Genomic DNA, 113423 nt, shown 5'->3' on the forward strand with positions numbered 1-113423 from the left:
TTGGGGGGGGGGGTTGGGCGTCATGCTTTGCATACGGAGTCCCCGTGAGCTCGCCTCCCAGGCAGAACTTTGGGGGGGGGGGGGGGGGCCCCCCCCCCCCCCCCCCCCTCCCCCCCCCCCCTCCTCCGTGCTGTGACGATCCGCGTCAGCGGTCGACCATCCGGTCGAACTGCGTGGTGGTGTGCCGCAGATGGGCCACCAGCTCCTCGCCGACCTTCGGCTCCGGCGCGTCGGAGGGCACGAAGAGGATCGAGACCTGCATGTGCGGCGGCTCCGCGAACCAGCGCTGCTTGCCCGCCCAGACGAAGGGCGAGAGGTTGCGGTTGACGGTCGCGAGACCCGCACGGGCCACGCCCTTGGCCCGCGGCATCATGCCGTGCAGGGCCTTCGGGGCCTCCAGGCCGACGCCGTGCGAGGTGCCGCCGGCGACCACGACCAGCCAGCCGTCGGATGCGGCCTTCTGCTGGCGGTAGCCGAACCGGTCGCCCTTCGCGACGGCGGTGACGTCGAGGACGGCGCCGCGGTACTCGGTGGCCTCGTGGTCGCCGAGCCAGAGGTTCGTACCGATGCGCGCGCGAAAGCGCGTCTGCGGGAACTGCTGCTGCAGCCGGGCCAGTTCGCCTGCCTTGAGGTGGCTGACGAACATCGTGTGCAGCGGCAGGCGGGCCGCGCGCAGCCGGTCCATCCAGCCGATGACCTCCTCGACGGCGTCCGAGCCGTCGGTGCGGTCCAGCGGCAGGTGGATCGCGAAGCCCTCGAGGCGTACGTCCTCGATGGCGGCGTGCAGCTGTGGAAGCTCCTGCTCGCTGACGCCGTGGCGCTTCATCGAGGACATGACCTCGATGACGACGCGGGCGCCCACGAGACCGTGCACGCCGTCGAGCGACGACACGGAACGGATGACGCGGTCGGGCAGCGGCACCGGCTCCTCGCCCCGCCGGAACGGGGTCAGGACCAGCAGGTCACCGCTGAACCAGTCCTTGATCCGGGCGGCTTCGTAGGTGGTGCCCACGGCGAGGACGTCGGAGCCGAAGCGCGTGGCTTCCTCGGCGAGGCGCTCGTGGCCGAAGCCGTAGCCGTTGCCCTTGCAGACCGGGACGATGCCCGGGAACTGCTCCAGCAAGTGCTTCTGGTGTGCCCGCCAGCGCGCGGTGTCGACATAGAGCGTGAGCGCCATGGCTGGATCCCGGAACCTTTCTCGTGTCTGCGGTGTATCAGAGGTGTGGAAGGAAATTGTGCGGGATCAGCGGCGCGACATGTAGATGTCGAGCGCCTTGTGCAGCAGCTTGTTGAGCGGGAAGTCCCACTCGCCGATGTACTCGGCGGCTTCGCCACCGGTGCCGACCTTGAACTGGATCAGACCGAAGAGGTGATCGGTCTCGTCCAGGGAGTCGGAGATGCCACGCAGGTCATAGACGGTGGCACCCATGGCGTACGCGTCGCGCAGCATCCGCCACTGCATCGCGTTCGAGGGCCTGACCTCGCGCCCGATGTTGTCCGACGCGCCGTAGGAGTACCAGACGTGCCCGCCGACGACGAGCATCGTCGCGGCCGACAGGTTCACGCCGTTGTGCCGCGCGAAGTACAGCCGCATGCGGTTGGGGTCCTCGGAGTTGAGGGCCTGCCACATCTGCTGGAAGTAGCCGAGGGGCCGCGGGCGGAACTTGTCGCGCACCGCGGTGATCTCGTACAGACGCTGCCACTCGGCGAGGTCCTGGTAGCCGCCCTGGACGACCTCGACGCCCGCCTTCTCGGCCTTCTTGATGTTGCGCCGCCACAGCTGGTTGAAGCCCTTCTGGACCTCGTCCAGGGAGCGGTTGGCCAGCGGCACCTGGAAGACGAAGCGGGGCTGCACGTCACCGAAGCCGGCGCCGCCGTCCTCGCCCTGCTGCCAGCCCATGCGGCGCAGCCGGTCGGAGACCTCGAAGGCACGCGGCTCGATGTGCGTGGCCTCGGTGTCCCGAAGGCGCTTCACGTCCGGGTTCTGGATGCCTGCCTTGATCGCCGGAGCGTCCCAGCGGCGGATCACGACCGGCGGGCCCATCTTCACGGAGAAGGCGCCCTGCTGCTTCAGATGCGCGAGCATCGGCTGCAGCCACTCGTCGAGGTTGGGGGCGTACCAGTTGATGACCGGGCCCTCGGGCAGGTACGCGAGATAGCGCTTCAGCTTGGGCAGCTGACGGTAGAGAACCAGGCCGACACCGACCAGCTCGCCGGTCCTGTTGTCGAACCAGCCCAGGTTCTCCGAGCGCCATTCGCTCTTCACGTCAGCCCATGCCGGGACCTGGCAATGACTTGCCGACGGCAGTGTCTGGATATATGCCAGATGCTGCTCGCGACTGATGGTCCTCAGGGTCAGACTCATTCGGGGCGCTCCTCGGGCTGGTGTGTCCCCATGGGTACAGGGGCTCCGGCTCTCGCGCCGAAGCCTACTGCGCCCTGCGAGCGCCCCGTCTGGGCGTACGGGACTAAGGCCCCCGGCCGCTCGTGCGACCGGGGTACCGCGAGGCCGTCAGCCGACGATTCCGCCGAAGAGTCCGCCGTGCGCCATGCCCAGGAAGAAGCCGACCGCCGAGGCGCCGAGCCCCAGGATCAGGCCGAAGCGCTCCCGGGTCGTCGCCGAGATGAACTGGCCGTATGCGCCGGTGGCGATGCCGACCAGGCCCGCCCACGAACTGATCAGATGGAGGCTGTGGAACATCGCGGTCACGAAGGCGATGGCCCCGAGGATCAGCGTCACGCCGAGCAGCGTGTCCTGGAGCGGATGGGACTTGCCGTCCGTGGCGAAGAGAGAAGTGGCGGTGTTCGGTCGCATTGCTTGTGCCATGAGAGGCACCTCCTGCGGAAGGCGGCGCATCGTAGCGCCATAGACACCCGATGTGTACAGATTCTGCCCGCCCGGCGCCGGATTTCAACCGGAAGCCTCGGTGCGGGTACTCTGTACCGTCTGCACCGGTGTCTGCCCTGGCCACAGCATGAGCCCCCGCTCGCGGGAGCCGATTGTCAGTGGCGGCCGATACCGTTGCGTACGCATCACGACCCTCCTGCCACGGAACGACCGTGGCCGCTGAGTCCAAAGGAGGTGGGTTCCACATGCGTCACTACGAAGTGATGGTCATCCTCGACCCCGATCTCGAGGAGCGCGCTGTCTCCCCGCTGATCGAGAACTTCCTCTCCGTCGTCCGTGAGGGCAACGGAAAGGTCGAGAAGGTCGACACCTGGGGCCGTCGTCGTCTCTCGTACGAGATCAAGAAGAAGCCCGAGGGCATCTACTCGGTCATCGACCTGCAGGCCGAGCCTGCGGTCGTCAAGGAGCTCGACCGCCAGATGAACCTGAACGAGTCGGTCCTCCGGACCAAGGTCCTCCGTCCCGAGATGCACTGAGCTTTCTAGCTCAGCAGCACCCGGGAATCGAGTAGCAGCAACAAGCAGCCAGCAGCAAACCCGCCGAGAGGTTCCCCCATGGCAGGCGAGACCGTCATCACGGTCGTCGGCAATCTTGTCGACGACCCCGAGCTGCGCTTCACCCCCTCCGGTGCGGCGGTCGCGAAGTTCCGTGTCGCGTCCACCCCCCGCACCTTCGACCGTCAGACGAACGAGTGGAAGGACGGCGAGAGCCTCTTTCTGACCTGCTCGGTCTGGCGTCAGGCGGCGGAGAACGTCGCGGAGTCGCTCCAGCGAGGCATGCGCGTCGTCGTGCAGGGCCGGCTGAAGCAGCGGTCCTACGAGGACCGTGAGGGCATCAAGCGCACGGTCTACGAGCTGGACGTCGAGGAAGTCGGCGCCAGCCTGAAGAACGCCACGGCCAAGGTCACCAAGACCACCGGTCGAGGCGGCCAGGGCGGCCAGGGCGGTTACGGCGGCGGTGGCGGCGGCCAGCAGGGCGGCGGCTGGGGCGGTGGCTCCGGTGGCGGTCAGCAGCAGGGTGGCGGCGGTGCTCCCGCCGACGACCCCTGGGCGACCGGTGCGCCGGCCGGCGGCGGTCAGCAGCAGGGCGGCGGCGGTGGCGGCTGGGGCGGAAGCTCCGGCGGCTCCGGTGGCGGCTACTCGGACGAGCCCCCCTTCTAAGCCCTCAGGGCCTTCGGGCCCAGGGTCGAGGGGTGGGTCCGTACCCACACTTCTTGATCACACAGGAGATACACCATGGCGAAGCCGCCTGTGCGCAAGCCGAAGAAGAAGGTCTGCGCTTTCTGCAAGGACAAGGTCACGTACGTGGACTACAAGGACACGAACATGCTGCGGAAGTTCATTTCCGACCGCGGCAAGATCCGTGCCCGCCGCGTGACCGGCAACTGCACGCAGCACCAGCGTGACGTCGCCACGGCCGTGAAGAACAGCCGTGAGATGGCGCTGCTGCCCTACACGTCCACCGCGCGATAAGGGAAGGGTGACCGAAAAATGAAGATCATCCTCACCCACGAGGTCTCCGGCCTCGGCGCCGCCGGCGAGGTCGTAGACGTCAAGGACGGCTACGCCCGCAACTACCTGATCCCGCGGAACTTCGCGATCCGCTGGACCAAGGGTGGCGAGAAGGACGTCGAGCAGATCCGTCGTGCTCGCAAGATCCACGAGATCGCGACCATCGAGCAGGCCAACGAGATCAAGGCCCAGCTCGAGGGCGTCAAGGTCCGTCTGGCCGTCCGCTCCGGCGACGCCGGTCGTCTCTTCGGTTCCGTCACCCCGGCCGACGTCGCTTCGGCGATCGAGGCCGCCGGTGGTCCGAAGGTCGACAAGCGCCGTGTCGAGCTGGGCGCGCCGATCAAGACGCTGGGCGCCCACGCGACGTCCGTGCGTCTGCACCCCGAGGTTGCCGCCAAGGTCAACGTCGAGGTCGTCTCCGCCTAAGCACTGCGCTTGGCAGAGCTGAAGCAATCGTTGGGCCGTACCCCTTGGGGTGCGGCCCAACGTGCTGAGCGGGGCGGGGCGGTTTCACGTGAAACCGCCGCACGCCACGTCACCTCGCCCCACGTCACCTCGCTCGCCCCACGCCACGCCACTTCGCTCCGTGAAACGGCGCTTCACGTGAAACGGCGTTCCACGTGAAACATCGCCCTGCATGGAGCGGTGCGAAGCGCTCAGCGTGTGGCTCCGGTGACGATCCAGCGGCCGGAGCGGGAGCGCAGCCACAGGGTCACCATCCGGACCGCCATCATCAGCGTCATCGCTCCCCACACGGCGGTCAGGCCACCGCCGAACGTCGGCACGAGGAGGGCGACGGGGGTGAAGGCCGCCAGCGTGACGATCATGGCCCAGGCCAGGTACGGTCCGTCACCCGCGCCCATCAGGACGCCGTCGAGCACGAAGACGATGCCGCAGATCGGCTGGGCGAGGGCCACCACCACGAGGGCGGGGAGTGCCGCGGCCTGGACGGTGGCGTCGCTGGTGAAGAGCGGGATGAACAGCGGCCGCGCGAGGACGACCAGCAGACCGAGCGCGACACCCGAGGCGATGCCCCACTGCACCATTCGACGGCAGACGGCGCGTGCGCCGTCCGGATCGTCGGCGCCCAGATAGCGTCCGATGATCGCTTGCCCCGCGATGGCGATGGCGTCGAGGGCGAAGGCCAGCAAACTCCACAGGGAAAGAACGATCTGGTGGGCGGCCACGTCGGAGTCGCCGAGCCGGGCGGCGACGGCGGTCGCGATCATCAGGATGGCCCGCAACGAGAGCGTGCGGACCAGGAGCGGCGCACCGGCTTGTGCGCAGGCCCGGATCCCGGCGGCATCGGGACGCAGCGAGGCGCCGTGTCGTTTGGCGCCGCGTACGACGACGAAGAGGTAGACGGCGGCCATGCCGAACTGGGCGAGGACGGTGCCCCAGGCGGAGCCGGCGATGCCGAGGTCCGCGCCGTAGACCAGGCCGACGTTGAGGACGCCGTTGGCGACGAAGCCGCCGATCGCGACGTACAGCGGGGTCTTGGTGTCCTGCAGTCCGCGCAGCACACCGGTGGAGGCGAGCACGACGAGCATGGCCGGGATGCCGAGCGAGGAGATGCGCAGATACGTGGTGGCGTAGGGCGCCGCGGTGTCCGATGCGCCGAAGAGCTCGACGAGGGCGGGTGCGGTGGGCAGGACGACCACGATGACGGCGGCGCCGAGGAGCAGCGCGAGCCAGATGCCGTCCATGCCCTGGCGGATGGCCGCCTGTATGTCGCCCGCGCCCACCCGGCGGGCGACGGCGGCCGTGGTGGCGTACGCGAGGAAGACGAAGATGCTCACCGCGGTGGTGAGGAGGGCGGAGGCGACGCCGAGGCCGGCGAGTTGTGCCGTGCCGAGATGCCCGACGATCGCGCTGTCGGCCAGGACGAAGAGGGGCTCGGCGACCAACGCGCCGAAGGCGGGGACGGCGAGCGCGATGATCTCTCGGTCATGCTTTCGCCGAGCGGCCTTGGGCGCCGCGGGAGCCTGTGTCATGGACACCAATCTAATCTTCCACAGGTAAGAGATGCAATGTTATTTAGACCCTTACTCGGCCTCTTCTTGAACGCTCCGTCACGCGCCGTTTGCGGGGATCTTGGTCCGACTGGGGAAGTTTTTCTTCTGCACAGCCCGTGGACGGCAAATGCGCAGGTCAGAGCTACTTTCCTGAATGGCCTGAGGGCTTGTTCACAGGCCTGTCCACCGGGCCGTGCACAGGTTTGGCGGGGTTCTCCACAGCATCGGGCCCGTCATCCACACCGCCTGTGGATAACCAGATTGGCTGACGGTGCCCACAGGCCTACCGTGGACCGGCGCCCGCCTCGTCGTACGACCTCGGAAACCCCGAAAAACCGACGCGTCAGAACCGGAGTTGGGCCCGCTTATTTGTCAGTGTCGTGCCGTAGGAAAGAGGGGCACGGCGAGGTCCGCACGGCGGACGGGAGGAGGTGGCCCGGTGAGTATCTCCGAGCCTTTGGACGACCCCTGGGCCGACAGCGGTCCCAGTGACCGTCTGCCCGTCTCCCGTCAGCGCCGCGACGGAGGCCGGGGCCGCGACGAGCAGCACGAGCGCGGTCGTGAGGGCGGCTGGGACGGCGGAGGCACGTCGTTCGAGCGCGTCCCCCCGCAGGACCTCGACGCGGAGCAGTCGGTGCTCGGCGGCATGCTGCTCTCCAAGGACGCCATCGCCGACGTCGTCGAGGTCCTCAAGGGCCACGACTTCTACCGGCCCGCGCACGAGACGATCTACGCCTCGATCCTCGACCTGTACGCGAAGGGCGAGCCGGCCGACCCGATCACCGTGGCGGCCGAGCTCACCAAGCGAGGCGAGATCACCAAGGTCGGCGGCGCATCGTATCTGCACACGCTGGTCCAGACGGTCCCGACCGCGGCGAACGCCGAGTACTACGCGGAGATCGTCCACGAGCGTGCCGTCCTGCGCCGCCTCGTCGAGGCCGGCACGCGCATCACCCAGATGGGATACGCGGCCGACGGCGACGTGGACGAGATCGTCAACAGTGCCCAGGCCGAGATCTACGCGGTCACCGAGCAGCGCACCACCGAGGACTACCTGCCGCTCGGCGACATCATGGAGGGCGCCCTCGACGAGATCGAGGCGATCGGTTCGCGGTCGGGGGAGATGACCGGTGTGCCGACCGGCTTCACCGACCTCGACCAGCTCACCAACGGACTGCACCCCGGCCAGATGATCATCATCGCGGCCCGTCCCGCCATGGGTAAGTCGACGCTGGCGCTCGACTTCGCGCGAGCTTGTTCGATCAAACACAACATGCCGAGCGTGATCTTCTCGCTCGAAATGGGGCGCAACGAGATCGCGATGCGTCTGCTGTCCGCCGAGGCGCGCGTGGCACTGCACCACATGCGGTCCGGCACGATGACCGACGAGGACTGGACCCGTCTCGCCCGGCGCATGCCCGACGTCTCGGCTGCCCCGCTCTACATCGACGACTCCCCGAACCTGTCGATGATGGAGATCCGCGCCAAGTGCCGCCGCCTCAAGCAGCGCAACGACCTGAAGCTCGTGGTCATCGACTATCTGCAGCTGATGCAGTCGGGCGGTTCCAAGCGGTCCGAGAGCCGCCAGCAGGAAGTCTCGGACATGTCGCGAAACCTGAAGCTCCTTGCCAAGGAGCTGGAGCTGCCGGTGATCGCGCTCTCCCAGCTGAACCGTGGCCCCGAGCAGCGCACTGACAAGAAGCCTATGGTCTCCGACCTGCGTGAATCCGGATCGATCGAGCAGGACGCGGACATGGTGATCCTGCTGCACCGCGAGGACGCGTACGAGAAGGAGTCACCTCGTGCGGGCGAGGCGGACATCATCGTGGGCAAGCACCGTAACGGCCCGACGGCGACGATCACGGTCGCCTTCCAGGGCCACTACTCGCGCTTCGTGGACATGGCGCAGACCTGATCGTCCGGTGTAGGTGACGGATCCGTCCACGGTCGGTGGAACTCGCCGCGGGCGGACTCTCGAAGTGCCTTTCGGAGTGCCTTTCGGCGGGGAGACCTGGCGGCGGCAGCCACGGGCACCGCCGCCGCCGAGAGACTCACCCGGTCTGGCCGTGCGACCGGGCGGGACCCGGCTGGACGACGATGACCCGGCGCCCGCGCGTGTGCCCGGCCTGGCTGTCGACGTGCGCCGCCGCGGCCTCGGCGAGGGTGTACGACTTCTCGACGGGGATGTGGAGCCGCCCCCGGGAGATGAGCGCGGCGGCCTCGGCGAGCGCGGCCGGTACGCTCCCGGCCACGCCGGAGAACCGGACGCCGAGCTTCGGCGCGTCGAGGTCGGCGATGGAGATCACCTTCTGCGGGGCGCCGGTCAGTTCGACGAGCTCGCGGATCACGCCCGAGCCGGCCAGGTCGAGAGCCGCGTCGACCTCACCGAGCTGCCGCACCCGCTCGACCCACCCCTCGCCGTACGTCGTGGCGACGGCGCCCAGACCGCGCAGGTAGTCCTGGTTCGCTGCGCCTGCGGTGCCGATCACCGCGATGCCGCGGTCGCGAGCGATCTGCAGCACCGCCGATCCGACGCCCCCGGACGCGCCGCTGACCAGCAGTGTCTGCCCGGGGCGCACTCCGACCTCGCGGATCAGGCGCAGGGCCGTCTCCACCACGGAGGGGTAGCCGGCGGCCTCTTCGAACGTCAGGCCCTCCGGCATCCGGGTCCAGGCCGACAGCACGGCGAATTCGGCGTAGGTGCTGGAGCCTTCACCGAACACGTGGTCGCCGATCTCGACCCCTTCGACGCCCTTGCCGACCTCGTCCACCACTCCCGCGGCGTCCAGGCCGACTCCGGCGGGCAGCTCGAGCGGATGGGCCGTGAGGATCTGGCCTTCGCGGACCCTCCAGTCCACGGGGTTCACGCCCGCCGCCCGTACGGCGACGCGTATTCGGCCGGGGCCCGCGTGGGGCTCCTCGGCATCGATGAGGTGCAGAACGTCCGGGCCGCCGAACTCGGCGAAGCTCACTTTCTTCATGCGGCCGACCGTAGCACTAACGGTTAGTGTTTAAAAACAGTTAGGGTTTCACACTTGATAGTGTCTGAGGCATGACCGTGTCGACCGGACGCCGTGAGCGCAAGAAGGCTCTGACGCGCCAGAAGATCGCCGACGCCGCCCTGCGGCTCTTCCTGGAGCGCGGGTACGACGCGGTGGGGATTCGTGACGTGGCCGCCGAGGCTGATGTGGCCGTCACCACGCTCTTCTCTCACTTCGCCTCGAAAGAGGCTCTGGTGTTCGAGCAGGACGAGGACTTCGAGCACCGGCTTGCGCGGGCGGTCACCGGCCGGGCGCCGGACGAGTCACTCCTCCCCGCGTTGCGCGGCGAGATCCAGGCCCTGGTGCGGCACTGCACGGCGGACAGCGCCGCCCCGATCTGGCGCATGATCGATGAGTCGCCCGCGCTCCGGAAGTACGAGGAGTCGATGAGGCTGCGCCATGCGGAGTCGCTGGCGACGGTCATCGCTGCCGATCCCGGGCTGCCGCAGAGCGAGACGGCGTGCCGGACCCTCGCGCGGTTCGTGATCGACGCCTATTCGCTGGCCCGCGAGGAGGCCGATCCCGAGGGCGCGGTGAACGAGATCTTCCGGATGATCGAGGCGGCATGGGGGGCCGCAGGCCCTGCTCCTGCGGCCGCCCCTGCCCCTGCCCCTGCCCCTGCGGCCGCCCCTACTCCTGCTCGTCAGGTGTGAGGAACTGGTCGCGGTCTTCGCCTGCGTGACCCGTTGAGCAGACCAGGGAGCCCTGCGCAGTGCAGGGCTCCCTGGTTGTCTGCGGTACTGCAGGGTCGGTTCCGTTTACGGAGCCGGAGCCTCAGTCGTTGGCCAGGGCTCGGTCGAGGAGGGGGAGCAGGCGGTCCCAGTGGCGCTGCAGCGCGGCGGGGCTGAAGGCGTCGGTGTCGGACATGGTGAAGCCGTGGAGGGTGTCGGGGTAGACCTCGGAGGTGAAGTCGACCCCCGCGGCGGCCAGGGCCCGGTCGAGTTCGCCGAGGGACTCGGGCGTCATGTCGTGTGCGGCGTGGCCGAGGTGGACCTGTGCGGTGAGCTCGCAGGCGAGGCGGTGCGGGCTGTCGGGCGTGTCGGTCACCAGGTTGCCGGGGTGGAATCCGGCGACGGCGGCCACGTGATCGGGGTGGGCCGCGGCGGTGCGCAGCGCCAGGACGGCGCCCATGCAGTAGCCGATCGTGGCGACCGGTCCAGCGACGACCTCCGGCTGGGCGGTGAGGAAGCGCAGGTAGGCGTCGGCGTCGCGCAGGACGCGGTCGACGGTGTGCGCCTGGACCAGGGGCATCAGCCGGTCGACGACCGCGGGTCGTATCTCCGCTCCGATGTGCTCGGGGAGTTCGATCACCGGCGCCGGGCCGTGCCGGTAGTAGACGTTGGGGGCGAGCACGTAGTACCCGTGTCCGGCCAGCTCGCGGGCCCTCGCCTCCAACTCGGGCCGCACCCCGAAGACGTCCGTGTACAGCAGGACGCCGGGGTGCCGCCCGGCGCGGTCGGGAAGGGCGGCGAAGGCGTCGGCCTGGCCGTCGGCGGTGGGTATCCGCAGTGTCTTGGTGGGCAAGTTCTCCCTTTCGTGGAGTGGCTCGTCTTTCGAGCTCACTCGAGTTCACTCGACAAACGTTTGTCTCGCTAACGTTTCCGCGCGAGTGAACGTACATCGTTAGTGGGACTAACGCAATGAGTAGGATGGGCGCCATGACCAGAGCCGAAGCCGTGGACATGCCCGATGACGGCGTGACCGACGCCAGCGGGCGCGGGGCGCCCGACCGGCTGCGGCGGCGCGCGAGCAGGCTGCTGTCGCAGCTGACCGTGCGGTCGGACCGGCTGATCACCGAGGGGCTGGCGCGGGACGACGCCCGCAAGTGGCACTACGCCGTGCTCGCCTCACTGGAGGAACACGGGCCGGCCAGCCAGGCGGAGCTGAGCGGACGCTCCGGCATCTACCGCAGCGACATGGTCGGCGTACTCAACGAACTGGCCGAGCACGGCTTGGTCGAACGGGCACAGGACCCCGACGACCGGCGCCGCAACATCATCACCATCTCCGCCGACGGCCGCCGCCGCCTGCGCTTTCTCGACGGGGTTCTGGACGACCTCCACGACGAACTGCTCGCGCCGCTGAGTCCGGCCGAACGCGACGAGTTCGTACGGTTGCTCACGTGCCTGCTGGACCACCACACCCCGGGCTGACAAGGGCTCAGAACGCACTGAGCCCGGTGAGTTCGCAGGAGAGGTCCCAGAGCCGGGATGCCGCCGCGGGGTCGACGGCCCAGGGCTTGACCCCGCCGATCAGCATGTCGTCGGTGGTGGCCGGTTCCGCGATGTCGCAGTCCTGGCAGTACTCCCCTCCGCGGCCGTCCAGCGCGGGCGAGGTCGCCGCCCACACGGCTGTCGCCGCGCCCTGCTCCGGGGACTTGAAGCCGTCGGCAGGCGTGCCGTCCGGTGTCACCCAGCCCTGCGCGAGCCACTCCGTACGGGGAATGTGGCGCTGCAGCGGAGTGAGGATGCTGCCCGGGTGTACGGCGAAGGCGTGCAGGCCACGGCCGGCGCCGAGGCGGTCGAGGTGCAGGGCGAACAGCGCGTTGGCGGTCTTGGACTGGGCGTACGCCAGCCAGCGGTCGTAGCCGGTGCGGAAGTGGAGGTCGTCCCAGCGGATGTCGGACAGGAAGTGTCCCGAGGAGGCGACGGACACGACGCGCGCCCCCGCAGGGTCGAAGGCGGGCCGCAGGCGGTGGGTCAGGGCGAAGTGGCCGAGGTGGTTGACGCCGAAGTGGGCTTCCCAGCCCGGGCCGACACTGGTCTCCGGGCAGGCCATCACGCCCGCCCCGTTGATGAGGATGCCGAGGGAGCGACCGGTGTCGAGGAAGCGATCGGCGAAGACGCGGACGCTGTCCGGATCGGCGAGGTCGAGGGCGTGCACCTCCGTGCCGGGGATGCCGCGCAGGGCGACCTCGGCGGTGTCGGGGCGGCGGGCGGGGACGACGACGTGCGCGCCCGCGCGGGCCAGAGCGCGGGTGGCCGCGAGCCCCAGGCCGGAGTACCCGCCGGTGATCAGGGCCGTGGTGCCTGTCAGGTCGATGCCGTCGAGGACGTCGTCGGCCGTGCTGCGGGCGTCGAATCCGGTGCCGAGCTTCTGCTGTTCGGTGATCATGTCCGCGACGCTAAAAGCTAGAGCGAGCGCTAGGTCAAGGCATCGGTCGCGAGGTCGAGACATCGGTACGGTCATGGCATGAGCGAGGGAACGGGGACGGGTGGTCAGGTCGACGCGGGTGCGCCAGCGGTGCCCGACGTGGGTGCGGGAGGACCGGACGAGGGGAACTCGGGGCTGCCGCCCGGCAAGGACGCGGTCGGCCTGTCCATAGGGAAGGTCGCCGAGGCGACCGGTCTGAGCGTGCACGCGCTGCGGTTCTTCGAGCGGGAAGGGCTCTTCCCGCGGGAGATCCCACGCTCCGGCGGAGGCCGCCGGGTCTACGCACAGGCGGACGTGGACTGGCTGCTGCTGTGCGGCCGGCTGCGGGACTCCGGCATGCCGATCGCCACGGTCAGGAGGTTCGCGGCGCTCGTCCGTTCCGGCCCCGGCAACGAGCCGGAGCGCCTCGCGCTGCTTCAAGAGCACGAGCGTGACGTACGCGCGAAGATCGACGGCCTCAACGCCTGCCTGGAGGTCATCCACGGCAAGGTCGTCACCTATGAGCGGCATCTGCGTGACGGGACGGCCGTCGGTCTCTGGCACCACTCACATGCCGCGCCACTCACACTCCCGCGTCGCGATTCGTCGGTGCAGTGACGGACCACCACGACGCCCCTGCTGACAGCGGCGCCGGGCAGACGCTTGAGGAGAACACTCATGCAGGCGCGTATGCAGCACCCCGCCGTGATCATCCCTGAGGCCATGAGGACCGTGCTGATCCTGTCCAAGGTCGCCAGGACGCACGGCCTGCCCCAGACCACGGTCGAGCTGGTGCAGCTGCGCGTGAGCCAGATCAACGGGTGCAGCGTCGGTGTGGACGGCAGCGTGCGCAGCGCGGCGGTCGCGGGCGCCACCGACGAGCAGATCTCCACGGTGGCCGCCTGGCGGTACACGCCCTGCTTCTCCGACGCGGAACGCTCCGCACTCGCCCTCGCCGAGGCCGCCACGCGGCTCGCCGACCGTACCGATCCGGTGCCGGACGCGATCTGGGACGAGGCCGCACGGCACTACACGGAGCAGGAGTTGGCGGCCCTCGTCCTCGCCATCGGCGTTGCCAACATGATCAACCGGATCAACGTCACCACACGGCGCATCGCGGGCTCACAGCCCTGGGGGCCTGATCGCGCGGTGCATGACGGGCGCGGCCCGCAGGGTGGCCCGGAGGCTTCGTGACCGTCGTCGATCACCGGTCGAATTCGCTCGACGCACCGGGCGTCCGGCAGGTGAACTGGTCCCATGACGACACCCCGTGAAGAACTGCTCCCCTCCACCCGACGAGCCCTGCTGCACCGCATCGCCACCGCTCAGACGGAGGGCCGGGCCCCCTCGCTGGTCGCCGCGGTGGCCCGGGACGGGGAGTTGGTGTGGAGCGGTGGCCGCAGCATGGTGGACGGGCACGAGCCGGACGAGAACGTCCAGTACCGCATCGGTTCGATCACCAAGACCTTCACCGCCGTCCTGGTGATGCGGCTCCGCGACGAGGGGCTGCTGGACCTGGGCGACCCGCTGGAGAAGCACCTGCCGGGCACCGGCGCGGGGGAGGCCACGATCGCCGAACTGCTCTCACACACCGGTGGATTGGCGGCCGAGACCCCGGGCGAGTGGTGGGAGCGCACCCCGGGAACGACCCGCCCCGAGCTCGTCGACGTCCTGGGCGAGCAGCCCTTCAGGCACCCCGTCGGTCGGCGCTTCCACTACTCGAACCCCGGCTACACGGTGCTCGGTTCGCTGGTGGAGGCGTTGCGGGGCGCCCCGTGGGACGAGGTCCTGCGTCGTGAGGTGCTGGAGCCGCTGGGGCTGAACCGCACGAGCGCGCAGCCGCAGGCTCCGCACGCGGGCGGCTGGGCCGTCCATCCCTGGGCGGACGTGATGATGCCGGAGCTCGTCGAGGATCTGGGGCTGATGGCTCCGGCCGGTCAGCTGTGGTCCACGACCGCGGACCTGGTGCGCTTCGCGTCCTTCCTGGTGAAGGGCGACGACCGGGTCCTCGGCGCGGAATCCGTGCGGGAGATGAGGACGCCGTCGGCGCCGGCGCAGGTGGGGGAATGGGACCGGGTCTACGGCCTGGGAGTGGAGCTGATCCGGTGGTCGAAGGGCAGCCTGGTCGGACACGGGGGCTCGCTGCCGGGCTTCGTGGCCGGGCTGTGGGTGAGCGAGGTGGACGGCGTGGCCGCGGCCGCGCTCGCCAACTGCACCTCGGGGCCGGCGGTGGGGGCGCTGGCGGTGGACCTGGTGAGGATCGTGACGGAGGCCGAGCCGCGCATCCCCGAGCCGTGGCGCCCGCTCCCCGAAGTCGACCAGGAAGTCCTGGAGTTGGCGGGGCCCTGGTACTGGGGGACCCAGGTGGTCGTACTCCGTCTGGCGGCCGACGGCGGCGTCGAGCTGGGCCCGCTGTCCGGCGCCGGGCGCCAGGCCCGATTCCGCTCCAACGGTGACGGCACCTGGACCGGGCTCAACGGCTACTACGCGGGAGAGCCGCTGCGGGCGGTGCGGCGGGCGGACGGTTCGGTGAGCCATCTCGACCTGGGCTCGTTCGTCTTCACCCGCAAGCCGTACGACGAAGGGGTGCCGGTGCCGGGCGGGGTGGACCCGCAGGGGTGGCGCGGCTTCTAGCGTCCGTCTGTGCGGTGAGACGGGGGCGGCCGTGTCGTGAGGCGGCCAGAGCTGCTTCCGTGAGAGGACTGCGCCCGTGAGTGGCTGTTTCACGCGCTTGTTTCACGTGAAACAGCCCTCATCGGTCGGGAGCCATGGACTCAGCGGCCTCCGAGCGGCTTCACAGCGGCCTCAGAGCTGCAGCTTGAAGCCCACGTGTGACGCGGTGAACCCGAGCCGCTCGTAGAAGCGGTGGGCGTCGGTGCGGCCGGCGTCGGAGGTCAGCTGCACCAACTGGCAGTTCTGGCGGCGGGATTCGTCGACGGCCCACTCGATGAACCGTGTGCCGAGCCCGCTGCCGCGCTCGGCGGCGTGGACACGTACGCCCTCGATGATCGACCTGGTGGCGCCCTTCCGGGAGAGGCCAGGGACGATCGTGAGCTGGAGCGTGCCGACGACGTGTCCCTCGCGCACCGCGACGACCAACTGCTGGTTCGGGTCGTCGGCCAACCGCTCGAACGCCGTGGCATAGGGCGCGAGGTCGTCCGGCGACTCGCGCGCGGCGCCCAGCGGATCGTCGGCGAGCATGCCCACGATGGCGGCCAGATCGGCGGCGACGGCGGGGCGTATTTCAAGATCTCCCATGGCCGCAGGCTATGCGAGCCGGGCCGCGTGGGCGCGCATCCACCGCGCAGGCCGAGCAGCCCGCGTCGGTGCGCGGTCGCCGCGTGAGAGAGGCCAGGGAACGCGTGGCTGTGTGTGGACAGCGCTGCCCGCACACCACAGGACCGCCGACCGCCGTGCCTACTACGCCCTACGCAGGCACGCGCAGGGTCTCGACGGCCTTGACCAGTGGGGCGAGCTCCGGGCTCTGTGCGGCCTCGTCGAGTGCCTCGCGCAGCGCCGCGTCGTTGGTGGGGCGCGCCTCGGCGAGCAGTGCCGCGCCGGTCTCGCTGACGTCCGTGTAGATGCCGCGGCGGTCGGTGGGGCACAGGTAGCGGGACAGCAGGCCGCGCTCCTCGAGGCGGGTCACCAGGCGCGTGGTCGCGCTCTGGCTCAGCACCACGGCATCGGCGACCTGCTTCATCTGCAGATGACCGCCCTCGCCGTCGTGCTGGCGGTTGAGGACGTCGAGAAGGCTGTACTCCCGCACGCTCAGGCCGTGCTTGGCCTGCAGGGCACGCTCGACGCGGGCCTCGATCTTCCCGTGGAGCAGGGAGAGGGCGCACCAGCTTTGGGCGAGCGCGGTGAGTGCGGGGTCTGTCGCTGTCATGGCTCTTGTTCCTCCGTCCCGGAGCGGCTGCACCCAGGATAGTCCACCGATGCAATATCCGGCGGTTGCAAGTAGCCCGCGTGTGCAACTATTGTGGACGCACGTTAAGCGCACCTGCAATCGTCTGGAAGGTAGAACCATGCCTCTCGCGCTACTGGCCCTCGCGATCGGGGCCTTCGGGATCGGGACCACCGAGTTCGTGATCATGGGACTGCTTCCCGAGGTCGCGGGTGACTTCGGCGTCTCCATCCCCACGGCCGGCTTCCTCGTGACCGGCTACGCCCTCGGCGTCGTGCTCGGTGCTCCCCTGATGACCGCCCTCGGCACCCGGATTCCGCGCAAGCGGATGCTGATGCTGCTGATGGGGCTCTTCGTCGTCGGCAACCTGCTCTCCGCCGTGGCCCCGGCCTTCGGCGTGATGCTTGCCGGCCGCATCGTGGCCTCACTCGCCCACGGTGCCTTCTTCGGCATCGGCTCGGTCGTCGCGGCCGAGCTGGTCGCTCCCGAGAAGAAGGCGGGGGCCATCGCCATGATGTTCTCGGGCCTCACGGTGGCCAACGTCGTCGGTGTCCCGCTCGGCACACTCGTCGGACAGGCCATCGGCTGGCGGATCACCTTCGTGATCGTCGCCGCGCTCGGCGTCCTCGGCCTCGCCGGGATCGCCAAGCTCGTCCCGGACCTGCCCAAGCCCGAAGGCGTACGGCTTCGCGACGAGATCGGCGCCTTCCGCAACGTCCAGGTGCTGCTCGCCATGGCGATGACGGTCCTCGGCTTCGGCGGTGTCTTCGCGGCCATCACCTACATCACGCCGATGATGACGGACGTCGCCGGCTACGCGGACTCGTCCGTCACCTGGCTGCTCGTCCTCTTCGGGCTCGGCATGGTCGGCGGCAACCTCGTCGGGGGACGGTTCGCGGACCGGGCGCTGATGCCGATGCTCTACGTGGCCCTGGGCTCCCTCGCCCTGGTGCTCGGCCTGTTCACCCTCACCGCGCACAACAAGATCGCGGCCGCCGTGACCGTCCTGCTGATCGGCGCCCTGGGCTTCGCGACCGTGCCGCCGCTGCAGAAGCGCGTCCTGGACTACGCCTCCGGCGCCCCGACGCTCGCATCCGCGGTCAACATCGGCGCCTTCAACCTGGGCAACGCGCTGTCGGCGTGGCTCGGCGGGATCGTCATCTCCGCCGGCCTCGGCTACACGGCCCCGAACTGGGTCGGCGCCGTACTGGCCGCCTCCGCCCTAGTCCTGGCCCTCGTCTCGGCCGCCCTGGAGCGCCGCTCCGGCACCCCCAGCCTGGTCGTGACGCGCGCGACGCCGGTCGAGCAGCCGATGCCCGCCCACCACTGACCCCCGCCCCCATCCTCCCCTGAATCACCAGCACCACCCCACAAGGAGAAAACCCCTCATGAGCGCCACCACCGCCACCGCCGTCGCCCCGCTGACCATCGAGGACGCCGAGGCACTCGTCGCCGCGGCCCGCCATGCCGCCGAGGCGGCCGATGTCACGGTCAGCGTCACCGTCCTCGACGCGGGCGGGCACCTCCTCGCCTTCCGGCGCGACGACCGCGCCGTGCTGATCTCCGGCGAGACCAGCACCCGCAAGGCGTACACCGCTCTCCAGCTGAACGCCCCGACCGCCGACCTCGTTGACGCGGTCCAGCCCGGCGGCCTCTTCCACACCCTGCCCACCGCCCTCGACCGCCCCCTGCTCTTCATCGCGGGCGGGGTACCGGTCCACCGCGACGGGCGGCTGATCGGTGCCGTCGGTGTCGGCGGCGGTGCACCCGAGCAGGACCACGGCTTCGCGACGGCGGCCGTGGAGGCCCTCGCGTAAGGCACGACGGCAGACGTACGCGTACTCAGCGCGTAGGAGATCAGCGCGTACGGGAAAGGCCCGCCCCCGGGGAATCCGGAGGGCGGGCCTTTTCGCGTGCGTGTCGCGTCGTGTCCGCGCGGCGTCGGTCGGGTCAGCCGGCGGCGACCGTCAGCGGCGCGAAGCGGCGGGTCCAGTCACCGGGCAGCTCCGGAGTCCCGTACGCCATCACGGCGTTGAAGGCGATGGGCTCCAGGCCGCTCGCCTTCACCCACGCCAGCAGCTCTTCGTGCCGTACGTCGATGTCGGTGCGCAGAGGGCGGTCGGTGCCGGCGCCGAGCGAGGCGATGAGTGCCTTCGCGGTCTCGGTGTCCCGGGCGATGAGCGGGCCGACGACATGGGTCGCCATGTTCGGCCAGGCGCCCGCGTAGCCGACGATCTCGCCGTCGGCCTCCGCCACCCGGAGCTGGTCGGTGAAGGCGGGCAGCCGGGTGATCACGTGCATGCGGTCCTGGCCGAAGACCTCGGTGTCGAGCCGGAGGATGGCGGGCAGGTCCTCCGCGGTGGCAGCCCGGGTGGCGATGCCGGGCAGCGGACCCGACGGGGTGAAGCGGCCCATGACCATCTCGGCCCGGCCGATCACCTTGAATCCGAGCTCTTCGTAAAGAGGGCGGCCGTTCGGGGTGGCGTGGAGAGTGATCGGGGTGGCGGCCGCCTCGTCGACGGCATGCCGCATCAGTCGGCAGCCGACGCCCCGGCGCGCGTACCGCTCGGCGACGAGGACCATGCCGATCGCCGCGAGAGCGGGGCGCTGGTAAGGGCCGTACTGGGTCACCACATAGGCGCCGATGAGGCCGCTGCCGTCGGGATCATCGATGCCGTAGCCCGTTCCGGCCGACAGCAGCAGGCCCCACTTGTGTTCCTCACGCGGCCAGCCCCGGTCCTCGGAGAGATCGGCGCAGGCCCGCAGATCGCGGGGGGTCAGTCGGCGGATGGGCAGTGCGGAGAGTGAAGGTGTCGACACGCGGGTCAGGCTGTCTGACGTACGTCCTCGGCGTCCAGCCGTTTGTGGGCAGAAGCACGTTGCTTTTGGCCACGTCCCCGCTGACCGCGTTGCTTCTGACCGCGGCGGGTGAGTCCCCAGGGCTTGAGCACCGACAGGATCGTCATGAAGAGATAGGCGCTGAGCGAGACGATCGGCCCGGCGATCAGGCCGGTCGGGTCCGCCACCGGGTGGCCGGCCACCACGCTCGCGGCCGTGTCGGTGACCCCGGGCCGCAGGGCGAAGGCCGAGGCGGCAGTGGTGATCAGGGTCAGCCAGAACTTTGTGTAGACCCAGCGATGCCGTGCGATCCCCCACGCGGTGCCCAGGGACAGCAGCACGCCGCTCACCAGCGTGAGCAGCGCGAGTGGGAGCACGAGCCAGTCCGTGAAAATCTTCATCGAGCGGACCGAGGCTTCGACGGCGGCGGGGGATTCGGTCGTGATCGCGGTCAGGGCGAGAGCGAGCAGCCCCAGGGTGAGACCGAGCCAGCCGGCTGATCCGACTACGTGGAGGACGAGGGTGGCCCGACGAGCGGGGCGGCTGAGTTTCACGTGAAACACGGTGCCAAGCGGAGAAGTCGGGGGCGTCTGACAGCGGGAGTAACCGTGGGTACTAGCCTCGGCGTACATGGCACGCCTACACCTCTTCGACTTGGACGGGACGCTGCTGCACGGCACGGCGGCGCCCGTGTTGATATCGAGGCAGCTCGGCCTGGACTTGGAGATCGCCGAGCTCGAGCGGGACTTCGTGGCGGGACACCTCTCCTCACCGGAGTACGCGGTCCGCGTGCACGCCCTGTGGGCGGAGCTCACGGACGCGCAGGTGACCGCGGCCTTTGACGGGGCTCCCTGGCTCTCCGGCATCAGGGAGACCTGGGCCGAGATCCGGGAGGACGGGGACTACTGCGCGGTGGTGTCCCTCTCGCCGTCGTTCTTCGTGGAGCGGCTCATCGAGTGGGGTGCGCATGCCGCGCACGGGTCGCGTTTCCCTGCCGTGCCGTTCACCGAGCCCATCGATCTGACGGGCATTCTCAACGCGGCGGCCAAGGTGAAGATCGCGAACCGGCTCTGTGAAGAGTTCGGGGTGGGCTGGAGCGACTGCGTAGCGTACGGCGACTCGCTTTCCGACCTGGACTTGTTCGGCGCGGTGCCCGTTTCGGTGGCGGTCAATGCCGATCAACGGCTGGTGAGCCTCGCCACCCACTCTTATGTCGGGCGGGACCTGCGGAAGGCGTACGAATTGGTCCGGCACGACCGGTAATTGAGGTAATTGGCAGGCGGATCCGTTGAATTCCAGGCAAAGGGGAGAGGGACTTGTGTGTTCGGCGGCTGCCGGTATGGTCGATCACTGTTCGTGCCGGGTGCGCCTCTTCGCACCCTGGGGGGCGCGCACGCAGGCCGAAGAAGCCTAACGGGGCGAAGTGATCCAGAACCCGTACTTCTTGTTATGCGGCCGGCGTGGCCGGGGGGAATGGGATGCTGCGGTGAGATGACTGCGGCCAATGTCACATTCTGGACCTACTTGTCCGTAGGGTCCGGCAATCCGAGGTTCAATGTGGCCGGATAGGGCCATCGAGGCAGAGCGGGGACAGCAAGCAGCTTCCAGCAGGAAGTGCGCAGACCGACCGAGAGATGTTCGAGGCGAGGCACAGCATGGACGCTCCGACCACCACGTCGGCGGACGACGGCACTTCTGGCGACGGAGGAGGCTGGTTCACCCCGCGCAAGGCGCCGAAGCAGCAGGAGGACGGGGAGCGGCAGCACCCTGACAGCTCCACTGAGCCCGCGCCCGCCACGGAGCCGACGGACGAGCGAATACCCGCGGCTGCCGCCGCGACCGCTTCAGCGGGCAGGACTGCCCCGTCCGGCCCGTCAGCGCCGTCTGAGGGGCAGGCCCGGATACCTGAGGCCCGGACCTCGCGGCCCGAGGCCGCTCAGTCCGTGGCCTCCCAGCCCCAGGCCCCCCAGCCCCAGGCCCCGCGGCCCGAGGCTTCTCACGCCCCGGCTCCCCAGGCCCCGCCTGCCTCGTCCCCGCCCGTGTCGTCACCGCACCGCACCGCGGAGGCGCGGCCATCGAGGCCGGCCTCCCCCGACGCGGTCCTCGTGCAGCGCACGATGGCCGAAATCGCACCCGTCGCCGACAAGGTCACCTCGTACTTCTACGCGCTGCTCTTCACCCGGCACCCGGATCTGCGCCCCTTGTTCCCCGCGGCGATGGACACCCAGCGGGACCGGCTCCTCAAGGCGCTGCTGACCGCGGCCGAGCACATCGACAACACCGCCGTCCTCGTCTCGTACCTGAAGAACCTCGGGCGCGGGCATCGGAAGTACGGCACGCAGCCCGAGCACTATCCCGCGGTCGGCGAGTGCCTCATCGGGTCACTGAGCCGGTACGCGAGTGCGGTCTGGGACGACGAGACCGAGGCCGCCTGGGTGCGGACGTACACGACGATCTCCCAGGTCATGATCGACGCGGCCGCGGAGGACGAACTGCGCGCTCCCGCCTGGTGGTTCGCCGAGGTCGTCTCGCACGACCTCAGGACCTCGGACATAGCGGTCGTCACGGTCCGTCCCGACCAGCCGTACCCCTTCCTCGCCGGGCAGTACACCAGCCTGGAGACGCCTTGGTGGCCGCGGATCTGGCGGCACTACTCCTTCGCGTCGGCGCCCCGCTCCGACGGCCTGCTGTCCTTCCACGTCAAGGCCGTGCCGGCCGGCTGGGTCTCCAACGCCTTGGTGCACCACGCCCGCCCCGGTGACGTCCTGCGCCTCGGCCCGCCCGCCGGTTCGATGACCGTCGACCACACCACCGACAGCGGGCTGCTCTGTCTGGGCGGCGGCACGGGCATCGCGCCCATCAAGGCCCTGGTCGAGGATGTCGCCGAACACGGCAGACGGCGCCCGGTCGAGGTGTTCTACGGCGCCCGCACCGATCACGACCTGTACGACATCGACACGATGCTGCGGCTGCAGCAGTCCCACCCGTGGCTTTCCGTCCGTCCGGTCGTCGACCAGCGGGCGCAACTGCCGGACGCTGTGCGCGAGTACGGCCCGTGGAACGAGTACGACGCGTACCTCTCCGGCCCGCCCGGCATGATCCGCAACGGAGTGGACGCCCTGCGGGACATCGGCATCCCGGAGGGCCGGATCCGCCACGATTCAGTCGAGGAACTGATGGCGGTGGCGGACTAGGTGGCGGACTAACCGAGATCGGGGGCGTGCATCGCGCGCACACCCTCGATGTTGCCGTCCAGATAGTGCCGCAGCGACAGCGGCACGAGATGCACCGATGCGATGCCCACCCGCGTGAAGGGCACGTGCACGATCTCGTACTCGCCGCACGGCTCCTCGATCTCGGGGCCGTGCCGCTGGCCGGTGTCCATGGACTCCAGACGGCAGACGAAGAAGTGCTGCACCTTCACGCCGGTCGCGCCGCCGTCCTCACCGATGTGCTCCACGGTGTCGACGAAGCAGGGAACGACGTCGATGATCTTGGCGCCGAGTTCTTCGTGGACCTCGCGATGGAGTGCGTCGACGACAGAGGCGTCCTCTGCCTCCACGCCGCCGCCGGGGGTGATCCAGTACGGATCGACCCCTGGTTTCGTGCGCTTGATCAGGATCAGGTCGTCTCCGTCCAGCAGGACGGCGCGTGCGGTGCGCTTGACCACGGGTCGGACGGTCATGGGGGAAATGTGGCCCGGACTGTTCCACGTGAAACATCGCGAACCAGCCGCGACCCCCATCAGGCCCAGTCGACGGCAGCGCGCAGCAGCCACTCGTGCGCCCGCGCGATGTGCGGCAGGGCGAGTGTCCCGGTGCGCACCGCCAAGAAGTACGTACGCAATGGGGGCACGGCGGGGTCGAGAAGGGCCACGACGTCACCCCGCTCCAGGGCGTCGGCACACAGATAGCGGGGCAGTACGGCGAGGCCGGCGCCCGAGGCCACGCAGGCGAGTACGGCACGCAGGTCCGGCACGATGACGGCGCCCGCCACCGTGGCACGGGCATCGAAGACGGCAGCCCAGTAGCGGGAGACGAACGGCAGCGACTCGTGCACCTCGACCACCGGAAGGTCCTCCAGCGCCAGCGCGACCTTCCGGCGTGGCGTCCCAGGGCCGATGCGGGCCGCCCAGCGCTCCCCCGCGACCAGGACGTGCTCCTCGTCGCAGAGCGGCGTGGCGGTGAGCAGCGCGCCGCGCGGCCGGGTCGTGGTGATGGCCAGGTCGTGGTGGCCGGCGGCGAGCCCCTCCAGCACCTCCTCGGCGTTGCCGAACGAGGCACGCAAGGCGTGGCTGTGGCCGTCCTGGCCGGTCAGGGTGGTGAGTACGGGCAGGGCACGTTCCGCGGTGAACTCCGGTGGCCCCGCCAGGTGGAGGGTGCGCTCCGAGGATTCCTCGTCGAGCCCGGTCTCGGCGATCTCCACCAGGGCGTCCAGATGGGGTGCGGCCTTATGGGCAAGCTCGTCGCCGATGGTCGTGGGGGTCACGCCGCGGGCCTGGCGCAGGAACAGCGGCCGTCCCAACTGCCGCTCCAGCGTACGGATCTGGCTGGTCACGGCGGGCTGGGAGAGTCCGAGCAGTACCGCGGCACGCGTGAAGGAGCCGGCCCGATGCACCGTCACAAAGGTGCGCAGCAGGGCCAGATCCATGATGACCTCCCTCCCCTCCGGTTCTCTCGGGGGGCCAACTATAAATATGTCGATAGGTCTCTGTCGCTACGGTGATTGGACACTGACACAGAGTCAACTAGCCTGGTTCGCGCGGTTCTTCGCGCGCGGAACCGGAACGGTCCGAGCCACGAGGGGGGAGGCTCGGACCGTTCGTTGTGCGTAGGCGGGATGCTGCCGCGCGGAGAAAAGAGGCTGGAGGGGCTCGTCAGCCCGCGGAGCCGGCCGACTCGTCCAGCGCACGCAGCACGTCCGCCACGAGGTCGTCCGGGTCCTCTGCACCCGCGGAGAAGCGGATGAAGCCCTCCGGAACGGCGTCGCCGCCCCATCGCCGACGGCGCTCGGCCGTGGACCGCACGCCCCCGAAGCTCGTCGCGTCGTCGACCAGGTGCAGTGCTTCGAGGAAACGCTCGGCACGCGCGCGCGTGGGCAGCGTGAAGGAGACCACGCACCCGAAGCGCCGCATCTGACGCGAGGCGACCTGGTGGGAGGGGTCGTCGGGCAGCCCGGGGTAGCGCAGGCCCGACACGTCCGCGCGGTCGCGCAGGGCCTCGGCGAGTGCCTGGGCGTTCGCGTTCTGCCGGTCGGCGCGCAGTTGGAGCGTGGCGAGCGAGCGGTGCGCGAGCCAGGCCTCCATCGGCCCCGGGATCGCCCCGACGATCTTGCGCCACCGCTTCACCGAAGCGGCCCGCTCCGCGTCGCGGCAGGCGACGTACCCGAGGAGGACGTCGCCGTGGCCGGTGAGCATCTTGGTGCCGCTGGCCACCGCGAAGTCGGCGCCGAGCTCCAGCGGGCGCTGGCCGAGCGGCGTCGCCAGCGTGTTGTCGACCGCCACCAGAGCGCCACGCGCGTGCGCCGCGTCGGCGAGCCGGCGGACGTCGCACACGTCGAGGCCGGGGTTGGAGGGCGTCTCGATCCACAGCAGCTTGGCGCCGTCCAGGACGTCGAGCTGGGCGTCGTCGCCGGTCGGGGCCGTGCGCACCTCGATGCCGTACGCCGTGAGCTGCTCGCGGACCAGCGGCAGGACCTGGTAACCGTCGTCCGGCAGGACCACCGCGTCGCCCGCGCGGAGCTGGGAGAAGAGCACCGCCGATATCGCGGCCATGCCGGAGGCGAAGACCAGCGTCTCGACGTCCGCACCGGAGTCCGGCGCCTCGAGCTCGCCGATGGCGCGCTCCAGATGCGTCCAGGTGGGGTTCTCGTCACGGCCGTAGGCGTAGCCGCCTGTAGGGTCACCGGGCAGATGGAAGTGGGCGGCGAACACCGGCCCCGGCAGCGTCGGTTCGTGCTTCAACGGCTCGGGCAGCCCGGCGCGCACCGCCCGGGTACCGTCGCCGAGGTCCGCCGGGCCGCCGCCGGAAGCCCCCTCGCCCGGCCGCGCCGAGCCTTCGCCCATGGGTCCCGATTCCGTCATGCCGCCCGCCTTTCCACTGCTTCACGTACGACGTCGAGCAGGCCGTCGCTCGCCGCCTCCACCATTCTCAGGCACTCCTCGAACCCCTCGAAGTCGCCGTAGTAGGGGTCGGGAACGTCAGGGTCGGCGGCCTCCGGGTCGAACGAACGCAGCAGCCGCACCTTGGCCGCGTCCGCCGGGGTGGGCGCCAGGCGCCGCAGCGCCCGCAGATGGCCGGAGTCCAGGGCGATGACGAGGTCATGCCCGGCGAACCAGTCGGCGTCGTAGCGACGGGCCGTGTGATCGCTCTCATAGCCGGCCGCGCGCAGGACGGAGACGGTGCGCGGGTCGGCACCGTCCCCTTCGTGCCAGCCGTCGGTGCCCGCGCTGTCCACCCGGACCCGGCCGCCGAGACCGGCCTCGTCGACCCTGGCGAGGAAGACGGACTCGGCCATCGGCGAGCGGCAGATGTTGCCGGTGCAGACGAAACAGACGGAGAAGGTCATCGGGCGGATCAGTCCTTGTCGTCGGGGAAGACCACGTTCATGGCCCAGGACACGATCGAGATGATCAGGCCACCCAGGACGGCCGTCCAGAAGCCCTCGACGTGGAAGCTGAGGTCGAACTTGTCGGCCAGCCACGAGGTGAGCAGCAGCATCAGGGCGTTGACCACCAGGGTGATCAGGCCGAGGGTCAGGATGAACAGGGGGAAGGTGAGGACCTTCACCACCGGCTTGACCAGGAAGTTCACCAGCCCGAAGAGCAGGGCGACGACGATGAGCGTGCCCACCTTCTTGCCCGTGCTGTCGCCGGTCAGGGTGATCTTGTCGAGCACCCACACGGCGACGGCCAGGGCCGCGGCGTTGGCGATCGTCTTGACTACGAAATTCTTCATGTGTCTGATCGTGGCAGACACGGACCGGGAACGGTCGGCTCACGAGGGCCGGCGGACGGCAGCGCGACCAGCAGCGACGATGCGGCGCGCGGCGGCATCACCGGCATCAGCGAGGGGTGTACGAGAGCGATGAAGGCATTCCGACTGGACGAGCTGGAGGCGGAACGTGCCGCGAACGACGGCGCGTATCTGCAGTTCCTGCGTGAGCGGAACATGTCGGTCGGGCTGTACGCGCTCGACGCGGGATCGGCCGACCCGCAGCAGCCGCACGGACAGGACGAGGTGTACATGGTCGTCAGCGGCCGTGCCTCGATCACCGTCGGCATGGAGACCACCCAGGTGGCGCGGGGCAGCGTCGTCTACGTGCCGGCCGGAGTCGCCCACAAGTTCCACCACATCAGCGAGGACCTGCGGGTGCTCGTCGTCTTCTCACCGCCGGAGGGCTGACCTTCCCCCTCTCCCGTCCTCCCCGGTTCTCCTTCTCGGGGCTCACCTCTTCAGGGCTGCGACCTCGGGGTTCCCTCAGGGTCGGTTCAGGGGAGGACAAGGGATCCGCGGCCCCCACGGAGCCCTTTGGCGCCCTAGCATCGAATGCAAGAAGTCAGGAACCTGCAGAGATTCAGGAATCCGCACCGATGCGAAGAGCGTGGAAGTGCGGCCGGAGCAGAGAGAGGTAAGGACGATGGCAGTGAAGGAGATCTTTGCGGGAATGCCGTGGTGGGTGAAGTGGGTGGCCGTGCCGGTCATCGCGCTCGTCGTGTTCGGCGGCCTGATAGCGAGCGTGGTCGGATTCGTGGTCGGGCTGCTCTTCAAGGCCCTGCTATTCGTAGCCCTGGTCGGTGGACTCATCTATGTCGTACGGAAGTTCATATCCGGCTCGTCTTCGTCACGTACCGACTGGTGACGGCCGAACGGGGACGACTGAGCGGTGACTTTTTGTAACGGTTCCCTCGCCCGGGGGAAGTTTCCCGGTGGGACGCCGTAGAGCGTCGGCCAAGCAATAGAGTCCGAAATCCGACGTGGAGATCGTTCTCCGCGAACGGGCGTACGAGCACCGCCCCTCCCTCGTCATCTCGGGTGCGGGCGGATCCCCACGGGCTTCGGGAGCGAACCTTGGCCGCGGTCGACACGACCTCACCGTCCGGTACGGAACCCACAGAATCCGCGGCTTCCTCGGGTGCGGACTCTCCGGCCGTCGGGCCGACCCTCATCGGCTCCGTGCAGCGGGCGATGCGTCTGCTGGAAGCTGCCGCCTCGCACGAAGCCGGGGCGCCGGCGAAGCAGTTGGCCCGCGAGGCGGGGCTCGCCCTCTCCACTGCCTACCACCTGCTGCGCACCCTGACCCACGAGGGCTATCTGCGCCGGGAGAAGGGCGTGTTCGTGCTCGGCGAGGCTGCCGAGCGGCTCGGCAGCAGCGGAGCACGGCAGAACCGACGCGGAACGATCGAGGATTCCCTGGCCCACTGGCGCGACACCATCGGCGTCCCCGTGTACTTCGCCGTCTACCGGGAGGGCGAGATCGAGGTCGTGGCCATCGCGGATGCTCCGGGCAATCCCGCCGTCGAGGAGTGGGCGGACTTCCGCGAGACGGGGCACGCCCACGCGATCGGCCAGTGTCTGCTGGGCCAGCTCGACGACCAGGCCCGGCGGGACCATCTCGACCGCTACCCGGTGCAGTCGATCACGCGCTATTCGGTCCGGGACGACCGAACGTTTCTGCGGAGGCTCGACGCGATGGAGCGGATGCGGCCGGTCGTGGAGCGACAGGAGTACGCCCTCGGGACGGTCTGCGCGGCGATTCCGATCACAGCGGGTGACACCGCGGCGACCATGGCCATTTCCGTTCCGGCCTACCAGGCCCACCGTCTGCTGCCCGCAGCCCAGACATTGCAACGGGAGATGGGCCGCCTGCTGGGGACACTCGCCTTCTCTATCAGCATCTGAAAACTCACTCCTTGTGATCTGCTATGTACGTTAAGCAAGATGCAAGGGGTGTCAGGAAGTTGGTTCCTGGCTACTTGAGGGCCAAAAGTGACGGGGTAGGGCACGATGGGCGAGTCCGTACAGGCAGAGGTCATGATGAGCTTCCTCGTTTCCGAGGAGCTGTCGTTCCGCATCCCGGTGGAGCTCGGCTACGAGATCGGTGATCCTTACGCCGTGCGGCTGACGTTCCACCTGCCGGGGGATGCCCCGGTGACCTGGGCCTTCGGCCGGGAGTTGCTGGTCGACGGGGTGGGCAGGCCGTGCGGGGACGGGGACGTGCGCATCGAACCCACGCATTCCCAACTGCTCGACGAGGCCCTGATCAGGCTTCAGGTCGGCGGGGACCAGGCGCTGTTCCGGGTGGGTATTCCGCCGCTGCTCGCCTTCCTCGACCGTACGGACAGGCTGGTCCCTCTCGGGCAGGAACGGTCGCTCGCCGACTTCGACACGCATCTCGACGAGGCGCTCGACCGGATCCTCGCCGAGGAGCAGAACGCGGGTTGAACCGCGGCCGTCAACTGGCGTGCGCACATGGCATTTTGCTGCATTTCGCGGGCACGGGCACGGGCGCGGGCGCAGGCGCATGAGATGACGACGGTGATGGCGTCGGCGACGGTGATGTGACGGTCGCTGTCTTGGCGCCGGTGGTGGCGGCTGCTCGGCCATGAGGTCGTGGTCCGGGCGGGCCCGGCCGTCACCGCTTGCGGCGGCGCCCCTTCCCGCCGCGGGACGGCCGGGGACCGGCACTCGCACCGATTCCGCCACGACCGCCGTCTCCGGCGCCCGCAGCATTTCCAGCCCCAGCCCCAGCGCCCCCACCGCCGCCAAGCCCCGCGGCGCCTCCCGGTGCCCGGTCCGCCGAGACGACCAGGGCCGCCAGCGCGGTCGTCACCGGGACCGAGGCGACCAGGCCGATCGAGCCGATCAGGGTGCGCACGATCTCCTCGGCGACCAACTCGCTGTTGGCCACCGTGCCCACGCTGGACTGCGCGATCGAGAAGAGCAGCAGCAGGGGCAGCGCGGCGCCCGCGTAGGCGAGGACGAGGGTGTTGACGACCGAGGCGATGTGGTCGCGGCCGATGCGGATGCCCGCGCGGTACAGGCCGCGCCAGCCCATCGCCGGGTTGGCCTGATGCAGTTCCCAGACCGCGGAGGTCTGGGTGACCGTCACGTCGTCGAGCACGCCGAGCGAACCGATGATGACGCCTGCGAGCAGCAGACCGCTCATGTCGATGGACGGGTACAGGCCATGGATGAGACCGGTGTTGTCGTCCGTGTTGCCGGTCAGGGAGGCCCAGCCGATGAACAGGGAGCCGAGCAGACCGATCAGCAGGAGGGAGATGAGCGTGCCGAGTACCGCGACCGACGTACGGGCCGTGAGGCCGTGGCAGAGATAGAGCGCGATCAGCATGATGGCACTCGCCCCGATCACCGCCACCACCAGCGGGTTCGACCCCTGGAGGATCGCCGGCAGGATGAAGAACGTGAGCACCATGAAGCTGATGGCGAGCGCGACCAGGGCCATCACGCCGCGCAGCCGTCCCACCACGACGACGGCGAGCGCGAAGATGCCGGCGAGCAGCGCCATCGGGATCTTGCGGTTCACGTCGGTGACGGAGTACTGCAGCCCTTCGGGCGCCTTGGGCTCGTAGGCGACCACCACCTTCTGGCCCTGGCTCAGTTGCCGGGGTGAGTCCGGCTGGATGATCTCGACGAAGGTGCGGCCCGTGTCGTCGCCGCTGGTCACCTCGACGGTCGCCTTCTTGCAGGTGTCCGACGTCCGGGACTGCGCGGACCGGCCCTCCGGGGTGGAGGTGTCGCCGTTCGGCGGGGTCTGCGAGGGGTTGAGGTCCTTGCAGGGCAGCTCCTGCACCTTCGTGACCTTCGCCGACTGTGTCTGCCGGTCGAAGCCGACACCGGTGCGTTCATGGCTCGGCGCCCCGCCCGGCCACAGCACCATGAGGCCCACGACCACCGCGGTGGCGAAGGGGATCAGTACGGCGGCGATGACCTTGCGCAGGTGCTTGGAGACAGGCGCGGCCGGACCGTGGCTGTGCGAGTGCCCGTGCCCTCCGTGGCCATGACCGCCGTGCCCGCCGTCCACCGGTGGGCCGCCGTGGCCAGGCCCGCCGTCCCCAGGCCCTCCGTGCCCAGGCCCTCCGTGCCCGTGCCCCCCGCTCCCGGCGCCCCCGCCCCCGCCCCCGTGACCGTGCCCCCCACCTGGGCCGTCCGCTCCCGAGGGCGGCCTTGTGCCGGGTGGTCCGGACGGGGGGCGAGAGGGCGGCGGGGGCGGCGGCTCTGTGGTGGTCACTGCCCGATCATCGCAAGAACGGAGAGGGCCCTCTGTTCAGCGCGCCCGACATGACGCTAGCGTGGAGCCACCTTTGCAATCGCGGGAGCTCGGAGCACCGGGCTGAGAGGGCGCTGAACTCCGTACGAGGAGACACGACTCGTGTCCGAGCCGTACGGGATCCGCTGCGTCGACCGCCGAACCTGTTACCGGGTAATGCCGGCGTAGGGAGTAGGTCTCATGACCACATCGGACGCACGCACGCCTGCCTCGACGCAGAACCAGGGCGACGAGGCCGGGAAGTCCATCGGCTGGCACAAGGCGTATGTCGAGGGTTCGCGCCCCGACCTGCGCGTGCCGGTTCGCCAGGTGCACCTCACCAACGGCAAGGCCGTCACCCTGTACGACACTTCGGGGCCGTACACCGACGAGTCCATCGACACCGACGTCCGCCGCGGCCTCGCACCGCTGCGGGAGAACTGGATCATCGCCCGCGGCGACACCGAGGAGTACACGGGCCGCCCGCCCCGTCCCGAGGACGACGGCGTCAAGCACACCTCGCCCCGCGGCGGGCTCAAGAACCTGGACGCGGTCTTCCCCGGCCGCCCCCGCCAGCCGCGCCGCGCCCGCCAGGGGCAGGCGGTGACGCAGCTCGCGTACGCCCGTCGCGGCGAGATCACGCCCGAGATGGAGTTCATCGGGATCCGCGAGAACCTCGACCCGGAGGTGGTGCGCGCGGAGGTCGCCGCGGGCCGCGCGGTGATCCCCGCCAACGTGAACCACCCGGAGATCGAGCCGATGATCATCGGCAAGAGGTTCCTGGTGAAGGTCAACGCCAACATCGGCAACTCCGCGGTCACCTCGTCCATCGAGGAGGAGGTGGACAAGATGACCTGGGCGACCAAGTGGGGCGCCGACACGGTCATGGACCTCTCCACCGGCCGCAACATCCACACCACCCGCGAGTGGGTCCTGCGCAACTCCCCCGTCCCCATCGGGACCGTGCCGCTCTACCAGGCCCTGGAGAAGGTCGACGGCCAGGCCGAGGCGCTCACCTGGGAGATCTACAAGGACACGGTCATCGAGCAGGCCGAGCAGGGCGTGGACTACATGACGGTGCACGCGGGCGTGCGCCTTCCGTACGTCCCGCTGACCGCCAACCGCAAGACCGGCATCGTCTCGCGCGGCGGCTCGATCATGGCGGCCTGGTGTCTGGCGCACCACAAGGAGAGCTTCCTCTACGAGCACTTCGAGGAGCTCTGCGAGATCCTCGCCGCGTACGACGTGACGTACTCGCTCGGCGACGGCCTGCGGCCCGGTTCGATCGCGGACGCCAACGACGAGGCGCAGTTCGCCGAGTTGAGGACCCTCGGGGAACTCAACACGATCGCCAAGCGTCATCACGTACAGACGATGATCGAGGGTCCGGGCCATGTCCCGATGCACAAGATCAAGGAGAACATCGACCTTCAGCAGGAGATCTGCGAGGAGGCGCCGTTCTACACGCTCGGCCCGCTGACCACGGACATCGCACCCGCATACGACCACATCACCTCCGGCATCGGCGCCGCGATGATCGGCTGGTGGGGCACCGCGATGCTCTGCTACGTCACGCCCAAGGAGCACTTGGGCCTGCCCAACCGCGACGACGTGAAGACCGGTGTCATCACGTACAAGATCGCGGCGCACGCGGCGGACCTCGCCAAGGGGCACCCGGGTGCGCAGGACTGGGACGACGCGCTCTCGGACGCGCGTTTCGAGTTCCGCTGGGAAGACCAGTTCAACCTGGCCCTCGACCCGGTCACGGCACGGGAGTTCCACGACGAGACGCTGCCGGCCGAGCCCGCGAAGACGGCGCACTTCTGCTCGATGTGCGGGCCGAAGTTCTGCAGCATGAAGATTAGCCAAAGCATCACAGAGCAGTTCGGGGGAACTGCGGCGGCAGACGCGACGGCCGAGGAGGTCGCGGAGGGAATGCTCCAGAAGTCGAAGGAGTTCGCCGCGAGCGGGAATCGGGTGTACTTGCCGCTGGCGGACTGACGCGCAGGTAAGCGCCGCTCCAGGAGATTTCCGCTTCCGGAGCGGCGCTTCCTCGTTGGGCCAACCCGAGCGGGTGGTTAGCGAGGGAGGGCCGGATCGGCGACCCGCAGGGCGTTGAGGACGGTGTCCTCGGTGGAGTGCACTTCGGGATAGAGCTTCTCCGGGTCGGTGTGAAGTCGGTAGTCCCACACGATGCTGTAGATCCCGAGCGTGACGATCGAGAGCAGGAAGTGCATGCCGAAGCTGCGGTTCAGCGCTTGGACGGGTTTGAAGGTCAGGGGGTACCGGACGATCCCGAGCTTGGTCCAGGCGACACTGAGCTTGTCGTCGAAGTCCTGTTCAGTGAGCTGGATCTGCCACCAGAAGCGCATCAACCGATAGATCGCGATGCATCCGTAGACCCCTAGCGTGATGAAGGACAGGAAGACCGACAGTCCGGCTTTGATCGGTTTGTGCTCATCCTCGAAACGGCCTTCTACGAAGCGCTGCAGGTCGTCCAGCTCATCGTGACTGGCACCGTACTGACCATGCTCCTCGGCGTACTGCTTTGAGGCATCGATGACTGCGTTGTAGTAGTGCATGCGGCGACCTCTGAAGAGGTCGGCGCGGTTGAGTCGGCGATAGAACAGCACGACTCCGTAGATGCCTAACGTCACCCACGACAGGAGAAAGAAGTAGATGCCCCAACCGACGAATATCTGGTCCGTCGAGCGCCTCTCGTGCACGTAGCGGTCTACTTGCTGCACTGCTTGGAGCTGTTCCATGTGGGCCCCCAGTTGATCAGCCCTCGTCGGTGCCGGGTGTGATCTTCTTCTGGGGAGACATCAGCGGCTCAATCCCACGGAGACGGGTTGCCCGTCCTCAGCACGTCTAGCGATCGCACTCTCTTTGTCCAGCGTATGCCTGGATGAGTGCGAAAGCCCCCGCTCTGCGGCCTTTCCTTCAGAGGCCTGCCCAAACGCTGAGCGATCCTGCTTGGCCGGCCTCGGACGAGCCGAGGGGTGTGGTGCCTCTGGGGGTGTGCCAAGGGCGGACTGGGCAGAGCTCACCTGACGGACTTTGCGGCAGACGGGAGTGCCAACGGGCACCGAGGCTCTCCGCGCGGGCTGCTCAGGGTTGGGGGCCCGTGGCGAATGCGCGGGTTCCAGGACGAAGTTGCCCAGCATGAAGATCTCGCACGACATCCGGCGCGAGCACGGCGGTGACCTGGCCGTCGACGACATCGAGGCGGGCATGGAGCAGAAGTCCAAGGAGTTCGCCGCGGCGGGCAACCGGGTCTATCTGCCGATCGCCGACTGAGCCGTCCCGGACCGAGAACCCCGAGAACCCCGAGAACCCCGGGGAATACGTAGTCCCGCGTAGCAAGAGGAGTGGGGCCCGCGCGCCCGTCAGGGGCGCGCCGGCCCGTTCCTCCCGTCGAGGGCGGTGTCCCGTCGCATCCGGCCGCGTGGAGTTCCCGCGGGCATGACGGTTCCGTCCTCCTGTCCGTACTGCGCCTCCAGTGCGCGCCGCCGCTCGCCCACAGCGGCGCGTCAGGGGCGGTGTGGAGCCCCATGGCCCGGACCCGGTCCCACTACTCCGGTTTGTGGTCGGGTCCGCCGAAATCGGGGCTGGAGAAGTCGGGGCTGGAGAAGCTCGGGCGCGACGTCGTCGTACGACCGCCGTCCGGGCTGCTGAACCCCGGCCTGTGATAGCCGAGTTGGGGCATCCGGCCATGGCCTCCCGAGCTCCCGGAGCCCGATGACGGAGTGCGGGCGGCGGGAGCCGCGCCCGGGTCCGTCAGGGCCTCGCGCAGGAACGGCACGACGCCCCGCTCGAGGAGCGCCCGGCCCCAGTCTTCCCTGGCACGGGACACCTCCTCGTGCCGCTCGCCGTGCAGTTCTGCCTGGAGCGAGGTGGAGCCGTTGCGCAGGGCGGTCAGGAGCAGACCGACCGCGGCGACCAGGATGCCCCCGGCGGTGAGCGCGCCGAACAGCCATCCCGCGGTGAGCAGGGTGTCCGCGAAGGCGGGCTCGGGGGTGAGCATCTTCAGGATGTAGCCGACGAGCAGGAAGATCGCGGCGGCCGTCCCCGCGAGGACGGGTGCGAGGACCGCGACGACGGCGATCGCCCCGGCTCCCGCTGTCGCGGGCTCGGCGAACTCGCCCATCGTGGTGGCAAGTCCTATGCCGCCGGAGCCCGACTCCGCGGCACTCTGTCCATTCCCTTCGCGGATCGATGCGGACGTGGGTCGAGGTTCGCGCAACTCCTCGCGAACCTTCACGTAGTGCGCGTACTCGGCCGCTGCCGCGGCCGTGATCAGTGCTGTCGCGTTCAGGGCCATGGTGCGCAGTTGTTCCGGGTTGAGCCGCTGGCCCACTGCGGCGAGTTCAGGACGGTCAGGTGCGGTGCGCAGCGCCTCGTCGAGGATCCGCTCGTACTCGGGGCGGTCCTCATTGAGCAGGTGTGGAGCGCTGTTCATGTGCATCCCCCGATGCTCCGTAGGGCTGAGGCTCGCATGGCTGCGAGCCGTTGGGCAGAAACGGAGGGGAGCCTGCTACGGATAAGCCGATGGTAGAGCCGTGACGGCACGCGGTGACAGGGGGTTTCCGGAAATTGCCCCCCTGGCCAGCGTGATCCTGTAGAGGAGTGCCTGCCCGGAGAACGCTCAGATACCCAGGGGGAGTTGCTGGACCAGTAGCTTTCCGGCCATGGTCACTCCGCCGTCCATGGCGATGGCCAGACCGTCGGCGTAGACGTGCGGTCCCTCGATGACCGGACCGCCGCCGTCCGACTCGTCCTCCGAGCCGACGTCCCCCAGGAGGTAGGGGATGGGGCTGTGACCGTGGACGATGCGTGTGCCGCCGTACATGTCGAGCAGTTCGCGCACGGCCGAGGGGCCGGACTCGTCGCGGAAGGCGAAGCGCTTGGTGAACTTGCGGAAGAGGTCCCAGCACTCGTCGGCGTCGTTGCGCGTGAGGGTCTCCCGGATGGTGTCGTTCACCGCCTCGATCGAGTCACCGTAATCCAGATAGGCGGTGGTGTCGGAGTGCACGAGCAGGTGGCCGTCGGCCTCCTCCATCGCGTCGAGGCGGGCCATCCACTGGAGGTGGTGGTCCTCCAGGCGCTCCATGTCGGTCTTCTGCCCGCCGTTCAGCAGCCAGGCGGCCTGGAAGGTGGCGGTGCCCGCGCCGGAGTTGACGGGGGTGTCGCCGAAGCGTTTGGCGCCGAGCAGGAGCAGCTCGTGGTTGCCCATGAGCGCCTTGCAGTAGCCGCCGGCGGCGGCGGCCTCGGCGGACAGCCGCATCACGAGGTCGATGACGCCGATGCCGTCGGGCCCGCGGTCGGTGAAGTCGCCGAGGAACCACAGGCGCGCGTTGCCCGCGGCCCACTCGCCCTCGGCGTCGACGAGGCCCTGCTCCTGGAGGGCCGCGACGAGCTCGTCGAGGTAGCCGTGCACATCGCCGACGACGTACAGCGGCCCGTGCTCGTCGCTCACCCGCGCCTGCGGGGGCTCCGGCATGACCTGCACCTGGACCGTGTCGCCGCGGTTGATGACGGGCAGATCGCGCTGGGTGGGGGTGTAGCCGTCCGCCGGCTGCTCCCCCGGTGATCCTGGGTCGGCCGGGGCGGGTCCGGTCGTCTCATGGACGTACGCGGGTACGCGGAAGTCGCGCAACGTCGCCGTCCGCACATCGGGTCCCTGACCGGCCCCCTGAGTCATCGACCCCTCCACCACCATTGCGCCGCATCTGCACCGGGATCGGACTGCTTGGTCGCAGCGGCCCGCGGTGTCGTCCGCCCATCATAGGAATGCGGCTCCCGCTGTGTGGTGCACCAGGGGTGGTGAATCGGTGCCGGACCCCGGTTCACCGCGCTTTTCTCCCGAATTGGGCAGAGGTTTCCCCGCCGGTGGCGGGGCGCGGTCGGCCTCTGCCCGGTGTCGGGGTCCCGGGCGGGAGCGGTCAGCCGGTGCCGGGCGAGCGGGGCGGGCTGACCGTCGTGCGCGGCGGACGTCGTTCGGACGAGGTGCGCACGATCAGTTCGGTCGGTATCACCTGCTCGACGGGACGGTCCGTGTCGAGGCCCTCGATGGCGTCGATGAGGAGCTGGACGACGGCCGTGCCGATGCGCCGGGGCTTGAGGGACAGCGTGGTGATGGGCGGTTCCGTGGTGGCGTACACCGTGGACTCGCTGCAGCAGACGAGCAGCAGGTCGTCGGGGACGCGCAGGCCGTACCGCCGGGCGGCGGCGAGCAGGTCGGTGCCGTTGGGGTCGAAGAGGCCGTAGACGGCGTCGGGCCGGTCGGGTCTGGCGAGCAGGCGGTCGGCGGCCACGGCGCCCGCGCACGGGTCGTGGGCGGGATAGGACTCGTAGACGGGGTCCTGCCCGACGCGTTCGCACCAGCGCAGGTAGGCGGTCGTGGACAGGTGGGTGTACGTGTCCGTGGTGGTGCCCGTGAGCAGGCCGATGCGACGGGCGCCGGCGTCGGCGAGGTGGTCGAGGATCTCCAGGACCGCGGCCTCGTGGTCGTTGTCGACCCAGGCGGTGACCGGGAGCGAGCCCGCCGGGCGGCCGTCGGAGACCACCGGCAGGCCCTGTCTGACCAGCTCGCTGACCACCGGGTCGTGGTCGGAGGGGTCGACGACGACGGTGCCGTCGAGCGCGACGTTCGACCACACGTCGACGGGGCTGCGGCGCGAGGTGGCCGGCAGGATCACCAGGGCGTAGCCCCGGGCGAGGGCGGCCGAGGTGGCGGCTCTGGCCATCTCGGCGAAGTAGGCGAACTCGGTGAAGGTGAAAGGTTCATCCCCGTACGTCGTCACGGTCAGGCCGATGAGGCCGGACTTGCCGGTACGGAGGGTGCGGGCCGCGGCGGACGGGCGATAGCCCAGCCGCTCCGCGACCTCGCGGACATGGCGTCGGGTGGCGTCGGGCAGCCGTCCCTTGCCGTTGAGGGCGTCGGAGACAGTCGTGATGGAGACACCGGCGGCGGCGGCGACGTCTCTGATGCCCGCTCGACTCTGCCGGTTGCCCCGGCGCGCGGTCTCCGCTCGGCTCACCTGGTGCTTCCCTGCTGCTGTCATGGCGAGCCGATAGTAGGGCTCATAGGGGTGGGTAGCAGGGGCGCATATTCACTCGTTGACAGGCACGTTTCTGCATGGTGGAAGTGGCCCAAGCGCCTGGGATTGCAAGGGAGTTGGTCGTATCGACTGACAGCTGCACGTGATCGTCGCGCGCGGGCCTGCCAAATGGGCCAGGTCTCGAAGAGGTCTCAACTCACCTGCACGGGGGACGCGCGCCACGGCGCGAGCCACCGGCGCATGGGGGAGCGCGGGCGCTCCCCCCTCCGTACGCCCTCGCGTGGGCGCCGAGAGACGCCTGTGCACCGGGGGGCCGGTATCCGAGGGCCGGTACCGGGGTCCGCGCCGGGAGGCCCGTGCGGGGCGGGCCGCTGCCGGTGCCTTCGCAGGCCGATGCCGGAAGCCCATTCGCAGCGGGGCCGAATCCTCATAAGGTAAGCAGTATTCGAACCGGATGTGACTGGCTGTCCGGCTGTGACTGGCTACGAGGAGGACTGCGGTGAGCGAGACGAACCCGAGGCTGCGCGCCGAGCTGGAGGGGATCCCCACCTACAAGCCGGGCAAGCCCGCGGCAGCCGCCGACGGTCCCGCGGCCTTCAAGCTGTCCTCGAACGAGAACCCCTACCCGCCGCTCCCCGGTGTGATGGAGAGCGCGCTCGCCGCGGCCGGCTCCTTCAACCGCTACCCCGACATGGCGTGCACGGCCCTGATGAGCGAGCTGGCCGATCGCTTCGGGGTGCCCGCCGCGCACATCGCCACCGGCACCGGCTCCGTCGGCGTCGCCCAGCAGCTGCTGCAGGCCACGTCGGGTCCGGGCGACGAGGTGATCTACGCGTGGCGGTCCTTCGAGGCGTACCCGATCATCACGCAGGTCAGCGGGGCGACGTCGGTACGGGTGCCGCTGACGGACGGCGAGGTGCACGACCTGGACGCGATGTTCGACGCCATCACCGACCGCACGCGCCTCATCTTCGTCTGCAACCCCAACAACCCCACGGGCACCGTCGTCCGCCGGGCCGAACTCGAGCGGTTCCTGGACCGGGTGCCGAGCGACATCCTGATCGTCCTCGACGAGGCGTACCGCGAGTTCATCCGCGACCCCGAGGTGCCGGACGGCATCGAGCTCTACCGCGACCGCCCGAACGTCTGCGTCCTGCGGACGTTCTCGAAGGCGTACGGCCTCGCGGGGCTGCGCGTCGGCTTCGCGGTCGCCCACGAGCCGGTGGCCGCCGCGCTGCGCAAGACGGCGGTGCCCTTCGGCGTGAGCCAGCTCGCGCAGGACGCGGCGGTGGCCTCGCTGCGCGCCGAGGACGAGCTGATGGGCCGGGTCGGCTCGCTGGTCGCCGAGCGCACGCGGGTCGTCGAGGCGCTGCGCGGCCAGGGCTGGACGGTGCCCGAGACGCAGGCGAACTTCGTGTGGCTGCGGCTCGGGGACCGTACGACGGACTTCGCCGCCGCGTGCGAGCGGGCCGGTGTCGTCGTGCGGCCGTTCGCGGGCGAGGGCGTGCGGACCACGATCGGCGAGACCGAGGCCAACGACCTGTTCCTGCAGGCGGCGGAGGCTTTCCGCAAGGAGCTGTAGGGCGCAGGGCACCGGGTGCGCAGGGTGCAGGGTGCCGGACGTAGGCGCAGGGCGCAGGGTCCTCGCCCCAGCCCCGGCACCGGCCCTGGCCCTAGCCCAGGTTCTCGGCGAGTTCGACCCGTACGGGGTCGCCGGCGCGTACGGACGCCAGCGCCCTCGGGTCGCCGTCGATCCGCCCCAGGAGATTGCAGGGGCTCGCCAGGAGGCACTCGTCGCCCTGCGAGATCGGGGTGGGCCCGTAGGGGAGCGCGAGGGCGTCGCCGTCGGTCCAGAAGGCGACCGTGCCGGGCTCGACGACCTGCTGGGCGCCGGGTTCGCGCGGCAGGCTGAGGCCGGTGTCGAAGTACACCTCCTCGCCCCAGGTGTTCGCGGTGGAGACGAGCGGCAGCGCCTCGCCGATGGCGCGGCTGGTGGGAGTCTCGTCGAGCGTCGCGGTGAGGTGGCCTGCGGGCCAGGAGATCCGTATCTGCATGGCGCGGATTCAACAATATGTTGAAGTTCTTGGGAAGGCCCCCGGGGGTTCGCCTCGGGGGCCTTTCGCCGTCCGCCCCCGGCCCGCCCCGTCGGGGCGGGCCACGTTCCTCCCGGTAAGGGGACCCCCCTGTATCAGAGGCGGCAGCCGGTACGACATAATGCTTGTGAATGTGAACGCGTTCACAAGCGTGTCCCGGTTCCTCCGGAGATCAGTGGGATAAAAGGGGCAAACTGCCGCTATGACCACGGCGAGTAAGGAGTTGACGCAGTGGACCTGGCTCTAGCGCCAGAGACCCTGGCGCGATGGCAGTTCGGCATCACGACCGTCTACCACTTCCTGTTCGTTCCCCTGACGATCTCGCTCGCCGCCCTCACGGCGATCCTCGAGACGGCTTGGGTGCGGACCGGCAAGGAGCACTACCTCAGAGCCACCAAGTTCTGGGGCAAGCTGTTCCTGATCAACATCGCGATGGGTGTCGTCACCGGCATCGTCCAGGAGTTCCAGTTCGGCATGAACTGGTCCGACTACTCGCGCTTCGTCGGCGACATCTTCGGGGCGCCGCTCGCCTTCGAGGCCCTGATCGCCTTCTTCTTCGAGTCGACCTTCATCGGGCTGTGGATCTTCGGCTGGGACAAGCTGCCGAAGAAGCTGCACTGCGCGACGATCTGGATCGTCTCGGTCGGCACGGTCCTGTCGGCGTACTTCATCATCGCCGCCAACGCCTTTATGCAGCACCCGGTCGGCTACAAGATCGTGGAGCGGGACGGCACCAAGCGCGCCGAGCTCACCGACTTCGCGAAGGTGCTCTTCCAAGAGACGACCATCGTCAACTTCTTCCACGTCATCTCGGCGGCGGTCCTGGTCGGCGGCGCCTTCATGACCGGCATCGCCATCTTCCACCTGCGCAAGAAGCAGCACGTGCGCACCATGCGGATGTCGATGCGGCTCGGCCTGGTCGCCGCGTTCGCCGGCACCCTGCTCACCGTCGTCAGCGCCGACACCCTCGGCAAGGTGATGTACGACCAGCAGCCGATGAAGATGTCGGCGGCCGAGGCGCTGTGGGAGACCGAGAAGCCGGCGCCGTTCTCGCTCTTCGCGTACGGCGACGTCTCCAAGGGCCACAACGACGTCGCCATCGAGATCCCCGGGATACTGTCCTTCCTCGCCAAGAACAACTTCAGTGCCGAGATCCCCGGCATCAACGACCTGAACAAGGAAGCGCAGGACAAGTTCGGGCCCGGCGACTACCGGCCCAACATCCCCACCGCCTACTGGTCGTACCGCTGGATGATCGGCTTCGGCGGGGTCTCGATGGTGCTGTGCACCGCGGGCCTGTGGCTGACGCGCAAGAAGTTCTGGCTCGCTCCCGAGCACCGCACCGGCGAGGACGACGTCCCCAAGCTGATGCTCACCAAGAACAAGGAGCTCGCGCCGAGGCTCGGCTCCTGGTGGTGGAAGCTCTCGCAGTGGACGCTCATCTTCCCCCTCATCGGCACCGCCTGGGGCTGGATCTTCACCGAGACGGGGCGGCAGCCCTGGGTGGTCTACGGCGTCCTGCGCACCAGAGACGCCGTCTCGCCCGGGGTCTCGCAGGGCGAGGTGCTCACCTCGCTCATCGGGTTCACGCTGATCTACGCGATCCTCGCCGTGATCGAGGTGAAGCTGCTGCTCAAGTACGTCAGGAAGGGCCCGCCCGAGCTGACCGAGGCGGACCTCAACCCGCCCACCAAGATCGGCGGTCCCGGGTCGGGCAACGGCTCCGACTCCGATTCCGACGATGCCGACCGGCCCATGGCCTTCTCGTACTGAAGGAAGGAGCGACGAGGACATGGAACTTCACGACGTCTGGTTCGTACTGATCGCCGTCTTGTGGATCGGCTACTTCTTCCTGGAGGGCTTCGACTTCGGGATCGGTGTCCTGACCAAGCTGCTCGCCCGTGACCGGGTCGAGAAGCGGGTCCTCATCAACACCATCGGACCCGTCTGGGACGGCAACGAAGTGTGGCTGCTCACGGCGGGCGGCGCGACCTTCGCCGCCTTCCCCGAGTGGTACGCGACGCTCTTCTCCGGCTTCTACCTGCCGCTGCTGATCATCCTCATCTGTCTGATCGTGCGCGGTGTCGCCTTCGAGTACCGCGCCAAGCGGCCCGAGGAGCGCTGGCAGACCAACTGGGAGCACGCGATCTTCTGGACCTCGCTGATCCCGGCGCTGCTGTGGGGTGTCGCCTTCGGCAACATCGTGCGCGGCGTGAAGATCGATGCCCACAAGGAGTACGTGGGCAACTTCTGGGACCTGCTCAACCCGTACGCGATCCTGGGCGGCCTTGTCACCCTGACGCTGTTCACCTTCCACGGCGCGGTGTTCGCCTCGCTCAAGACGGTGGGCGACATCCGGGTACGGGCGCGGAAGACGGCGCTGGTGCTCGGCCTCGTCACGGCGGTGCTCGCGCTCGGTTTCCTGATCTGGACCCAGGCCGACAAGGGCGACGGCAAGAGCCTGATCGCGATGATCGTGGCGGTGGTCGCCCTGGTGGGCGCCATCGCGGCCATCAGGATCGGGCGTGAGGGCTGGTCGTTCGCGCTGTCGGGGATCACGATCGCGGCGGCCGTCGCGATGCTCTTCCTGACGCTCTTCCCGAATGTCATGCCGTCGTCGCTGAACGAGGAGTGGAGCCTCACGGTCACCAACGCCTCGTCCAGCCCGTACACCCTGAAGATCATGACGTGGTGCGCGGGCGTCGCGACTCCGGTCGTGCTGCTCTACCAGTCGTGGACCTACTGGGTGTTCCGCAAGCGGATCGGTACGCAGCACATCGCTGATGCGGCGCACTGACATCGCTGATGTCGCGTACGAGGTCACCTCTGTCGCGCACTGAGTCCGCTTCGACCTGCCGGTCCCCCGTCCTTCGGAGGGTGTGTTTCACGTGAAACCGATCGACCCGCGCCTGCTTCGGTACGCCCGCGCCACTCGCTTCTTCCTGGTCGCGGTGGTGGTTCTCGGGCTGGTCGGGGCGGGCCTGGTCGTCGGCCAGGCGATGCTCATCGCCGAGATCGTGGTGGGCGCCTTCCAGAAGGGCCACTCCGCGGGGGACTTGGGCACCCCGCTGGTCCTGCTCGCCGCGGTCGCGGCGGGCCGGGGCCTGGTCTCCTGGCTGACCGAGCTCGCCGCGCACCGGGCGAGCGCGGCGGTCAAGTCGGAGCTGCGGGGGCGGCTGCTCGAGAGGGCGGGGGAACTCGGGCCCGGGTGGCTGACCGGGCAGCGGACCGGTTCGCTCGTCTCTCTCGCGACGCGCGGCGTGGACGCTCTCGACGACTACTTCTCGCGCTATCTGCCGCAGTTGGGGCTCGCGGTGGTGGTGCCGGTGGCGGTACTCGCCCGCATCGTCACCGAGGACTGGGTGTCGGCGGCGATCATCGTCGTGACGCTCCCCCTGATCCCGGTCTTCATGATCCTGATCGGCTGGGCCACACAGAACCGCATGGACCGCCAGTGGCGGCTCCTCTCGCGGCTGTCGGGCCACTTCCTGGATGTCGTGGCCGGCCTCCCGACCCTGAAGGTCTTCGGCCGCGCCAAGGCGCAGGCCGAGTCCATCCGCACGATCACCGGCGCGTACCGGCAGGCCACGATGCGGACGCTGCGCATCGCCTTCCTGTCGTCGTTCGCCCTGGAACTGCTCGCGACGATCTCGGTCGCGCTGGTCGCGGTGACCATCGGCATGCGGCTCGTCCACGGAGAGATGGACCTGTACGACGGCCTCGTCGTCCTCGTCCTCGCGCCCGAGGCCTACCTGCCGCTGCGGCAGGTGGGGGCGCAGTACCACGCGGCGGCGGAGGGGCTCTCGGCCGCCGAGGAGATCTTCGAGGTCCTGGAGACCCCGGTGCCGACGGCCGGGACGGGGCCCGCACCCGCCGGTGCCCTCGCCTTCGAGGGCGTGACGGTCCGCTACCCGGGACGGTCGACGGACGCCGTGTCCGATGTCTCCTTCGAGGTCGGGCCCGGCGAGACCGTGGCGCTCGTGGGGCCCAGCGGGGTGGGCAAGTCGACCCTGCTGAACGTGCTGCTGGGCTTCGTACGGCCCGCGGGCGGGCGGGTGTGCGTCGGCGGCGCCGACCTGGCGGAGGTCTCGCCCGAACGGTGGCGCGAGCGGATCGCGTGGGTGCCGCAGCGGCCCCATCTCTTCGCCGGAACCGTCGCGGAGAACGTACGGCTCGCACGGCCGGAGGCGGACGACGCGCAGCTGCGGGAGGCCCTGCGGGACGCGGGTGCGCTGGAGTTCGTGGACGCGCTGGCCGCCGGGATTGGGACGGTCCTCGGTGAGGACGGTGCCGGGCTGTCCGCCGGGCAGCGGCAACGGCTCGCGCTGGCCCGGGCGTTCCTCGCGGACCGGCCCGTGGTGCTGCTCGACGAGCCCACGGCGGCACTGGACGGCGGCACCGAGGCGGAGGTCGTCGAGGCGGTCCGACGGCTCGCCGTCGGGCGGACCGTGCTGCTGGTCGTGCACCGGCCCGCGCTGCTGGCCGTCGCAGACCGGGTCGTACGGCTGGACGCCCCCGTGGCCGACGCGGGGCGCCAGGGCGCGCGCCCGCCCTTCTCCGACAGCGCGGCCGGCTCGACTCCGCTTGAGGCGGGCATCCCCCGGCCGGCGGGCGGGACGGCCGGCCGCACCGGCGGTGGCGGGGTGGCCGAGCCCGTCGGCGCTGCCGGGACCTCCGGGCCGCAGGGCGGTGCCGGTGGGGCGTCCGGGTCGAAGGGCGGTGCCGGTGGGACGTCCGGCTCGAAGGGCGGCGCTCTGGCCCGGGTCAGGCAGGCCGCGCGGGCGCGCCGGGGCCAGTTGGCGCTGGCACTGCTGCTCGGCAGTCTCGCGCTCGCCTCCGCCGTGGGGCTGATGGCCACCTCCGGGTGGCTGATCTCGCGGGCCTCGGAGCAGCCGCCCGTGATGTACCTGATGATCGCCGTGACGGCGACCCGCGCCTTCGGCATCGGCCGCGCCGTCTTCCGGTACGCCGAGCGCCTGGTCTCGCACGACGCCGTGCTGCGGATGCTCGCCGACACCCGGGTCGCCGTCTACCGGCGCCTGGAGCGGCTCGCCCCCGCGGGCCTGCGCGGGGCCCGGCGCGGCGACCTCCTCACCCGCCTGGTCGCCGACGTCGACGCCCTGCAGGACTACTGGCTGCGCTGGCTGCTCCCGGCGTCCGCCGCGTTCGTCGTGAGCGCGGGAGCCGTCGGCTTCACCGCCTGGCTGCTGCCCGAGGCGGGTGCCGTGCTGGCCGCGGGGTTGCTCGCCGCGGGCGTCGGCGTGCCGCTGGTGAGCGGGGCCGTGGCCCGGCGCGCGGAGCGGAAGCTGGCCCCCGCGCGCGGGGTGCTCGCCACCCGCGTGGCCGATCTGCTCACCGGGACCGCCGAGTTGACCGTCGCCGGTGCGCTGCGGCGTCGTACGGCCAAGGCGTCGGAGGCCGACGCCGAGCTGACCCGCATCGCGTCGCGGGGCGCCACCGCCACCGCGCTCGGCGACGGGCTCGGCGCGCTGATCACCGGGCTCACCGTGGCCGCGGCGGCGCTCGTCGGCGCGCAGGCGGCCCACGACGGGCGGCTCAGCGGCGTGGCTCTCGCCACGGTCGTGCTCACGCCGCTCGCCGCGTTCGAAGCGGTCATGGGGCTGCCGCTCGCCGTGCAGTACCGCCAGCGGGTCAGGAAGAGCGCCGAGCGGGTCCACGAGGTCCTCGACGCGCCCGTGCCCGTCCCCGAGCCCGCCGAGCCCGCACAGGTGCCGCTGACGCCTTTCCCCCTGTGCCTCGATGGGCTGCGCGCCCGCTACGAGGGGCAGGGCAGGGACGCGCTCGCGGGCGTCGGCCTGACGCTGGAACGGGGGCGGCGGATCGCCGTGGTCGGTCCCTCCGGGTCCGGCAAGACGACGCTCGCGCAGGTGCTGCTGCGGTTCCTCGGGACGTCCGAGGGTGCGTACACGCTCGGCGGCACGGACGCGGCCGCGCTGGACGGCGACACCGTGCGCGGCATGGTCGGGCTGTGCGCGCAGGACGCGCACATCTTCGACAGCTCGGTCCGCGAGAACCTGCTGCTCGCCAAGAAGGACGCCACCGACGGCGAGCTGCGCGACGCCCTGCGGCGGGCGCGGCTCGACGGCTGGGCCGACTCGCTGCCCGACGGCCTGGACACGCTCGTCGGCGAGCACGGCGCCCGGCTCTCCGGGGGGCAGCGCCAGCGTCTCGCGCTGGCCCGCGCGCTGCTCGCCGACTTCCCCGTCCTGGTCCTGGACGAGCCCGCCGAACACCTCGACCTGCCCACCGCCGACGCCCTGACCGCCGACCTCCTCGCCGCGACCGAGGGACGCACGACGCTGCTCATCACGCACCGGCTCGCGGGGCTCGACGCGGTGGACGAGGTGCTCGTCCTGGACGCGGGCCGGGTGGCGCAGCGCGGCACGTACGCGGAGCTCGCGGCGGAGGAGGGCCCGCTGCGGCGGATGCTGGCGGTGGAGCGGGCGGCGGATCTGCTCGTGGCGGGGTGAGGCGCTTCGGCCTCGTACTCGTGGTGAGGCGTCCCGACCTCGTACTGCGCGCGTACCGGGCGAGCCCGCCGACGCCCGAGCCGCCCGGTCACCGTCCCCCTCGGACGCCCGCCGCACCGCCCGGCGCCCCCTGAGCGCGCCGAACCGGTACCCGCTTCGACTTTCCCCTGCAAATAGGACTTACTAGGCTCAAAGACATGTCAGCACCCTCGGCCTCCGCCGACTCACCGCCCCCCGACGGCTCCCCGGACTCGGTGGAGGCGGCGGCGCGGGCGACCCGCAGCCTTCAGGGGCTCTCGCCCGAGCTGACCTCGCGGGTGCCGCAGTTGCTCGAAGCGATGCGGTCGGTCGGCACCGGGCTCGAACTGCACACCACCCTGGACCGCATCTGCGAGACCGCGGCCGAGCTGGCGAACTCCCACTACGCCGCGATCGGCGTCGTCTCCGAGGACGGCGAGGGGCTGTCCGACTTCGTCTACCACGGCATCGACGCGGAGACCGCGGAGCGCATCGGACGCCTGCCCGACGGGCACAAGGGGTTGCTCGGCGCCCTCATCCACCAGCCGAGGACCCTGCGCCTTGCCGACCTCTCCGCGGACCCCCGTTCCTGCGGATTCCCGCCCCACCACCCGCCGATGCGGACCTTCCTGGGTGTCCCCATCCGCGTCCAGGGCGAGATCTTCGGCAACCTCTATCTGACCGAGAAGCGGGACGGGGCGGACTTCAACGACTACGACGTGCACATGGTCCGCGTCCTCGCGACGGAGGCGGGCATCGCCATCGGGAACGCGCGCCTCTACGAAGCCGCCAAGCAGCGCGAGCGCTGGATCGACGGCTCGGTCGCGGTCACCACTGCCCTGCTGTCCGGCAGCGACGCGGAGGACGCGCTCGCGGTCGTCGCCGAGCAGGCCAGACACCTCGCGGACTCCGACGCCGGCATCGTGCTGCTGCCCGACGAGGAGGGCGGCATGGAGATCGTCGCGGTCTCCTCCGAGGAGCCCACCGGGGCGCTCGGCGTGATCGTCCCCCCGGAGAGCCGCATCGTCGCCGACCTGCTCGGCGGGGAGTCCGTCTTCATTGAGGACGCGGCCTCCGACCCGCGCATCATGACCGACCTCGCCCGCTCCTACGGCCCGGTCATGATGCTGCCGCTGCAGAGCGACGGCCGGGTCCTCGGGACGCTGGTGACACCACGCGCGCGGGGGGCACGGCCTTTCAGCGACGCAGAGCGGACGCTGGCCACCCAGTTCGCCTCGCAGGCCGCGCTCGCGCTGATGATGGCCGAGGCCCAGCGCGACCGGGAGCGGCTCGCGGTCTACGAGGACCGCGACCGGATCGCCAGGGACCTGCACGACCTCGTCATCCAACGCCTGTTCGCCACCGGAATGATGCTGGAGAGCGCCCAGCGCAGGTCGGTCGTGCCGGAGGTGCAGGTCGGTGTCGGCCGGGCCGTCGACGAGCTGGACGTGACGATCCAGGAGATCCGCACGGCGATCTTCGCCCTGCAACAGGGGCCGGCCGAGGCCCCTTCGGGGCTGCGCACCCGCGTCCTGCGCGAGATCAACATGGCCGCGGTCCCGCTGGGCTTCAAGCCCACCCACCACTTCGTGGGCCCCGTCGACACGGTGGTCGGCGAACTGACCGGCAAGAACCTCATCGCGGCCCTCCGGGAGGCGCTGTCCAACGCGTTCCGGCACGCGCAGGCCGCCCGCATCGACGTCGTGGTCGACTCGACCGCGGTCCTGCCGGACGGTCAGCAGGGCGTGCGCCTGACCGTCGCCGACGACGGCGTGGGCATCGCGGAGGGCGGCCGTCGCAGCGGCCTGAAGAACCTCAAGCGGCGGGCCGAGTCGCTGGGCGGCGACAGCTGGTACGGCTCCGGCATCGGCGAGGAGGGCGGCGGCACGACGGTGGTGTGGGAGGCGCCGTTCTGACCCCGCGGGCCGTGTCCGGCCCGGGACGCCCGGTGCGGGCACGCTCCCTGGACCGGCGCAACGTACGCCTGGCCGGCCTCAAGCGGGGCATCGAGCGGAAGCTGGAGACGGCCAGGTGGACCCTGCAGGGCGAGGCCGACCGGTCCGCCGCCGCGGGGAAGTGCCGCGGTGCCGTACGCCTGAAGCAGCCGAAAAGGCCCGCCACGCGTGCGTGGGTGGCGCCCGTGGAGTCCTACGAGCTCTCGGCGGGCTTCGACAGCGCCGGTGGACGCTGGGCGCACCGGCACACCGGTCAGGACTTCGCGGTCGGTATCGGGGCGCCCGTGCGGGCGGTCGGCGCGGGCCGGGTGGAGCGGGTGTCGTGCGGCGGGGGCTTCGGCATCGAGGTCGTGGTGCGGCACAAGGGCGGGTACTTCACGCAGTACGCGCACCTGGCGGCCGTCACCGTCGACCAGGGGGACCGGGTGCGGCCCGGCCAATGGGTCGGGCAGGTCGGCACGACGGGCAACTCGACCGGTCCCCACCTGCACTTCGAGACACGGCTGACGCCCGATCTGGGGTCGGGCGTCGATCCGGTGAAGTGGCTGGACGAGCGGGGCGTCACGCTCTGAGCAGGGCGGGCGGTACCGGCGGGGGCGGCAGTACGGGCGGGTGCCTTCCGCCCGTTCCGCCCGCGTCTCAGTCCGTGGCGTTCCGCCGGTCCGCGAGGATCTGTTCGATCACGACCGCGACGCCGTCGTCGTTGTTGGCGACCGTGCGCCCGGAGGCCGCGGCGACGACGTCCGGGTGGGCGTTGCCCATCGCGTACGACGTGCCCGCCCAGGCGAGCATCTCGATGTCGTTCGGCATGTCTCCGAAGGCGACGACCTCGGCCGGGGTGATGCCGCGTTCGGCGCAGCACAGCTCCAGGGTGCTTGCCTTGGAGACGCCGGGGCCGCTGATCTCCAGGAGGGCGCTCGGGCTGGACCGGGTGACCATGGCCCGGTCGCCGATGGCGGTGCGGGCGAGCACCAGGAACTCGTCGGGCGCGAGGCCGGGGTGGAAGGCGAGCACCTTCAGGACGGGCTGTTCGGCGACGGCCGCGTCCGCCCTGCTCTCGGCGAGCAGCTTCTCGGCGGGTGCGACGCTCTCGCCCGGCTCCATGTGCAGCGGCGGGTACGTCTCCTCGTGGTGCAGCCCCCCGGTGCGCTCGATCGCGAAGGACGTGCCCGGCGCGGCGGCGCGCAGCCGCTGGACGACGTCGAGGGCGCACTCCCTCGACAGCTCGCGGACCTTGACGAAGCTGTGGGTGCCGGGACCGCCGTGCAGGTCGACCACCGCGGCGCCGTTCCCGCAGATGGCGAGGCCGTGACCGTGGACGTGGGCGCTGACGACGTCCATCCAGCGGGCCGGCCTGCCGGTCACGAAGAAGACTTCGATCCCGGCCGCCTCCGCGGCGGCGAGCGCGGCGACGGTGCGGTCCGAGACCGTCTTGTCGTCGCGCAGCAGCGTGCCGTCCAGATCCGTCGCGATCAGCCGGGGCCGCGGGCGCGGCCCGGCCGGTGCGCTGGCTGCCGGAGCGGTGGAGGCCGGGGGCCGGGGCCCAGAGGTAGCTGAGGTCACGCCATCGATTGTCCCGCACCTGTCTGCACGGGCGTGCGCTGGGGCACACATCTGAGTGCGGTCAGGCCCCGGAGGCGCTGGTGTTCAGCTGGGCGGGGGCCTCCATCGCGATCCGCTCGAAGACCTTCTCGTCCGCCGCGAAGTCCGTGTCCGGCAGCGGCCAGTGCACGACGATCTCGTTGAAGCCCAGCTCGGCGTGGCGTCCCGCGAAGTCGACGAAGGCGTCGAAGGAGTCCAGGGGGCGGTCGGGGGTGAACCCGGTCAGCAGGACCTTGTCGAGCTCGCCGGCGTCGCGGCCGATCTCGGCGCAGGCCGCGGCGAGCTTGTCGGCCTGCCCGCGGATGGCTTGAAGTGACTGCTCCGGGGTGCCGTTCCCGAAGAGCTTCGGGTCGCCCGTCGTCACCCATGCCTGGCCGTGGCGGGCGGCGAGACGCAGCCCGCGCGGACCGGTCGCGGCCACGGCGAACGGCAGCCGGGGGCGCTGCACGCAGCCGGGGATGTTCCGCACCTCGTTCGCCGAGTAGTAGGTGCCGTCGTACGACACGACGTCCTCGGTGAGAAGGCGGTCGAGGAGCGGCAGGAACTCGCCGAAGTGGTCGGCCCGTTCGCGCGGGGTCCAGGGCTCCTCGCCGGTCGCGCGCAGCGCGGTGGCGTCGAAGCCGTTGCCGCCCGCTCCGATGCCGAGCGTCACCCGGCCGTCGGAGACGTCGTCGAGGCTGATCAGTTCCTTGGCGAGGGTCACCGGGTGCCGGAAGTTGGGCGAGGTGACGAGCGTGCCGAGGCGGATCCGCTCGGTGGCGCTCGCGGCGGCGGTCAGCGTCGGCACCGCCCCGAACCAGGGGCCGTCGCGGAAGGTCCGCCAGGAGAGGTGGTCATAGGTGTACGCGGTGTGGAAACCCAGCTCCTCCGCGCGCTGCCAGCGTTCCCTGCCCCCTTCGTGCCAGCGGCGGACGGGCAGGATCACGGTGCTCAGACGCAGGTTCATGCATCCGAGCGTATGTCCGCGCGCGGGGCGGCCGCGCGGCGGACCCGTACCACCGGGGCGTCAGCGGATCCGGGCGCCGAGCCAGGGCGTGAGGGTCATCATCGGGATCCGCTCCTTGTACGTCTCGTCGCCGGGCAGCGGCACGATCAGCCGGTAGCCGGGCGGGAAGCGCCTGCCCCTGACGTGGGCGAGGCCGCCGAGGACCGACCGCACGAAGGCGGGCACGGAGTCGCGGGGCACGTCGGGGCACTCGACGCCCTCCACGGTGATGAGCGCGTCGGCGTCGCCGTCGTCGGGGTAGAGCCGGACCGTGAGGCGGGGCGAGCCGCCGAACTCGACGAACGCCTCGTGCGGCAGCGAACCGTCGGGGTCCGTCGTCGCGCCGACGCCCGCGGCGGTGCGGCGCGAGGTCTGGTCGGCGCCGATGTCATGGCCGACCTCGATCTCCCGGTCGTACTCACGGGCGATCCCGCGCAGCGCGATGAGAGCGGCCTCGGTGCTGTTCAGGTGCTCCATGCCGTCGATCATGCCTGCTCAGTGAGGGTCCTGAAAGCGCAGGTAGGCGGGTGGGACGGCGGCGGTGAGCCAGATGCCGTTGGCGCTGACCCGGAAGACGTGTCCGTCGCGGTGCATGGCGCCGGTGTCGACGGACAGGACGACGGGCCGCCCTCGGCGGGCGCCGACGCGCGTCGCGGTCTCGCGGTCGGGCGAGAGGTGCACGGCGTGCCGGTTCATGGGCCGCAGCCCTTCGGCGCGGATCGCGGGGAGGCGGTCGGCCACGGTGCCGTGGAAGAGGTACGCGGGAGGGGCCGACGGCGGCAGATCGAGGTCGACGTCGACGGAGTGGCCCTGGCTGGCGCGGATCCGGCCGTCCTCGACGGCGAAGCGCTGCTTGTCGTTGACGGCCACCACGTGGTCGAGCTCGGCGCGGGTGAGGGGGAAGTGGTGTGCGGCGGCCGCGGCGAGCAGCGTGTCGATCTCCACCCAGCCGTTCGCGTCGAGGGTGAGTCCGATCCGGTCCGGGCGGTGGCGCAGGTGTTTCGACAGGTACGTGGAGACCTTCACGGTGCGCTGGTCGGAAGGGGTGTGGTGTGCGGACGGGGTGGGGTGTGCGGACGGGGTGGGGTGCTGGGAGGGCGTGGGGCGTGCTTCTTTCATGCGCTCAGCGTCCCGGCGTTCGGTTTCCCGCGCACTCTTTTTTCGTCCACCGACTTTTCATCGACGGATTTCGGTTCGAAGGTTTGATCCACAGCCAAGTCGAGTTATCCACAGGCTAGTTGGTGATTCTGTGGACAACTGGCCAAGGATAAGTGGCATTTGGTCAACTTATTCAAGCTTGCGGTGAGTTGCGGCAAGTGTGTCCAATGTCCTTGCCTGAACCTCTCGTTCGGCAGCCGCCGCGATGAACGCCGAGGCGTTCTCTTCCCCAACCAGTCCTTGGACAGCACGCATTGTGGACGCCGGAAGTGCCACATGCTGCGGCTCGTCCGACCGGGGAGGCGGCTCGCCGGAGTCCAGGTGCTGCCGCAGGTGACGGGTGGCGAACATGCGCATGGCGCGCGCCAGTTCGGCATCCACGGACTGCTGGGCGAGCGGGCGCAGCCTGCGCACGAGATCGGCCGCCTCTGCCGCCTCGGCGTCGGTCGGCGGCTGCGGGCCGAGATAGCGCGCGAAGACGTGCTCGGTCGTGAACTCCAGGAAACGCGAGGCGATGTGCTCGACCTGCCCCCTCAACTCGCGCAAATGCCCGGAGATCGCCGGTAGCGGAACGCCGGCCGCGTACAACTCCACCGCGACCGCGAGCTCCTGAGGACTGGGGACCAGGAACTCGTCTTCGCGCCCCGGCATCGGTTCGAGCACGCCGAGGGCGATCGCGTCGGACACCGCCGCCTCGTCCGGAGTGCCGCCGAAGGCCGCGTCGAGCTCCGCGCGGGAGATCCGGTCGGCCTTCTCGTCCGTCCACGGCCCGTCGACCTCCGCGGCGAGCCCCAGCACCCCGCCGAGCCCCCGGCCGGCGTCCCAGGCCTCCAGGAGCTCCTTGATGGAGGCCAGGGTGTAGCCGCGGTCGAGCAGGTCGGCGATCTGCCGCAGCCGCGCCAGATGCGTGTCCCCGTACACGTTCGCCCGGCCGCGCCGCTCGGGACGGGGGAGCAGTCCGCGGTCCTGATAGGCGCGGATCGTGCGGACCGTCGCCCCGCTGTGGTGCGCCAGGTCCTCGATGCGGTACTCCACGCTGCCCGTCCTCCGTGATGACTCGTGCCGGGGGCCCGACCTGCCGGGCACCCCTGAAGCGGCCCCTAGGCGGTGGCCGCCCGGCCGACCGCGCCCGCCGCCACCCGTGCCGCGGGTGACCGCGCCAGATACTCGACGGCCTTGCGCAACGAGCCTTCCTGGGAGGGATGGTACGACCGCCGCAGGTAGCGGGGTATGGCCGTGCCGATCTCGCGCCAGGTGGGCAGCAGGCCCTTGCGGACCGCCTCGTTGTGCTCGGCCAGCGAGTACCGCAGGCGGCCGGCGAGCCGGGGGTCGTGGCGGATCAGATAGGCCGTGCCCCAGATCCACAGGTACAGCATCACCGGCGCCGTGACCGTCATGCCCGCCACGCGGCGGCCGTACCGGGGCAGGCCCTCGCCCCCGCAGTGCTGGAACATGTCGAAGGCGACCGCGCGGTGCTCGACCTCCTCCGCGCCGTGCCAGCGCAGCAGATCGAGCATGACCTCGTCGGACCCGGCGCGGTCCAGGCCCTCCGCGTGCAGCACCCAGTTGCCGAGGACGGCCGTGAACTGCTCGATCGAGGCGATGATCGACAACCGGAAGCGCAGCCACTCCTGCGTCGGCACCGGCAGGCCCCACGGCGGCCTCTCGCCGAGGAGCTTCTCGAAGAGGAAGTCGACGTACCGGGTGAAGGCGGCGGTGTCGAGGTGCTGTGCCGCCAGGTGGTCCAGCACGTGCGCGTGCTGCACGCTGTGCGTGGCCTCCTGGCCCATGAACCCCTTCACGTCGCCCCGCAGCACCGGGTCGGTGATCAGCGGCAGGCCTTCCTTGAAGACCTTCACGAACCACCGCTCCCCCGCGGGGAGCAGCAGATGCAGGACGTTGATGACGTGGGTGGCGGTCGGCTCGTCCGGTATCCAGTGCAGCGGTGTCTCGTCCCAGTCGAACGAGACCCGGCGCGGAACGATCGTGTAGTGCTCCTCGGAACGTGCGTCGGGACCCTTCTCCGTGCTCACAACGGCGGCTCCAATCGGGCTATCGCGCGCAGGGCCTTGGGGCTGAAGCGGGACAGGAATCGGGCGCCGCGGGCCTCGGGGGTGACCGGGACCACCGCCTGGTTCTTGACGACGGCGTGCAGGATCGCGTCGGCGACCTTCTCCGGCGGGTAGTTGCGCAGGCCGTACAGCCGGGCGGACTTCTTCTGGCGGCGCTTCTCCTCGTCGGCGCCGACGCCGACGAAGCGGGACGTCGAGGTGATGTTCGTGTTCACGAAGCCGGGGCAGATCGCGGAGACGCCGATGTCCTGGCCGCTGAGCTCCGCGCGCAGGCACTCGCTGAGCATCAGGACCGCCGCCTTGGAGGTGCTGTAGGCGGGCAGGGACTTGGAGGGCTGGTACGCCGCCGCCGACGCGGTGTTGACGATGTGGCCGCCCTGACCCCGCTCGGCCATCTGCCTGCCGAAGAGCCGGCAGCCGTGGATCACGCCCCACAGATTGACGTCGAGGACCTTCTTCCAGTCCTCGCTGCTGGTCTCCAGGAAGGAGCCGGCCAGGCCGATGCCCGCGTTGTTCACCAGGACGTCCACCACGCCGTACTCCGTGGCGACGCGCTCGGCGAGCTTCTCCATGGCCTGCTCGTCGGAGACGTCGACGGCCTCACCCCAGGCGTCCGGGGCGCCTATCAGGCGGGACATCTCCGCGGTGCGGGCCGCGCTCTCCGCGTCCCGGTCGACGGCCACCACACGCGCACCGGCCTCGGCGAACGCGAAGGCGGTGGCCCGGCCGATGCCGCTGCCCGCCCCGGTGACCAGCACGAGCCGGCCGCCGAACCGGTCGGCGTACTTCCCGGTGGCGGCGGTGTCCTTCACGGGCAGGCCGTCCTCGTTCGACGTCACGAACTCGGCTATCCATGCCGCGAGTTGATCCGGGCGGGTGCGCGGCACCCAGTGCTTGGCCGGCAGGGTGCGGCGGACCAGCTGCGGGGCCCACAGCTCCAGCTCGTCGTAGAGCCGCTCGGACAGGAAGACGTCTCCGGAGGGCGTGATGAGCTGCACGGGCGCGTGGGCGTAGGCGTCGGCGCGGGGCCTGCGCAGCCGCGCGCGGACGTTGTCCCGGTAGAGCCAGGCGCCGTGCGCGGCGTCCTGGGGCAGTGACGACGTCGGATAGTCGCCCGCGGGGACCTTCTCGACGCGCTGGAGTATCTTCGGCCACTGCTTGCCGAGAGGGCCGCGCCAGGCGAGCTCGGGGAGCACGGGGGTGTGCAGCATGTACACGTACCAGGACTTGGCGCCCTGGCCGAGGAGCTGACCGACCTTGCGGGGCGTCGGCCGGGACATGCGCTTCTTGATCCAGTGACCGAAGTGGTCGAGCGAGGGCCCCGACATGGACGTGAAGGACGCGATGCGGCCCTCCGTCCGCTTGACCGTGACGAACTCCCAGGACTGCACCGAGCCCCAGTCGTGCCCGACCACGTGCACCGGCGCGTCCGGGCTGACCGCGTCGAGCACCGCCAGGAAGTCGTCGGTCAGCTTCTCCAGGGTGAAGCCGCCGCGCAGCGGCCGCGGGGCGGTCGACCTGCCGTGCCCGCGGACGTCGTACAGCACGACGTGGAAGCGGTCCGCGAGGCGCTCGGCGACCTCGCTCCACACCTCCTTGGAGTCCGGATAGCCGTGCACCAGAAGGACGGTGGGGCGGTCCGGGTCGCCGAGCTCGGCGACGCACAGCTCCACGCCGCCCGTGCGCACCCAGCGCTCGCGTGCGCCCGCGAGGCCCCCGCCGGTGCTCTTGCCGATGTCTCCGGTCGTCATGCGGCGGCCCTCTCCTCAGCCCAGCGCCGCACATGCGGCAGATCGTCGTCCAGCCAGAACGCGCTCTGTTCGGGATCCTTGGAGTCGGTGACGACCAGGATCTCCTCGAACTTCGCGCCCGTACCCCGGAATCCGAGGTGCGGCTCGACCGCCCAGAGCCCCGGCCGGGGCGGGTGGTCGGAGAACTTGTACGGGGACCACAGCGGCGACCAGCCGTCCCGGTGCCCGTGGAGGGCATCGCTCGCCAGGCCCTTCAGGGACTGCGTGCCGAACCCGAAGAGATGCGGGGTCAGCCGGCGCTCCTTGACCCGGTCGATCTTGTGCGCGATGACGCCGAACGGATACGCGCGATGGCGGTTGGCATAGCCCTGGCGGACCATGAGCCGGTCCACGTCCTCGTAGATCTCGCGCAGCGGCCGGCGCTCGCGCACCTCGCGCAGGAGCAGCTCGCGGTGCGCCTCCAGGTCGGCGAGGAGCTTGTCGTGCACGGGATTGAGGCCGAGACAGCCCGAGTAGCCGATGTCGGCCGTGAACCCCTTGTAGACCGGGGCCATGTCGAGGATGAAGGGCATCCCCGGCTCCAGCTTGCGGTGGGTGGGGAAGAACTGCAGCGGGATCCGGAAGTTCGCGAACGCCGTGCGGTCACCGAACCAGGCGAAGGGCAGGTGGAACCAGTCCCGCACGCCCCGCTCGCGCAGCCACTCCCGCTGCATCCGCGCGGCCTCGCGCTCCGTCACACCGGGCTTGAGCTGAGCCGCGACCGCCTCCGCGCACGCATACGCGAGGGTCTGCACTTCTCTGAACCCCCGCAGTTCCGCGGAGAGCTCGCCTGCCACTGCTGAGGTCATGCCACCGTCCGTCCCGAGTCCGGTCCATCCCGTGTCCGGTCCATCGCCGTACGCGGTCGTAACTTGACACTGATGAATGTGACAATGCTCAGCGGCTACGTCAAGAGTTCTGCCCAACCCTGCGGGACAGGTCCGGAAGAACCCCCAGGGGACGACTTCCGGACGACCCTTACGGGCCCGTAATACTCCAGAGTGAGTGCAGGGCAAGCCCCTGGTCTGACGCGTTGGTGTGGGCTGCGCCACTACCGTCGAAGCGTGACTGTGATCGCGACCGAAAGCCTGAGCAAGCGGTTCCCGAGGGTGACCGCGCTTGACCGGCTCTCCATGGATATCGGGCCCGGTGTGACCGGACTCGTCGGAGCCAATGGAGCCGGCAAGTCCACACTGATCAAGATCCTGCTGGGTCTGTCCCCCGCCACGGAGGGCCGCGCCGCCGTGCTCGGCCTGGACGTCGCCACCAGCGGCGGCGAGATCCGCGAACGCGTGGGGTACATGCCCGAGCACGACTGCCTGCCACCCGACGTCTCGGCCACCGAGTTCGTCGTCCACATGGCGCGCATGTCCGGCCTGCCGCCCGCCGCGGCCCGCGAGCGCACCGCCGACACGCTGCGCCACGTCGGGCTCTACGAGGAGCGGTACCGCCCCATCGGCGGCTACTCGACCGGCATGAAGCAGCGCGTGAAGCTCGCGCAGGCCCTCGTCCACGACCCCCAACTGGTCTTCCTGGACGAGCCGACCAACGGCCTCGACCCGGTCGGACGCGACGAGATGCTCGCCCTGATCCGCCGCGTCCACACCGACTTCGGCATCTCGGTCCTCGTCACCTCGCACCTGCTCGGCGAGCTGGAGCGCACCTGCGACCACGTCGTCGTCATCGACGGCGGCAAGCTCCTGCGGTCCAGCTCCACCACCGACTTCACCCAGACGACCACGACGCTCGCCGTCGAGGTCACCGACACCGACGACTACCCCGACGGCACCACCGCGTTGCGCGACGCGCTGCGGGGCCGCGGCATCACCACGGAGACCGGCGGCGAACTGCCCGGCGCGGGACACACGATCCTGCTCACCGCGGACGGCGAGGACACCTTCGACGTCGTGCGAGACCTCGTCGCCGACCTCGGCCTCGGCCTGGTCCGGATGGAACAGCGCAGGCACCACATCGCGGAGGTCTTCAAGGACGAGCCGCGGCAGGAACCCGCCCCCGAGCGCGCGGCCGCATGGGCGGCCACCTCGGCCACCTCGACCGCCGCACAGCAGAAGGAGGGAGGGGCGCGATGAGCACCGAGTCCACCCAGATCCACAACATCGGGTACCGCAACTACGACGGCCCGCGCCTGGGCCGTGCCTACGCCCGCCGCTCGCTCTTCTCCCAGAGCCTGCGCGGCGCCTACGGCCTCGGGCGCTCCGCCAAGTCCAAGGTCCTGCCGATGATCCTCTTCGCGGTGATGTGCGTGCCCGCGGCGATCATGGTGGCGGTCGCCGTGGCCACCAAGGCCAAGGAACTCCCCGTCGACTACACGCGCTACGCGATCTTCCTCCAGGCCGTGATCAGCCTCTTCCTGGCCGCACAGGCCCCGCAGACGGTGTCCCGCGACCTCCGCTTCAAGACCGTCCCGCTCTACTTCTCCCGGCCCATCGAGCGCGGTGACTACGTCCTGGCGAAGTTCGCCGCGATGGCCTCCGCCCTCTTCGTCCTCACCGCCGCACCCGTCCTCGTGCTCTACGTGGGGGCGCTGCTCGCCAAGCTCGACTTCGCCGACCAGACGAAGGGATTCGCCCAGGGTCTGGTCTCCGTGGCGCTGCTCTCGCTGCTCTTCGCCGGCATCGCGCTCGTCATCTCGGCGGTCACCCCGCGGCGCGGCTTCGGCATCGCCGCCGTCATCGCCGTCCTGACCATCACCTACGGGGCGGTGTCCACGGTCCAGGCGATCGCCTACGAGCAGGGCAGCACCGACGCCATCGCCTGGCTCGGGCTCTTCTCGCCGATCACGCTCATCGACGGCGTACAGACCGCCTTCCTCGGCGCAACCTCCTCCTTCCCCGGCGGTGACGGCCCCTCCTCCGGCGTGGGCGTCGTCTACGTAGTCGTCGTCCTCGGCCTCATCGCGGGCTGCTACGGCGCCCTGATGCGCCGCTACCGAAAGGTCGGGCTGTGAGCACCATCAACATCGACCACACCTCCCGCTGGTTCGGGAACGTGGTGGCCGTCAACGACATCACCATGAACATCGGCCCGGGCGTCACGGGGCTCCTCGGCCCCAACGGCGCGGGCAAGTCGACCCTCATCAACATGATGGGCGGCTTCCTCGCCCCCTCCACCGGCAGCGTCACCCTCGACGGCAAGCCGATCTGGCGCAACGAACAGATCTACAAGGACATCGGCATCGTCCCCGAGCGGGAGGCCATGTACGACTTCCTCACGGGCCGCGAATTCGTCGTCGCCAACGCCGAGTTGCACGGCCTGGACGAACGGGCCGCGAAGAAGGCGCTCGCCACGGTCGAGATGGAGTACGCGCAGGACCGCAAGATCTCGACGTACTCCAAGGGCATGCGCCAGCGCGTGAAGATGGCCTCCGCCCTCGTCCACGACCCGGCCGTGCTGCTGCTCGACGAGCCCTTCAACGGCATGGACCCGCGCCAGCGCATGCAGCTGATGGACCTCCTGCGGACCATGGGCGGCCAGGGCCGCACGGTCCTGTTCTCCTCGCACATCCTTGAGGAGGTCGAGCAACTGGCCTCGCACATCGAGGTGATCGTCGCCGGACGGCACGCGGCGAGCGGCGACTTCCGCAGGATCCGCCGCCTGATGACCGACCGGCCCCACCGCTATCTGATCCGTTCCAGCGACGACCGGGCCCTGGCCGCCGCGCTGATCGCCGACCCGTCGACGGCCGGCATCGAAGTCGACCTCAAGGAGGGCGCGTTGCGCATTCAGGCGGTCGACTTCGGCCGGTTCACGGCGCTGCTGCCCCGGGTCGCCCGTGAGCACGGCATCCGGCTCCTGACGGTCTCGCCCTCGGACGAGTCCCTCGAGTCGGTCTTCTCCTACCTCGTCGCGGCCTGAAGGGAGCCATCGTGTACGACCCCACTGTCGCCCGGCTCACCTACCGGGCCCTGCTCGGCCGACGCCGCGCACTCATCCTCCTCGCCCTGCCCCTCCTGCTGATCGTGATCGCCGGAGCGGTGCGCGCCTTCAGCGGCGCCGACGACCAAGTGGCCGTCGACGTCCTGGGCGGCTTCGCGCTCGCCACGATGGTGCCGATCATCGGCGTCATCGCGGGCACCGGCGCGATCGGTCCCGAGATCGACGACGGCTCCGTGGTGTACCTGCTGTCGAAGCCGGTCAAGCGGCCCACGATCATCTTCACCAAGCTGATCGTCGCGATCGCCGTGACCATGGCCTTCTCGGCGATCCCCACGTTCGTCGCGGGCATGATCCTGAACGGCAACGGCCAGCAGATCGCCATCGCCTACACCATCGCGGCGCTGGTCGCCTCCATCGCGTACGCCGCGATCTTCCTGCTCCTCGGCACGATCACGCGGCATGCCGTGGTCTTCGGCCTCGTCTACGCGCTGGTGTGGGAGGCCCTCTTCGGCTCGCTCGTCTCCGGGGCGCGCACGCTCAGCGTGCAGCAGTGGTCCCTCGCGGTGGCCCAGAAGGTCGGCGAGGGCGACCTGATCACCTCGGACGTGGGCCTGCCGGTGGCGACGGTCCTGCTGGTCGCCGTCACCGCGGTCGCCACGTGGTACGCCGGACAGAAGCTGAGGTCGCTGACGCTGGCCGGGGAGGAGTAGGCGCCCGGCGCCGGGGGCGGGCGGCGGCGGGCGTCGCCGGCTTCGCCGCGTTCGTCCTCAAGCCCCGGACGGGCTGAGATCGCCGCCGGGCAGGCTGAAAACGTCGCCGTACGGGCTGATGAAACCGCCGCCGGGCAGGAGGGAAGCCCGGCGGCGCCCGTCTCAGAGAATTGCTGCCGTCCGGTCGCCCAAGAGGCGTTCCAGGACTACGGCGATGCCGTCCGTCTCGTTGGACGTCGTCACCTCGTCCGCCACCGCCTTGAGGTCCTCGTGGGCGTTGGCCATGGCCACGCCGTGGGCCGCCCAGCCGAACATCGGGATGTCGTTCGGCATGTCGCCGAAGGCGATCGTGTCCGCGGCCTTCGCGCCCAGGCGGCGGGCCGCCAGGGAGAGGCCGGTGGCCTTGGAGAGGCCGAGGGGGAGGAGCTCGACGATGCCCTCGCCCGCCATCGTCACGCCGACCAGGTCGCCCGCCACCTTGCGTGCCACCTCGGCCAGCGCGTCGTCGCCGAGGCCGGGGTGCTGGACGTAGACCTTGTTCAGCGGGGCCGCCCACAGGTCGGTGACGTCCGTGAAGGGCGTGGCCGGGAGCGGGCCGTCCTGGACCGCGTACCCGGGGCCGACCAGGACCTCGCCGTCGATGCCGTCACGGCTCGCGGCGAGCGCCAGGGGGCCGATCTCCGCCTCGATCTTGGCGAGCGCCAGGCCCGCCAGCTGGCGGTCGAGCGTCACCGAGGTGAGCAGCCGGTGCTCCCCCGCGTGGTAGACCTGCGCGCCCTGGCCGCACACCGCGATGCCCTCGTAGCCGAGGTCGTCGAGGATGTGCCGCGTCCAGGGCACCGCGCGGCCGGTGACGATGATGTGCGCCGCGCCCGCCGCGGTGGCCGCGGTGAGCGCCTGGCGCGTGCGTTCCGACACCGTGTCGTCGGAGCGCAGCAGCGTCCCGTCGAGGTCGGTCGCGACCAGCTTGTACGGGAAGGAGGGCGTGACCGGAGCTGGCTGGCTCACTTGGCGATGGGCTCCAAAATCTCTCGTCCCCCGAGGTACGGACGCAGCACCTCGGGCACCGCCACGGAGCCGTCGGCCTGCTGGTGATTCTCCAGGATGGCCACGATGGTCCGCGGGACGGCGCACAGCGTGCCGTTCAGCGTCGACAGCGGCTGCACCTTCTTGCCCTCGCGCATGCGCACGGACAGGCGGCGGGCCTGGAAGCCGTCGCAGTTCGACGCGGAGGTCAGCTCGCGGTACTTGCCCTGGGTGGGGATCCAGGCCTCGCAGTCGAACTTGCGCGAGGCCGAGGAGCCGAGGTCGCCGGTGGCGACGTCGATCACCTGGAAGGGCAGACCGAGGCCGGTCAGCCACTGCTTCTCCCACTCCAGGAGACGCTGGTGCTCGTTCTCCGCGTCGGCCGGGTCGACGTACGAGAACATCTCGACCTTGTCGAACTGGTGGACGCGGAAGATGCCGCGGGTGTCCTTGCCGTACGTGCCGGCCTCGCGGCGGTAGCAGGGCGAGAAGCCCGCGTACCGCAGGGGCAGCTTGTCGGCGTCGATGATCTCGTCCATGTGGTACGCCGCGAGCGGGACCTCGGAGGTGCCGACCAGGTAGTAGTCGTCCTTCTCCAGGTGGTACACGTTCTCCGCGGCCTGGCCGAGGAAGCCCGTGCCCTCCATGGCGCGCGGGCGGACCAGCGACGGCGTCAGCATCGGGATGAACCCGGCCTCCGTCGCCTGCGCGATCGCGGCGTTCACCAGGGCGAGCTCCAGGAGCGCGCCCACACCGGTGAGGTAGTAGAAGCGCGAGCCCGAGACCTTCGCGCCGCGCTCGACGTCGATGGCGCCGAGCGCTTCGCCGAGCTCGAGGTGGTCCTTGGGCTCGAAGCCCTCGGCGGCGAAGTCGCGCGGGGTGCCGATCGTGTCGAGGACGACGAAGTCCTCCTCGCCGCCGACGGGGACGTCGGGGTGCACGAGGTTGCCCAGCTGCTGGAGGAGGCGCTTGGTCTCCTCGTCGGCCTCGTCCTGCGCGGCGTCGGCGGCCTTGACCGCGGCGGAGAGCTCGCCCGCCTTCTTGAGGAGCTCCTGCTTCTCCTCGGGCGCGGCCTTGGGGATCAGCTTGCCGAGCGCCTTCTGCTCGGAGCGCAGCTCGTCGAAGCGGAGGCCGGACGACCTGCGCCGCTCGTCGGCGGAGAGCAGGGCGTCGACGAGCGCGACGTCCTCTCCACGGGCGCGCTGGGAGGCGCGAACACGGTCGGGGTCCTCACGGAGCAGGCGAAGGTCAATCACCCCTCAAGGCTACCGTCGTGCGGTTCCGGCCCACGACTCGATATTCCATTGTGTACGTTATGCCCGGTTTGCCGGAATGTGAATTCCCGGTGGTGACGGTTCCGAGTCAAGATCGGGACGGCCGGAAAGGCTCCGCCGTACGCGCGTCGGCGTTCGGTCAATAAAAGGGGCGACATTCCCCGAAAGGGGGCAGAGCGCGCTCGCCCCCTTGACCGGAACCCCTTGTGCGGACCGGGACTTGGGCACCTTTTCCACTGTGGTTGTCCACAGGAACCAGCGCCTCCGGACGGTTATCCACAGGGTGTGCGAAAGATCTGTGGATGCCGGAAGGACTTGTTCCGAAAGCCGTGTGACCGACGAAGGATTCCCTTCCTAAACCACGTACGCACCCACTTTCGAGTGGAAATGACTCGCTCTAAAGAGTTGATCAATAGAAAAGAGTGGACGAGGGGTGACGTGCGGGGCTGTGGACGGACTTGGGTGCTGTGGGCCGATTTGTCGACCATGTCGCGCTTCGTTGTCGACTTGTCCCCAGGTCGAGACGCGCGCCTGTGGATAACTTCTGTGGACAACGTAAATCTGCAGGTAGGACCGCAGAAATGGGCAGCCGGGACCGCGACAACGACGGGTGGGTGTGGGGAATCGGCGGGCGGGAGCGCCTGCGGTGGCTAGAAACGGCCGTCCTGGCAGCGCGTCAGCCAGTCCGATGCCGCCACGAACTCGGTGTCCGACGTGCCCGGCCGCAGCGTCCTGACGTCCTCCGTGGCCACCCCGGCCCGGGGATAGGACCCGAGGAAGCGCACCTGCGGGCAGATCCGCTTGAGCCCCATCAGGGCCTCGCCGACCCGGCGGTCCGTGATGTGGCCCTCGGCGTCCACCGAGAAGCAGTAGTTGCCGATGCCCTGGCCGGTCGGGCGCGATTCGATCCGCATGAGGTTGACGCCGCGCACGGCGAACTCCTGGAGCAGTTCGAGCAGGGCGCCGGGGTGGTCGTCGCCCAGCCAGATGACGACGGAGGTCTTGTCGGCGCCGGTCGGCGCCGCGGGCCGGGCCGGGCGGCCGACCAGGACGAACCGGGTCTCGGCGTTCGCCGCGTCGTGGATCTCGCGGACCAGCGGTTCCAGGCCGTACGTCGCCGCGGCGAACTCGCCCGCGAAGGCCGCGTCGAAGCGGCCCTCCTGCACGAGGCGGGCGCCGTCCGCGTTCGAGGCGGCCGACTCCCACAGGGTGTCCGGCAGGTGGGCGGCCAGCCAGTTGCGGACCTGGGGCTGGGCCACGGGGTGGCCGGTCACCGTCTTGATGTCCTTGAGCTTCGTGCCGGGACGCACCAGGAGCGCGAACGCGATCGGCAGGACGACCTCGCGGTAGATCATCAGGGGCTCGCCCTTGGCGAGTTCGTCGACGGTGGTGGTGACGCCGCCCTCGACCGAGTTCTCGATCGGCACCAGCGCCGCCGCCGCCTCGCCGCTGCGGACCGCGTCCAGCGTGGCGGGCACGGAGACCATCGGGACGAGCTCCCGGGCCGCCGCCTCGGGCAGCGTGCGGAGGGCCGCCTCGGTGAAGGTGCCTTCGGGGCCCAGGTACGTATAGCGCGTCGCCGACATACCGTCACCCTAATGGGCCGGACGTGGCGCGGCTCACGCGTCTCACGGAGCGGCGCCCGCCTCACGTACGCGCGTACGAACCGATTCACGTACACGCCTACGAAGGCGGGCGCCTCCTTAAGAAGGTGGGCGGTCCGTGCCGGACGGACGGCCCGGAACCTACGCCTCCAGGAGCCGCTGTCCCACGTACTCGCCCTTCGCCGCCCCGCCAGGCACCGCGAAGAGGCCGCTCGCCTCGTGCCGGATGAACTCCGAAAGGGCGTCGCCCCGGTCGAGCTTGCGCTGCACCGGGACGAAGCCGCGCGTGGGGTCCGCCTGCCAGCACACGAAGAGCAGCCCCGCGTCGGGCTCCCCCTTGTCGTCGAAGCCGTCGTGGTACGAGAACGGGCGGCGCAGCATCGCGGCGCCGCCGTTCTGGTCGGGCCGGGTGATGCGGGCGTGCGCGTTGAGCGCGATGACGACCTTGCCGTCCGAGCCCGTCTTCTCGAGCTTCGGCTCGGTCGTCTCCGTGCCGCCGGTCAGCGGTGAGCCGTCCGACTTGTGCCGCCCGATCACCGTCTCCTGCTCCTTGAGACCGAGCTTCTCCCAGTCGTCGAGGAGCATCCGGATGCGGCGTACGACGACGTAGGAACCGCCCGCCATCCACGCGGGGTCCGCGTCGGAGGGCACGAAGATCCGTTCGTCGAAGTCCTTCTCCGAGGGCTTCGGGTTGTTCGTGCCGTCGATCTGGCCCATCAGGTTGCGGGTCGTCAGCGGCCGCGCGGTGGCGCCCGGCGAGCGGTTGAAGCCGTTCATCTGCCAGCGCACCCGCGTCGTCCCCGCCGCGTCCTGCTGGACCGCGCGCAACGCGTGAAAGGCGACGAGCGGGTCGTTCGCACCGATCTGCACCCACAGGTCGCCGTTGCTGCGCGCCTTGTCGAGGTGGTCCGAGGAGAAGTCGGGCAGCGGGTCCAGGGCGGTGGGCCGCTGCTTCTCCAGTCCCGTGCGGGAGAAGAAGGAGGCGCCGAAGCCGAACGTGACGGAGAGCGAGGAGGGCCCCGCGTCCCGGGCGACCGACGTGTCCGCGCCGTCGGCCGGCTTGCCCGCCATCAGCCGCTCCGCCGTCGCCGACCAGCGCCGCAGCAGGGCCGCCGCCTCCTTGCGGCCCGCGCCCCCGGACAGGTCGAAGGCGACCAGATGACCGCGGGACTGGATCGGTGTGGTGATGCCGGGCTGATGTTTCCCGTGAAACATCACCTCGTCCGCGCCCAGCGACGCCAGCGCGGACGACGAACCGGCCGGGCCCGAGGGCGCGGACGCGTCGGACGAGGAAGCCGCGGCATACCCGACGGCGCCGCCCGCCGCGCCGAGCGCGAGACCGGTCGCGCCCGCGGTGCCGAGCAGCCGCCGCCTGGAAAAGCCGTTGTCCGCCATGGTGGTTCCGTTCAGCCGATCTGCACGTTCTTCTTCACGGTGATCTGGTCGATGTCGGAGGTCCGCACCGTCACCGCGATCTTCCACTTGCCTGCCATCGGTATCTGGACGCCGCTCGCGCTCCAGTGCCCGGTGGCGATGTGGTCCGGGGCGACCGGCAGCGGGCCGACGTCCTGGGACTCAAGGGTGAAGGAGATCTTCACCTCGGGGACGTCGAAGGCGCTGCCGTTGGGGCGCTTCGCGTACACGTGCAGGGTGTTGCTGCCGCTGCGACCGGGGTCGAGGTCCAGCTGCACGGTGCCCTTGCCGTCCGTGCCGCCCGTGTCGAACGGCACCTTGAGCTGGAGCGGGCCCGAACGCTGCGCCGCCGCCGCGGAGGTGGCGTTGGCGGCCTCCTCCTCGGTGCGGCCCGGCTCGGTGGTGGTGAGGATCGTCGTCACGGCCAGCAGGACGACGGCGACGGCGGTCTCGGTGAGCACCGAGCGGCGCAGGCCCGAGCGCTGCGGGTCGGCGTCGCGCAGCCGCTTCTCGCGGGCGGTGTCCAGGGCGGCCCGCTGGCGCGCCAGCTGGGCGGAGCGCTCGGAGTCGTCGTCCGTGTCCCCGGTGGAGGCGGGCACGGTGACCGGCTTCTTCTGCGGCTTCTGCGAGGCCTGCTTCGAGGCTTGTTTCGACGCCTGCTTCGAGGTCTGCTTCGCGTGCTGTTCGACGACGGTGGCGGCCGAGGCCTCGGGGGCCAGGCCGCCCGCCTCGGCGGTGATCCGGCCGGTCCAGCGTCGAGAGACGGAGGCGACGCCCACCAGGACGACGACCAGGCCGATCTTGACGAGGAGCAGCTGCCCGTACGCCGTGCCGGTCAGCGCCGACCACGAGCCGACCTGCCGCCACGCCTGGTAGGTGCCGGTCGCGGCCAGGACGACGACGCTGGTGAACGCCACGGTCGAGAACCGCCGCACGGCCGACACGTCCACCGCGGACGTGCGGAAGAGTGCGACGAGCAGCGCGGAGAGCCCGCCGAGCCAGGCGGAGACGGCCAGCAGGTGCAGGACGTCGACGGGCATCGCGATGCCCGCCTGGATGCCGGTCGAGGCGTGCTCGGCCATCGCCCAGGTCGCCGCGATGCCAAGGGCGACGACGGTGCCGCCGATGGCCAGGCCGAAGGTGAGGTCCTTCTTCTCCTTCGGGTCCTCGCGCTTCTCGTAGGCGCCGAAGAGCACCGCGATGAACAGCGCGGCGGCGGCGAGCAGCAGCAGCCGGGAGACCAGCGCCGCGCCCGTCTTGGTGTTGAGCACGTCGCCGAGCTTGCCCATGTCGAAGGCGTCGGCGAGCTTGCCGGAGCCGGTGTAGGGGGCGCGCAGGAGCAGCAGGACGAGCGTGGAGGCGGTGAGCGCGACCCAGCCGGAGGTGACAAGCCGTTGCACGGGCCGCACCCCGGCGCCGCGCGGCCAGCAGCCGAGGACGAAGGCGGCGCCGCCGACGAGCAGGATGAACCCGGCGTAGGAGAAGTAGCGCACGATGTCGTAGAGCACGCCGACCAGGCCGCCGCCTGCCTCCTGGTCGGGCAGCGCGACCTTGGTGTCGGAGGGCGCGCCGATGGAGAAGGTGAAGGCGCCGGAGACGGGATGGCTGTCGGCGGAGACGACCTGGTAGGCGACGGTGAAGGTGCCGTCGGGCAGACCGGGCCGCAGTTTCACGCCGTACGTGTTGGAGCCCAGGTCGGTCATCTTCTTGGTGTCGGCGCGCTTGCCGGACGGGTCGAGGACCCGCACCGATCCGTCCGACATGGCCACCTTCTCTGAGAAGGTGAGCTTCACCTGGTCGGGGGCCTGCTCGACCACCGCTCCCTGCTTCGGGTCGCTGCTGGTCAGCGCGGCGTGCGCGGACGTGGGCGCGGCGCCGGCGAAGAAGACGCCGGTCGCGGCGAGGAGCACCAGGACGAGCCGCCAGAGGCGGGGCGCGGCCCCGGTCCCGGTCCTGGACCCGGGAGCGTTCCTGGAGCGGGAAGCGATGGTCTGCATCAACGGTCCGTCCCTCAGTGCGACTTGTGCGAGGCGTCAGCGTCGTGCTGCTCGGGGTTGTACGTCGCTTCCTTGACCGGGACCTCGATCGTTATCGGGTCCGACTTCTGGAAGTGCAGTGTCAGGGCGACCTTCTCGCCCTTCTTCGGCTTGTGCTTGAGCTTTTCGAGCATCAGGTGGTTGCCGCCGCTCGCGAAGTCGAGCTCGCCGTTCGCGGGCACGTCGAAGGACTTCTCCTCCTTCATCGCGCCGCCCTTGGTGCTGTGCAGCGTGACGGCGCGCGCGGCGTCGCTGGTGGCGGAGGTGAGCTTGTCGGCGCCGCCCTTGTTGGTCAGCGTGAAGAAGCCGGCCGCCATGTCGTCCATGGTGGGCTCGGGGACGTAGGCCCCGCTGACCTTCAGCTCGGGCTTCTTCGCGGCGTTCCCGGAGCCGGCGTCGGAGCCCGAGTCGTCGTTGCAGCCCGCCAGGGCGAGCGCGGCGGTCAGCGCCACGGCCCCGCCGAGGAGCGCACGGTGCTTGGTGGTGCGGTGGTTCACGGGTTCTGTCCCTTGAGGAGCTTGGGGAGGTCCTTGGTGTAATCGCCTGCGGTGGCCTTTTCGCTGTACATGACGTACCCCGCGTCGTTCTTCGGCGAGAAGGCGAAGACCTGGGTGCCGTGCATCGAGACGATCTTGCCGTTCTTGTCCTTCTTGGACGGCTCGATGGTGATGCCGAGCTGGCGGGCGCCTGCCTGGATGGTGGCGAAGTCGCCGGTGAGGCCGGTGAAGTCGGCGTCCACGCCCTTGATCCACTTGCCGAGCTCGGCGGGGGTGTCGCGCTTCGGGTCGGTCGTCACGAAGACGACCTTCAGCTTGTCCTGGTCGGCCTTGGGCAGGGCCTTCTTGGCGACCGCGATGTTGTTCATCGTCAGCGGGCAGACGTCCGGACAGTGCGTGTAGCCGAAGTAGAGCAGCGTCGGCTGCTTCTTGGTCTCCTCGCGCAGGTCGTACTTCTTGCCGTGCGTGTCGGTCAGGACGAGGTTCGGCTTCTCGAACGGCTTGTCCAGGACCGTGGCGGCCTTGCCCGAGTCGGTCTCGGCCGAGACGTCGGCGACCGGCTTCCCGCTGTCGTCACCGCCGCCGCAGGCGGTCAGGGTGAGGGCGGCCGCGGCCAGCAGGGCAGCGGCGGCGAGCTTCTTGTTGGTGCTCTTCGCGTAGCTCTTCGAGCTCATGGTGCGCATACGAAAATGTCCCAGATGTGAGGGGGCCGGGGTGCACCGGGGCGACTGTGTGCCGCGTCGGCGCACCCCGAGGGTGGCTCCGCCGACGGGTCAGCCGGTGACGCGGCGGCGGCCGGCGAGGACGCCGAAGGCGACGCCCGCGGCGCCGACGACGATGCCCACGATGCCGAGCACGCGGGCGGTCGTGTCGCTGCTGTCGGAGGAGTCGGAGGAGGCGTTCTCGGACGTGGCGGGCTTGTCGTCCGCCTTCGTGTCACCGGCCGCTGCGCCGTGCTCGTCGGTGGCGGCGGTCAGCGCGAGGGCGGGCGCCGGGTGCTCCGGCTCCTCCTGGCCCTTCTGCTGCGGCTCGATCCAGCGGACGACTTCCTTGTTGTCGTACGTCTGGACGGCCTTGAAGACGAGTTCGTCGGCGTCCTCGGGCAGCTGGCCGAGGGAGAGCGGGAACTTCTGGAAGGTGCCCGGCTGGATGCCCTTGCCGTCGGCGGTCCAGGTGACCTTGGAGACGGCCTCGTCGATCTTCTCGCCGTGCATCTCCAGCGGCTTGTCGAGCTTGGACTTGGTGACCTTCACGTTCCAGCCCGGGACGGGCTGCGTCATGACGGAGGCGAGCGGGTGGTCGGTCGGGAAGGAGACCTCGAGCTTGTTGGTCGAGGCGTCGTCCATCTCGTTCGGCACCTTGAAGTTGACCGTGGCGTAACCGCCCTTGGCGGCCTGGCCCTCCGGGGAGACGCTGACGTGCGCGAACGCGGGCGCCGAGAGGACGAGGACGGCAGAGGCGGCGGCGGTGCCTGCGGCGGCGATACGGGACATCTTCATGACAGGAACACTCCACTTTTCGTCAGTGGTGATCGGCACGTGACGCGCGGTGCGCCGTGCCGGGCACGGTTACGAGGCTGGATACGGGACTGAATACGAGGGGTGGCGCGGCCGTCGGGGCACGCGCGCGTGCGCGCCGGGCGACCCCTCCGTACAGCGGTGTGGAGTGCGTCCCCGTGAGGGAGCGCTTCCCGTACTGCGTGTGCTGTGTGTGGAGTGCGTCGCGTCAGGCGGCGAGTTCGACGTCGAGGGGGCGGGCCGGTGGGCCGCGCCGGATGACCGCGTCCTCCAGTGCGACCGTGCGCGGCCCCGGCGGCGCGAGCAGCGCGGTGCGCGGAGGGCGCGGGCCGGTCGTCTCGGGCGCGCCGGGCAGGCCCGCCCGCAGGGCGCGTACGAGAGTGAGAGCCGAGCGCAGGGAACGTACGAGCGCCCCTTCGGCGACTCCGTGAGCCCCGTCGGCGAGCCGCACGAGGCGGACCAGCGCGAGGTCGCCGCGGCGCAGCAGCCAGCCGGCCGCCAGGGCCGCGAGGACGTGCGCGAGGAGCATGGGCAGCGAGGGCAGGAGCGACATGGAGCCCATGGAGCTCATGGAGCCGCCCATGGCGTGGCCGCCGGAGGCTGCGGACACCGGGTCCCCAGTGGTCCCCGCGGCGGCGGACTGCCCGTGCAGGTGCGCGGAGTGCCCCGATCCGGAACGGCTCGCGCCGCCGGGGCCGAGCCCCGCGGTGGTGAGGATCCGGTGCGCCTGCGCGGGCGTGATCGTCGCGACGCCCGCCCCGCAGACCAGGCGCGCGGCCCGCTCGACGAGGGTGGCGTCCCCGTTCTGGGTGACCGCGGCGCCGGCCGTCGCGCCGTGCTGGCCGAGGCCGAACAGGACGTGCAGGCCGAGCTGTCCCGCGGTGAGCAGCGCGGCGATGCCGGGCAGCGAGCGGGCCCGCCCCGCGAACGGCAGCGCGACCGCGAGGACGGCGGCGAAGCCCGCGCCGAGCGTCCACAGCGGGACGGTGGCGCAGGAAGCGAGCACATGGCCCCCGGCGGACAGCACGACGCAGACCGCGGCGAACGTCGCGGCCCTCAGCAGCCGGAGATCGGCTCCGTCGCGCGGCTGGCGCTGATGGGGGGCAGTCATGGCCGGGACATCATCGCACTGGACTTACCCGCCGCATACGGCAGGTCCGGAAGGTCCTGTTCCAGGTGATGGGGGTGGCTCTGGCCGGGTGATGGGGGTGGCTCTGGCCGGTGGCGGGGGTGGTTCCGGTCGGCGGACAGGGGGTTCCGGTTCGCCCTGGGGCGGTCCGTGCACGACAGCACGGCAGGTCTTACACCGTCCGGCGGGGGCCGCGCGTCCGCCGTATGGGCGGTATCACGTCACCTGAGCGCTTATCCGGGGGCGCGGGCGGCAATACGTATCGGTATGTCGAGCCGCAGCCAGGAGGCTGGAGCATGAGCATCTGGTGGTCTCTCCATTTGCGGCGCGAGGCCGCGAGTGTTCCGCTCGCCCGCCGCCTGCTGATCGGCACGATGGAGACCGCGGGCGTGGACCCGGACGTCTCCTACGACCTGTCGGTCGCCCTCAGCGAAGCCTGCGCCAACGCCGTGGAGCACGGTGGCGCGGGCCTGCCCGGGGCCGCGGTCGGCGGGTACCGCGTCACCGCTTATCTGGACGGCGAGAAGTGCCGCATCGAGGTGGCCGATTCCGGGCCCGGATTTCCCGGCGCGGGCCCGTCCGGAGCGGCCGGCGCACCGGGTACGTCGGGGGGCCGCCCCGCGCCCCGGCCGCCCGCGTCGGAGACGGACGAGCACGGCCGGGGCCTGTACCTCATCAGGGAACTCGCCGATCACGTCCACTTCGGCAACAAGCCGGGCGGCAGGGGCGGCGCGGTGATCAGTTTCGACAAGATCCTCAAGTGGCGTGAGGACGTGCCGTTGATGACGGCGTGAGCGGTTCCCGGGGAACGCCGTGACCGCTCCTCGGGGAACGCGGCGCCTCACTCCGCCGGTCGTCGGCGACCAACCACAGCGCGCACGGCGGCGGATGAGCCGGATGCATGGGGATCCGCCCAGTCCACCGCCGCCGGACCCGCCGCGTCCTCCTGACCCTCGCGGGTCAGCGCGATCACCGGGATCGTGCGCGGGGCCCGGTCCCGGAACTCCGCGAAGTCCGGGTCCCGCGCGATCTGCCGGCGCCACAACTCGTCGTGCTCGCCCGCGTCGACGGGCACCGCCCGTGCCGCGTACCGCCCGGAGCCGACCTCGACGACGACCGAGGGGTCCCTGACGAGGTTGTAGTACCAGCCGGGGGCCTTCTCCGAGCCGCCGTTGGACGCGAAGACGACGAGGCGACCGAGGGTCGGATCCGGCAGATGCACCACCGGAGTCGTCCGCGGCAGCCCGCTCCTCGCGCCGCGCGTGGTCAGCAGGAGCAGGCTCGCGCCCTCGAACGGCCCGCCGACCCGGCCCCCGTTCGCACGGAACTCCTCGATGACGCGCCGGTTGAAGGGGTTGGCGTTGTTGATTCCGTCGTCGCCGCTCATGGTCCGCGCTCTCCCGTATCGACTGTGCCCTGCCTGCTCTCCCGCCTCAACGACCCACCAGGCAGCCCTATTTCCCCAGGCCAGGGGGATCATCCGAACCGCCCGCACCTGAAGTGCCCGCACCTGAAGTGCCCGCACCTGAGGCGCCCTGACCCGAAGCGCCCCCACCCGAAGCGCCCCCACCCGAAGCGCCCCGCTCGAATCCGTCCCCTGGCGGCAACGCCCGCAGCAGTGCCTCGACTGCCGCCCCGTACGCGTGCTCCGTCGGCGTCGAGTACCCGACGACCAGGCCGTCCACGGCCGGCATCGTGGCCCGCGGATGCCGGAATCCGGCGAGGCCGTCCAGCGCGATCCCCTGCCAGGCCGCCGCCTTGACCGAGGAGGCCTCCGTGCCGGGCGGCAGCCGCAGCACCGCGTGCAGGCCCGCCGCGATGCCGGTGGCCGTGATGTGCGGGGCCCGTTCGGCGAGCGCGGTGACGAGCAGGTCGCGGCGGTGCCGGTACTGCTGGCGCATCCGGCGGATGTGGCGGTCGTACTGCCCGGCGGCGATGAAGTCGGCGAGCGTGAGCTGGTCCAGGACGCTCGCCCACGCCTCCCGCTCCCCCTTGGCCGCGAGCACGCCGTCGACGAGGTGTCCGGGCAGCACCATCCAGCCGATGCGCACGGCGGGGGACAGGCTCTTGCTGACCGAGCCGAGGTAGACGACCCGTTCGGGGTCCAGGCCCTGCACGGCGCCGACCGGCTCGCGGTCGTAACGGAACTCGCCGTCGTAGTCGTCCTCCAGGATCACCCCGCCGGTGGTGCGGGCCCAGTCGACGACCGCCGCGCGCCGGGCGGGGTGCAGCGGTCCTCCGGTCGGGAACTGGTGTGCGGGCGTGAGCAGGACGCCACGGACCCGGGGCCCTCGCGGCCCCGGCTCCTCCAGCGATCCCCGCGGCCCCCGCGACCCCCGCGGCGAGTCGGTCAACTCCTCGACGCGCGCGCCCTGTTCGTCCAGGCCCAGCGGCACCGTCCGTACACCGGAACCCTCCAGGATCCCGCGGTGGAAGCCGAGCCCGTACGACTCCATGGCGAAAGGCCCGCGCAGCACCCCGCCGCCCGCGCCCCGCGTCCCCGCGAAGAGCAGCCGCAGTCCGTGCGCGAACCCGGAGCAGATCACGATCCGTTCGGGGTCGGCGCGCACCCCGCGCGCCCGCCCCAGATAGTCCGCGAGCGCCCTGCGCAGTTCGACGCGGCCTCGTGGATCGCCGGGCCCGAACGCCTCGTTGGGCGCGGCGCCCAGCGCGCGCCTGGCCGCCGCGAGCCAGGCCGTGCGGGGGAAGGAGGCGGCGTCGGGCGTGCCCTGGCGCAGGTTGTACGCGGGAGCGGCGGGCCGCGCGGGGGCGGGCTTCGGCTGTCGCGGACGCTTGGGCGGGGCCGCCCGCTCCGCGACCCGGGTGCCCGAGCCCTGCCGTGCCGTCAGCCAGCCCTCGGCGACCAGTTCGGCGTAGGCGTCGGCGACCGTGTTGCGGGCCAGGCCGAGGTCGGCGGCGAGCGAGCGGTAGGGCGGCAGGCGGGTGCCGGGGGCGAGCTGCCCCTCGCGCACGGCGTCGCGCAGCGCGCGGATCAGAACGGCCCGGCGGCTGCCGGGCCCCGAGAGGTCCACGTGCAGGTCACTGCCGAGGCGCTCCGCGAAATTGACCCATGATTCCGGCATGGAAATGCACCCTAGCCGAGGTCTTTCCGGACCGTAGATTCATGGTCATGACGAACCACACGAACGCCTCGCAGACCACCGCCACCGCCTCGCAGACCACCGCCACCGCCTCGCAGACGGCCACCACCACGCCGGCCGCCGCCACCGCCCACACTCCCCACGCCCCCACCCCGCGCCTCAACTTCGCCAAGGCCGCCCCCAAGGCCTTCAAGGCGCTGATCGGCTTCGACGCCGCCGCCCGCGACGGCCTCGACCCGGCCCTGGTCGAGCTGATCCAGATCCGCGCCTCGCTCCTCAACGGCTGCGCCTACTGCCTCCACATGCACACCAGCGACGCCCGCAAGGCCGGCGAGGACGAGGCCCGGCTGCACATGATCGGTGTCTGGCGCGAGGCCAGGAACTTCTTCACGGCGAAGGAGCAGGCGGCCCTCGCCCTGACCGAGTCGGTCACCCTCGTCTCGCAGGGCGGTGTCCCCGACGACGTCTACGCCGAGGCGGCCCGCCACTTCGACGAGTCGGAGCTGGCCCGCGTCCTCGCCCTGGTCTTCACCATCAACACCTGGAACCGCATCGCCCTGAGCACCGGCAAGGTCGCGGGCGAGGACGAGCGGGTGGCCCACTGATGGCCACCACCCTTGGGGCGGCGTCCGGTTCACGCCCGGCCGCCGCCCCAGCCTCCGCCGCCCCAGTTTTTGCCGCCCCGGCTGCTGCTCCGGTCTCCGCCGCTCCAGTCCCGGCCGCCGCTCCGGTCTCCGCCGCCCGAGCCCCGGCCGCCCCGGCCGCCGCTCCGGTCTCCGCCGCCCCAGCCCCGGCCGCCGCCCCGGCCCCCACCACCCCGTCCCCCACCGCCCCGTCCCCCACCCGCCGCGCCGCCGACGCGGCGACCCTCGCCCTCCTCGCCTTCGCCCAGCTGATCATCTCCGTCGACTACAACATCGTGTACGTGGCGCTCCCCGACATGGGCAGCGGCCTCGGCTTCTCCGTGCAGCACCTCCAGTGGGTGATCAGCGCGTACGCCGTCGCCTTCGGCGGTTTCCTGCTCCTGGGCGGCCGGGCCTGCGACCTCTTCGGGCCGCGCCGGATGTTCGTGCTCGGCCTGAGCCTGTACGGCGCCTCCTCGCTGGCGGGCGGCCTCGCCACCGGACCCGGCCTGCTGATCGGGGCCCGCGCCGTGCAGGGCGTCGGCGGCGCCTTCCTCTTCCCCGCCACGCTCACCCTCGTCGGCACGCTCTTCGCCGAGGGGCGCGAACGCAACCGCGCCTACTCGGTGTGGGGAGCGGCCGGCGGCAGCGGACTCATCGTCGGCGCGCTGCTCGGCGGCGTACTGACGCAGCTCCTCGGCTGGCGCTCGGTCCTCTACGTCAACGTGCCCCTCGCCCTGATCGCGGTGGCCGCCGCCTTCCGCCTCATCGCCCCGGACACCGCGGCGCGGGCGGGCCGCCGGATCGACCTGCCGGGCGCGTTGACCTCGACGCTCGGCGTCACCGGCCTGGTCGTCGCCCTCGTCCAGGGCCCGGAGTCGGGCTGGCTCTCCACGACGGTCGTGCTCCCCGCGGCGGCGGGCGCGGCCCTGCTCACCGGCTTCCTCCTGACCGAGGCGCGCACCCGTGACCCGCTGATGCCCCTGCGGCTGCTCCGCGGCCGGGGACTGCGCACCGGCATGGCCGTGACATTCCTCTTCATGGCCACGATCGGCAGCCTCGCCTACTTCCTGACGCTCTACTTCCAGAGCGTCCTCGGCTACAGCGCCCTGCGCACCGGCCTCGCCTACCTCGTCCCGATGCTGGCGATCACCGCGGGCTCGCTCCTCGCGGGCCGGATCACCACGCGGCTCGGCACCCGCACCGCGATGACCGGCAGTCTCGCCCTGGGCGCGGCGGGCACCGCCCTGGTGGCCCTCGCGATGGGCGCCGACGGCTCCTACGTCGCGCTGGTGCCCGGCTTCCTGGTCCTTGGCCTCGGCCAGGGCGCGGGCTACACGCTGATGTTCGGCGCCGCGTCGGCCGGTGTCGCGGGCCACGAGCAGGGCATCGCATCGGGCATGGCGTCCACGGCCCAGCAGGTCGGCGGCGCGGTGGGCCTCGCGGTCCTGGTCGGCGTGGCGGGCCTCGGCGCGCACTCCTCGGCGGCGGCCACGGCCGACGGCGCCCGCACCGCCCTCCTCGTCGCCGCGGCGGGCGTCGCGGCGACGGCGCTGGTGGCGCTGGGCTTCCCCCGCCGCACCGAGCGGTGAGGGAACGTCCGGCGGGAAGCGCCGAAGGGCCGGTCCCCAGCAGGGGACCGGCCCTTCGGCACGTCTGCGGGACTCAGCCCTTGAGCCGCGCCATCCACGCCTCGACGTCGTCGGACGTGCGGGGCAGGGCGGCCGACAGGTTCTTGTTGCCGTCGGCCGTCACGAGGATGTCGTCCTCGATCCGGACGCCGATGCCGCGGTACTCCTCCGGCACGGTCAGGTCGTCCGCCTGGAAGTACAGGCCGGGCTCGACGGTCAGGCACATGCCGGGCTCCAGCGTGCCGTTCACGTACGCCTCGGTGCGCGCGGCGGCGCAGTCGTGGACGTCCATGCCGAGCATGTGGCCGGTGCCGTGCAGGGTCCAGCGGCGCTGCAGGCCGAGCTCCAGGACGCGCTCGACGGGGCCCTCGACGAGGCCCCACTCGACCAGCTTCTCGGCGAGCACGCGCTGCGAGGCGTCGTGGAAGTCGCGGAACTTGGCGCCGGGCTTGACGGCCGCGATGCCGGCCTCCTGGGCCTCGTACACGGCGTCGTAGATCTTCTTCTGGAGCTCGGTGTAGCGGCCGTTGATCGGCAGCGTGCGGGTGATGTCCGCGGTGTAGTACGAGTGCGTCTCCACACCGGCGTCGAGCAGGAGCAGCTCGCCGGAGCGCACGGCACCGTCGTTGCGCACCCAGTGCAGGGTGGTGGCGTGCGGGCCCGCGGCGCAGATCGAGCCGTAGCCGATGTCGTTGCCCTCGACGCGGGCGCGCAGGAAGAACGTGCCCTCGATGTAGCGCTCGCTGGTGGCCTCGGCCTTGTCGAGGACCTTCACGACGTCCTCGAAGCCGCGCGCGGTCGAGTCGCAGGCCTTCTGCAGCTCGCCGATCTCGAACTCGTCCTTGACCAGGCGGGCCTCGGAGAGGAAGACGCGCAGTTCCTCGTCGCGCTCGGCGGTGACCTTGTCGGTGAGGGCCGCCTCGATGCCGGCGTCGTAGCCGCGCACGACGCGGACGGGGCCGGTGGCCTCGCGCAGCGCGTCGGCCAGCTCACGCACGTCGGACGCGGGGATGCCGTGCAGCTTCTCGGCCTCGGTGAGGGAGTGCCTGCGGCCGACCCAGAGCTCGCCCTGGCCGTTCAGCCAGAACTCGCCGTTCTCGCGGTCGGAGCGGGGCAGCAGGTAGATCGTCGCGTCGTGGCCGCCGGTCCTCGGCTCCAGGACGAGGACGCCGTCCTCGGTCTGGTTGCCGGTGAGGTACGCGTACTCGACGGAGGCGCGGAAGGCGTACTCGGTGTCGTTCGAGCGGGTCTTCAGGTTGCCCGCGGGGATCACGAGGCGCTCGCCCGGGAAGCGCGCGGAGAGCGCGGCGCGGCGGGCGGCGGTGTTCTCGGCCTGCGCGATCGGCCGCAGGTCGTGCAGCTCGGTGTCGGCCCAGCCGGACTTCATGTTCTCGGCAAGCTCATCGGAAACGCCCGGGTACAGGCCGTTCTTGCGCTGCTTGATCGGCTCTTCTTCCGTCTCTTCCGGGGTCTCCGGGTTGAGCGAGTCCGACACGATCTGCCTCCTATGTACGACACTGGGCCGTCTTCCATCGTACGTGCGTACGGAAGGGGTCCCAGGGCCGGAAGGCCACTTACCGAGGGTGGCCGCGGCCTCACTCGAAGCGGGCCGCCAGGAGCACCACGTCCTCGTCGCTGTCCACGGCGTCGAGCCCGTCGGGCAGCACGGTGTGCAGCACGTGGTCGGCGATCTTGCCGGGGTCGTCCCTGAGGGCGCGGGGCACGCTCGCCGCCGCCGCGTGCAGGCGCGCGAAGGCCCGGTCCATCGGGTCGCCGGTGCGGTGCAGCAGGCCGTCGGTGTAGAGCAGCACCGTTTCTCCCGGCGCCGGGCTGATCTCCACGCTCGGCGCCTCCCAGCAGGCGAGCATGCCGAGCGGCGCGGACAGGGAGGTCTCCACGAACTCCGTGCGCCGCTCCCCGACGATCAACGGCGGGCTGTGCCCGGCACCGGCCAGGACGATCTTGCGCAGGGCGGGCTCGCAGTACGCGAAGAGGGCGGTCGCCGAGCGCGCGGGCTCGGTCAGCCGCAGCAGCAGCTCCAGGTCGGAGAGGACGGCGACGGGATCTTCGCCCTCCATCACGGCGTACGCCCGCAGGGAGGCGCGCAGCCGTCCCATCGCGGCCACGGCGCTGGGCCCCGACCCGGTGACGGAGCCGACCGCGAGGCCGAGCGCCGCGTCCGGCAGCGGCAGCGCGTCGTGCCAGTCGCCGCCGCCGCGCGGCCCGGTGCGGTGCCGGGCGGCGAGCTGCACCCCGGCGACCCGGGGGAGGCGCGCGGGCATGAGCTCCTCGCGCAGGGTGGTGTCGGCGGTGCGGACCCGGTCCAGTTCGAGCAGCCGGGCCAGGTGCTCGGTGGCGTGGCGGGTGTAGAGGCCGACGAGGTGACGCCGGCGCTCGTCGGGTTCGGCGGGCTCGTCGTAGAGCCAGACCGCGGCGCCGATCCGGCCCGCGGTCCCGGCGGTCAGCGGCAGGGCGTAGCTCGCGGCGTAGCCGAGGCGGGCGGCGACCTCGCGGTGGCGGGGGTCGAGGCCGTCGTCGGCGAGCAGATCGGGCTGCGCGATCTCCTGCGGAACTGCACCCGTCTGGCCCTCGACGGCGTCCAGGATCCGGCCGTACGAGGTGGCGGCGCGCGGCACCGTCTCGATGTGCCCGAGGTCGGCGCGGGCAAGGCCCAGGCCGACGGTGGTCTCGGGGCCGAGCCCGTCGGCGGGCTCGACGACGGCGAGGCCGCGCCGGGCGCCCACCAGGGCGGCCCCCGCGCGCAGCAGCTCGTGCAGGGCCTCGTCGAGGGTGGTCGTGCGGGCGATCCGCTCGGTGAGTTCGTGCAGCGTGGTGAGGTCGGAGACCCAGCCCGCGAGGCGGTCCTGGATCACGGCGCCGGGTGCGCTCGGCGCGGGGAGGCCTTCCACCGGGGGCGCGGCGGGCGCGATCTCCGGTCCGGGCGCGGCAGTGTGTGCCGGGGACGGAACTGTGGAGTCGATTCCGGCCACTTTCGGAAGCTGTGGGGCGCTCATGGCTGACGGCTTTCCGGCCGGTGCGTAATGCTCAAAAGCATCGCAAACCCCCATGTCATTCTGAGCCGCTAGCAATGTCTCCACATGTACACGCACTGGTAAGGGGATGTCCAGCATTGTCCTGCCGGGATTCCTGGTGTTCGGGATAATTCCGGAAGCCGAAAAAGATCTTGAAAACTTGGCTGAAAACAGCGCCGGGTTAGGGCATATTGGGGTCGACTGACGTTGTTCGGTAGAGCGTTGCAGTGGTCGTCCTGGGTACGTACTCAGTGATGGCCAGGGGCAGTTGGGGTCCGTCCGGAACCTGTCGAAGCACCCGGGCGTCCTAACTCACGACGACCGTGCCCCATCCTCCCGTGGCGGAGGCGGCAAGCAATATCGCGGGACGGCAAACGCCAGGCGCCGCCACCCTACGCCACGTCAACGCTCGGTTCAGAGTGGTTCCCCATGCCACAGGCTGGGATCAGATGTGCCAGCTCGTACGTACAGCGAAGTGATCCACACATGGTGTGATGTGGCCCGCAGTCTCCCCGGCTAACGCCGGCGTGCAACGGAAAGGAACGAGCGCTCATGCGCGAGATCCTCGGAAGGCGACGCAGGCTCCTGTCCTGGCGAATCGGAAGGAAGCCCGGCCGGAGCGCCGGACAGCTCGGCGCGGCTCTGACCTTCGCGACCGCATGGCGGTGGCCCGTACTGCCGGGGGTCGGTCTCGACCGACGCGACGGCAGCCGGTGCGCCTGCCCCGACCCCGACTGCGCGGTACCGGGCGCGCATCCCCTCGACCCCGGCCTCCTCGCCGCCACCACCGACGAGCGGATGGTCCGCTGGTGGTGGCAGAACCGACCCGGCGCACCCGTCGTACTCGCCACCGGAGGCAGCGCCCCGTGCGCCGTCAGCCTCCCCGCGGAAGCGGGCGCGCGCGCCCTCGCCTCGCTCGACGAGGCGGGCATCAGGCTCGGCCCGGTGGTCGCCACCGACGCCCGCCTCCATGTGCTCGTCGCGCCGTACACCATGGCCCAGTTGGGCGAGCTTCTGTACGCCAAGGACTACGTTCCCGGCTCCCTGCGCTTCCACGGCGAGGGCGGTTACCTCGCCCTGCCTCCCTCCGGTACGGGCCAGGGAGAGGTCCGCTGGGAGCGCGCGCCGCTGCCGGGATCCGCCGCCCCCTGGGTGCCGGATGTCGAAGCGGTGGTGGACGCCGTCGTCGACGCCCTCACTCGTACGGGTGTGAGCGCGCCCGAGATGTAGGGGAATTGGGCGCGCGGCGGACGAGCCGTGCGCCCACTGTCGTTATCTTCGGGGTATGCAACCCCGCCTGATCGTGCTCCTGGGCGTCGTGGCCGTCACGGTTGTCCTGCCGCTCGCCGGCGCGTTCGCGGGGCCCGTGGGCGACGGTGACGCGAAGTCGCCCCTCCCCTCTCCCTCGCCCGCCCTCTCGAACGCCCCTTCGGGGACGGAGCGGTCGGCTCCGGAGCGCGCGGGCTCCTCGTTGCTCGCCGGTCTCGGCGCGACCACCGCGGCCCGGTGCGGCCCCGAACTCTCCTCGCCCGACGGCATCGAGGCCCAGACCTGCGTCCTGACGCGCGGCCGCGACACCTGGGCGCGTACCTATTACCGCAATGCCACCGGCGCCGAGCTGACCGCCGTACTGACCCTGATGGGTCCCGGCGCACGCACCGTGCAGATGCACTGCGCGGTGGCCGCGGGCGACGAACCCGCAGCGTGCGAGACCCCGCGCGAGAAGTCGGCGGGCGACGCGGCGGCGTACTCGGCGGTGGCGGAGTACGCGGCGGGCGAGTCGGGCGGACTGCTGCTGCGCTCGGGGAGCAACTCGGCGTCCCCGCAGGGCAGTTGAGCCCTGAACCGGAGTCCCGGACCGGATCCGGGCATGAAAGGGCCCGGTTGCTGGCGACGGGGGATGCACCAGCAACCGGGCTACCTGAACGGTAACAAGAGATCGGCTCCTGGCAAATTCAATCTCAGTTATCCGGACAGGGATTTACCTGTAATTACCGGTAGTTGTGACAGGAGTCACGCATTCCGCTCCCTGCACGCCGACTGACTGGTGCGTCAGTGGTGCGGCGCGGCGCGGCACACGAGCGGTGCCGCGCCCCGTACGGCCCGTGCCGTACCGCCGAACGGGTCAGCTGAGCGTCACCTGACGGTTGGTGAGGCCACCGCGCGCCCGGCGCTCGTCCGCGGTCAGCGGGGCGTCCGAGGCGAGCGCCGCCGCGAGCCGCTCGGCGAACTCCGCCGCGGGCTTCTCGACGTCCGCCGCCGAGACCCCGGTCGGCAGGTCCCAGACCGGCACGGTCAGGCCGTGCGCACGGAAGGAACCGACCAGGCGCGTGCCCTCGCCGAGGCTCGAAGAGCCGGCCGCGTGCAGCCGGGCCAGCGCGTCCAGGAGCTGCTCCTCGGGGTGCGGCATGACCCAGCGCAGGTGGTTCTTCTCCGGGGTCTCGCACCAGTAGGCGGCGTCCACCCCGGTCAGCTTCTCGGTCGGGATGGCCGCGTCGTTGGCCCGCTCCAGGGAGGCGGAGACCTCCGGCGTGGCGTTGTCCGCGTCCGGCACCCAGAACTCGAAGCCGGCGTGCACGGCCGGCTCGAACGGGCCCGCCGGGTCGAGCAGGTCCTGCAGGCGCGGGCCCTCGGCCGGGGCGCGGCGGCCCTTCACCGGCGTACCCGGCTCGACCTCGAGGGCGCGCTGCAGGGTGTCGGCGAGGTCGCGGCTGATGTCGCCGGACGACGTGTCGTTCTGCAGGCCGAGCAGGACCGAGCCGTCGTCGCGGCGCAGCGCGGGCCACGCCATCGGCAGCACGGTGGCCAGGGACACCGAGGGAACGCCCTCGGGCAGCCCGTCCTTGAGGGTCAGCTCGACCGTGGCGGCGGGGACCAGCTCGCGCAGCGCGACCCAGTCGCACTCGCCGGGCAGGTCCTCGAAGGGGCGCTGCACCAGCTCGGTCACGGCGTGCGCCGCGGCCCTGCCGTGACACGCCTTGTAGCGGCGGCCCGAACCGCAGGGGCAGGGTTCGCGGGCGCCGACGACCGGGACCTCCCCGTCCTTGAGCTGCGGCTGCTGCTTGCCCTTGGGCTGCGGGCGCTTCTTGGCCATCTTGGGTGTCTCCCGGCTACGGCTCTGTTGCACTCATGTGTACGGGCGCGAGCCTAGCCGCTCGGGCATTCAGTCCAGGTCGTCGAAGGGGTCCGCGAAGGCGAGGTCCGATGTCGCGGCCGACGGGGCGGCGACGCGCGTAGCGAAATCCTCGTGCGCGTGCCCGGCCTGTACGACGACCCACACCGTCACCTCGCCGTGCACGTCGTCCCGGACTCCCCAGGTGTCGGCGAGCGCCGTGATGATGTTGAGCCCGCGACCGCCGTGCGCCGTGACCGACGGGGTGGCGGGGACCGGGCGGGTCGGGCCGCCGCCGTCCGTCACCTCGACCGTCAGCCGGCCCGTCGTGTCGACGTGCCACGCCGCTCGCACGTCACCGTCGCCCACCATCCCGCGGCCCAGCGGCCTGCCGTGCCGGCAGGCGTTGCTGAGCAACTCGGACAGGATCAGTACGGCATCGTCGACGACCGACTCCGACACCCCGCTCATGCGCAGCTGATCGCGCATCCGGTGTCTTGCTTCCCCCACGCCCGCAGGGCCATGGGGAACGGCCATGCTCGACGACGTGGGCACCTCCCGTGCCACCACCAACGCCACCCCCGAGACCTCCTTCGCCCCACGCCACGGTGTGGATGCCCCAATGGACTGGACCGGAAACCGGCCAATCCCCGTCCGGTGACGCACTCGTAACGATCGAATACGGACCGAACGCGCCGGTGCACACCCTGTAACGGGAGTTACCGGAGTCCTAGCCGGTCCAGTTGGGACAGAACTTGCTTGGGGCGGTTGGTGATGATGGCGTCGACCCCCAGTTCCGCACAGAGTTCGACATCCTCGGACTCGTTCACCGTCCAGACGTGCACCTGGTGTCCCGCGCGCTTCAGCTTCGCCACGTATCCGGGGTGGTTGCGCACGATCCGCATGGCGGGACCTGCGATGCGTACGCCCTCGGGCAGTCGGCCGTCGCGGTGGCGCGGCGAGACGAACTGCATCAGATAGACGGTCGGCAGCGTCGGGGACGCGGCCCGCACGCGGTGCAGCGAACGCGCCGAGAAGCTCATGACCCGGACCGGCGAGGGGCCCTCGGCGGGCGGCGCGTCGAGCCCGAAGCGCTTGAGCAGGTGGAGCAGCCGCTCCTCCACCTGGCCCGCCCATCGGGTGGGGTGTTTGGTCTCGATGGCGAGGCGCACCGGACGCCCCGATGCATTACTTTCGGCCACCAACTCAAGGAGCCGCTCCAGCGTGAGGACGGAGGTGTCCTCACCCGTGGAGCCCTCCCAGTCGGGGCCCTCGTCGGCCTCGCCGTGGTCGCTCTTCCAGGAACCGAAGTCCAGGGCGGCCAGATCGGCGAGTTCGAGCGCGGAGACGGCGCCCCGGCCGTTCGACGTACGGTTGACGCGGCGGTCGTGGACACAGACGAGGTGGCCGTCGGCGGTGAGGCGTACATCGCATTCGAGGGCGTCCGCACCGTCCTCGACCGCCTTCTTGTACGCGGCCAGCGTGTGCTCGGGAGCGTCTTCGGAGGCTCCGCGGTGGGCGACGACCTGGATCTGGTGCTGTCGTGCGAGGGTCACCGCGTCATCGTGCCATCACGGGGTACCCGACGGCTCGCCGGACCGTGGTCTCCCGGGACGCCCGACACACAGGATCGGCTTATGGTGCCCTGACAGCCCATGGGAAAAGCTGACTGCAGACAGATGCACCGTTGGCACAGCCAGGCCGTGACCGAGAACGCACAAAACGACAGCATGGACCGAGGAGAAGAGCTGTGAGCACCGAGAACGAGGGCAACGAGGTACCCCAGGCCCCGTCCGTGCCTCCTGCGCCGGTGGACGCTCCCGCTGTTCCCGCCGACTCCGCCGCGCCCGGTTCCGCCGCCGGCCCCTCCCCGGCCGGCGCCGACACCGGTGCCGTCGCACCCGCCGGGTCCGCCGGGTCCGCAGGGGAGCCGGGGCACCAAGGGGCGCATGCCGCTCCCGGTCACGCCCCTGCCCACACGCCCGCCCACACGCCGGCCCATGCCCCGGCCCCCGCGCACGCCGCCGCGGGCGCCCCGCAGGCCGCGTCCGGCGCCGGGAACTGGCCGCCGCCCCCGCCGCCCGCCGTGCCGTCGTACGCCACGGACGGCGGTTCCGGGTCCGGCTGGGGCGCGTCGTACCACCCGCAGGAGCCGAAGCCCGGCGGCCGGCGCGGCGGCCTGGTCGCCGCGGTGCTCGCCGCCGCCCTGATCGCGGGTGGCGTCGGCGGCGGCATCGGTTACTGGGCGGCCGAGCGCAACGACGGCGACACCAGTTCGACGACGGTCTCCGCCCCGGACACCCCCTCCGACCTCAAGCGCGAGCCCGGCACGGTCGCCAAGACCGCCAACGACGCGCTGCCCAGCGTCGTCACCATCGAGGCGCAGAGCGGCGGCGGCGAGGGCGGCACCGGCACCGGCTTCGTCTACGACACAGAGGGCCACATCCTCACCAACAACCACGTGGTGGCCTCGGCCGCCGAGGGCGGCAAGCTCCAGGTGACGTTCTCGAACGGCAAGAAGTACGCCGCCGAGGTCGTCGGCCGCGCCGAGGGCTACGACGTGGCGGTCATCAAGCTGAAGAACGCCCCGCAGGGCCTGAAGCCGCTGCGCCTCGGCAACTCCGACCGGGTGGCCGTCGGCGACTCGACCATCGCGATCGGCGCCCCCTTCGGCCTGTCGAACACCGTCACCACCGGCATCATCAGCGCCAAGAACCGCCCGGTGACCTCCAGCGACGGCGGGCAGAGCGGCAAGAGCTCGTACATGAGCGCCCTGCAGACCGACGCGTCCATCAACCCCGGCAACTCCGGCGGCCCGCTGCTCGACGCGCGCGGCGCGGTCATCGGCATCAACTCCGCGATCAAGCCCGCCGACAGCGGCGGCGGCCTCGGCGGCTCGGGCCAGTCGGGATCCATCGGCCTCGGCTTCGCGATCCCGGTCAACCAGGCCAAGCAGGTCGCCCAGCAGCTGATCAAGACCGGCCAGCCGGTCTACCCCGTGATCGGCGCCTCGGTCTCCCTCCAGCAGGAGGGCACGAACGGCGCGACGATCTCGCCGGAGGGCGCTGGCGGTTCGGACTCCGTCACCCCGAACGGCCCGGCGGCCAAGGCGGGCCTCAAGCCCGGCGACGTCATCACGAAGCTCGACGACATGGTGGTCGACAGCGGCCCGACCCTGATCGGCCAGATCTGGACACACAAGCCGGGCGACAAGGTCAAGATCACATACGAGCGCGGCGGCAAGGAGCACACGGTCGACGTGACCCTGGGCCAGCGCAAGGGCGACAGCTGACCCGCTAGTCTTGTCCCCGCGCCGTCCGGATTTCGTTCCGGTGGACGGCGCGGGGTGGGTTGCCCGAGCGGCCTAAGGGAACGGTCTTGAAAACCGTCGTGGTGCGAGCCACCGTGGGTTCAAATCCCACACCCACCGCTTGCAGGCCGGCGCGTGTGCCGGTCCAAAGGGTGTCTCTCTTTGAGAGGCACCCTTTTTCGTGGGCGCGTGGCTCACTTCGATCCGTGATGGTCGCGCCGTCCGCCCGTGGCCGGTACGGAGCTCCGGCAGGGAGATGCGGAGACCAGCCGGTCGACGCGGGCTGGGCGCAGTGGCCCGAACGCGACCGGCGGCCGGGCACCCGCGGGTTTCACGGGTGGACGGGGGTACGCGTCTGTGGGCCAGGAGCTGATCCGGGAGAGCGCGAAGGTCGCCCTTCATGTGAAGGAGCACGGTCCGCTGTCCATCGCGACGGCCGGCGCGACGCTGCCGGAGGCGGAGCGGGCCCGGAGCACCGGCATGGTGCGGTTCTGTGACCGCGTGAACCGGTACGCGGACCGGGCGGGCGCCGAAGCCGCCGTCAAGGCCACCCCGGAGATCTCCGCCGGACCCGGCTACCGGGCCTGGACGATCTCCAACGGCCTCGCCAGCCTCTTCCAGGCGTGAAGTGCCGCCCCCAGCCCATGTGTTGTCGGGCATTGCGTGTCGACTTGGGGGCGGGAACAGTGAGGGGTGTCTGCACCGTACCTTCACACTGGAGGCTGTATTGGACCGTAACGGCCACGAGCGCCCGGAGGAGGCGACTGCCGCGCATGACGCGGTCGCCGAACTCAAGGAAGAGGTGGCACAGCTGCAGCAGGCTGTGCACTCGCACGCGATCGTGGACCAGGCGATCGGGCTTCTCGTCGGCCTCGGACGGATCACTCCGGACGAGGCGTGGGACGTACTGCGCGAAGTCTCCATGAACACGAACACCAAACTGCGCGAGGTCGCCCAGACCTTGATCAGCTGGGGATGCAACGGAGCTCTCCCCGGTGACATTCGCGCAGAGCTCGAACGCCGCCTGATGCACGAACGCGCCACCAGCCAGTGTGCGGATGCCCAGACCCCGCCCGCCTCACTCGCCTGATACTGAGGTCGCCCCCCTTCCCGTCCGGCAAGAGGGGCGACCCGCAGGCTCGCCGCCGATCAGCACCGCCGACGCCCCGAGCGGGCCGCTCCGCGTGCTCCGCCGCGTACGCGCGACCTGGTCGGCCCCGAACTTCGACTCCTTCTCCCGTCTCCGTGTAGCGGCGGACTTCATGGGGACCCGGCAGACAACGCGGCACTCACGCCCCGGGACGTGGCGCCGCCAGGTCGTCCGCTTCGGCAGTGAGGCGGAACGGCCGCCGCGGGGCCGCCTGTTCCGCGTGGTCCGACTGTTCCCTCTGTTCCGTCTGTCCCTCGGGGCGTGTGGGCCGGATGCGGGGCGTCGGTGCTCTGAGCGCGGGGCGGCGGGCCGTGGGGGCGGCATCGCGCCGGTGATGGTCAAGATTCCCGGGGTTACGGGTCCGTCCCAGCGCGCGGTGACTCCGTACGGGAGCGGAACGGCCGGCGCAACCGGCCTGCCGACGGGTCGACGGCGCACTCCTGAACGGCGTGGCGCACGTGTGTTCGGGCCCTGTTTGCCGAGGTCGGGCGAGGGTCGGGCAGGGGCGGGGGAAGGGCGGGGCGCGGGTGGGGCGGGGGCCGTGGTGATGCTCGTCGGGCGGGCCCGCGCGTGTAACAGGAGTGTCTTAGGGGGCAGTTGGTCGGAACGGTCCGGCGCGCAGGACCGCTCCTGGTGGTCAGTAACGCTCGCTCGTACCGACCCGGTCCGAGCGGCCGGCACCTCCCACCGACCCTGAGGAAGAAACGATGCGCGTTCACAAGCTCACTCTCGCCGCCGCCCTGGCCGTTGTCGCGAGCCTCTCGCTGACCGCCTGCAACGGCGACGACGTGGCGCAGAACGACCCGTCGGCCGCGCCCACCGGGGCTTCCTCGAACGGTGGCTCGGGCTCGGGCGGTTCGGACCAGGGCGGTTCGAACGAGGGTGGTTCGAACGAGGGCGGTTCGGAGCAGGGTGGCGGCAAGGACTCCGCGGGGGAGGACGGCTCCGGCGCGGCCGCGGGCAGCGGCTCCGACTCGAACTCCAAGGTCGGCAAGTGCACCACCGACGACCTGGTCATCACCGCCTCGGACAGCTCGGCCGGAGACGACGAAGAAGGCCTCGTCGCGGTCGAGTTCCACAACGGCGGCGGCAAGGACTGCTCCCTGTCCGGCTACGCGGGCGTCGACCTGAAGACCAGCGAAGGAGACCTGTCCGCCAAGCGCAGCGGCCAGGCGGCGAGCCCGATGACCCTCAAGGACGGCGAGCGGGTGTACTTCGGCGTCTCGTACCCGATGAACAACTCGGGCGGCTCCGGCGTCAGCGTCTCCAAGCTCGTGGTGACCCCTCCCGGTGACACGAAGTCCGTCACCCTCGACTGGCCGGGCTCCGGCACCCTGCCCGTCACCGACGGCGCCGGCTCCCCCGTCAAGGTCGGCCCGATGGGCAGCGCGGGCCAGGGCGGCGCGAGCTGAACCGTACGCGCCGCTGTGGGTTCACCTCAGGGGGTGCCTCTCGTCGAGGGGAACCCTTTCACGTGGGCGCGCGCCCACGCGCTGGCGTTCGTTCGGTCCGTCATCGGGTGAGTGCTCGTGCGATCCGGTCGAAGTCATCGAGGAGCGCGGTCAGGCGTGCCTCGGGGATCGCCTCGACCATGCGGGCCTCGATCGCGTAGACCGCCTCCTGTGCCGAAGTCAGCCGGCGGCGGCCCTCGTCGGTGAGGGACGCGGGGCGGGCCCGGCCCGTCTCGACGCTGGCCGGACGGGTGAGCAGGTCCGCGTCCTGGAGCCCGCGCAGGACGACGTTCATGGACTGGCGGGTGACGAAGGTGGCCCGGGCGAGCTCCGCGTTGGAGAGGCCGGGCCTGGCGGAGAGCACTTCCAGGCAGGAGTACTGCGGCACGGTGAGGCCGTGCTCGCGCAGCGCCTGGTCCATGGCGCCGCGCAGGGCCGCGTGGGCGCGCTTGAGGCGGTAGCCGATGTGGTCCAGTACGTCCTCGGCCGGGTGCGGCGGCTCGACCCGCGGGGTTGTCTCGTCCTCCATGTCAATATTTTGACATGCGTGAGGAGCGGGCATAGCGTCGACAATGTCAAAGTCCTGACATTGCTGGTTCTGGCATTGCTGGTTCTGGGATCGCTGGTCCTGAGATCGATCGCCGGATCTGGCGCCAGGGCTTCACGTCGCTTCGAGGAGGACCCCATGTCCGTCGGCATCGATGGCCCCGCCTTCATCGCTCTCCAGGTCCGCGACCTGGCGTCGGCCGCCGAGTTCTGCGAGAAGAACCTCGGCCTGCGCCGTGCCCCCGCCTCGCCGCCCGGCGCGGTCGTCTTCGCCACCGAGCCGATCTCCTTCGCGGTGCGCGAGCCGCTGCCCGGCACGGACCTGGACGCCGGCGCCCCGGGTCTCGGCGTCGCCCTCTGGTTCTCCACCCCGGACACCCGGGCCTTCCACGACCGCCTCACCGCGAACGGCGTCGAGATCCGCACGCCGGTCACCGACAGTCCGTTCGGCCCGATGTTCTCCTTCGTGGGACCCGAGGGGTACGTCCTGACCGTGCACCAGGCGGCCTGACCGCAGCCGCGCGGCGTCCTACGCGTGGCCCGTGAGGCGGGCCGCCGAGGCGATCGTCGAGCGTGCCTCGTGCTCGGTGAGGCCGACGCGGACGGCGGCGTCCGTGAGCCGGGGGGCCAAGGTCTCGCCGATGTCGTTCTCGTACGCGCGGCAGGCGGCCCAGAAGAGACGGGTGTTGCGCTGGCCCTCGTGCGCCGCGAGGACGAACTGCACGAGCCCGTGCCCGCGTTGGGCAACCGTGTCCGGGGACGCGGAGGGTGTTCCTCCGGAGGGGCGGGGCGCGTACTCGTGGGACGCGCGCGGTGGGGGCATGAGCAGGCGCAACAGGGACGGCGGGCAGGCGGCGGGCGGCAGGTGGGCCGTTCCGGGAACGGTGCCGTAGACGCCGCGCTCGGTCCGGGAGCCGGGGCCGACGAGGTAGCCGCCCGCGCCCCGGATGTCGATGCCGGGGGCGAGCCGGCCCGCGGAGTTGGGGACCGCGGCGTCGGCGGGTCCGGTCAGCCAGATGTGGCGGCCGCCGCTGGGCGTGGTCACGACGACGGTGTCGGGGATCGTGAAGAGGTGGCGCAGCGCCAGTTCGCGCAGGGCCGCCGAGGCGTCCGCACCGGACTTGGTGTCCAGGTCGATGCCGATCAGGTGGTGCGGCGGCAGCCCGCAGGCGATGCCGTAGCCGGTGGCCCAGGGGGCGGCGGCGAAGAGTTCGCGGATGCGCCGGGGGTCGGTGGACGCGTCGTGCACGCCGTGCCCGATGCGGCCGCATTCGCCGTGGCAGAGGACGGGGTGCTGATCGTCGTGGTGGGGGGAGCGCAGGGCCGGGAGCTTGGTGCGGGACAGCGGCAGCACTGCCAGGCCGCGCTCGGCGGCGGACAGGGCGTGGGCGAGCGCGAGGGTGGTGGCATGGCGATCGGTGGTGGCCATGACTTCAGTTTCGTACGTATGTTCGAAGAAGGGAAGAGGGAGCGGGTGGCGACTCGCCCGGGGAGCGCGGTCTGAGCGGGGCGGCGCCCCTTCGTGAGGGGCCTTCGGGGCCCTTCCCGGGAGGGCTGGCGGAACGCTTCGCCTCCTGCGGCATCTGGCCTGAGCTGGAGTTCGACGGAGCCCGTGCGGAGTCGTGCGGGGGATTTGGGGGCGCGAAGCGCGTTTATCGACTTGTCCTCACGCTTGCGGGGGAATCGGGGCTTCCGGGGTGGTTCGCCGGGGATTCGGTGGGCAACTCTGGTCTCGCGACGTCGTGCAGAACTCCAAGGCGGTCGGCCAACCTCCTTGGAAAAAGCCGTACTTCTGGTACGTCCGGGACTCCTCCGGCGCGTACCTCCTGCTCTGGAGGAATTGACATGGCAAGCATCCGCACCGCCCGCTTCATCGCCGCTGCCGCCGCCCTGCCGCTGGCTGCCGCGCTCTTCACGGGCATCGCGACGGCCGACAACGGCTCGTTCGCGAACAACGGATCAAACGCGGGTGTGGCGACCGTGAACGGCAGTGGCGTCGGCCACAACAACAGCGGCAACTCGTCCACGACGCAGCAGCAGGCCGTCGGCAACGGTGCCTCCAACCAGAGCAACACCGCCCAGGTGAACGGCTCCGCGTTCACGGCGATCGACCAGTCGAACGAGAACATCGCGGTCAACTTCACCGAGCTCTGGTGAACCGATAGCCCTCGGAGCCGCTCGGGACGGCTCCGTGGGGGATCGTTTGTGGGGTGTGACGACCCGTGCGGCGGTGCTTCGGCGCCGCCGCACAGGCGTGTTCGGGGGTGGAGCTGCCGCACAGGCGTGTTCGGGCACGGGGCGAGGCGGCGTCGGGGGATCTCTTGGTGTCGGCACCGGGTCTGGGTTGGTGCCGGCACCGGGTCTGGGTGATCTCTTGACACCGGCACCGAATCTGACGGACAGTCAGAAACCCTTGTCGGTACGAGATGGAGAGGCCGCCACCGTGCACCTCGCCCCCACCGAACGCCAGCTCCGCCTGCGTGCCGAACTGCGCGCGTACTTCCGGGACGTGATGCCCGAAGGCCCGCCCGGCAGCGGGGACGCGCCGGGACAGCGCCGGCTGCTGCGGCGCATCGGTGCCGACGGGCTGCTCGGGCTCGGCTGGCCCGTCGAGTACGGCGGCCAAGGGCGCGGCGCCGACGAGCAGTTCGTCTTCTTCGACGAGGCCCACCGCGCGGGCGCACCCGTGTCGATGGTCACCCTGAACACCGTCGGGCCGACCCTCATGAAGTACGGCACCGAGGAGCAGAAAGCCACCTTCCTGCCCCGCATCCTCCAGGGCGACCTCGTCTTCGCGATCGGCTACAGCGAGCCCTCCGCCGGCACGGACCTGGCCTCGCTGCGGACCCGGGCCGTGCGTGACGGGGACGGCTGGCTGATCGACGGCCAGAAGATCTTCACCTCGAACGCCCAGAACGCCGACTGGATCTGGCTGGCCTGCCGCACCGACCCCGAGGCCCCCAAGCACCGGGGCATCTCGATCCTCCTCGTGCCGACCGACGCGCCCGGCTTCTCCTGGACGCCGATCGACACGGTGGGCGGACTGACGACGACGGCCACGTACTACGACGGGATCCGGGTGCCGGCCGCGAACCTCGTCGGCGAGGAGAACGAGGGCTGGGGCCTCATCACCAACCAGCTCAATCACGAGCGGGTGGCGCTCGCCGCCATCGGCATGCAGGCCGAGGACTTCTACGCGGCGGCCCTCGCCGCCGCCCGCGTCCCCGATCCGGTGACGGGCGAGCGTCGGGTTGACGCGCCGTGGGTCCGTTCCAGGCTGGCCGAGGTGCATGCCCGGCTGGCGGCAACGCGCCTGCTCAACTGGCGTTTGGTGGGCGATGTGGGGGCGGGCCGACTGGCACCCGGCGACGCGAGCGGCGTGAAGTTCGCGGGAACCGAATCGGCGGTGGAGGTGTACCGAATGTGTCAGGAGATCACGGGCGAGGCGGGGCTGGTGCGAGCCGGTTCGCCGGGCGGTCTCGGAGACGGCGAGCTGGAGCGGATGAACAGGGCCGCGCAGATCAACACGTTCGGGGGCGGGGTGAGCGAGGTGCAGCGCGAGATCGTCGCGACGATGCGGCTCGGCATGCGGAGGGGACGACGGTGAAGGACATCGCGTACGAGGAGTTGCGGGCGTTCGAAGGCAGGGCGGCGGAGGAGACGGGCCGAGGCAAGGACCCGGTCAACCGGCCGATGATCAGGCACTGGTGCGAGGCGATGGGCGACACCCACCCCGGGTACGCGGGCGCGGACGCGGTGGCGCCGCCGACGATGCTCCAGGCCTGGACGATGGGCGGCCTCTCGGCGAACGGCGGACGGTTCGTCGCCCACGACGAGCTGTTCGCGCTGCTCGACGGCGCGGGGTACACCTCGGTGGTGGCGACCGACTGCGAGCAGGAGTACCTGCGGCCGCTGCGCCCCGGTGACGAGATCACCTTCGACGCGGTCATCGAGTCGGTGTCGCCACGCAAGACGACCAAGCTCGGCACGGGGCACTTCGTCACGACGCGGATGGACGTCCACGCGGCCGGCCGACTGGCGGGGACGCACCGCTTCCGCATCCTCAAGTACGCCCCGGCGGAGCGGAAACCGAAGGGCAAACGCCCGCGCCCCGTCGTCAACCGGGACAACGCGGGATTCTGGGACGGCGTCGCGGCCCACCGCCTCCTGATCCAGCGCTGCGAGGGCTGCGGGACGCTCCGCTTCCCCTGGCTGCCCGGCTGCAACGGATGCGGCTCGCAGGAATGGGACACGGTCGAGGCGAGCGGCGAGGGCACGGTCTACTCGTACGTGGTGATGCACCATCCGCCCTTCCCGGCCTTCGACCCCCCGTACGCCGTGGGGCTGATCGAGCTGGCGGAGGGCGTGCGCATCGTCAGCAACGTGACCGGGGTGCCCTACGACAAGGTGCGGATCGGGATGCCGGTCCGGCTGGAGTTCCGGACGGTGGACGCGGAGTGGGAGATCCCGGTGTTCCGGGCCCTGGGCGACGACGCGGGCGGTGAGGGCTGACATGGACTTCACGCCCACGGAGGAGCAGGCGGCGGCCCGCGATCTCGCCGCGGAGATCTTCGCCGATCTGGCCACGCCGGAGCGGCTCGCGGCGGCGGGGACCGGTTCGGACGCGGAGCTGTGGAAGGCGCTGTGCGCGGCGGGGCTGGCGGACGCGGTGCGGGACATCGGGCTGCTCGGCCTCGTGCTCCTCCTGGAGGAGCAGGGGCGGGTGACGGCCCAGGTGCCGTTCGCGGCGAGCTGTGTCTACGGCCTGCTCGCGGTGTCCGCGCACGGTACGGCCGAGCAGCGGGACCGCCTGCTGCCCGGACTGTGCCAGGGCAGCACGGTCGCGACGGGGGCGTTGCCGGCCCGGGGCGGGGTGGAGACTGCCCCGGACTCGGACTCGGACGCGGACTCGGACGCGGACTCGGAATCGGTTTCGGTTTCGGACTCGGTTTCGGGCAGGAGCGGGGTGCTGAGCGGCACCGTGCCGTGGGTGCCGTGGCTGAGGGACGCGACGTTGGTCCTGGTGGCGGCGGCCGACCGGAGCCTGTGGCTGGTGCGGGTCGCCGACGCGCGGGTGGAGCCGGTCGAGCTGACCGCACCCTGGGCGGCGGGGCGTCTCGTCCTGGACCGGACGCCGGGGGAGCGGCTCGGCGGGCCCGCCGCGTACGAGGAGGCGCGGGCCGCCGCGCGGACGGCCTTCGCCGGACTGCAGGCCGGGGTGTGCGCGGGGTCCCTGGCCCGCGCGGTGGCCCATGCGAACGAGCGGGAGCAGTTCGGGCGTCCCCTCGCCGCGAAGCAGGGCGTGCAACTGCGCGCCGCCGACGCCTACATGGACACCGAGGCGATTCGCGTCACGGCCTACGAGGCGGCCTGGCGTCGCGACACCGGTCTGCCCTACGACACGCACGCGCTCACCGCGGCCTGGTGGGCGTCGGAGGCGGGCAGGCGCGTCGTGCACGCGGGCCAGCACCTGCACGGCGGCATGGGCGCCGACCTCGACCATCCGGTGCACCGGCACTTCCTGTGGGGGCGGCAGCTGGACGCGTATCTGGGGTGCGGGAGCGAAGTCCTCCAAGAACTGGGCGAGTTGATCGCGAAGGGAGAATCGGAGTGACGACACAACCCGGCCCGACGGCGAGTTCCGGCATGACGGCAAGACAGGGATCGACGGCCGGACAGGGCTCGACGGCGAAGCGGGGCGCGACGGCGAAGCGGGGCGCGACGGTGGCGCAGGGCTTGACCGTGGCGCAGGGCGAGGAACTGCCGCCGCTGGAGATCCCGATCACGCGCACGCTGATCGTCTCCGGAGCGATAGCCTCCCGCGACTACCAGGACGTGCACCACGACGCGGAGCTCGCACAGGGGAAGGGCTCCCCCGACGTCTTCATGAACATCCTGACGACCAACGGCCTCGTCGGGCGGTACATCACCGACCACTTCGGCCCCGACGCCGTCCTGCGCAAGGTCGCGATCAGACTCGGCGCGCCCAACTATCCGGGGGACACGATGGTGCTGACCGGCACGATCGAGAAGGTCGAGCCCGCACACGTGGCCGCGACCGAGCCCGCACCTGAGCCCGCATCCGAGCCCGCATCCGAGGGTGACGCGAACGCCCTCGTGCGGGCCGTAGTCCGGGTCGTCGGGGCCAACGGCATCGGCAACCACGTCACCGGCACGGTCACCGTGACCGTCCCCGCGGGAGGCGCCGCATGAGCGCCCGTACCCGCGACAGCCTCGGCGGAAAGGCCGCGATCGTCGGCATCGGGGCCACGGAGTTCTCCAAGGACTCGGGGCGCAGCGAGCTGAAGCTGGCCGTGGAGGCGGTCGGCGCGGCGCTCGACGACGCCGGGCTCACCCCCGCCGACGTCGACGGCATGGTCACCTTCACCATGGACACCAACCCCGAGATCACGGTCGCCCAGGCGGCCGGCATCGGGGAGTTGTCCTTCTTCTCCCGCATCCACTACGGCGGCGGCGCGGCCTGCGCCACCATCCAGCAGGCGGCGCTCGCGGTGGCGAGCGGAGTGGCCGAAGTCGTCGTCTGCTACCGCGCGTTCAACGAACGCTCCGGGCGCAGGTTCGGCTCCGGGGTGCAGCAGCGTGAGCCGTCGGCGGAGGGCGCCGCCCTCGGCTGGAACCTGCCGTTCGGGCTGCTGACGCCCGCCTCCTGGGTGGCGATGGCCGCCCAGCGCTACCTCCACACGTACGGTCTGACGCCGGACGCCTTCGGCCACGTCGCCGTCACCGACCGGAAGTACGCGGCGACCAACCCGGCGGCCTACTTCCACGGGAAGCCGATCACCCTCGCGGACCACGCCGCCTCGCGCTGGATCGTCGAGCCCCTGCGGCTCCTGGACTGCTGTCAGGAGACGGACGGCGCCCAGGCGATCGTCGTCACGAGCGTGGAGCGGGCCCGCGACCTCCCCCGTCCGCCGGCCGTGATCGCGGCGGCCGCCCAGGGCGCGGGCCGCGCGCAGGAGCAGATGACCAGCTTCTACCGCGACGACCTCAGCGGGCTGCCCGAAATGAGCGTGGTGGCGCGGCAGTTGTGGCGCACCTCGGGTCTTTCGCCGGACGACATCGACGTGGGGATCCTCTACGACCACTTCACACCGTTCGTGCTGATGCAGCTGGAGGAATTCGGGTTCTGCGCGGCCGGCGAGGCGGCGGGCTTCGTCGCCGAGGAACGGCTGCCCCTGAACACGCACGGAGGCCAGCTCGGGGAGGCCTACCTCCACGGCATGAACGGCATAGCGGAAGCGGTCCGACAGGTGCGCGGCACGTCCGTGAACCAGATACCGGGCGCCGCGCGCACCCTGGTCACCGCGGGCACGGGGGTCCCCACATCGGGGCTGATTCTGGGGGCGGACGGCTGAACGCGGCGCGTCTGTGGGCCCGGGACCGGGCCACGGGCCGTTCACTCGCCGTATGCGTCTCCGGAAGATGATCATTGGACTCGTCCTGACGGTCCTCACGGCCCTGACCGTGGAGCTGGCGGCGGCGCCACCGGGCTCCGCGCACGAGCGAACCACCGGCCACGACCGCACCACCGGCCACGACCGCACCACCGGCACGGAAGGGAGTGCGAGCGGGGCGGGTGTCCGGGCAGCCGCGAAGACGTCGATCTTCCGCGGCTGGGCCTTCGACACGTGCGACACCCAGTCCGTCGACACCATGCGGCGCTGGCGGCACTCCAGCTACCGCGCCGTCGGTATCTACTACGCGGGCCGCGGCCGGGCCTGCAAACGCCAGAGCGAGCTGAACCACGCCTGGATGCGCGCCGTGCGGCGGATGGGCTGGCGGGTCCTGCCGGTGTACGTCGGCTCGCAGTCGCCGTGCGTCATCGCGAAGAACAAGAAGCACGTGCGCATGGGGCGCCACCCCTGGCAGCAGGGGAGGAAGGAAGGGCGCGACGCGGTACGCAGGGCGAAGACGTTCGGCATCCGGCCGCACAGCCCGCTCTACCTGGACATGGAGGCCTACACCTACCGCAAGAAGAAGTGCGCGCGCACCACGCTCTCCTTCATCCGTTCCTGGGACCGCGAGGTGCGCAGGCTCGGCTACGTCCCCGGCTTCTACAGCAGCGCCGACTCCGGGGTGCGGCACCTGGAGACGGCACGGCGGGCGGGCGTGCGTGACCTGCCGACGGTCATGTGGTTCGCGCGCTGGCACACCCGGCCGCACCTGTACCGCGAGCCGGTGCTGAGCCCCGCCGCGTGGCGCCCGGCCCGGCGTATCCACCAGTACGCGGGGAACGTGAAGGAGCGCCACGGCGGGCGCACCCTGGTGATCGACCGCAATCTGGTGCACGCTCCCGTGGCACGCGTCGGCTAGCGGGTCCGTCGTCCCGGCGCGCGGTGCGCCGGGGTGTTCTCGGGGGCGAACCCTCAGGGGGACGCTCCGCCTCCTCCACCTGTAGGAGGTGGAGCCACCCCCACTCGTACAACCTGAGGCGGACACGGCTTCGGGACCTGCGGCCGATCCGCAGAAGTAGGGGGCACTTCTAGCGTGGAGCCATGACCGCATCCATGGTGTCCGTGTGCACCAGCGCATCGAAGGCCGCGACACGGGGCGCGGGCCCGGCGCGGGCCACGGGGCCCTCCGCGTACCCGTCGTTCGCGTCCTACGTACGGGCCCGCCAGTCCGTACTGCTGCGCACCGCCCGCTCGCTGACCGCGAATCCGAGCGATGCCGAGGACCTGCTGCAGACCGCGCTCACCAAGACGTACGTGGCGTGGGACCGGATCGAGGACCATCGCGCCCTCGACGGCTATGTGCGCCGGGCCCTCCTGAACACGCGCACGTCGCAGTGGCGCAAGCGCAAGGTCGACGAGTTCGCGTGCGACGAGCTGCCGGAGCCCGAGGTGACGCCGGCGGGGGACCCGGCCGAGCAGCAGGTGCTCCGCGACGCCATGTGGCGCGCGATCATGAAGCTGCCCGCGCGGCAGCGGGCGATGGTCGTCCTCAGGTATTACGAGGATCTCAGTGAGGCGCAGACCGCCGACGTGCTCGGGGTGTCCATCGGCACCGTCAAGAGCGCGGTGTCGCGCGCCCTCGGCAAGCTCCGCGAGGACCCGGAGCTCACGCCGGTCCGCTGAGCGGGGCGCACGCCGGTCGGCCGAGCGGTCGCGGCCGATGATCGATCATCCCCTGGAGTAGTGACATACCAAGCGGTATGCGCGCAGAATCAGCGCAACCCTTACTGCCGCGTAGGCGATGTCGCCCCAGGAGGACGCCGTGCTGAGCACGATGCAGGACGTACCGCTGACCGTCACCCGCATCCTCCGGCACGGCATGACCGTGCACGGGACCTCGCAGGTCACGACCTGGACCGGGGACGGCGCGCCCCAGCGCCGCAGTTACCGCGAGCTCGGTGAGCGCACGGCCCAGCTCGCCCACGCCCTGCGCGAGGACCTCGGTGTCGCGGACGACGAGCGCGTGGCGACCTTCATGTGGAACAACGCCGAGCACGTCGAGGCCTACTTCGCGGTGCCCTGTATGGGCGCCGTGCTGCACACCCTGAACCTGCGGCTGCCCGCGGAGCAGCTGGTGTGGATCGCCCACCACGCGGCCGACCGCGTCCTCATCGTCAACGGCTCCCTCCTCGGCCTGCTCGCGCCGCTCCTCCCGCAGCTGACCACGGTCGAGCACCTGGTGGTCTCGGGCCCCGGCGACCGTTCCCTCCTTGCGGGCTGCCACGCGCAGGTGCACGAGTACGAGGACCTGATAGCCGGCAAGCCCACCGTCTACGACTGGCCCGAGCTCGACGAGCGTGCCGCGGCCGCCATGTGCTACACCTCCGGCACCACCGGCGACCCCAAGGGCGTCGTCTACTCGCACCGCTCCATCTACCTGCACTCCATGCAGGTCAACATGACCCAGTCGATGGGTCTGACGGACTCGGACACCTCGCTGGTCGTCGTCCCGCAGTTCCACGTCAACGCCTGGGGGCTGCCGCACGCCACCCTCATGACCGGCGTCAACATGCTGATGCCGGACCGCTTCCTGCAGCCCGCCCCGCTCGCCGAGATGATCGAGTCGGAGCGCCCCACGCACGCGGCCGCCGTCCCCACCATCTGGCAGGGCCTGCTCGCCGAGCTCACCGCGAAGCCCCGTGACGTCAGCTCGCTCGGCCAGGTCACCATCGGCGGCTCGGCCTGCCCGCCCTCCCTGATGGAGGCCTTCGACCGGCTCGGCATGCGGGTCTGCCACGCCTGGGGCATGACGGAGACGTCGCCGCTCGGCACGGTCGCCCGCCCGCCGGCCCACGCCGTCGGCACCGACGAGGAGTTCGGCTACCGGCTCACGCAGGGCCGCTTCCCCGCCTCGGTCGAGGGCCGGCTGGTCGGACCCGGCGGCGAACACCTGCCGTGGGACGGCGAGTCCGCCGGTGAGCTGGAGGTGCGCGGCCCCTGGATCGCGGGCGCCTACTTCGGCGGCGCGGGCGGCGAAGCCCTCCGGCCCGAGGACAAGTTCAGCGAGGACGGCTGGCTGAAGACCGGCGATGTCGGCGTGATCACCCCCGACGGCTTCCTGACCCTCACCGACCGGGCCAAGGACGTCATCAAGTCCGGCGGCGAGTGGATCTCGTCGGTCGACCTGGAGAACGCCCTCATGTCCCACCCGGACGTCGCCGAGGCCGCGGTCGTCGCCGTGCCCGACGACAAGTGGGGCGAACGCCCGCTCGCCACGGTCGTGCTGAAGGAGAACGCGACCGCCGACTACGCCGCTCTGCGCGACTTCCTCGCCGGCAGCGTCGCCAAGTGGCAGCTTCCCGAGCGCTGGGCGATCATCCCCGCCGTACCGAAGACCAGCGTCGGCAAGTTCGACAAGAAGGTGCTGCGCAGGCAGTACGCGGACGGCGAGCTGGACGTCACGCGGCTCTGACGCGACGGGACCGGCGGGACCGGCGGGACCGGCGGGACCCGCGGGACCGGCCGGACCGGCTGTCCCCGAGCCCCGCACCGCGCCCGGCAGCCGGGCGAGCCCCGCGAAGAGCGGTCCTGACCGCCGGCGGCGGTGCTCGGCGGGCAGTACGGCGGCGGCAGCGAGCCGGAGCGGCGCCGTGAGGACGGCGGCACCCACGAAGACGTAACGCCCCCCGAAGGCCTGGCCGCCGAGGCCGACGAGGACACAGGTCGTGACGCTGCCCGTGAACAGGCCGGCTGCCGGGCCGCCGCGGCACGGCTGGCCCGCCGGTGCGCGGGCGCCCGCTCTGCGACCAGTGGTACGAGCAGCCTCGGCACGACCGTCGCGGCGGACGCCACCGCCGTGACGAGGGAGGGCGCCGCGACGAGCCTGCGGCGGGTCCTGGTCGGGGACGAGGACGAGGGCGAGGACGAGGGCGACGATCGCGAGCGGCCGCGCGCCTCGATCAAGGCGGCGGTGCGGCGGACAACGGCCTGGCCGACGGCAGCCCGTTCACGTCCCGGCCGCCGCGCGCGGCCAGTCGCGGCACCCCCGGCCGACCTCGGCCGACCTCGGCCAACCCCCGCCGGCCGCCGCTAGTTCGTGCCGATCTTCGCCAGCAGGTCCACGATCCGGTCCTGCACCTCGCCGCTGGTGGACCGCTCCGCCAGGAACAGCACGGTCTCGCCCGCCGCGAGCTTGGGGAGCTCCGTGTCGTCGACGGCCGCCGTGTAGACGACCAGCGGCGTGCGGTTCAACTGCCCGTTCGCGCGCAGCCAGTCCACGATCCCGGCCCTGCGGCGGCGCACCTGGAGCAGGTCCATCACCACGAGGTTCGGCCGCATCTGGGCCGCGAGCGTCACCGCGTCCGCGTCGCTCTCGGCCCGCGCGACCTGCATGCCGCGCCGCTCCAGCGTCGCGGTCAGGGCGAGCGCGATCTCCTCGTGCTCCTCGATGAGCAGGACGCGCGGCGGGTGCTGCTCGCTGTCGCGCGGCGCGAGCGCCTTCAGGAGTACGGCGGGGTCGGCGCCGTACGCCGCCTCCCGCGTCGCCTGGCCGAGCCCCGCCGTCACCAGCACGGGCACCTCGGCGGCCACCGCGGCCTGCCGCAGCGACTGCAGCGCGGTGCGCGTGATGGGACCGGTCAGCGGGTCGACGAAGAGCGCCGCGGGGAACGCCGCGATCTGCGCGTCGACCTCCTCCCGCGAGTGCACGATCACCGGACGGTAGCCGCGGTCGCTGAGCGCCTGCTGCGTGGTCACGTCGGGCGCGGGCCACACCAGCAGCCGACGCGGGTTGTCCAGCGGCTCGGGCGGCAACTCGTCGTCCATCGGCCGGGGGTGCGGCTGGTTCGCGACCTCGACGGCGCCACCGGGGCCGTCCAGCGGCTCGGGACCCTCGTCGGCGTCCTGGTCCGGTGCGCCGATCGCGTACGACCGCCCGGTGCCCTCGGTCGCGGACGCGATGCGGGACTGCGGGTGCGCCGGAGTGTGCGACTGGGCCTGGGCCTGGGCCTGGGGCTGCGACTGGGCCTGCGGGTGCGGGCGCGCCGATGCCTCGGGGCGCTCGTCGGCCGTGGGCTCGGGTGGCGTGGCCAGCCTGCGCCGACGCCCGGACCCCCCGAGCGTGTGCGACTGCGAGCCCTGACCCTGACTCTGCCCCTGGGCCTGCCCCTGTCCCTGGGCCTGCCCCTGTCCCTGGGCCTGCTGCGGCGACTCGCCGGAGGCCTCCGGCGCGGGCATCGGACCCGCCACCCGCGATCGCCCCTGCGAGGTCTGCGAGGTCTGCGCGGCCTGCTCGGGTCCCTCGGGCCGCTGAGCCTGGGGCGGCAGCGGGGGCTGCGGCGACTGCGGGATCCGGGCGTTCCGCGGGGGGTGCGGGCCCTGCCCGGGTACGGCCGTACCGCCCTGCGCCCCGCCCTGCTGATCGGTGATCTGCTGGCCGAACGGCACGCCCTGCCCGAGCGTGCGCACGCTGAACGCGCGCCCCTGCGTCGAGTTGGGGTCACCGGTCCCGGCCTCCGCGGGCAGCGGCTGGGCCGCCCTGGCCGGCCCACCGCGGTCTGCGCGGTCGGCGTGCTCAGCGCGGTCGGCGCGCTCGGGCGGGAGCGCGGTGCCGCGGGCCTGCGCGGGCACTCCGCCGGGCGGCGTGGTGCCGTCGGGCCACGGCTGCGGCGCGGGCAGCGGCCCGGTTCCGGCACCCTGGCCGGCCTGGCCGCCCTGGGGCTCGTTCCCGGAGCCCTGATGGCCCGGAGCGGGGGTCCCCTGCGGGGGCGTCCCCTGGGCCGCCGGTGCGGGCGCCCCCTGCGCCGGGGCGCGGTGGCCCGTCGGAGCCTGCGTCGGGTGGGGCTGCGGCGGCGTGTGGTCGTCGTCGGCGCCGCGTACGGCCGGGGCGTGGTGCCCGGGGACCTGTTGCCCGGGGACCCGCTGCCCCGGCGCGTCCCCCTGGCCGGGTGCGCGGTCCGCCGTGGCGGGCGGCAGCGCGAAGACGCGTCCGCTGTTCGCCTCCTCCGCCGCGGCCCGCTCCTTGGCGGCGGCCAGCGCACGCCGTGCCCGCCGACCCGTGGGCCGCGCGGCGTCGCCGTGTCCGGACTCCACCGCGGCGAGCTCCGTGCCCGGAACGCCGCCAGAGGTCTCCGCCGAACCGGAGGCCAGCGCGGGCAGCGCGTGCCGCTCGCCGGCCCTCCGCGCACGACGCCCGGCCCCTTCGGCGGGCACGGGGACGCCCTGCGGCGGCACCGTCTCGCCCAACGCGGCCGACCCGGCAGCGTGTTCGGCGGCCGTCATCACGGAGCCCTCGGCGGCGCTCGGCCGGCCGCGTCGCCGTCCGGTACCGCCACCGGCCGGGCCGCCCGACGTCTCCGAGGACGGGTCGCCCGCACCGGGGCCCTCCGCCGGTCCGTTCCCGGGACCGTTCCCCGGGCCGAGGACCAGCTCGGTGGCCACGGAACCGCCGACGTTCTCGGGCGCGGCCTCCGCCGCGCGCCGTCCCCTGCGCCGCCCCGTACCGGTCGGCGCGGGACCCGCGGTGGCGTCGACGCCACCGCTCTCCGTACCGACAGCGGGGGCGGAGGGGCCGGAAGGTGCGGAGGGGCCGGCGGAGAGGGACGAGCTCGCGCCCCCCGGAACCGCACTCTCCAGGAAGGAGTCGACCGAGGAACGCCGGGCCCGCCGACGCCCGCCGCCCGAAGCGCCCGACGCCTGCTCCGGCACCACAACGGAACCACCGGGCCCGGTGCCGGGCCCGGCACCGGGCGCCCCTGAAGGCACTGCCCCTGGAGGCACGGCCCCCGAAGGCACTGCCCCTGGAGGCACGGCCCCTGAAGGCACTGCCCCCGAAAGCACCGCCTCCGTAGAAGCCGCCCCCGAACCGCCACGCTCCGTAGAGCCCAAAGAACCCGCAGGACCCACATAACCCGCAGGGCCCGCAGAGCCCACAGGATCCGCAGGGCCCACAGACCCCGTAGAACCCACAGACCCCGCAGAACCCGCGGAGTCCGTAGAACCGGCCCCGATCGGCACCTCAAGTACGTACGCGCTGCCGCTCATGCCCGGCACCTCGTGCGTCTGCAGCACGCCTCCGTGCGCCCGCACGATGCCCCGCACGATCGGCTCGTGCACGGGGTCTCCCCCGGCGTAAGGACCCCGCACCTCGATGCGGACGACCTCGCCGCGCTGGGCCGCGGCCACCACGATCGTCGAGTCCACGTAGCCACCGGGCACGACGCCGGGAGCCAGCCCCACGCGCGTGTTGCCGGTCGCGTCGATCCCGGCCACGTCCGCGACGAGGTGCGCGAGTGCCGTGGCGAGCCGTCCCGCGTCGACCGTGAGCTCGATCGGCGGCGCGTGCACCGCGAACTGCGCGCGCCCGGGGCCGATCAGCTCGACCGCGCCCTCCACGCCGGCGGCGACGACCGCGTCGAGCAGGACCGTCGTACGGGAGAGCTGTTCGTCACCGGCGTCGAGCAGCTGGAAGCCGAGGACGTTGTCGACGAGGGTCGTCATCCGGGCGTACCCGGCCGAGAGGTGGTGCAGGACCTGGTTGGCCTCGGGCCACAGCTGGCCGGCGTCGTCCGAGGCGAGCGCGGACAGCTCGCGGCGCAGCTCGTCCAGGGGCCCGCGCAGGGACGAGCCGAGGACGGCGAGCAGCTGCTCGTGCCGGGCGGCCAGCTCGTCGTACCGCGTCTTCTCGCGCTCGGCCAGCTCCTCGAAGCGGTCCTTCTCGCGCTCGGCGAGTGCCGCGTACCGCTCCTGCTCGGCGGCGAGCTCCTCGGCCCGCTGCTCCTCGGCGGCCCTGATCTCCCCGGCGCGCTGCTCGGCGGCGGCCGCGAGCTCCTCCGCGTGCCGCGCGAGGGCGGCCTCGTGCTTCTCGGCCAGCTCGTCGTAGGGCCTGCGGTCGGTGAACGTCATCACCGCGCCGACCAGTTGGTCCCCGTCGCGCACCGGCGACGTCGTCAGGTCGACGGGCACCTTGGCGCCGCTCTTGGACCACAGGACCTGCCCGCGCACCCGGTGCTTGCGCCCGGAGCGCAGGGTGTCGGCGAGCGGGGACTCCTCGTACGGGAAGGGCTCGCCGTCGGCCCGGGAGTGCAGGACCAGCGGGTGCAGTTCCTGCCCGCCGAGGTCGCTGGCCCGGAAGCCGAGTATCTGGGCGGCGGCCGGATTGACCAGGACGACCCGGCCGTCGGTGTCCGTGCCGACGACGCCCTCGGCCGCGGCCCGCAGGATCATCTCGGTCTGCCGCTGCGAACGCGCCAGCTCGGCCTCGGTGTCCACGGTGCCCGACAGGTCGCGCACGACGAGCATGAGCAACTCGTCGCCGGTGTACCCATGGGCGTCGTACGCCGTCCTGCCGTCCTCCAGCGGTGAGCTGGTGACCTCGACGGGGAACTCGCTGCCGTCCGTGCGCCGCGCCATCATCCGCGTCGGCTTGGTGCGCCCGCGCTCGTCGATGGTGTCCGGGCGCCGCATGGACCCGGGGATCAGCCGGGAGTCGAACTCCGGCAGCAGATCGAGCAGACCGCGCCCCACGAGCGCGGTCCCCGGCGTCTCGAACGCCTCCAGCGCGATCGCGTTGGCGTTCACGACGGTGCCGTTGGCGTTGACGAGGACCAGCGCGTCCGGGAGCGCGTCGAGTATGGCTGCGAGGCGAGCAGCGCCTCGGGATGGCCTGCTGCTCACGACGACGCTTCCTCCCTGATTACCGCTTCTTGCCGACTCGCTCAGGCCATCTTGCCCCTCGGCCCGTGGCGTGTCACGGGAGTGAGTCTACGGGGAGTGGTTGTGCGCGCGATGCCGGATGAGAGGGAGGTCGCACGCAGAAGGTGTGAGTTTTCGGTATGTCCTGGTCACGCGGAGGTCGCGGGGAGCACCGGTACGAGGCCGTCCCAGCGCGAGATCTCGCAGCCGTTGCTGCGGTCGTACGTCGCGTCCACGGGCCGCCCCTGCCAGGTTCCCGTGATGTGCGCGGTGGCCGGTCCGCCGTACTGCATCGTGCACATGGTGTCGTCCGGCACGGGCGCGAACGGGTCGGTCCCGTAGACCGTGACCCCTTCGAGCCGCTCGCAGGCGGCCGCCGCGTCCGGGTGGGTGCCGCCCGTGGGGTGGCACTCCAGTACGTACGTCCCGTCGCCGGTGCCCCCGGATCCGGCGACCGTCACGGTGAGGCGGTCGATCGGGGCCGGGCCGGGCGTGGTGGCGTGGGCGGCGGCCGGCAGGGCGGACAGCGCGGCGGCGGAGGCGACGGCGGTGAGGACGAGACGACGCAGCATTTCGGGCTCCACGGGAAGTACGGGGAACGGCGGGACGGGGCCTTGGGGCCGGGTGGTCCCTGGGACGGGTGGCTCTACCGGACTAACGCCGCGCGCCGCGCAACGTTGCGGTGCGGCGTAACGCTTTGCCCTGCGGGGCGCGTGACTAGTACCGTGGAGGCCGCTGATTGGTGACACGCCGCCTGGCTGTGTCATCATCTGCACGCACCCCGCGCTCGCGCAGGTGTGCAAGCTGGAGGCGTCGCCTAGTCCGGTCTATGGCGCCGCACTGCTAATGCGGTTTGGGACTTAAATCCCATCGAGGGTTCAAATCCCTCCGCCTCCGCAGCAAGATCCGAAGCCCCGGTCCGCACGGACCGGGGCTTCGGCGCGTACAGGGGTACCCGCGGTCGGCACATATGCCGCGTCAGGGGCCGTTTCCGCAGCTCACAAGGGGTCGGGCAAACGGATTTCACATGGCGGCGGCAGTCATGTAATGTTCTTCCTGTCGCCGCGAACGGGCCGAAGGGCCGGGGAGCGAAGATAGAAACAAAAGAAAAACAAGCACTCGTAGCTTAACGGATAGAGCATCTGACTACGGATCAGAAGGTTGCAGGTTCGAATCCTGCCGAGTGCACACAGGTGAGAGGCCCCCGGAGATCATCCGGGGGCCTCTTGCGTTGCCCGTACAGCAGCGAAGTACCGCAACCGCCTCAGCCGGTGGCGTCCATCGCGCCGGACAGCTGGTCGAGTGCCGAGCGCACTTCTTCCTCGCTCGCTTCCGCGTAGACCTCCATCGTCATGGCGATCTGCGAGTGCCGAAGGCTGCGCCACCTTCGGGGCGACCAGGAGCGAGCTGTACGTGTGCCGGTGTTCCGCAGCGGGATCGCACGGAGGCTGGCGCGACGGGCCCGCTCCATCCACCCGGGGTTAACTAGGGTGTTAACCCTGTCTCACCTGCAGTGATTCCTGATGGCGTCAATCGATCACTGCGCTCCCGGAGCAGTTGCTGAACCATGGATTCAAGGGCGCTGATACGCGCCAGGAGTGCCGCTTCACCCGCACACGGGGACTGTTCGACGAACCCAAGCTCGTCGGGGGTCCTGCGAAATACCGAGCAGAGCAGCACCTGATAGGTCTTGCCCGGACGGACCGCTTCGTGTTCCCACCGGTGGTACATGACCTTCAGGGATGCCTCCGCGGCAACCTCCCAGCCCCACCGCTCCGCGACGAGACTCAGGGCCCTGACCGCCTTGGCGCGTGACCACTCCCGCTCAAGCCGTGCCCTGCCCAGCGGCGTGTCCGGAGCCCTGAGGTCGTACCTCAAGGGCTGCTCTGGAGGGGAAACGTCAGGCCGCTCGGGCATGATGAGCGTGGATCGATTCGCCATGGCTACTCCTTCGAATCGGTTGGGCCGCGTCCGCTCGCACCGGATGCGGCCCGTCTTCTCTCTACGGACTCAAGCGTTCAGGACCCCGTCAGCCTTCGCCCAACGGGCGACCGTGGCGCGAGGGATACCCGTCAGCTCTTCCAGGCGCCGGTACGGAACGCCGGCACTCACGGCAGCCAGCACGGCGGGGCGTAGCCCGGCTTCTACTTCCGCCAGCTCCTGGGCCAGCATCCGGCGGCGCTCTCCAGGCTCCACGAGACTTCGCACTGCTGCCGCTCGCTGCTCCTCAGGCGTGCTCGTGGTTTCGGTGCCGAACTGGTCCACAGGTACGTGGGGCCTCGACTGTCGTTTCGCCCCAACTGGCTTGCGCCGCTGCCTACTTCGCCGATTGGACATGTCTCGATACTGCCCGACCGTCCCACTCGGGACACATCGATTCGGCAGAGACGAATATGCCAATTCAGGACCGCTGCGAAGCAGCAGGTAAGCGGCCTACCGCAAGGCCAAGGCGACCGTCAGGAGGCCCCACGAGGGGGTAGCGCGGACAGAGTTTCCCTACTCAATCAAGGCTCGCTGCGCTCGCGGCCGCCAGAGTCAGCCGCGAGCTTCAACCACCTCTGGCCTGGGTCTTCCGTCCCTGGTGACGCGGGAGAAGCCCGCCGGGTACCGCCGCCGCGATCCGACCTAGGGAGGGAAGAAGAACCAGCAGCATCCGTAGGCCCGAGAAGCGCACGCCGAAGAACACCCCCATCAAGACCACCAGGCACGCGCCACCCAACGAAGTCGGGATCGATCCAAGGACCGAGGGGCCGCGCACAGCGCGGGGGCGCCGGCCGGCCGCCGCCCGCCGCTTCCATGTCTCCGCCACCAGCTGCGCGCGCCGTCCGTCCGTCGCCCCGGCAGCGGCCAAAACCAAGCACGGAGCCATAGGGCACAGGGGAGTGCCGCACAGCAGGCCAGGGACAGCTTTGTGTTACCGATAAGGCCGGATCGCGGCGGCGGTACCCGGCGGGCAAACCCGCTACCTGGGCCGTTGCCCCGTGGCTGGGGCGGTCGGCTCCACGGCTTTAGGCAGCCACCATGGGGCGAGCCTCGAAGATCATGGCCCCAACGTCGTGCTTTAACGGGCAGGTCCACAGACCGCCCGACTCGCCATGAGCTTACGGGGCCATGATCACTCGCCCCATGGCAGCTCCCGCCCAAAGCCGCTCCGCCGACCGCGCCGTCTGCCTCCGCCGAAATACCCTCAGAGCCGCCAACCGATAGAAGCCGAATGACGTACTCCATCTACGCCATTTAGTAAAGCTATGGCATAAGCGATGCTGAGACATTCATTGGCATACGGCAGCAAAGCAGGCATTGCCCTTGTCGAGATGCCAGCGGCTCATGGTATGGACTCGTGCCTGAATTACGTTCGTGCAGGTCAGGGCTCTAGGTCGGCCGGAGGTTTTCAATATTGACACCCCAACGCGTTGGGGTGAACTACTTCCAGGAGGCCCCCCAGTTGCAATTGCCGCCCCGGGGTCCGGTTGCCTCAACATGGACCGGGACATGAAAGAGCCTGCCCTTGTCGCGCTAGCTTCCCCGCGAGATCGGTGAGAACAGGCAAAGGATCCTGGGAGATCGGTGGCGAGTGTGGACCTGCCCGTGTTGGTAGGCGGCTGAGAAAGGGGCGTTTTTGAGCTGGAAATCCTGCCCCTTTATGTGCACTATGTCGCTTCTCGGTGCTCGCGTATGAGATCCCATAGTGCAAGTGCGGCGCAAGTGCGCATAGAGATCCCCCAGGTCGTGGGGGGTCTTTGTAGCTACAAAAATGCAGGTCATGACTCTTAAGACTAGATTCGGCGCCGCGCCACTCGGCACCTCGGGGTGCTTGCCGAATCGGCATGGCCGGAATCTTCCCCGAGAGTAGGGTCGTCACAGCTGACCAGAAAGCCCGAATCGCCCCAGTTCATTCCCGAAAACCTCAGATCGAATGCGCGAATCGGCACAGCGAGTTCACGCTGAGTCAGTCCGAACAGAGTTGACCCGCCCATACCGAACAGGTTCCTAGGCGTGAACGGTAGGGACGGGTCCTGAACCTTCGAGAGGCCCAACATGAGTGTGTCCCTTACCCCGCAGTGTGTGTCAAACCCTGGTGTCCGACCGTGGCTAGTCACGGTCATCGTCATCATTGTGCTCGTATCAGCCCCTATCGGGGAGATCGTTGGAGCCTACGCAGATGCGGCGGCAACCCTCACTCTCCTTTTTGGGGGGTGCCGTACAGCAACGAAGTACCGCAACCACAGCAACCGTTTGCGCACGGTGTCGTCCGCCTAGGACTGCGCTACGCCCGTTCTGACCGACGTTGACCGCTCCACATAGAGCTACGGATCAGAAGGTTGCAGGTTCGAATCCTGCCGAGTGCACATCGGTCCAGAGGCCCCGTGGAGGAATCCACGGGGCCTCTGGCTTTTGTGTTGTTTCGCCGGGCTCGGCGTGAGGAGTTCCGCGTCACCCGCCCCCCGGCGGGTCACGGCCGCTGTCGTCCAGGTGGAGCCGGCGTGCCAGGACGTCACGGGCCACGTCCAGGAGGGGGCGGTCGTTGCTGAAGGCGTGGCCGCGCAGGCGGATCAGGGCGTGGTCGCAGGGGGCTTCCAGCTGGGCCGCGAGCATGCCGGTGGCCTGGTGGACCTCGGCGAAGTAGAGGCCGGGCTCGTCCAGGAGCGGGGTCCGCGACAGCTCGGGCCGGGCCGCGGTCGCGATGGTGATCTGCGAGATGGTGTCGACCAGGCCGAAGGCGTCGGTGAGTTGCCCGGTGGACATCGATCCCGGCCGGGTGCGGTGGCCGGTGAGTGCCCCGAGCGCGATGATCCCGATGCGCAGCGGGAAGGAGAACATCGCGCGCACTTCCAGCGCCTCGACGGCCGCGGGCAGCCCGGGCCAGCGGCTCGGCGCGAACGCGGAGGCGTCGGCGACGTCGGGCAGCAGCAGGAGGGCGCCGTGGCGGACCGCGTCCACGCTCGGTCCCTGGCCCTGGACCTGCTGCAGGTCCTCCAGGGCCAGGGTGCGCTCGCCGAAGCACTGCAGGAGCTGGGGCGCGTGGCCGCCCGGGGAGAGCAGCAGGCCCAGGCCGTCGAGGCCCAGCATGTCGGCGCAGGCCGCCAGCGGCAGCGGCGCCAGGCCGGGCCCGGTGTGCGAGCCGAGGGCGCGCAGATAGTCGGCCATCACCTGGTGGGTCACCGGACTCGTTCCCTTCCGGGCGCCGTGCGAATCGGGTGAGGAGCCCACCGGACGACGCCGGTGGGCCGGCGCCTCACCGGTCGGGCCGGGTGAAGAGCGCCGTGTCGGCGGTGCCCTGCAGCACCTGGCGGGCGACCTCGGTGAGCCGCATCCGGTGGCTGCGGGCGTAGTGGCGCATCTGTACGAACGCCTCCTCGACGCCCGTGCCGCGGCGGTGCGCCAGATATCCCTTGGCCTGCTCGATGATGATCCGGCTGTCCAGGGCCGTCTGGAGTTGTGCGGTCACTGTCATCTGCTCACTCACTGCGCGCTGTTGCAGCACACCGATGGTGGCCGTGTCGGCCAGGGCCCGGCCGAGTCTCAGGTCGACGTCTGCGAGTGGCCCCGGCCGGTCCCGGAAGAGGTTCAGGGCGCCGATCACCTGCCGGTGCAGCCGGAGCGGGCACGCCACCACGGAGGTGAAACCGGTCCGCACGGCCCGCTGTGCGAACCGGGGCCACCGGATCCGGGCCGCCTCCGTGGCCAGCGGGACGTCGGCGATCGGTTTCTCGCCCAGGAAACAGTCCCTGCAGGGGCCTTCGTCCCACTCGGTGCCCGCCACCTCCAGCAGGCGGGTGCGTTCGTCCGACGCCGCCGCGTCGATCAGCTGTCCGCCGGGTGTCGCGAGCAGCACCCCGGCCGCCGCCACGTCCAGCAGGGCCACGCAGTGCTCGGTGAGCAGGTGGAGGAAGCCGATGACGTCGAAGTCCCGCACCAGAGTGTCGGCGAGGTCGACGAACGCCGCCGACAGCTGCTCCTCGCGCAGCAGTTCGCCCATGCCCCCACCACCTCCAGGAGTGATAGTGGCGCCACTGTCATACGGGTGAACGTCCCGTGGTGCGCCCAGTCTTCGCCTCTTTGCCCGGCTTGGCCAGGGCACGCGAGGGTGAAGAGGCGCGGCGACGCCGACCGTACGACGCTGACGTGCACGGGAGGGATGTCCGGACGGACGGAGAGGAGAAGCCAGAGGGGAAGGAGGGTGACTCACTCCTTTCCACTTTCAACTTATAGCTCAGCGGGGGGCTTGCGGCAAGACCCCCGTCCGGCCGCAGAATCGCTCGCCGAAGCCAGGAAGCCAGGAAGCCAGGGAGCCGGGTTCCCTGGAACCGCAGGAACCACGGGAACCATGGCAACCACTGGAACCGCGGACATGGGAGTCGCTGAATGCGTGTGCTGTTGCTGTCGTACGGGTCGCGCGGGGACGTCGAGCCGATGGTGGGGCTCGCGATGCGCCTGCGGGACGCGGGGGCGTACGTGCAGATGTGCACGCCGCCGGACTTCGCGGAGCTGCTCGACGGCTTCGGGTTCCCGACCGTCGCCCTGGGGCCTTCGGTGCGTGCGATGGCGAGCGGGGAGATGACAGGGACGAAGCCGCACCCGCCGAAGACGCTGCCCCAGCGCGCGGCCGAGATGATCGCCTCGACGTACGAACCGGTCGCCGCGGTGGCCGAGGAGGCCGCCGCGACCGAGGGGTTCGACGCCGTGGTGGCGACCGGGCTGCTCCCCGCCGCGGCCGCCGCGCGGGCCGTCGCCGAGAAGGCGGGCATCCCGTACGTCTTCGTGTCGTACTTCCCGACCTACCTGCCCTCCCCGCACCATCCGCCGCTCGCGTGGCCGGGCCGGACGGCCCCGGCGGACGTGACCGACAACCGGGCGCTGTGGGACATGAACGGCGACCACATGAACGAGCTGTTCCGCGAGGCGATCAACACCCACCGGGAGTCGGTCGGCCTGCTCCCGGTGGACAGCGCCCGCGACCACGTCTTCACCGATCACCCGTGGCTCGCCGCGGATCCGGTGCTGGCTCCGTGGCAGGAGACGGCGGAGCTCGACGTGGCGCAGACCGGGGTCTGGATCAGGCCCGACGAACGGCCGCTCCCCGACGACCTGGAGGCCTTCCTCGCCGCCGGGGAGGCGCCGGTGTACGTCGGCTTCGGCAGCATGCCCCTGCGGGACGCGCAGGACGTCGCACGGGCCGCCGTCGACGCGGTGCGCGCGCAAGGCCGCCGGGTGCTCCTCTCCCGGGGCTGGGCCGACCTGGCGCTCACCGACGACCAGGACGACTGTTTCGCGGTCGGCGAGGTCAACCAGCAGGAGCTGTTCCGCCGCGTGGCCGCCGTCGTGCACCACGGCGGCGCGGGCACGACCACGACGGCCGCCCGGGCCGGCGCGCCCCAGGTGGTGGTGGCGCAGATCGCGGACCAGCCGTACTGGGCGGAACGGGTCGCGGAGCTCGGCATCGGGGTGGCGCACGACGGGCCGACGCCGACCGTGGCGTCCCTGTCGGCGGCGCTGGAGACGGCCCTTGCGCCCCGGACCGGCGAGCGGGCGCGGGCCGTGGCGGGGGAGGTCCGTGCGGACGGGACGGAGGTGGCCGCCAAACTGTTGTTCGACCTGGTGGCCGCGGGAGAGTCGCGCGTGTCCGTGTGAACCTGGTCCGGCCAGGTGTCCGACCGGTCGGACACCTGGCCGGACGGCTGGTCGGACAGAGGGAGTTGCGGGAGTGGAGTGGCGTTGCGCCGGGCTCGGGTGGCCGGACGGGCAGCCCGTGCTGCGGTGGGAAGGGGGCAGGCGGAGTCCGCTCGCGTACGGGCAGGGCATCGGTTTCCGGGCGGTCGGGGAGCGGCGGTGCGTCGGGGCGCGGGGCAATCCGTGCCCGCTGCGGGCCGTCGTGCCGGGCCGGGCCACGCAGGCGCGCTGCCCGGAGTGCGCGCGCCTGGACCGGGCGTTCTCGGTGGCGGCGGACGGCGTGCCGGACGATCCGCGGACGTACCGGGTGTATCTGGCCTGGTTCGGTCCCGGGATGGTCAAGGCCGGGATCACGGCCGAGGAGCGGGGGCCCGTGCGGCTCCTGGAGCAGGGGGCGGTGGCGTTCTGCTGGCTGGGGCGCGGGCCGCTGATGGCGGCGCGGCGCACGGAGGAGCTGCTGCGGGCCGCGCTCGGGGTGCCGGACCGGGTGCCGTACGCGCGCAAGCGCGGGGTGCGGGCGATGCTGCCCGAACCGGCCGTACGCGTACAGGAGTTGGCGGAGTTGTACGGGCGGGCCGCGGAGCTCGCCGGGTGGGCCGATGCGCTGGAACGCGTGGCGTTCGAGGCGGTCGACCACGCGGAGGCGTTCGGGCTTGAGGCGCGGGGTGCGCGGGGTGCGCGGGGTGCGCGGGATGCGCAGGGTGTACGGGATGTGCGTGAGGCACAGGGGGCGCGGGGTGGT

At 71.0% G+C, this 113423-nt stretch carries 103 protein-coding genes, 3 tRNA genes and 3 pseudogenes (1 of these 109 running past the window's edge); 54 read left to right on the forward strand and 55 right to left on the reverse strand.

From position 1 onward, the window contains the following. Window positions 1-145: 145 nt before the first annotated feature. The 3 genes from ACZ592_RS10860 to ACZ592_RS10870 form a co-directional block, all read right to left on the reverse strand. Window positions 146-1177, reverse strand: a complete 1032-nt coding sequence (locus ACZ592_RS10860; protein WP_471581180.1) for an alanine racemase — start codon at window positions 1175-1177, stop codon at window positions 146-148. A gap of 66 nt (window positions 1178-1243) precedes the next feature. Then, on the reverse strand, window positions 1244-2365 hold the full coding sequence (locus tag ACZ592_RS10865) for a lipid II:glycine glycyltransferase FemX (RefSeq protein ID WP_471581181.1): 1122 nt from the start codon (window positions 2363-2365) through the stop codon (window positions 1244-1246). A gap of 147 nt (window positions 2366-2512) precedes the next feature. Further along, window positions 2513-2827, reverse strand: coding sequence for a hypothetical protein (locus ACZ592_RS10870; RefSeq protein ID WP_471581182.1), 315 nt, complete (start codon window positions 2825-2827; stop codon window positions 2513-2515). A 266-nt stretch (window positions 2828-3093) separates the two neighbouring features. On the opposite strand from ACZ592_RS10870, the gene rpsF reads away from it, so the two are divergent. From rpsF to rplI, 4 genes are all read left to right on the forward strand, one after another. Continuing rightward, complete coding sequence (gene rpsF, locus ACZ592_RS10875) at window positions 3094-3384, forward strand: 30S ribosomal protein S6 (protein WP_016644628.1); 291 nt, start codon at window positions 3094-3096, stop codon at window positions 3382-3384. A gap of 78 nt (window positions 3385-3462) precedes the next feature. Next, on the forward strand, window positions 3463-4068 hold the full coding sequence (locus tag ACZ592_RS10880) for a single-stranded DNA-binding protein (protein WP_471581183.1): 606 nt from the start codon (window positions 3463-3465) through the stop codon (window positions 4066-4068). Between the two features lie 75 nt (window positions 4069-4143). After that, window positions 4144-4380, forward strand: a complete 237-nt coding sequence (gene rpsR, locus ACZ592_RS10885) for a 30S ribosomal protein S18 (RefSeq protein WP_003949403.1) — start codon at window positions 4144-4146, stop codon at window positions 4378-4380. A gap of 18 nt (window positions 4381-4398) precedes the next feature. Continuing rightward, window positions 4399-4845 (forward strand): 50S ribosomal protein L9, encoded by a 447-nt coding sequence (gene rplI / locus ACZ592_RS10890; RefSeq protein ID WP_359352905.1) that lies wholly within the window; start codon window positions 4399-4401, stop codon window positions 4843-4845. Window positions 4846-5075: 230 nt separating this feature from the next. Here the strand turns inward: rplI and ACZ592_RS10895 are convergent, their stop codons facing one another. Continuing rightward, window positions 5076-6413 carry an MATE family efflux transporter gene (locus ACZ592_RS10895; RefSeq protein ID WP_471581184.1) on the reverse strand — a complete coding sequence of 446 codons (1338 nt, stop codon included), beginning with the start codon at window positions 6411-6413 and terminating at the stop codon, window positions 5076-5078. A 460-nt stretch (window positions 6414-6873) separates the two neighbouring features. Between ACZ592_RS10895 and dnaB the strand changes: the two genes are divergently transcribed. Further along, window positions 6874-8349 carry a replicative DNA helicase gene (gene dnaB / locus ACZ592_RS10900; protein WP_471581185.1) on the forward strand — a complete coding sequence of 492 codons (1476 nt, stop codon included), beginning with the start codon at window positions 6874-6876 and terminating at the stop codon, window positions 8347-8349. 136 nt (window positions 8350-8485) lie between these two features. On the opposite strand, the gene ACZ592_RS10905 is transcribed toward dnaB, so the two are convergent. Then, complete coding sequence (locus ACZ592_RS10905) at window positions 8486-9415, reverse strand: NADP-dependent oxidoreductase (protein WP_471581186.1); 930 nt, start codon at window positions 9413-9415, stop codon at window positions 8486-8488. A gap of 71 nt (window positions 9416-9486) precedes the next feature. Here ACZ592_RS10905 and ACZ592_RS10910 point away from each other — a divergent pair, with 71 nt between their 5' ends. Then, window positions 9487-10128, forward strand: coding sequence for a TetR/AcrR family transcriptional regulator (locus ACZ592_RS10910; protein ID WP_471581187.1), 642 nt, complete (start codon window positions 9487-9489; stop codon window positions 10126-10128). A gap of 121 nt (window positions 10129-10249) precedes the next feature. Here ACZ592_RS10910 and ACZ592_RS10915 read toward each other — a convergent pair whose 3' ends face one another. Beyond that, window positions 10250-10999, reverse strand: a complete 750-nt coding sequence (locus ACZ592_RS10915) for a dienelactone hydrolase family protein (protein WP_471581188.1) — start codon at window positions 10997-10999, stop codon at window positions 10250-10252. 134 nt (window positions 11000-11133) lie between these two features. Here ACZ592_RS10915 and ACZ592_RS10920 point away from each other — a divergent pair, with 134 nt between their 5' ends. Further along, entirely contained in the window at window positions 11134-11628 is a 495-nt protein-coding gene (locus tag ACZ592_RS10920; protein ID WP_471581189.1) for a MarR family winged helix-turn-helix transcriptional regulator, read from the forward strand. 7 nt (window positions 11629-11635) lie between these two features. On the opposite strand, the gene ACZ592_RS10925 is transcribed toward ACZ592_RS10920, so the two are convergent. Beyond that, on the reverse strand, window positions 11636-12589 hold the full coding sequence (locus tag ACZ592_RS10925) for an SDR family NAD(P)-dependent oxidoreductase (RefSeq protein ID WP_471581190.1): 954 nt from the start codon (window positions 12587-12589) through the stop codon (window positions 11636-11638). 78 nt (window positions 12590-12667) lie between these two features. Here ACZ592_RS10925 and ACZ592_RS10930 point away from each other — a divergent pair, with 78 nt between their 5' ends. The 3 genes from ACZ592_RS10930 to ACZ592_RS10940 all read left to right on the forward strand — a co-directional run bounded on the left by ACZ592_RS10930 (window position 12668) and on the right by ACZ592_RS10940 (window position 15241). Continuing rightward, window positions 12668-13225, forward strand: a complete 558-nt coding sequence (locus ACZ592_RS10930) for a MerR family transcriptional regulator (RefSeq protein WP_471581191.1) — start codon at window positions 12668-12670, stop codon at window positions 13223-13225. 60 nt (window positions 13226-13285) lie between these two features. Then, complete coding sequence (locus tag ACZ592_RS10935; protein ID WP_471581192.1) at window positions 13286-13801, forward strand: carboxymuconolactone decarboxylase family protein; 516 nt, start codon at window positions 13286-13288, stop codon at window positions 13799-13801. A 63-nt stretch (window positions 13802-13864) separates the two neighbouring features. After that, the gene (locus ACZ592_RS10940; RefSeq protein ID WP_471581193.1) at window positions 13865-15241 is read left to right on the forward strand and encodes a serine hydrolase domain-containing protein; all 1377 of its coding nucleotides are present in this window, start codon (window positions 13865-13867) and stop codon (window positions 15239-15241) included. Window positions 15242-15412: 171 nt separating this feature from the next. On the opposite strand, the gene ACZ592_RS10945 is transcribed toward ACZ592_RS10940, so the two are convergent. Both ACZ592_RS10945 and ACZ592_RS10950 read right to left on the reverse strand, forming a co-directional pair. Continuing rightward, window positions 15413-15865 (reverse strand): GNAT family N-acetyltransferase, encoded by a 453-nt coding sequence (locus ACZ592_RS10945; RefSeq protein WP_471581194.1) that lies wholly within the window; start codon window positions 15863-15865, stop codon window positions 15413-15415. Between the two features lie 169 nt (window positions 15866-16034). Then, window positions 16035-16493 (reverse strand): MarR family winged helix-turn-helix transcriptional regulator, encoded by a 459-nt coding sequence (locus tag ACZ592_RS10950; RefSeq protein ID WP_471581195.1) that lies wholly within the window; start codon window positions 16491-16493, stop codon window positions 16035-16037. A gap of 139 nt (window positions 16494-16632) precedes the next feature. On the opposite strand from ACZ592_RS10950, the gene ACZ592_RS10955 reads away from it, so the two are divergent. Together ACZ592_RS10955 and ACZ592_RS10960 are read left to right on the forward strand one after the other, a co-directional pair. Continuing rightward, the gene (locus ACZ592_RS10955) at window positions 16633-17841 is read left to right on the forward strand and encodes an MFS transporter (protein ID WP_471581196.1); all 1209 of its coding nucleotides are present in this window, start codon (window positions 16633-16635) and stop codon (window positions 17839-17841) included. A 58-nt stretch (window positions 17842-17899) separates the two neighbouring features. After that, window positions 17900-18328 (forward strand): GlcG/HbpS family heme-binding protein, encoded by a 429-nt coding sequence (locus ACZ592_RS10960; RefSeq protein WP_471581197.1) that lies wholly within the window; start codon window positions 17900-17902, stop codon window positions 18326-18328. A 133-nt stretch (window positions 18329-18461) separates the two neighbouring features. Here ACZ592_RS10960 and ACZ592_RS10965 read toward each other — a convergent pair whose 3' ends face one another. Continuing rightward, window positions 18462-19331, reverse strand: a complete 870-nt coding sequence (locus ACZ592_RS10965) for a GNAT family N-acetyltransferase (RefSeq protein ID WP_471581198.1) — start codon at window positions 19329-19331, stop codon at window positions 18462-18464. A 5-nt stretch (window positions 19332-19336) separates the two neighbouring features. Beyond that, complete coding sequence (locus tag ACZ592_RS10970) at window positions 19337-19903, reverse strand: DUF2269 domain-containing protein (protein ID WP_471581199.1); 567 nt, start codon at window positions 19901-19903, stop codon at window positions 19337-19339. 76 nt (window positions 19904-19979) lie between these two features. Between ACZ592_RS10970 and ACZ592_RS10975 the strand changes: the two genes are divergently transcribed. Continuing rightward, entirely contained in the window at window positions 19980-20612 is a 633-nt protein-coding gene (locus tag ACZ592_RS10975; RefSeq protein WP_471581200.1) for an HAD family hydrolase, read from the forward strand. Window positions 20613-20983: 371 nt separating this feature from the next. Next, window positions 20984-22543 (forward strand): globin domain-containing protein, encoded by a 1560-nt coding sequence (locus ACZ592_RS10980; RefSeq protein WP_471581201.1) that lies wholly within the window; start codon window positions 20984-20986, stop codon window positions 22541-22543. An 8-nt stretch (window positions 22544-22551) separates the two neighbouring features. On the opposite strand, the gene ACZ592_RS10985 is transcribed toward ACZ592_RS10980, so the two are convergent. The 5 genes from ACZ592_RS10985 to ACZ592_RS11005 all read right to left on the reverse strand — a co-directional run bounded on the left by ACZ592_RS10985 (window position 22552) and on the right by ACZ592_RS11005 (window position 26305). Next, a complete protein-coding gene (locus ACZ592_RS10985) occupies window positions 22552-23034 on the reverse strand; it encodes an NUDIX domain-containing protein (protein ID WP_471581202.1) in 483 nt (160 codons plus the stop codon). A 59-nt stretch (window positions 23035-23093) separates the two neighbouring features. Further along, a complete protein-coding gene (locus ACZ592_RS10990; RefSeq protein ID WP_471581203.1) occupies window positions 23094-23999 on the reverse strand; it encodes a LysR family transcriptional regulator in 906 nt (301 codons plus the stop codon). Between the two features lie 226 nt (window positions 24000-24225). Then, window positions 24226-25413, reverse strand: coding sequence for a cystathionine gamma-lyase (locus ACZ592_RS10995; protein ID WP_471581418.1), 1188 nt, complete (start codon window positions 25411-25413; stop codon window positions 24226-24228). A gap of 14 nt (window positions 25414-25427) precedes the next feature. Continuing rightward, entirely contained in the window at window positions 25428-25916 is a 489-nt protein-coding gene (locus tag ACZ592_RS11000) for a low molecular weight protein-tyrosine-phosphatase (protein ID WP_471581204.1), read from the reverse strand. 8 nt (window positions 25917-25924) lie between these two features. Next, window positions 25925-26305 carry a phage holin family protein gene (locus ACZ592_RS11005; RefSeq protein ID WP_471581205.1) on the reverse strand — a complete coding sequence of 127 codons (381 nt, stop codon included), beginning with the start codon at window positions 26303-26305 and terminating at the stop codon, window positions 25925-25927. Between the two features lie 129 nt (window positions 26306-26434). Here ACZ592_RS11005 and ACZ592_RS11010 point away from each other — a divergent pair, with 129 nt between their 5' ends. The 4 genes from ACZ592_RS11010 (at window position 26435) to ACZ592_RS11025 (ending at window position 28792) form a co-directional block, all read left to right on the forward strand. Beyond that, complete coding sequence (locus ACZ592_RS11010; protein WP_471581206.1) at window positions 26435-26752, forward strand: cupin domain-containing protein; 318 nt, start codon at window positions 26435-26437, stop codon at window positions 26750-26752. Window positions 26753-26993: 241 nt separating this feature from the next. After that, on the forward strand, window positions 26994-27209 hold the full coding sequence (locus ACZ592_RS11015; protein ID WP_471581207.1) for a DUF5326 family protein: 216 nt from the start codon (window positions 26994-26996) through the stop codon (window positions 27207-27209). Window positions 27210-27523: 314 nt separating this feature from the next. Beyond that, a complete protein-coding gene (locus ACZ592_RS11020; protein WP_471581419.1) occupies window positions 27524-28249 on the forward strand; it encodes an IclR family transcriptional regulator in 726 nt (241 codons plus the stop codon). A gap of 105 nt (window positions 28250-28354) precedes the next feature. After that, on the forward strand, window positions 28355-28792 hold the full coding sequence (locus ACZ592_RS11025) for an SsgA family sporulation/cell division regulator (RefSeq protein ID WP_471581208.1): 438 nt from the start codon (window positions 28355-28357) through the stop codon (window positions 28790-28792). A gap of 190 nt (window positions 28793-28982) precedes the next feature. Here ACZ592_RS11025 and ACZ592_RS11030 read toward each other — a convergent pair whose 3' ends face one another. Further along, on the reverse strand, window positions 28983-30599 hold the full coding sequence (locus ACZ592_RS11030) for a YibE/F family protein (protein ID WP_471581209.1): 1617 nt from the start codon (window positions 30597-30599) through the stop codon (window positions 28983-28985). Window positions 30600-30818: 219 nt separating this feature from the next. Here ACZ592_RS11030 and thiC point away from each other — a divergent pair, with 219 nt between their 5' ends. Continuing rightward, window positions 30819-32618, forward strand: coding sequence for a phosphomethylpyrimidine synthase ThiC (gene thiC / locus ACZ592_RS11035; protein ID WP_471581210.1), 1800 nt, complete (start codon window positions 30819-30821; stop codon window positions 32616-32618). Window positions 32619-32695: 77 nt separating this feature from the next. Here the strand turns inward: thiC and ACZ592_RS11040 are convergent, their stop codons facing one another. Continuing rightward, window positions 32696-33382, reverse strand: a complete 687-nt coding sequence (locus ACZ592_RS11040; protein ID WP_471581211.1) for a DUF4234 domain-containing protein — start codon at window positions 33380-33382, stop codon at window positions 32696-32698. A 400-nt stretch (window positions 33383-33782) separates the two neighbouring features. Between ACZ592_RS11040 and ACZ592_RS11045 the strand changes: the two genes are divergently transcribed. Further along, window positions 33783-33917: a hypothetical protein gene (locus ACZ592_RS11045; protein ID WP_471581432.1), complete on the forward strand. Its 135-nt coding sequence runs from the start codon at window positions 33783-33785 to the stop codon at window positions 33915-33917. Window positions 33918-34191: 274 nt separating this feature from the next. Here ACZ592_RS11045 and ACZ592_RS11050 read toward each other — a convergent pair whose 3' ends face one another. The 3 genes from ACZ592_RS11050 to ACZ592_RS11060 all read right to left on the reverse strand — a co-directional run bounded on the left by ACZ592_RS11050 (window position 34192) and on the right by ACZ592_RS11060 (window position 37684). Next, window positions 34192-35085: a hypothetical protein gene (locus tag ACZ592_RS11050; protein WP_471581212.1), complete on the reverse strand. Its 894-nt coding sequence runs from the start codon at window positions 35083-35085 to the stop codon at window positions 34192-34194. 180 nt (window positions 35086-35265) lie between these two features. Next, window positions 35266-36336, reverse strand: a complete 1071-nt coding sequence (locus ACZ592_RS11055; protein ID WP_471581420.1) for a metallophosphoesterase — start codon at window positions 36334-36336, stop codon at window positions 35266-35268. Between the two features lie 226 nt (window positions 36337-36562). Next, window positions 36563-37684, reverse strand: coding sequence for a LacI family DNA-binding transcriptional regulator (locus ACZ592_RS11060; RefSeq protein WP_471581213.1), 1122 nt, complete (start codon window positions 37682-37684; stop codon window positions 36563-36565). Window positions 37685-38180: 496 nt separating this feature from the next. On the opposite strand from ACZ592_RS11060, the gene hisC reads away from it, so the two are divergent. Then, complete coding sequence (gene hisC / locus ACZ592_RS11065; protein WP_471581214.1) at window positions 38181-39263, forward strand: histidinol-phosphate transaminase; 1083 nt, start codon at window positions 38181-38183, stop codon at window positions 39261-39263. Between the two features lie 91 nt (window positions 39264-39354). Here the strand turns inward: hisC and ACZ592_RS11070 are convergent, their stop codons facing one another. Further along, window positions 39355-39735 carry a cyclophilin-like fold protein gene (locus ACZ592_RS11070; protein WP_471581215.1) on the reverse strand — a complete coding sequence of 127 codons (381 nt, stop codon included), beginning with the start codon at window positions 39733-39735 and terminating at the stop codon, window positions 39355-39357. A gap of 270 nt (window positions 39736-40005) precedes the next feature. Here ACZ592_RS11070 and ACZ592_RS11075 point away from each other — a divergent pair, with 270 nt between their 5' ends. The 5 genes and pseudogenes from ACZ592_RS11075 to ACZ592_RS11095 form a co-directional block, all read left to right on the forward strand. After that, complete coding sequence (locus ACZ592_RS11075; RefSeq protein WP_471581216.1) at window positions 40006-41547, forward strand: cytochrome ubiquinol oxidase subunit I; 1542 nt, start codon at window positions 40006-40008, stop codon at window positions 41545-41547. A gap of 19 nt (window positions 41548-41566) precedes the next feature. Continuing rightward, on the forward strand, window positions 41567-42571 hold the full coding sequence (gene cydB, locus ACZ592_RS11080) for a cytochrome d ubiquinol oxidase subunit II (RefSeq protein ID WP_471581217.1): 1005 nt from the start codon (window positions 41567-41569) through the stop codon (window positions 42569-42571). A 91-nt stretch (window positions 42572-42662) separates the two neighbouring features. After that, on the forward strand, window positions 42663-46265 hold the full coding sequence (gene cydD / locus ACZ592_RS11085) for a thiol reductant ABC exporter subunit CydD (protein ID WP_471581218.1): 3603 nt from the start codon (window positions 42663-42665) through the stop codon (window positions 46263-46265). 197 nt (window positions 46266-46462) lie between these two features. After that, complete coding sequence (locus tag ACZ592_RS11090) at window positions 46463-48199, forward strand: GAF domain-containing sensor histidine kinase (protein ID WP_471581219.1); 1737 nt, start codon at window positions 46463-46465, stop codon at window positions 48197-48199. A gap of 41 nt (window positions 48200-48240) precedes the next feature. Beyond that, window positions 48241-48810: pseudogene (locus ACZ592_RS11095) on the forward strand (M23 family metallopeptidase); the annotation flags it as partial. A 67-nt stretch (window positions 48811-48877) separates the two neighbouring features. On the opposite strand, the gene ACZ592_RS11100 reads toward ACZ592_RS11095, so the two are convergent. The 8 genes from ACZ592_RS11100 to ACZ592_RS11135 all read right to left on the reverse strand — a co-directional run bounded on the left by ACZ592_RS11100 (window position 48878) and on the right by ACZ592_RS11135 (window position 56654). Then, the gene (locus tag ACZ592_RS11100; protein WP_471581220.1) at window positions 48878-49801 is read right to left on the reverse strand and encodes a Cof-type HAD-IIB family hydrolase; all 924 of its coding nucleotides are present in this window, start codon (window positions 49799-49801) and stop codon (window positions 48878-48880) included. A 61-nt stretch (window positions 49802-49862) separates the two neighbouring features. Further along, window positions 49863-50786, reverse strand: a complete 924-nt coding sequence (locus ACZ592_RS11105; RefSeq protein WP_471581221.1) for an LLM class flavin-dependent oxidoreductase — start codon at window positions 50784-50786, stop codon at window positions 49863-49865. A gap of 60 nt (window positions 50787-50846) precedes the next feature. Then, window positions 50847-51314, reverse strand: a complete 468-nt coding sequence (locus ACZ592_RS11110; protein ID WP_471581222.1) for a hypothetical protein — start codon at window positions 51312-51314, stop codon at window positions 50847-50849. 6 nt (window positions 51315-51320) lie between these two features. Next, the gene (locus ACZ592_RS11115) at window positions 51321-51944 is read right to left on the reverse strand and encodes an RNA 2'-phosphotransferase (RefSeq protein ID WP_471581223.1); all 624 of its coding nucleotides are present in this window, start codon (window positions 51942-51944) and stop codon (window positions 51321-51323) included. Window positions 51945-52112: 168 nt separating this feature from the next. Continuing rightward, a complete protein-coding gene (locus tag ACZ592_RS11120; RefSeq protein WP_471581224.1) occupies window positions 52113-53069 on the reverse strand; it encodes a MerR family transcriptional regulator in 957 nt (318 codons plus the stop codon). Between the two features lie 14 nt (window positions 53070-53083). Further along, entirely contained in the window at window positions 53084-54016 is a 933-nt protein-coding gene (locus ACZ592_RS11125; protein WP_471581225.1) for a metal-dependent hydrolase, read from the reverse strand. Further along, window positions 54013-55806, reverse strand: a complete 1794-nt coding sequence (locus tag ACZ592_RS11130) for an SDR family oxidoreductase (RefSeq protein WP_471581226.1) — start codon at window positions 55804-55806, stop codon at window positions 54013-54015. Before ACZ592_RS11130 ends, ACZ592_RS11125 begins: the two co-directional genes overlap by 4 nt. Beyond that, window positions 55803-56654, reverse strand: coding sequence for a M24 family metallopeptidase (locus ACZ592_RS11135; protein WP_471581227.1), 852 nt, complete (start codon window positions 56652-56654; stop codon window positions 55803-55805). Before ACZ592_RS11135 ends, ACZ592_RS11130 begins: the two co-directional genes overlap by 4 nt. 261 nt (window positions 56655-56915) lie before the next feature. Between ACZ592_RS11135 and ACZ592_RS11140 the strand changes: the two genes are divergently transcribed. Genes ACZ592_RS11140 through ACZ592_RS11155 form a run of 4 tightly spaced genes read left to right on the forward strand, consistent with a single transcriptional unit; the run spans window position 56916 to window position 60452 of the window. Then, window positions 56916-57935 (forward strand): ABC transporter ATP-binding protein, encoded by a 1020-nt coding sequence (locus tag ACZ592_RS11140; protein WP_471581421.1) that lies wholly within the window; start codon window positions 56916-56918, stop codon window positions 57933-57935. Continuing rightward, window positions 57932-58813, forward strand: a complete 882-nt coding sequence (locus ACZ592_RS11145; protein WP_471581228.1) for an ABC transporter permease — start codon at window positions 57932-57934, stop codon at window positions 58811-58813. The genes ACZ592_RS11140 and ACZ592_RS11145 overlap by 4 nt, the downstream gene beginning before the upstream one ends. After that, complete coding sequence (locus tag ACZ592_RS11150) at window positions 58810-59721, forward strand: ABC transporter ATP-binding protein (RefSeq protein WP_471581229.1); 912 nt, start codon at window positions 58810-58812, stop codon at window positions 59719-59721. The genes ACZ592_RS11145 and ACZ592_RS11150 overlap by 4 nt, the downstream gene beginning before the upstream one ends. An 11-nt stretch (window positions 59722-59732) precedes the next feature. Continuing rightward, window positions 59733-60452, forward strand: a complete 720-nt coding sequence (locus tag ACZ592_RS11155) for an ABC transporter permease subunit (protein ID WP_471581230.1) — start codon at window positions 59733-59735, stop codon at window positions 60450-60452. A 162-nt stretch (window positions 60453-60614) separates the two neighbouring features. On the opposite strand, the gene ACZ592_RS11160 is transcribed toward ACZ592_RS11155, so the two are convergent. The 9 genes from ACZ592_RS11160 to ACZ592_RS11200 all read right to left on the reverse strand — a co-directional run bounded on the left by ACZ592_RS11160 (window position 60615) and on the right by ACZ592_RS11200 (window position 70930). Further along, window positions 60615-61460 (reverse strand): HAD family hydrolase, encoded by an 846-nt coding sequence (locus ACZ592_RS11160; protein WP_471581231.1) that lies wholly within the window; start codon window positions 61458-61460, stop codon window positions 60615-60617. Further along, window positions 61457-62734 (reverse strand): serine--tRNA ligase, encoded by a 1278-nt coding sequence (gene serS, locus ACZ592_RS11165; protein ID WP_471581232.1) that lies wholly within the window; start codon window positions 62732-62734, stop codon window positions 61457-61459. The genes ACZ592_RS11160 and serS overlap by 4 nt, the downstream gene beginning before the upstream one ends. Before the next feature lie 668 nt (window positions 62735-63402). Further along, a complete protein-coding gene (gene pheA, locus ACZ592_RS11170; protein WP_471581233.1) occupies window positions 63403-64338 on the reverse strand; it encodes a prephenate dehydratase in 936 nt (311 codons plus the stop codon). A gap of 159 nt (window positions 64339-64497) precedes the next feature. Then, window positions 64498-65751, reverse strand: coding sequence for an iron uptake transporter deferrochelatase/peroxidase subunit (efeB, locus tag ACZ592_RS11175; protein WP_471581234.1), 1254 nt, complete (start codon window positions 65749-65751; stop codon window positions 64498-64500). Window positions 65752-65762: 11 nt separating this feature from the next. Beyond that, entirely contained in the window at window positions 65763-67766 is a 2004-nt protein-coding gene (locus ACZ592_RS11180; RefSeq protein WP_471581235.1) for a copper resistance CopC/CopD family protein, read from the reverse strand. Between the two features lie 14 nt (window positions 67767-67780). Next, the gene (locus ACZ592_RS11185) at window positions 67781-68302 is read right to left on the reverse strand and encodes a copper chaperone PCu(A)C (protein ID WP_471581236.1); all 522 of its coding nucleotides are present in this window, start codon (window positions 68300-68302) and stop codon (window positions 67781-67783) included. Beyond that, the gene (locus tag ACZ592_RS11190; protein ID WP_471581237.1) at window positions 68299-68976 is read right to left on the reverse strand and encodes an SCO family protein; all 678 of its coding nucleotides are present in this window, start codon (window positions 68974-68976) and stop codon (window positions 68299-68301) included. Before ACZ592_RS11190 ends, ACZ592_RS11185 begins: the two co-directional genes overlap by 4 nt. A 99-nt stretch (window positions 68977-69075) precedes the next feature. Then, complete coding sequence (locus ACZ592_RS11195; protein WP_471581238.1) at window positions 69076-69801, reverse strand: YcnI family copper-binding membrane protein; 726 nt, start codon at window positions 69799-69801, stop codon at window positions 69076-69078. Between the two features lie 226 nt (window positions 69802-70027). Then, the gene (locus ACZ592_RS11200) at window positions 70028-70930 is read right to left on the reverse strand and encodes a hypothetical protein (protein ID WP_471581239.1); all 903 of its coding nucleotides are present in this window, start codon (window positions 70928-70930) and stop codon (window positions 70028-70030) included. 314 nt (window positions 70931-71244) lie between these two features. Here ACZ592_RS11200 and ACZ592_RS11205 point away from each other — a divergent pair, with 314 nt between their 5' ends. After that, window positions 71245-71742, forward strand: a complete 498-nt coding sequence (locus ACZ592_RS11205) for an ATP-binding protein (RefSeq protein ID WP_471581240.1) — start codon at window positions 71245-71247, stop codon at window positions 71740-71742. A 47-nt stretch (window positions 71743-71789) separates the two neighbouring features. Here the strand turns inward: ACZ592_RS11205 and ACZ592_RS11210 are convergent, their stop codons facing one another. Together ACZ592_RS11210 and pdxR are read right to left on the reverse strand one after the other, a co-directional pair. Then, window positions 71790-72335, reverse strand: a complete 546-nt coding sequence (locus tag ACZ592_RS11210; protein WP_471581241.1) for a nitroreductase/quinone reductase family protein — start codon at window positions 72333-72335, stop codon at window positions 71790-71792. Between the two features lie 67 nt (window positions 72336-72402). Beyond that, window positions 72403-74031, reverse strand: coding sequence for a MocR-like pyridoxine biosynthesis transcription factor PdxR (pdxR, locus tag ACZ592_RS11215; protein ID WP_471581242.1), 1629 nt, complete (start codon window positions 74029-74031; stop codon window positions 72403-72405). A 41-nt stretch (window positions 74032-74072) separates the two neighbouring features. On the opposite strand from pdxR, the gene ACZ592_RS11220 reads away from it, so the two are divergent. Both ACZ592_RS11220 and ACZ592_RS11225 read left to right on the forward strand, forming a co-directional pair. After that, the gene (locus ACZ592_RS11220) at window positions 74073-74654 is read left to right on the forward strand and encodes a carboxymuconolactone decarboxylase family protein (protein ID WP_471581243.1); all 582 of its coding nucleotides are present in this window, start codon (window positions 74073-74075) and stop codon (window positions 74652-74654) included. Continuing rightward, window positions 74654-76264: an MFS transporter gene (locus ACZ592_RS11225; RefSeq protein WP_471581244.1), complete on the forward strand. Its 1611-nt coding sequence runs from the start codon at window positions 74654-74656 to the stop codon at window positions 76262-76264. Before ACZ592_RS11220 ends, ACZ592_RS11225 begins: the two co-directional genes overlap by 1 nt. A 73-nt stretch (window positions 76265-76337) precedes the next feature. Here ACZ592_RS11225 and ACZ592_RS11230 read toward each other — a convergent pair whose 3' ends face one another. Together ACZ592_RS11230 and ACZ592_RS11235 are read right to left on the reverse strand one after the other, a co-directional pair. Further along, the gene (locus tag ACZ592_RS11230; RefSeq protein ID WP_471581245.1) at window positions 76338-77798 is read right to left on the reverse strand and encodes an aminopeptidase P family protein; all 1461 of its coding nucleotides are present in this window, start codon (window positions 77796-77798) and stop codon (window positions 76338-76340) included. Window positions 77799-77898: 100 nt separating this feature from the next. Next, window positions 77899-79434 (reverse strand): PP2C family protein-serine/threonine phosphatase, encoded by a 1536-nt coding sequence (locus ACZ592_RS11235; protein WP_471581246.1) that lies wholly within the window; start codon window positions 79432-79434, stop codon window positions 77899-77901. A 453-nt stretch (window positions 79435-79887) separates the two neighbouring features. On the opposite strand from ACZ592_RS11235, the gene ACZ592_RS11240 reads away from it, so the two are divergent. Together ACZ592_RS11240 and ACZ592_RS11245 are read left to right on the forward strand one after the other, a co-directional pair. Then, entirely contained in the window at window positions 79888-80565 is a 678-nt protein-coding gene (locus ACZ592_RS11240; RefSeq protein ID WP_471581247.1) for a bifunctional DNA primase/polymerase, read from the forward strand. A gap of 55 nt (window positions 80566-80620) precedes the next feature. Beyond that, the gene (locus ACZ592_RS11245; RefSeq protein ID WP_471581248.1) at window positions 80621-81172 is read left to right on the forward strand and encodes a hypothetical protein; all 552 of its coding nucleotides are present in this window, start codon (window positions 80621-80623) and stop codon (window positions 81170-81172) included. Window positions 81173-81460: 288 nt separating this feature from the next. On the opposite strand, the gene ACZ592_RS11250 is transcribed toward ACZ592_RS11245, so the two are convergent. From ACZ592_RS11250 to ACZ592_RS11260, 3 genes are all read right to left on the reverse strand, one after another. Next, a complete protein-coding gene (locus ACZ592_RS11250; RefSeq protein WP_471581249.1) occupies window positions 81461-82429 on the reverse strand; it encodes a DUF5926 family protein in 969 nt (322 codons plus the stop codon). Window positions 82430-82498: 69 nt separating this feature from the next. Beyond that, entirely contained in the window at window positions 82499-83113 is a 615-nt protein-coding gene (locus ACZ592_RS11255) for an ATP-binding protein (RefSeq protein ID WP_471581250.1), read from the reverse strand. 53 nt (window positions 83114-83166) lie between these two features. Continuing rightward, on the reverse strand, window positions 83167-84003 hold the full coding sequence (locus ACZ592_RS11260) for a glycerophosphodiester phosphodiesterase (protein ID WP_471581251.1): 837 nt from the start codon (window positions 84001-84003) through the stop codon (window positions 83167-83169). 194 nt (window positions 84004-84197) lie between these two features. Here ACZ592_RS11260 and ACZ592_RS11265 point away from each other — a divergent pair, with 194 nt between their 5' ends. The 5 genes from ACZ592_RS11265 to ACZ592_RS11285 all read left to right on the forward strand — a co-directional run bounded on the left by ACZ592_RS11265 (window position 84198) and on the right by ACZ592_RS11285 (window position 88319). Then, window positions 84198-85739 (forward strand): S1C family serine protease, encoded by a 1542-nt coding sequence (locus ACZ592_RS11265; RefSeq protein WP_471581252.1) that lies wholly within the window; start codon window positions 84198-84200, stop codon window positions 85737-85739. A 53-nt stretch (window positions 85740-85792) separates the two neighbouring features. Beyond that, window positions 85793-85877: transfer RNA gene (locus tag ACZ592_RS11270), tRNA-Ser, on the forward strand. 237 nt (window positions 85878-86114) lie between these two features. After that, window positions 86115-86384 (forward strand): hypothetical protein, encoded by a 270-nt coding sequence (locus ACZ592_RS11275; RefSeq protein ID WP_471581253.1) that lies wholly within the window; start codon window positions 86115-86117, stop codon window positions 86382-86384. 100 nt (window positions 86385-86484) lie between these two features. Continuing rightward, window positions 86485-86847, forward strand: a complete 363-nt coding sequence (locus ACZ592_RS11280) for an ANTAR domain-containing protein (RefSeq protein WP_471581254.1) — start codon at window positions 86485-86487, stop codon at window positions 86845-86847. Between the two features lie 767 nt (window positions 86848-87614). Further along, window positions 87615-88319, forward strand: a complete 705-nt coding sequence (locus tag ACZ592_RS11285; protein ID WP_471581255.1) for a DUF4232 domain-containing protein — start codon at window positions 87615-87617, stop codon at window positions 88317-88319. A 100-nt stretch (window positions 88320-88419) separates the two neighbouring features. Here the strand turns inward: ACZ592_RS11285 and ACZ592_RS11290 are convergent, their stop codons facing one another. After that, a complete protein-coding gene (locus tag ACZ592_RS11290) occupies window positions 88420-88887 on the reverse strand; it encodes a MarR family winged helix-turn-helix transcriptional regulator (RefSeq protein WP_471581256.1) in 468 nt (155 codons plus the stop codon). 156 nt (window positions 88888-89043) lie between these two features. Between ACZ592_RS11290 and ACZ592_RS11295 the strand changes: the two genes are divergently transcribed. Beyond that, window positions 89044-89415, forward strand: coding sequence for a VOC family protein (locus ACZ592_RS11295; protein WP_471581257.1), 372 nt, complete (start codon window positions 89044-89046; stop codon window positions 89413-89415). An 18-nt stretch (window positions 89416-89433) separates the two neighbouring features. On the opposite strand, the gene ACZ592_RS11300 is transcribed toward ACZ592_RS11295, so the two are convergent. After that, window positions 89434-90333, reverse strand: a complete 900-nt coding sequence (locus ACZ592_RS11300) for a bifunctional DNA primase/polymerase (RefSeq protein WP_471581258.1) — start codon at window positions 90331-90333, stop codon at window positions 89434-89436. 416 nt (window positions 90334-90749) lie between these two features. On the opposite strand from ACZ592_RS11300, the gene ACZ592_RS11305 reads away from it, so the two are divergent. The 9 genes from ACZ592_RS11305 (at window position 90750) to ACZ592_RS11345 (ending at window position 99791) form a co-directional block, all read left to right on the forward strand. Continuing rightward, a complete protein-coding gene (locus ACZ592_RS11305; RefSeq protein ID WP_471581259.1) occupies window positions 90750-91061 on the forward strand; it encodes a hypothetical protein in 312 nt (103 codons plus the stop codon). 286 nt (window positions 91062-91347) lie between these two features. Next, on the forward strand, window positions 91348-92511 hold the full coding sequence (locus ACZ592_RS11310; protein ID WP_471581260.1) for an acyl-CoA dehydrogenase family protein: 1164 nt from the start codon (window positions 91348-91350) through the stop codon (window positions 92509-92511). Next, window positions 92508-93416 carry a bifunctional MaoC family dehydratase N-terminal/OB-fold nucleic acid binding domain-containing protein gene (locus tag ACZ592_RS11315; RefSeq protein WP_471581261.1) on the forward strand — a complete coding sequence of 303 codons (909 nt, stop codon included), beginning with the start codon at window positions 92508-92510 and terminating at the stop codon, window positions 93414-93416. The genes ACZ592_RS11310 and ACZ592_RS11315 overlap by 4 nt, the downstream gene beginning before the upstream one ends. 1 nt (window position 93417) lies before the next feature. Continuing rightward, window positions 93418-94518: an acyl-CoA dehydrogenase family protein gene (locus ACZ592_RS11320; protein WP_471581262.1), complete on the forward strand. Its 1101-nt coding sequence runs from the start codon at window positions 93418-93420 to the stop codon at window positions 94516-94518. Window positions 94519-94646: 128 nt separating this feature from the next. After that, complete coding sequence (locus ACZ592_RS11325) at window positions 94647-95117, forward strand: hotdog family protein (RefSeq protein ID WP_471581422.1); 471 nt, start codon at window positions 94647-94649, stop codon at window positions 95115-95117. After that, window positions 95114-96280, forward strand: a complete 1167-nt coding sequence (locus ACZ592_RS11330; protein ID WP_471581263.1) for a lipid-transfer protein — start codon at window positions 95114-95116, stop codon at window positions 96278-96280. The genes ACZ592_RS11325 and ACZ592_RS11330 overlap by 4 nt, the downstream gene beginning before the upstream one ends. A gap of 52 nt (window positions 96281-96332) precedes the next feature. Continuing rightward, on the forward strand, window positions 96333-97238 hold the full coding sequence (locus ACZ592_RS11335; protein ID WP_471581264.1) for a DUF1906 domain-containing protein: 906 nt from the start codon (window positions 96333-96335) through the stop codon (window positions 97236-97238). 182 nt (window positions 97239-97420) lie between these two features. Continuing rightward, window positions 97421-98002: a SigE family RNA polymerase sigma factor gene (locus ACZ592_RS11340; protein WP_471581265.1), complete on the forward strand. Its 582-nt coding sequence runs from the start codon at window positions 97421-97423 to the stop codon at window positions 98000-98002. Between the two features lie 139 nt (window positions 98003-98141). Continuing rightward, window positions 98142-99791, forward strand: coding sequence for a long-chain fatty acid--CoA ligase (locus ACZ592_RS11345; protein WP_471581266.1), 1650 nt, complete (start codon window positions 98142-98144; stop codon window positions 99789-99791). A gap of 66 nt (window positions 99792-99857) precedes the next feature. Here ACZ592_RS11345 and ACZ592_RS11350 read toward each other — a convergent pair. From ACZ592_RS11350 to ACZ592_RS11360, 3 genes and pseudogenes are all read right to left on the reverse strand, one after another. Then, window positions 99858-100210: pseudogene (locus tag ACZ592_RS11350) on the reverse strand (MFS transporter); the annotation flags it as partial. Between the two features lie 198 nt (window positions 100211-100408). Further along, on the reverse strand, window positions 100409-104992 hold the full coding sequence (locus ACZ592_RS11355) for a PAS domain-containing protein (protein WP_471581267.1): 4584 nt from the start codon (window positions 104990-104992) through the stop codon (window positions 100409-100411). 167 nt (window positions 104993-105159) lie between these two features. After that, window positions 105160-105582, reverse strand: coding sequence for an SSI family serine proteinase inhibitor (locus ACZ592_RS11360; RefSeq protein WP_471581268.1), 423 nt, complete (start codon window positions 105580-105582; stop codon window positions 105160-105162). Between the two features lie 234 nt (window positions 105583-105816). Here ACZ592_RS11360 and ACZ592_RS11365 point away from each other — a divergent pair. Then, window positions 105817-105907, forward strand: a tRNA-Ser gene (locus ACZ592_RS11365). A gap of 218 nt (window positions 105908-106125) precedes the next feature. Next, window positions 106126-106198: transfer RNA gene (locus tag ACZ592_RS11370), tRNA-Arg, on the forward strand. Between the two features lie 76 nt (window positions 106199-106274). Here the strand turns inward: ACZ592_RS11370 and ACZ592_RS11375 are convergent. The 4 genes and pseudogenes from ACZ592_RS11375 to ACZ592_RS11390 all read right to left on the reverse strand — a co-directional run. Next, window positions 106275-106475 (reverse strand): annotated as a pseudogene (locus tag ACZ592_RS11375) (site-specific integrase); the annotation flags it as partial. A gap of 20 nt (window positions 106476-106495) precedes the next feature. Then, complete coding sequence (locus tag ACZ592_RS11380) at window positions 106496-106951, reverse strand: XRE family transcriptional regulator (protein WP_471581269.1); 456 nt, start codon at window positions 106949-106951, stop codon at window positions 106496-106498. 2493 nt (window positions 106952-109444) lie between these two features. Further along, window positions 109445-110173, reverse strand: a complete 729-nt coding sequence (locus ACZ592_RS11385; RefSeq protein WP_471581270.1) for an ANTAR domain-containing protein — start codon at window positions 110171-110173, stop codon at window positions 109445-109447. A gap of 73 nt (window positions 110174-110246) precedes the next feature. Continuing rightward, the gene (locus tag ACZ592_RS11390) at window positions 110247-110990 is read right to left on the reverse strand and encodes a GAF and ANTAR domain-containing protein (protein ID WP_471581271.1); all 744 of its coding nucleotides are present in this window, start codon (window positions 110988-110990) and stop codon (window positions 110247-110249) included. A gap of 386 nt (window positions 110991-111376) precedes the next feature. Between ACZ592_RS11390 and ACZ592_RS11395 the strand changes: the two genes are divergently transcribed. Together ACZ592_RS11395 and ACZ592_RS11400 are read left to right on the forward strand one after the other, a co-directional pair. Next, window positions 111377-112642 carry a glycosyltransferase gene (locus tag ACZ592_RS11395; RefSeq protein ID WP_471581272.1) on the forward strand — a complete coding sequence of 422 codons (1266 nt, stop codon included), beginning with the start codon at window positions 111377-111379 and terminating at the stop codon, window positions 112640-112642. Window positions 112643-112715: 73 nt separating this feature from the next. Continuing rightward, on the forward strand, window positions 112716-113423 hold the 5' portion of the coding sequence (locus tag ACZ592_RS11400; RefSeq protein WP_471581273.1) for a DUF2797 domain-containing protein. The gene runs 348 nt beyond the window's last position; 708 of the gene's 1056 nt are visible here — the first part of the coding sequence; it begins with the start codon at window positions 112716-112718; its stop codon lies beyond the right edge, outside the window.

It is taken from the genome of Streptomyces sp. NPDC040622 (genome assembly GCF_055593965.1).

Bases quoted from the DNA above. Each gene is read 5' to 3' on its own strand.
- ACZ592_RS10945 (WP_471581194.1), bottom strand. From the start codon at position 15,865: ATGGGAGATCTTGAAATACGCCCCGCCGTCGCCGCCGATCTGGCCGCC.
- ACZ592_RS11300 (WP_471581258.1), bottom strand. From the start codon at position 90,333: ATGGCCACCACCGATCGCCATGCCACCACCCTCGCGCTCGCCCACGCC.
- ACZ592_RS10905 (WP_471581186.1), bottom strand. From the start codon at position 9,415: ATGAAGAAAGTGAGCTTCGCCGAGTTCGGCGGCCCGGACGTTCTGCAC.
- ACZ592_RS10920 (WP_471581189.1), top strand. From the start codon at position 11,134: ATGACCAGAGCCGAAGCCGTGGACATGCCCGATGACGGCGTGACCGAC.
- ACZ592_RS11040 (WP_471581211.1), bottom strand. From the start codon at position 33,382: ATGGAACAGCTCCAAGCAGTGCAGCAAGTAGACCGCTACGTGCACGAG.
- ACZ592_RS11245 (WP_471581248.1), top strand. From the start codon at position 80,621: ATGCAACCCCGCCTGATCGTGCTCCTGGGCGTCGTGGCCGTCACGGTT.
- ACZ592_RS11235 (WP_471581246.1), bottom strand. From the start codon at position 79,434: ATGCTGGACATCCCCTTACCAGTGCGTGTACATGTGGAGACATTGCTA.
- ACZ592_RS11285 (WP_471581255.1), top strand. From the start codon at position 87,615: ATGCGCGTTCACAAGCTCACTCTCGCCGCCGCCCTGGCCGTTGTCGCG.
- ACZ592_RS11145 (WP_471581228.1), top strand. From the start codon at position 57,932: ATGAGCACCGAGTCCACCCAGATCCACAACATCGGGTACCGCAACTAC.
- ACZ592_RS11025 (WP_471581208.1), top strand. From the start codon at position 28,355: ATGGGCGAGTCCGTACAGGCAGAGGTCATGATGAGCTTCCTCGTTTCC.
- ACZ592_RS11195 (WP_471581238.1), bottom strand. From the start codon at position 69,801: ATGAAGATGTCCCGTATCGCCGCCGCAGGCACCGCCGCCGCCTCTGCC.
- ACZ592_RS10990 (WP_471581203.1), bottom strand. From the start codon at position 23,999: ATGGATCTGGCCCTGCTGCGCACCTTTGTGACGGTGCATCGGGCCGGC.
- ACZ592_RS11220 (WP_471581243.1), top strand. From the start codon at position 74,073: ATGGTCATGACGAACCACACGAACGCCTCGCAGACCACCGCCACCGCC.
- ACZ592_RS11180 (WP_471581235.1), bottom strand. From the start codon at position 67,766: ATGCAGACCATCGCTTCCCGCTCCAGGAACGCTCCCGGGTCCAGGACC.
- rplI (WP_359352905.1), top strand. From the start codon at position 4,399: ATGAAGATCATCCTCACCCACGAGGTCTCCGGCCTCGGCGCCGCCGGC.
- ACZ592_RS10860 (WP_471581180.1), bottom strand. From the start codon at position 1,177: ATGGCGCTCACGCTCTATGTCGACACCGCGCGCTGGCGGGCACACCAG.
- ACZ592_RS11340 (WP_471581265.1), top strand. From the start codon at position 97,421: ATGACCGCATCCATGGTGTCCGTGTGCACCAGCGCATCGAAGGCCGCG.
- ACZ592_RS11000 (WP_471581204.1), bottom strand. From the start codon at position 25,916: ATGACCTTCTCCGTCTGTTTCGTCTGCACCGGCAACATCTGCCGCTCG.
- ACZ592_RS10960 (WP_471581197.1), top strand. From the start codon at position 17,900: ATGAGCGCCACCACCGCCACCGCCGTCGCCCCGCTGACCATCGAGGAC.
- ACZ592_RS10930 (WP_471581191.1), top strand. From the start codon at position 12,668: ATGAGCGAGGGAACGGGGACGGGTGGTCAGGTCGACGCGGGTGCGCCA.
- ACZ592_RS10880 (WP_471581183.1), top strand. From the start codon at position 3,463: ATGGCAGGCGAGACCGTCATCACGGTCGTCGGCAATCTTGTCGACGAC.
- ACZ592_RS11380 (WP_471581269.1), bottom strand. From the start codon at position 106,951: ATGGCGAATCGATCCACGCTCATCATGCCCGAGCGGCCTGACGTTTCC.
- ACZ592_RS11115 (WP_471581223.1), bottom strand. From the start codon at position 51,944: ATGAAAGAAGCACGCCCCACGCCCTCCCAGCACCCCACCCCGTCCGCA.
- ACZ592_RS11395 (WP_471581272.1), top strand. From the start codon at position 111,377: ATGCGTGTGCTGTTGCTGTCGTACGGGTCGCGCGGGGACGTCGAGCCG.
- ACZ592_RS11005 (WP_471581205.1), bottom strand. From the start codon at position 26,305: ATGAAGAATTTCGTAGTCAAGACGATCGCCAACGCCGCGGCCCTGGCC.
- ACZ592_RS11330 (WP_471581263.1), top strand. From the start codon at position 95,114: ATGAGCGCCCGTACCCGCGACAGCCTCGGCGGAAAGGCCGCGATCGTC.
- ACZ592_RS10910 (WP_471581187.1), top strand. From the start codon at position 9,487: ATGACCGTGTCGACCGGACGCCGTGAGCGCAAGAAGGCTCTGACGCGC.
- ACZ592_RS10975 (WP_471581200.1), top strand. From the start codon at position 19,980: ATGGCACGCCTACACCTCTTCGACTTGGACGGGACGCTGCTGCACGGC.
- ACZ592_RS11390 (WP_471581271.1), bottom strand. From the start codon at position 110,990: ATGGGCGAACTGCTGCGCGAGGAGCAGCTGTCGGCGGCGTTCGTCGAC.
- ACZ592_RS11360 (WP_471581268.1), bottom strand. From the start codon at position 105,582: ATGCTGCGTCGTCTCGTCCTCACCGCCGTCGCCTCCGCCGCCGCGCTG.
- ACZ592_RS10935 (WP_471581192.1), top strand. From the start codon at position 13,286: ATGCAGGCGCGTATGCAGCACCCCGCCGTGATCATCCCTGAGGCCATG.
- ACZ592_RS11225 (WP_471581244.1), top strand. From the start codon at position 74,654: ATGGCCACCACCCTTGGGGCGGCGTCCGGTTCACGCCCGGCCGCCGCC.
- ACZ592_RS11050 (WP_471581212.1), bottom strand. From the start codon at position 35,085: ATGCACATGAACAGCGCTCCACACCTGCTCAATGAGGACCGCCCCGAG.
- ACZ592_RS11070 (WP_471581215.1), bottom strand. From the start codon at position 39,735: ATGCAGATACGGATCTCCTGGCCCGCAGGCCACCTCACCGCGACGCTC.
- ACZ592_RS11250 (WP_471581249.1), bottom strand. From the start codon at position 82,429: ATGGCCAAGAAGCGCCCGCAGCCCAAGGGCAAGCAGCAGCCGCAGCTC.
- ACZ592_RS11210 (WP_471581241.1), bottom strand. From the start codon at position 72,335: ATGAGCGGCGACGACGGAATCAACAACGCCAACCCCTTCAACCGGCGC.
- ACZ592_RS11010 (WP_471581206.1), top strand. From the start codon at position 26,435: ATGAAGGCATTCCGACTGGACGAGCTGGAGGCGGAACGTGCCGCGAAC.
- pheA (WP_471581233.1), bottom strand. From the start codon at position 64,338: ATGTCGGCGACGCGCTATACGTACCTGGGCCCCGAAGGCACCTTCACC.
- cydB (WP_471581217.1), top strand. From the start codon at position 41,567: ATGGAACTTCACGACGTCTGGTTCGTACTGATCGCCGTCTTGTGGATC.
- ACZ592_RS11135 (WP_471581227.1), bottom strand. From the start codon at position 56,654: ATGACCTCAGCAGTGGCAGGCGAGCTCTCCGCGGAACTGCGGGGGTTC.
- ACZ592_RS10995 (WP_471581418.1), bottom strand. From the start codon at position 25,413: ATGGGCGAAGGCTCGGCGCGGCCGGGCGAGGGGGCTTCCGGCGGCGGC.
- ACZ592_RS11240 (WP_471581247.1), top strand. From the start codon at position 79,888: ATGCGCGAGATCCTCGGAAGGCGACGCAGGCTCCTGTCCTGGCGAATC.
- ACZ592_RS11320 (WP_471581262.1), top strand. From the start codon at position 93,418: ATGGACTTCACGCCCACGGAGGAGCAGGCGGCGGCCCGCGATCTCGCC.
- ACZ592_RS11110 (WP_471581222.1), bottom strand. From the start codon at position 51,314: ATGATCGACGGCATGGAGCACCTGAACAGCACCGAGGCCGCTCTCATC.
- ACZ592_RS10985 (WP_471581202.1), bottom strand. From the start codon at position 23,034: ATGACCGTCCGACCCGTGGTCAAGCGCACCGCACGCGCCGTCCTGCTG.
- ACZ592_RS11200 (WP_471581239.1), bottom strand. From the start codon at position 70,930: ATGACTGCCCCCCATCAGCGCCAGCCGCGCGACGGAGCCGATCTCCGG.
- pdxR (WP_471581242.1), bottom strand. From the start codon at position 74,031: ATGCCGGAATCATGGGTCAATTTCGCGGAGCGCCTCGGCAGTGACCTG.
- efeB (WP_471581234.1), bottom strand. From the start codon at position 65,751: ATGGCGGACAACGGCTTTTCCAGGCGGCGGCTGCTCGGCACCGCGGGC.
- ACZ592_RS11290 (WP_471581256.1), bottom strand. From the start codon at position 88,887: ATGGAGGACGAGACAACCCCGCGGGTCGAGCCGCCGCACCCGGCCGAG.
- ACZ592_RS10940 (WP_471581193.1), top strand. From the start codon at position 13,865: ATGACGACACCCCGTGAAGAACTGCTCCCCTCCACCCGACGAGCCCTG.
- thiC (WP_471581210.1), top strand. From the start codon at position 30,819: ATGACCACATCGGACGCACGCACGCCTGCCTCGACGCAGAACCAGGGC.
- rpsF (WP_016644628.1), top strand. From the start codon at position 3,094: ATGCGTCACTACGAAGTGATGGTCATCCTCGACCCCGATCTCGAGGAG.
- ACZ592_RS10980 (WP_471581201.1), top strand. From the start codon at position 20,984: ATGTTCGAGGCGAGGCACAGCATGGACGCTCCGACCACCACGTCGGCG.
- rpsR (WP_003949403.1), top strand. From the start codon at position 4,144: ATGGCGAAGCCGCCTGTGCGCAAGCCGAAGAAGAAGGTCTGCGCTTTC.
- ACZ592_RS10865 (WP_471581181.1), bottom strand. From the start codon at position 2,365: ATGAGTCTGACCCTGAGGACCATCAGTCGCGAGCAGCATCTGGCATAT.
- ACZ592_RS11045 (WP_471581432.1), top strand. From the start codon at position 33,783: ATGAAGATCTCGCACGACATCCGGCGCGAGCACGGCGGTGACCTGGCC.
- ACZ592_RS11090 (WP_471581219.1), top strand. From the start codon at position 46,463: ATGTCAGCACCCTCGGCCTCCGCCGACTCACCGCCCCCCGACGGCTCC.
- ACZ592_RS11190 (WP_471581237.1), bottom strand. From the start codon at position 68,976: ATGAGCTCGAAGAGCTACGCGAAGAGCACCAACAAGAAGCTCGCCGCC.
- ACZ592_RS11205 (WP_471581240.1), top strand. From the start codon at position 71,245: ATGAGCATCTGGTGGTCTCTCCATTTGCGGCGCGAGGCCGCGAGTGTT.
- ACZ592_RS11060 (WP_471581213.1), bottom strand. From the start codon at position 37,684: ATGACAGCAGCAGGGAAGCACCAGGTGAGCCGAGCGGAGACCGCGCGC.
- ACZ592_RS10950 (WP_471581195.1), bottom strand. From the start codon at position 16,493: ATGACAGCGACAGACCCCGCACTCACCGCGCTCGCCCAAAGCTGGTGC.
- ACZ592_RS11335 (WP_471581264.1), top strand. From the start codon at position 96,333: ATGCGTCTCCGGAAGATGATCATTGGACTCGTCCTGACGGTCCTCACG.
- ACZ592_RS10955 (WP_471581196.1), top strand. From the start codon at position 16,633: ATGCCTCTCGCGCTACTGGCCCTCGCGATCGGGGCCTTCGGGATCGGG.
- ACZ592_RS10925 (WP_471581190.1), bottom strand. From the start codon at position 12,589: ATGATCACCGAACAGCAGAAGCTCGGCACCGGATTCGACGCCCGCAGC.
- ACZ592_RS10870 (WP_471581182.1), bottom strand. From the start codon at position 2,827: ATGGCACAAGCAATGCGACCGAACACCGCCACTTCTCTCTTCGCCACG.
- ACZ592_RS11295 (WP_471581257.1), top strand. From the start codon at position 89,044: ATGTCCGTCGGCATCGATGGCCCCGCCTTCATCGCTCTCCAGGTCCGC.
- ACZ592_RS11305 (WP_471581259.1), top strand. From the start codon at position 90,750: ATGGCAAGCATCCGCACCGCCCGCTTCATCGCCGCTGCCGCCGCCCTG.
- ACZ592_RS11105 (WP_471581221.1), bottom strand. From the start codon at position 50,786: ATGAACCTGCGTCTGAGCACCGTGATCCTGCCCGTCCGCCGCTGGCAC.
- ACZ592_RS10895 (WP_471581184.1), bottom strand. From the start codon at position 6,413: ATGACACAGGCTCCCGCGGCGCCCAAGGCCGCTCGGCGAAAGCATGAC.
- ACZ592_RS11130 (WP_471581226.1), bottom strand. From the start codon at position 55,806: ATGACGACCGGAGACATCGGCAAGAGCACCGGCGGGGGCCTCGCGGGC.